The organism is Campylobacter sp. JH32 (assembly GCF_017846535.1).
Lineage (GTDB): Bacteria > Campylobacterota > Campylobacteria > Campylobacterales > Campylobacteraceae > Campylobacter_D > Campylobacter_D coli.
In genome coordinates this window covers 1-107,732 of the sequence record NZ_JAEQBS010000008.1, presented here as the reverse complement: position 1 = coordinate 107,732, position 107,732 = coordinate 1, and the positions used below count along the sequence as shown (strand labels likewise).

107 protein-coding genes and 2 pseudogenes are annotated in these 107,732 nt (G+C 31.3%); 50 read left to right on the top strand and 59 right to left on the bottom strand.

Features of this window, described 5'->3' with window-relative positions; genetic code table 11:
- Nucleotides 1-347: 347 nt before the first annotated feature.
- Complete coding sequence (locus KAR67_RS07205) at nt 348-1,670, bottom strand: DUF1007 family protein (protein ID WP_002776816.1); 1,323 nt, start codon at nt 1,668-1,670, stop codon at nt 348-350.
- Nucleotides 1,667-2,536, bottom strand: a complete 870-nt coding sequence (locus KAR67_RS07200; RefSeq protein ID WP_002790402.1) for a zinc ABC transporter substrate-binding protein — start codon at nt 2,534-2,536, stop codon at nt 1,667-1,669. The genes KAR67_RS07205 and KAR67_RS07200 overlap by 4 nt, the downstream gene beginning before the upstream one ends.
- A 132-nt stretch (nt 2,537-2,668) precedes the next feature.
- Here KAR67_RS07200 and KAR67_RS07195 point away from each other — a divergent pair, with 132 nt between their 5' ends.
- Nucleotides 2,669-3,013, top strand: a complete 345-nt coding sequence (locus KAR67_RS07195; protein WP_002776808.1) for a transcriptional repressor — start codon at nt 2,669-2,671, stop codon at nt 3,011-3,013.
- A 54-nt stretch (nt 3,014-3,067) separates the two neighbouring features.
- Here KAR67_RS07195 and lepB read toward each other — a convergent pair whose 3' ends face one another.
- Both lepB and folD read right to left on the bottom strand, forming a co-directional pair.
- Complete coding sequence (gene lepB, locus KAR67_RS07190) at nt 3,068-3,916, bottom strand: signal peptidase I (protein WP_002776806.1); 849 nt, start codon at nt 3,914-3,916, stop codon at nt 3,068-3,070.
- Nucleotides 3,917-4,774, bottom strand: a complete 858-nt coding sequence (gene folD / locus KAR67_RS07185) for a bifunctional methylenetetrahydrofolate dehydrogenase/methenyltetrahydrofolate cyclohydrolase FolD (RefSeq protein WP_002776802.1) — start codon at nt 4,772-4,774, stop codon at nt 3,917-3,919.
- 77 nt (nt 4,775-4,851) lie between these two features.
- On the opposite strand from folD, the gene KAR67_RS07180 reads away from it, so the two are divergent.
- Genes KAR67_RS07180 through KAR67_RS07150 form a run of 7 tightly spaced genes read left to right on the top strand, consistent with a single transcriptional unit; the run spans nt 4,852 to nt 11,010 of the window.
- Entirely contained in the window at nt 4,852-5,199 is a 348-nt protein-coding gene (locus KAR67_RS07180; RefSeq protein ID WP_002776800.1) for a c-type cytochrome, read from the top strand.
- Nucleotides 5,196-6,470, top strand: coding sequence for a glutamate-1-semialdehyde 2,1-aminomutase (gene hemL / locus KAR67_RS07175; protein WP_131235503.1), 1,275 nt, complete (start codon nt 5,196-5,198; stop codon nt 6,468-6,470). Before KAR67_RS07180 ends, hemL begins: the two co-directional genes overlap by 4 nt.
- Nucleotides 6,467-6,772: an AtpZ/AtpI family protein gene (locus tag KAR67_RS07170; RefSeq protein ID WP_002783745.1), complete on the top strand. Its 306-nt coding sequence runs from the start codon at nt 6,467-6,469 to the stop codon at nt 6,770-6,772. Before hemL ends, KAR67_RS07170 begins: the two co-directional genes overlap by 4 nt.
- A complete protein-coding gene (locus KAR67_RS07165) occupies nt 6,762-7,265 on the top strand; it encodes a hypothetical protein (RefSeq protein WP_119834826.1) in 504 nt (167 codons plus the stop codon). Before KAR67_RS07170 ends, KAR67_RS07165 begins: the two co-directional genes overlap by 11 nt.
- On the top strand, nt 7,243-8,430 hold the full coding sequence (locus KAR67_RS07160; RefSeq protein ID WP_002831965.1) for an MFS transporter: 1,188 nt from the start codon (nt 7,243-7,245) through the stop codon (nt 8,428-8,430). The genes KAR67_RS07165 and KAR67_RS07160 overlap by 23 nt, the downstream gene beginning before the upstream one ends.
- A complete protein-coding gene (locus KAR67_RS07155; protein WP_002800032.1) occupies nt 8,423-10,732 on the top strand; it encodes a flagellar hook-length control protein FliK in 2,310 nt (769 codons plus the stop codon). The genes KAR67_RS07160 and KAR67_RS07155 overlap by 8 nt, the downstream gene beginning before the upstream one ends.
- Entirely contained in the window at nt 10,729-11,010 is a 282-nt protein-coding gene (locus KAR67_RS07150; RefSeq protein WP_002776788.1) for a FlhB-like flagellar biosynthesis protein, read from the top strand. The genes KAR67_RS07155 and KAR67_RS07150 overlap by 4 nt, the downstream gene beginning before the upstream one ends.
- On the opposite strand, the gene KAR67_RS07145 is transcribed toward KAR67_RS07150, so the two are convergent.
- On the bottom strand, nt 11,007-11,807 hold the full coding sequence (locus KAR67_RS07145) for a phosphatidylserine decarboxylase (protein WP_002776781.1): 801 nt from the start codon (nt 11,805-11,807) through the stop codon (nt 11,007-11,009). The two genes, KAR67_RS07150 and KAR67_RS07145, sit on opposite strands and share 4 nt — an antisense overlap.
- The gene (locus tag KAR67_RS07140) at nt 11,804-12,928 is read right to left on the bottom strand and encodes a metallophosphoesterase (protein ID WP_002776779.1); all 1,125 of its coding nucleotides are present in this window, start codon (nt 12,926-12,928) and stop codon (nt 11,804-11,806) included. Before KAR67_RS07140 ends, KAR67_RS07145 begins: the two co-directional genes overlap by 4 nt.
- 84 nt (nt 12,929-13,012) lie before the next feature.
- On the opposite strand from KAR67_RS07140, the gene gltX reads away from it, so the two are divergent.
- Genes gltX through KAR67_RS07125 form a run of 3 tightly spaced genes read left to right on the top strand, consistent with a single transcriptional unit; the run spans nt 13,013 to nt 16,218 of the window.
- Nucleotides 13,013-14,308: a glutamate--tRNA ligase gene (gene gltX, locus KAR67_RS07135; protein WP_002788552.1), complete on the top strand. Its 1,296-nt coding sequence runs from the start codon at nt 13,013-13,015 to the stop codon at nt 14,306-14,308.
- Nucleotides 14,309-14,311: 3 nt separating this feature from the next.
- Complete coding sequence (locus tag KAR67_RS07130; RefSeq protein WP_002788553.1) at nt 14,312-14,593, top strand: YggT family protein; 282 nt, start codon at nt 14,312-14,314, stop codon at nt 14,591-14,593.
- Entirely contained in the window at nt 14,587-16,218 is a 1,632-nt protein-coding gene (locus KAR67_RS07125) for a lytic transglycosylase domain-containing protein (protein ID WP_025431515.1), read from the top strand. The genes KAR67_RS07130 and KAR67_RS07125 overlap by 7 nt, the downstream gene beginning before the upstream one ends.
- Here the strand turns inward: KAR67_RS07125 and KAR67_RS07120 are convergent.
- Nucleotides 16,115-16,600, bottom strand: a complete 486-nt coding sequence (locus tag KAR67_RS07120; RefSeq protein ID WP_002790406.1) for a hypothetical protein — start codon at nt 16,598-16,600, stop codon at nt 16,115-16,117. The genes KAR67_RS07125 and KAR67_RS07120 overlap by 104 nt on opposite strands.
- A 92-nt stretch (nt 16,601-16,692) precedes the next feature.
- Between KAR67_RS07120 and mobB the strand changes: the two genes are divergently transcribed.
- Genes mobB through KAR67_RS07095 form a run of 5 tightly spaced genes read left to right on the top strand, consistent with a single transcriptional unit; the run spans nt 16,693 to nt 21,066 of the window.
- Nucleotides 16,693-17,187, top strand: a complete 495-nt coding sequence (mobB, locus tag KAR67_RS07115) for a molybdopterin-guanine dinucleotide biosynthesis protein B (RefSeq protein ID WP_002788556.1) — start codon at nt 16,693-16,695, stop codon at nt 17,185-17,187.
- A 1-nt stretch (nt 17,188) separates the two neighbouring features.
- Nucleotides 17,189-18,031 (top strand): class 1 fructose-bisphosphatase, encoded by an 843-nt coding sequence (locus KAR67_RS07110; protein ID WP_002788557.1) that lies wholly within the window; start codon nt 17,189-17,191, stop codon nt 18,029-18,031.
- On the top strand, nt 18,024-18,221 hold the full coding sequence (locus tag KAR67_RS07105; protein WP_002776770.1) for a hypothetical protein: 198 nt from the start codon (nt 18,024-18,026) through the stop codon (nt 18,219-18,221). The genes KAR67_RS07110 and KAR67_RS07105 overlap by 8 nt, the downstream gene beginning before the upstream one ends.
- Nucleotides 18,222-18,230: 9 nt before the next feature.
- Nucleotides 18,231-20,117 (top strand): methionine--tRNA ligase, encoded by a 1,887-nt coding sequence (gene metG, locus KAR67_RS07100; protein ID WP_002783756.1) that lies wholly within the window; start codon nt 18,231-18,233, stop codon nt 20,115-20,117.
- 1 nt (nt 20,118) lies between these two features.
- Nucleotides 20,119-21,066, top strand: a complete 948-nt coding sequence (locus tag KAR67_RS07095) for a hypothetical protein (protein WP_002783759.1) — start codon at nt 20,119-20,121, stop codon at nt 21,064-21,066.
- On the opposite strand, the gene KAR67_RS07090 is transcribed toward KAR67_RS07095, so the two are convergent.
- A complete protein-coding gene (locus KAR67_RS07090) occupies nt 21,039-21,515 on the bottom strand; it encodes a methylated-DNA--[protein]-cysteine S-methyltransferase (protein WP_002776767.1) in 477 nt (158 codons plus the stop codon). The genes KAR67_RS07095 and KAR67_RS07090 overlap by 28 nt on opposite strands.
- 54 nt (nt 21,516-21,569) lie before the next feature.
- Between KAR67_RS07090 and KAR67_RS07085 the strand changes: the two genes are divergently transcribed.
- The 5 genes from KAR67_RS07085 to trmA are packed head-to-tail and all read left to right on the top strand — an operon-like array spanning nt 21,570 to nt 28,974.
- Nucleotides 21,570-24,116 (top strand): bifunctional aconitate hydratase 2/2-methylisocitrate dehydratase, encoded by a 2,547-nt coding sequence (locus tag KAR67_RS07085; RefSeq protein WP_002776766.1) that lies wholly within the window; start codon nt 21,570-21,572, stop codon nt 24,114-24,116.
- Between the two features lie 58 nt (nt 24,117-24,174).
- Entirely contained in the window at nt 24,175-25,416 is a 1,242-nt protein-coding gene (locus KAR67_RS07080; protein WP_162284541.1) for an ankyrin repeat domain-containing protein, read from the top strand.
- Entirely contained in the window at nt 25,413-26,162 is a 750-nt protein-coding gene (locus KAR67_RS07075) for an SDR family NAD(P)-dependent oxidoreductase (RefSeq protein WP_002776763.1), read from the top strand. The genes KAR67_RS07080 and KAR67_RS07075 overlap by 4 nt, the downstream gene beginning before the upstream one ends.
- A complete protein-coding gene (locus KAR67_RS07070) occupies nt 26,159-27,889 on the top strand; it encodes a Na+/H+ antiporter NhaC family protein (RefSeq protein ID WP_131235504.1) in 1,731 nt (576 codons plus the stop codon). The genes KAR67_RS07075 and KAR67_RS07070 overlap by 4 nt, the downstream gene beginning before the upstream one ends.
- Nucleotides 27,886-28,974, top strand: a complete 1,089-nt coding sequence (gene trmA / locus KAR67_RS07065; protein ID WP_002788563.1) for a tRNA (uridine(54)-C5)-methyltransferase TrmA — start codon at nt 27,886-27,888, stop codon at nt 28,972-28,974. The genes KAR67_RS07070 and trmA overlap by 4 nt, the downstream gene beginning before the upstream one ends.
- An 11-nt stretch (nt 28,975-28,985) precedes the next feature.
- On the opposite strand, the gene KAR67_RS07060 is transcribed toward trmA, so the two are convergent.
- A complete protein-coding gene (locus tag KAR67_RS07060) occupies nt 28,986-29,396 on the bottom strand; it encodes a membrane protein (protein ID WP_002783766.1) in 411 nt (136 codons plus the stop codon).
- Between the two features lie 163 nt (nt 29,397-29,559).
- Here KAR67_RS07060 and KAR67_RS07055 point away from each other — a divergent pair, with 163 nt between their 5' ends.
- Together KAR67_RS07055 and ilvA are read left to right on the top strand one after the other, a co-directional pair.
- Nucleotides 29,560-29,979, top strand: coding sequence for a CoA-binding protein (locus tag KAR67_RS07055; protein WP_002841485.1), 420 nt, complete (start codon nt 29,560-29,562; stop codon nt 29,977-29,979).
- Nucleotides 29,973-31,184 carry a threonine ammonia-lyase gene (gene ilvA, locus KAR67_RS07050; protein WP_023361896.1) on the top strand — a complete coding sequence of 404 codons (1,212 nt, stop codon included), beginning with the start codon at nt 29,973-29,975 and terminating at the stop codon, nt 31,182-31,184. The genes KAR67_RS07055 and ilvA overlap by 7 nt, the downstream gene beginning before the upstream one ends.
- Here ilvA and truA read toward each other — a convergent pair.
- From truA to glmU, 7 genes are read right to left on the bottom strand one after another with little or no spacing between them, the layout of a single operon-like run.
- On the bottom strand, nt 31,181-31,906 hold the full coding sequence (truA, locus tag KAR67_RS07045) for a tRNA pseudouridine(38-40) synthase TruA (RefSeq protein WP_087721314.1): 726 nt from the start codon (nt 31,904-31,906) through the stop codon (nt 31,181-31,183). The genes ilvA and truA overlap by 4 nt on opposite strands.
- The gene (locus KAR67_RS07040) at nt 31,903-32,928 is read right to left on the bottom strand and encodes an LptF/LptG family permease (RefSeq protein ID WP_162284543.1); all 1,026 of its coding nucleotides are present in this window, start codon (nt 32,926-32,928) and stop codon (nt 31,903-31,905) included. The genes truA and KAR67_RS07040 overlap by 4 nt, the downstream gene beginning before the upstream one ends.
- The gene (locus KAR67_RS07035) at nt 32,925-33,704 is read right to left on the bottom strand and encodes an A24 family peptidase (protein ID WP_002780364.1); all 780 of its coding nucleotides are present in this window, start codon (nt 33,702-33,704) and stop codon (nt 32,925-32,927) included. Before KAR67_RS07035 ends, KAR67_RS07040 begins: the two co-directional genes overlap by 4 nt.
- On the bottom strand, nt 33,694-34,362 hold the full coding sequence (gene uppS, locus KAR67_RS07030) for a polyprenyl diphosphate synthase (protein WP_002780363.1): 669 nt from the start codon (nt 34,360-34,362) through the stop codon (nt 33,694-33,696). Before uppS ends, KAR67_RS07035 begins: the two co-directional genes overlap by 11 nt.
- A gap of 2 nt (nt 34,363-34,364) precedes the next feature.
- Nucleotides 34,365-34,982 carry a hypothetical protein gene (locus KAR67_RS07025; RefSeq protein ID WP_002776746.1) on the bottom strand — a complete coding sequence of 206 codons (618 nt, stop codon included), beginning with the start codon at nt 34,980-34,982 and terminating at the stop codon, nt 34,365-34,367.
- Nucleotides 34,979-36,133, bottom strand: a complete 1,155-nt coding sequence (gene coaBC, locus KAR67_RS07020) for a bifunctional phosphopantothenoylcysteine decarboxylase/phosphopantothenate--cysteine ligase CoaBC (RefSeq protein WP_131235505.1) — start codon at nt 36,131-36,133, stop codon at nt 34,979-34,981. Before coaBC ends, KAR67_RS07025 begins: the two co-directional genes overlap by 4 nt.
- The gene (gene glmU / locus KAR67_RS07015; RefSeq protein ID WP_002780362.1) at nt 36,130-37,419 is read right to left on the bottom strand and encodes a bifunctional UDP-N-acetylglucosamine diphosphorylase/glucosamine-1-phosphate N-acetyltransferase GlmU; all 1,290 of its coding nucleotides are present in this window, start codon (nt 37,417-37,419) and stop codon (nt 36,130-36,132) included. The genes coaBC and glmU overlap by 4 nt, the downstream gene beginning before the upstream one ends.
- Before the next feature lie 149 nt (nt 37,420-37,568).
- On the opposite strand from glmU, the gene fliP reads away from it, so the two are divergent.
- A complete protein-coding gene (gene fliP, locus KAR67_RS07010; RefSeq protein WP_170876443.1) occupies nt 37,569-38,303 on the top strand; it encodes a flagellar type III secretion system pore protein FliP in 735 nt (244 codons plus the stop codon).
- Here the strand turns inward: fliP and KAR67_RS07005 are convergent.
- The 9 genes from KAR67_RS07005 to KAR67_RS06965 all read right to left on the bottom strand — a co-directional run bounded on the left by KAR67_RS07005 (nt 38,300) and on the right by KAR67_RS06965 (nt 46,271).
- Complete coding sequence (locus KAR67_RS07005) at nt 38,300-38,524, bottom strand: hypothetical protein (RefSeq protein WP_002780361.1); 225 nt, start codon at nt 38,522-38,524, stop codon at nt 38,300-38,302. The genes fliP and KAR67_RS07005 overlap by 4 nt on opposite strands.
- Nucleotides 38,525-38,543: 19 nt before the next feature.
- Nucleotides 38,544-38,777 carry a hypothetical protein gene (locus KAR67_RS07000; RefSeq protein WP_052777430.1) on the bottom strand — a complete coding sequence of 78 codons (234 nt, stop codon included), beginning with the start codon at nt 38,775-38,777 and terminating at the stop codon, nt 38,544-38,546.
- A 92-nt stretch (nt 38,778-38,869) separates the two neighbouring features.
- Nucleotides 38,870-39,640 (bottom strand): transporter substrate-binding domain-containing protein, encoded by a 771-nt coding sequence (locus KAR67_RS06995; protein WP_002776733.1) that lies wholly within the window; start codon nt 39,638-39,640, stop codon nt 38,870-38,872.
- A gap of 94 nt (nt 39,641-39,734) precedes the next feature.
- Nucleotides 39,735-41,069 carry a hypothetical protein gene (locus KAR67_RS06990; RefSeq protein ID WP_162284544.1) on the bottom strand — a complete coding sequence of 445 codons (1,335 nt, stop codon included), beginning with the start codon at nt 41,067-41,069 and terminating at the stop codon, nt 39,735-39,737.
- A 75-nt stretch (nt 41,070-41,144) separates the two neighbouring features.
- On the bottom strand, nt 41,145-42,389 hold the full coding sequence (locus KAR67_RS06985) for a hypothetical protein (RefSeq protein WP_162284545.1): 1,245 nt from the start codon (nt 42,387-42,389) through the stop codon (nt 41,145-41,147).
- Nucleotides 42,390-42,477: 88 nt separating this feature from the next.
- Entirely contained in the window at nt 42,478-43,197 is a 720-nt protein-coding gene (kdsB, locus tag KAR67_RS06980) for a 3-deoxy-manno-octulosonate cytidylyltransferase (protein WP_002859834.1), read from the bottom strand.
- Nucleotides 43,194-44,606 carry a threonine synthase gene (gene thrC, locus KAR67_RS06975; protein WP_002799649.1) on the bottom strand — a complete coding sequence of 471 codons (1,413 nt, stop codon included), beginning with the start codon at nt 44,604-44,606 and terminating at the stop codon, nt 43,194-43,196. Before thrC ends, kdsB begins: the two co-directional genes overlap by 4 nt.
- The gene (locus KAR67_RS06970) at nt 44,593-45,525 is read right to left on the bottom strand and encodes a tetraacyldisaccharide 4'-kinase (RefSeq protein ID WP_002776725.1); all 933 of its coding nucleotides are present in this window, start codon (nt 45,523-45,525) and stop codon (nt 44,593-44,595) included. The genes thrC and KAR67_RS06970 overlap by 14 nt, the downstream gene beginning before the upstream one ends.
- The gene (locus KAR67_RS06965) at nt 45,525-46,271 is read right to left on the bottom strand and encodes an NAD+ synthase (protein WP_002776720.1); all 747 of its coding nucleotides are present in this window, start codon (nt 46,269-46,271) and stop codon (nt 45,525-45,527) included. Before KAR67_RS06965 ends, KAR67_RS06970 begins: the two co-directional genes overlap by 1 nt.
- 73 nt (nt 46,272-46,344) lie before the next feature.
- Here KAR67_RS06965 and KAR67_RS06960 point away from each other — a divergent pair, with 73 nt between their 5' ends.
- Together KAR67_RS06960 and KAR67_RS06955 are read left to right on the top strand one after the other, a co-directional pair.
- Nucleotides 46,345-46,941 carry an MBL fold metallo-hydrolase gene (locus KAR67_RS06960; RefSeq protein WP_002776717.1) on the top strand — a complete coding sequence of 199 codons (597 nt, stop codon included), beginning with the start codon at nt 46,345-46,347 and terminating at the stop codon, nt 46,939-46,941.
- Nucleotides 46,942-46,952: 11 nt separating this feature from the next.
- Nucleotides 46,953-47,258 carry a hypothetical protein gene (locus tag KAR67_RS06955; protein ID WP_002776716.1) on the top strand — a complete coding sequence of 102 codons (306 nt, stop codon included), beginning with the start codon at nt 46,953-46,955 and terminating at the stop codon, nt 47,256-47,258.
- 107 nt (nt 47,259-47,365) lie between these two features.
- Here the strand turns inward: KAR67_RS06955 and KAR67_RS06950 are convergent, their stop codons facing one another.
- From KAR67_RS06950 to murJ, 7 genes are read right to left on the bottom strand one after another with little or no spacing between them, the layout of a single operon-like run.
- Nucleotides 47,366-48,145 carry an enoyl-ACP reductase gene (locus tag KAR67_RS06950; RefSeq protein ID WP_002780350.1) on the bottom strand — a complete coding sequence of 260 codons (780 nt, stop codon included), beginning with the start codon at nt 48,143-48,145 and terminating at the stop codon, nt 47,366-47,368.
- The gene (dapA, locus tag KAR67_RS06945; protein ID WP_002776714.1) at nt 48,145-49,041 is read right to left on the bottom strand and encodes a 4-hydroxy-tetrahydrodipicolinate synthase; all 897 of its coding nucleotides are present in this window, start codon (nt 49,039-49,041) and stop codon (nt 48,145-48,147) included. The genes KAR67_RS06950 and dapA overlap by 1 nt, the downstream gene beginning before the upstream one ends.
- 2 nt (nt 49,042-49,043) lie before the next feature.
- Nucleotides 49,044-50,285 carry a pitrilysin family protein gene (locus tag KAR67_RS06940; RefSeq protein ID WP_002776712.1) on the bottom strand — a complete coding sequence of 414 codons (1,242 nt, stop codon included), beginning with the start codon at nt 50,283-50,285 and terminating at the stop codon, nt 49,044-49,046.
- Nucleotides 50,282-51,340 (bottom strand): quinone-dependent dihydroorotate dehydrogenase, encoded by a 1,059-nt coding sequence (locus tag KAR67_RS06935; RefSeq protein ID WP_002799651.1) that lies wholly within the window; start codon nt 51,338-51,340, stop codon nt 50,282-50,284. The genes KAR67_RS06940 and KAR67_RS06935 overlap by 4 nt, the downstream gene beginning before the upstream one ends.
- A 45-nt stretch (nt 51,341-51,385) precedes the next feature.
- Nucleotides 51,386-53,119, bottom strand: coding sequence for an ABC transporter ATP-binding protein (locus KAR67_RS06930; protein ID WP_002793421.1), 1,734 nt, complete (start codon nt 53,117-53,119; stop codon nt 51,386-51,388).
- Complete coding sequence (cysS, locus tag KAR67_RS06925) at nt 53,120-54,502, bottom strand: cysteine--tRNA ligase (RefSeq protein WP_131235508.1); 1,383 nt, start codon at nt 54,500-54,502, stop codon at nt 53,120-53,122.
- Nucleotides 54,502-55,953, bottom strand: coding sequence for a murein biosynthesis integral membrane protein MurJ (murJ, locus tag KAR67_RS06920; protein WP_002776704.1), 1,452 nt, complete (start codon nt 55,951-55,953; stop codon nt 54,502-54,504). Before murJ ends, cysS begins: the two co-directional genes overlap by 1 nt.
- A gap of 103 nt (nt 55,954-56,056) precedes the next feature.
- Here murJ and KAR67_RS06915 point away from each other — a divergent pair, with 103 nt between their 5' ends.
- From KAR67_RS06915 to KAR67_RS06885, 7 genes are all read left to right on the top strand, one after another.
- Entirely contained in the window at nt 56,057-57,922 is a 1,866-nt protein-coding gene (locus KAR67_RS06915; RefSeq protein ID WP_002785029.1) for a flagellar assembly protein A, read from the top strand.
- Nucleotides 57,898-58,449 (top strand): Holliday junction branch migration protein RuvA, encoded by a 552-nt coding sequence (gene ruvA, locus KAR67_RS06910; protein ID WP_002776701.1) that lies wholly within the window; start codon nt 57,898-57,900, stop codon nt 58,447-58,449. The genes KAR67_RS06915 and ruvA overlap by 25 nt, the downstream gene beginning before the upstream one ends.
- A 9-nt stretch (nt 58,450-58,458) precedes the next feature.
- The gene (locus KAR67_RS06905; protein ID WP_002780332.1) at nt 58,459-59,499 is read left to right on the top strand and encodes a D-alanine--D-alanine ligase; all 1,041 of its coding nucleotides are present in this window, start codon (nt 58,459-58,461) and stop codon (nt 59,497-59,499) included.
- Nucleotides 59,500-59,558: 59 nt separating this feature from the next.
- Complete coding sequence (locus tag KAR67_RS06900) at nt 59,559-59,774, top strand: type II toxin-antitoxin system Phd/YefM family antitoxin (protein ID WP_002776699.1); 216 nt, start codon at nt 59,559-59,561, stop codon at nt 59,772-59,774.
- A 1-nt stretch (nt 59,775) separates the two neighbouring features.
- The gene (locus tag KAR67_RS06895) at nt 59,776-60,507 is read left to right on the top strand and encodes an alpha/beta hydrolase (RefSeq protein WP_002780330.1); all 732 of its coding nucleotides are present in this window, start codon (nt 59,776-59,778) and stop codon (nt 60,505-60,507) included.
- Complete coding sequence (gene murF, locus KAR67_RS06890; RefSeq protein ID WP_002785025.1) at nt 60,501-61,928, top strand: UDP-N-acetylmuramoyl-tripeptide--D-alanyl-D-alanine ligase; 1,428 nt, start codon at nt 60,501-60,503, stop codon at nt 61,926-61,928. Before KAR67_RS06895 ends, murF begins: the two co-directional genes overlap by 7 nt.
- Before the next feature lie 148 nt (nt 61,929-62,076).
- Nucleotides 62,077-65,586 carry an acyl-[ACP]--phospholipid O-acyltransferase gene (locus KAR67_RS06885; RefSeq protein WP_002776696.1) on the top strand — a complete coding sequence of 1,170 codons (3,510 nt, stop codon included), beginning with the start codon at nt 62,077-62,079 and terminating at the stop codon, nt 65,584-65,586.
- Nucleotides 65,587-65,664: 78 nt separating this feature from the next.
- On the opposite strand, the gene KAR67_RS06880 is transcribed toward KAR67_RS06885, so the two are convergent.
- From KAR67_RS06880 to KAR67_RS06795, 18 genes and pseudogenes are all read right to left on the bottom strand, one after another.
- Nucleotides 65,665-66,576: an AEC family transporter gene (locus KAR67_RS06880; RefSeq protein WP_002776695.1), complete on the bottom strand. Its 912-nt coding sequence runs from the start codon at nt 66,574-66,576 to the stop codon at nt 65,665-65,667.
- A 156-nt stretch (nt 66,577-66,732) separates the two neighbouring features.
- The gene (gene purU, locus KAR67_RS06875) at nt 66,733-67,557 is read right to left on the bottom strand and encodes a formyltetrahydrofolate deformylase (RefSeq protein ID WP_131235509.1); all 825 of its coding nucleotides are present in this window, start codon (nt 67,555-67,557) and stop codon (nt 66,733-66,735) included.
- Nucleotides 67,558-68,673 (bottom strand): CCA tRNA nucleotidyltransferase, encoded by a 1,116-nt coding sequence (locus KAR67_RS06870; protein ID WP_002780402.1) that lies wholly within the window; start codon nt 68,671-68,673, stop codon nt 67,558-67,560. It abuts the gene before it with no gap.
- Entirely contained in the window at nt 68,642-69,139 is a 498-nt protein-coding gene (locus KAR67_RS06865; RefSeq protein WP_002810784.1) for a hypothetical protein, read from the bottom strand. The genes KAR67_RS06870 and KAR67_RS06865 overlap by 32 nt, the downstream gene beginning before the upstream one ends.
- Complete coding sequence (locus tag KAR67_RS06860) at nt 69,136-69,384, bottom strand: tetratricopeptide repeat protein (RefSeq protein WP_087721326.1); 249 nt, start codon at nt 69,382-69,384, stop codon at nt 69,136-69,138. The genes KAR67_RS06865 and KAR67_RS06860 overlap by 4 nt, the downstream gene beginning before the upstream one ends.
- A 44-nt stretch (nt 69,385-69,428) precedes the next feature.
- Nucleotides 69,429-70,010: a LysE family translocator gene (locus KAR67_RS06855; protein ID WP_004284218.1), complete on the bottom strand. Its 582-nt coding sequence runs from the start codon at nt 70,008-70,010 to the stop codon at nt 69,429-69,431.
- Nucleotides 70,010-70,330, bottom strand: coding sequence for an AzlD domain-containing protein (locus KAR67_RS06850; protein ID WP_002776686.1), 321 nt, complete (start codon nt 70,328-70,330; stop codon nt 70,010-70,012). Before KAR67_RS06850 ends, KAR67_RS06855 begins: the two co-directional genes overlap by 1 nt.
- Complete coding sequence (locus tag KAR67_RS06845) at nt 70,320-71,000, bottom strand: AzlC family ABC transporter permease (protein WP_002776685.1); 681 nt, start codon at nt 70,998-71,000, stop codon at nt 70,320-70,322. The genes KAR67_RS06850 and KAR67_RS06845 overlap by 11 nt, the downstream gene beginning before the upstream one ends.
- On the bottom strand, nt 70,997-71,173 hold the full coding sequence (locus KAR67_RS06840) for a hypothetical protein (protein WP_002776684.1): 177 nt from the start codon (nt 71,171-71,173) through the stop codon (nt 70,997-70,999). Before KAR67_RS06840 ends, KAR67_RS06845 begins: the two co-directional genes overlap by 4 nt.
- Nucleotides 71,174-71,186: 13 nt before the next feature.
- On the bottom strand, nt 71,187-71,522 hold the full coding sequence (locus KAR67_RS06835; protein WP_002776683.1) for a chaperone NapD: 336 nt from the start codon (nt 71,520-71,522) through the stop codon (nt 71,187-71,189).
- Nucleotides 71,509-72,429: a WD40 repeat domain-containing protein gene (locus tag KAR67_RS06830; RefSeq protein WP_002780405.1), complete on the bottom strand. Its 921-nt coding sequence runs from the start codon at nt 72,427-72,429 to the stop codon at nt 71,509-71,511. Before KAR67_RS06830 ends, KAR67_RS06835 begins: the two co-directional genes overlap by 14 nt.
- A gap of 4 nt (nt 72,430-72,433) precedes the next feature.
- The gene (locus tag KAR67_RS06825; protein ID WP_072212040.1) at nt 72,434-72,958 is read right to left on the bottom strand and encodes a nitrate reductase cytochrome c-type subunit; all 525 of its coding nucleotides are present in this window, start codon (nt 72,956-72,958) and stop codon (nt 72,434-72,436) included.
- Entirely contained in the window at nt 72,955-73,740 is a 786-nt protein-coding gene (napH, locus tag KAR67_RS06820; RefSeq protein ID WP_165488885.1) for a quinol dehydrogenase ferredoxin subunit NapH, read from the bottom strand. The genes KAR67_RS06825 and napH overlap by 4 nt, the downstream gene beginning before the upstream one ends.
- Nucleotides 73,737-74,477: a ferredoxin-type protein NapG gene (gene napG / locus KAR67_RS06815; protein WP_002784911.1), complete on the bottom strand. Its 741-nt coding sequence runs from the start codon at nt 74,475-74,477 to the stop codon at nt 73,737-73,739. Before napG ends, napH begins: the two co-directional genes overlap by 4 nt.
- Before the next feature lie 17 nt (nt 74,478-74,494).
- Nucleotides 74,495-77,269: a periplasmic nitrate reductase subunit alpha gene (gene napA / locus KAR67_RS06810; RefSeq protein WP_002788607.1), complete on the bottom strand. Its 2,775-nt coding sequence runs from the start codon at nt 77,267-77,269 to the stop codon at nt 74,495-74,497.
- Between the two features lie 268 nt (nt 77,270-77,537).
- A complete protein-coding gene (gene tpx / locus KAR67_RS06805; protein WP_002776674.1) occupies nt 77,538-78,065 on the bottom strand; it encodes a thiol peroxidase in 528 nt (175 codons plus the stop codon).
- Between the two features lie 108 nt (nt 78,066-78,173).
- Nucleotides 78,174-78,901: pseudogene (locus KAR67_RS06800) on the bottom strand (substrate-binding domain-containing protein).
- A 57-nt stretch (nt 78,902-78,958) separates the two neighbouring features.
- Entirely contained in the window at nt 78,959-80,989 is a 2,031-nt protein-coding gene (locus KAR67_RS06795) for an ATP-dependent helicase (RefSeq protein ID WP_002776669.1), read from the bottom strand.
- A 121-nt stretch (nt 80,990-81,110) separates the two neighbouring features.
- Between KAR67_RS06795 and KAR67_RS06790 the strand changes: the two genes are divergently transcribed.
- From KAR67_RS06790 to KAR67_RS06720, 15 genes are all read left to right on the top strand, one after another.
- Nucleotides 81,111-82,040, top strand: a complete 930-nt coding sequence (locus KAR67_RS06790) for a hypothetical protein (protein ID WP_002776668.1) — start codon at nt 81,111-81,113, stop codon at nt 82,038-82,040.
- A gap of 24 nt (nt 82,041-82,064) precedes the next feature.
- Nucleotides 82,065-84,677 (top strand): valine--tRNA ligase, encoded by a 2,613-nt coding sequence (locus tag KAR67_RS06785; protein ID WP_002819239.1) that lies wholly within the window; start codon nt 82,065-82,067, stop codon nt 84,675-84,677.
- Nucleotides 84,678-84,682: 5 nt separating this feature from the next.
- Nucleotides 84,683-85,693: a methionine ABC transporter ATP-binding protein gene (locus tag KAR67_RS06780; protein ID WP_002776666.1), complete on the top strand. Its 1,011-nt coding sequence runs from the start codon at nt 84,683-84,685 to the stop codon at nt 85,691-85,693.
- A complete protein-coding gene (locus tag KAR67_RS06775) occupies nt 85,690-86,595 on the top strand; it encodes a methionine ABC transporter permease (protein WP_070253246.1) in 906 nt (301 codons plus the stop codon). The genes KAR67_RS06780 and KAR67_RS06775 overlap by 4 nt, the downstream gene beginning before the upstream one ends.
- A 193-nt stretch (nt 86,596-86,788) precedes the next feature.
- Nucleotides 86,789-87,562 carry a MetQ/NlpA family ABC transporter substrate-binding protein gene (locus KAR67_RS06770; protein WP_002776664.1) on the top strand — a complete coding sequence of 258 codons (774 nt, stop codon included), beginning with the start codon at nt 86,789-86,791 and terminating at the stop codon, nt 87,560-87,562.
- Between the two features lie 54 nt (nt 87,563-87,616).
- Nucleotides 87,617-88,387 (top strand): MetQ/NlpA family ABC transporter substrate-binding protein, encoded by a 771-nt coding sequence (locus tag KAR67_RS06765; protein ID WP_038851746.1) that lies wholly within the window; start codon nt 87,617-87,619, stop codon nt 88,385-88,387.
- A 9-nt stretch (nt 88,388-88,396) separates the two neighbouring features.
- Complete coding sequence (locus KAR67_RS06760; protein WP_023890399.1) at nt 88,397-89,173, top strand: MetQ/NlpA family ABC transporter substrate-binding protein; 777 nt, start codon at nt 88,397-88,399, stop codon at nt 89,171-89,173.
- Nucleotides 89,174-89,250: 77 nt separating this feature from the next.
- Nucleotides 89,251-89,913 carry a flagellar basal body P-ring formation chaperone FlgA gene (flgA, locus tag KAR67_RS06755; protein WP_002784424.1) on the top strand — a complete coding sequence of 221 codons (663 nt, stop codon included), beginning with the start codon at nt 89,251-89,253 and terminating at the stop codon, nt 89,911-89,913.
- A complete protein-coding gene (locus tag KAR67_RS06750; protein WP_162284547.1) occupies nt 89,910-90,473 on the top strand; it encodes a UbiX family flavin prenyltransferase in 564 nt (187 codons plus the stop codon). Before flgA ends, KAR67_RS06750 begins: the two co-directional genes overlap by 4 nt.
- Nucleotides 90,474-90,512: 39 nt before the next feature.
- Complete coding sequence (gene coaD, locus KAR67_RS06745) at nt 90,513-90,989, top strand: pantetheine-phosphate adenylyltransferase (protein WP_002776649.1); 477 nt, start codon at nt 90,513-90,515, stop codon at nt 90,987-90,989.
- Complete coding sequence (gene tmk, locus KAR67_RS06740) at nt 90,980-91,558, top strand: dTMP kinase (RefSeq protein ID WP_002780065.1); 579 nt, start codon at nt 90,980-90,982, stop codon at nt 91,556-91,558. Before coaD ends, tmk begins: the two co-directional genes overlap by 10 nt.
- Nucleotides 91,555-92,781 carry a histidine--tRNA ligase gene (gene hisS / locus KAR67_RS06735; protein WP_002790447.1) on the top strand — a complete coding sequence of 409 codons (1,227 nt, stop codon included), beginning with the start codon at nt 91,555-91,557 and terminating at the stop codon, nt 92,779-92,781. Before tmk ends, hisS begins: the two co-directional genes overlap by 4 nt.
- The gene (gene speA, locus KAR67_RS06730) at nt 92,778-94,613 is read left to right on the top strand and encodes a biosynthetic arginine decarboxylase (protein ID WP_002776646.1); all 1,836 of its coding nucleotides are present in this window, start codon (nt 92,778-92,780) and stop codon (nt 94,611-94,613) included. Before hisS ends, speA begins: the two co-directional genes overlap by 4 nt.
- Complete coding sequence (cysE, locus tag KAR67_RS06725) at nt 94,614-95,246, top strand: serine O-acetyltransferase (protein WP_002780061.1); 633 nt, start codon at nt 94,614-94,616, stop codon at nt 95,244-95,246.
- Nucleotides 95,247-95,396: 150 nt separating this feature from the next.
- Nucleotides 95,397-96,566 (top strand): pyridoxal phosphate-dependent aminotransferase, encoded by a 1,170-nt coding sequence (locus tag KAR67_RS06720; RefSeq protein WP_002780059.1) that lies wholly within the window; start codon nt 95,397-95,399, stop codon nt 96,564-96,566.
- A gap of 109 nt (nt 96,567-96,675) precedes the next feature.
- On the opposite strand, the gene KAR67_RS06715 is transcribed toward KAR67_RS06720, so the two are convergent.
- Nucleotides 96,676-97,017 (bottom strand): cupin domain-containing protein, encoded by a 342-nt coding sequence (locus tag KAR67_RS06715; protein ID WP_002776640.1) that lies wholly within the window; start codon nt 97,015-97,017, stop codon nt 96,676-96,678.
- A gap of 69 nt (nt 97,018-97,086) precedes the next feature.
- Nucleotides 97,087-98,109: an MBL fold metallo-hydrolase gene (locus KAR67_RS06710; RefSeq protein WP_002776637.1), complete on the bottom strand. Its 1,023-nt coding sequence runs from the start codon at nt 98,107-98,109 to the stop codon at nt 97,087-97,089.
- A gap of 164 nt (nt 98,110-98,273) precedes the next feature.
- Between KAR67_RS06710 and KAR67_RS06705 the strand changes: the two genes are divergently transcribed.
- Nucleotides 98,274-99,056 carry a flagellar basal body-associated FliL family protein gene (locus KAR67_RS06705; RefSeq protein ID WP_334334322.1) on the top strand — a complete coding sequence of 261 codons (783 nt, stop codon included), beginning with the start codon at nt 98,274-98,276 and terminating at the stop codon, nt 99,054-99,056.
- Between the two features lie 59 nt (nt 99,057-99,115).
- Here the strand turns inward: KAR67_RS06705 and dnaK are convergent, their stop codons facing one another.
- From dnaK to cfrA, 4 genes are all read right to left on the bottom strand, one after another.
- Nucleotides 99,116-100,987 (bottom strand): molecular chaperone DnaK, encoded by a 1,872-nt coding sequence (gene dnaK, locus KAR67_RS06700; RefSeq protein ID WP_131235512.1) that lies wholly within the window; start codon nt 100,985-100,987, stop codon nt 99,116-99,118.
- Nucleotides 100,988-101,009: 22 nt separating this feature from the next.
- Nucleotides 101,010-101,540, bottom strand: coding sequence for a nucleotide exchange factor GrpE (gene grpE, locus KAR67_RS06695; protein ID WP_002776629.1), 531 nt, complete (start codon nt 101,538-101,540; stop codon nt 101,010-101,012).
- A complete protein-coding gene (locus tag KAR67_RS06690) occupies nt 101,537-102,331 on the bottom strand; it encodes an HrcA family transcriptional regulator (RefSeq protein WP_023890725.1) in 795 nt (264 codons plus the stop codon). The genes grpE and KAR67_RS06690 overlap by 4 nt, the downstream gene beginning before the upstream one ends.
- 299 nt (nt 102,332-102,630) lie before the next feature.
- Nucleotides 102,631-104,721 (bottom strand): TonB-dependent ferric enterobactin receptor CfrA, encoded by a 2,091-nt coding sequence (gene cfrA / locus KAR67_RS06685; protein WP_192801077.1) that lies wholly within the window; start codon nt 104,719-104,721, stop codon nt 102,631-102,633.
- Nucleotides 104,722-105,045: 324 nt separating this feature from the next.
- On the opposite strand from cfrA, the gene KAR67_RS06680 reads away from it, so the two are divergent.
- Nucleotides 105,046-105,744 carry an energy transducer TonB gene (locus KAR67_RS06680; RefSeq protein WP_002776622.1) on the top strand — a complete coding sequence of 233 codons (699 nt, stop codon included), beginning with the start codon at nt 105,046-105,048 and terminating at the stop codon, nt 105,742-105,744.
- A gap of 91 nt (nt 105,745-105,835) precedes the next feature.
- On the opposite strand, the pseudogene KAR67_RS06675 reads toward KAR67_RS06680, so the two are convergent.
- From KAR67_RS06675 to KAR67_RS06670, 3 genes and pseudogenes are all read right to left on the bottom strand, one after another.
- A pseudogene (locus KAR67_RS06675) lies at nt 105,836-106,802 on the bottom strand (transposase).
- An 88-nt stretch (nt 106,803-106,890) separates the two neighbouring features.
- Entirely contained in the window at nt 106,891-107,016 is a 126-nt protein-coding gene (locus tag KAR67_RS09835) for a hypothetical protein (RefSeq protein ID WP_002852480.1), read from the bottom strand.
- Nucleotides 107,017-107,078: 62 nt separating this feature from the next.
- Nucleotides 107,079-107,192 (bottom strand): hypothetical protein, encoded by a 114-nt coding sequence (locus tag KAR67_RS06670; RefSeq protein WP_131235514.1) that lies wholly within the window; start codon nt 107,190-107,192, stop codon nt 107,079-107,081.
- Nucleotides 107,193-107,732: the final 540 nt, after the last annotated feature.

The window sequence follows — 107,732 nt, the reverse complement described above, 5'->3', positions numbered from 1 at the left end:
CTTTTTTCTCTAATTCCAATATCTCTTCTCTTATTTTTTTATCAAAGATATAAATTCCACCATAATTACTTGCAAGAGTTTTTATTTCACTTGCTTTTTTTTCTTTAAAAGCACATGCACTTAAAAATACTAAAGAAAATAAGCTTAGAATTATCATTGTGATTTTCATTTAATGCTCCTTTGTTTAAAATAAGCATATTATAAAATAATTTTTATATGAATTGATTTTAAACACTAAGCATTTTTTCATAGTTTATAAACTACATGCTTGCTTGTTAATTATGTATGATTTGAAAAATCTAGATTTAGATAAAAAATATTTTACCCATTTTATCTAGAAATTTCTTTTATAGTGCATTTGTTTTTATATTGATAAACAAAAACAAACCAAATAAAAACATAACAATAAGTCCAAAATATTCTAAAAAGATTCTTATTTTTGTATGTGAAATGCTTTTATAAAATTGATTTGCTCCTAATGCAAAAGCAAACAATACTAAACACATTCCCAAAGTGATAAAAATAGCAGAGCTTAACGCATACCAAAAACTAAACTCATAGGCAAATACTATAAGTAAAACAACCCCGGGACAAGGCACTAAAGCAGCACTAAGTATAATACCCCATTCATTGCTTTTATGATGAGCACAGCAGCATTGCTTTTTATCGCTTAATATCTTTTTACTAATCATAAATAAAGCAATAAAAATAATAAACAAACTCGTAATCTTAGTCAATACAAAGCCAGCTTCATTATTGACATCTTTTAATAAATGCTCAAGTAAAACCACTCCAACACTTACCAATAAAAACGCACTCAATATGTGAATAACTCCTATCCTAGATACAAAGTACAATATCTTTAAGGGTGTACTTTTATGGGTTAAAAAATACGAACTTGTCAGCATTTTAGCATGACCTGGAGCACTAGCATGAAAAACACCATACGCAAAAGAAATCACTAATAAAATCAAAAAGGATTTAAAATCAAATTCTTTTCTTAATATATCTTTAATATGGGCAAAAAGTGTATTATTAAATTCAATCAATTTTTCTAAAAAATTTTTTGAAGGAGAAGGACTTGGAGTATTATCTATATATACATCTTGAGGTAATTGCCCTTGATATACTTCAAAAGATGCAGTGCTTGAATCAATACTAGAAATGATATAATTTTGCGAATTTAGGCTTATAGAATTTTGATTTTTTATATTAAAATTAAAAAATCCTCCATCATCGTGAATTTTTATACTAAAGGTGTTATAATCTTTAATGGGCATATCTAAAACAACTTGATAACTAAAGAACAAACGAGGAGACTTTATCTGCAATTTAGGATTTTTAAATTGCTTGATATTTATATTTTCTTCCAAGCCATTAAAGCTAAATTGAGTTAAAAAATGCTTAGGTTTTATGTAGTCTAAAAGTGTGTATTTTACAATTTCAAGTTCATCAGGATCAAATTTATCATTATAATTAAAGTCATAATTTTCAAGCAAAACATTAAAAAATTCTTCTGAAAATTCCCAGCTTATATCTACTTGTTTGATTTTTTCATTGCTCATATTAAAATCTAAATTTACATCTACATTTGGGGTGTAAGTTGCGCACAAGGCGCAAGAATATAAGTTGCTTAAAGCTAGAAATATTAAAACAAAAATCGCTCTCATTGCAAGGCCGAACTTAAAGCTTGGATACTTTTTAGAAGCTCCTCATCCCAATTTCTAGCCAAATGATTAATAGAAACAATTTGAGCATTTAATTCTTTAGCTAACACTTTTGCAGAATTTTCTGGAAAGCCAGGCTGAACAAAGATAACGCGTATATCTTTTTCTTTTGCAAGCTTGATAAGATTTTGCAAATCTTTACTTTTAGGCTCTTTACCATCAATTTCTACAGGAATTTGCACAAGATTGTATCTTTTAGCCAAATAAGCCCAACTTGGATGATAAACTATAAATTCATTTCTTTTAATATTTTTAAGTTTCTCTGCGATTTGAGCATCCATTTGATCAAGCTCTTTTAAAAAGTTAGCCAAATTTGCTTCATAAAATTCTTTATTGTTTGGAAAACTTTGCACTAAAGCTTGGGTAATATTTTGTGCCAATTTTTTAACCAAAATAGGATCAAGCCAAACATGAGGGTCATTATGCTCATCATGCTCTTCTGCGTGATGTCTATCGTGATCATGATCGTGTTCATGCTCATGATCATGCCCTCCTTCAAGAAGATGAATACCTTCATTAATATTAACAATTTTTACATTTTTTAATACACTTTTAAATTTTTTTTCCAAAATTTTTTCAAGCTCTAAATCTGCTAAGAAATAAATTTCACTTTGCTCTAATTTTTTCAATGCTTGAGGCTTAAACTCCATAGTATGCTCATCTGAATTTGGTGGTATGAGTATATTTATTTCAACGCTGTCTTTAGCTATTTTTTCCACAAAAAAAGCTTGAGGTGGAATGCTGACACTAATTATGGGCTTTCCAAAAGCAAAAACACACAATACACTTAATAATAAAATTCTCAACATAGATTTTCCTTATAATAAAATATTTTGAAATTATACAAAATGCAACTTAGTTGCAACTTAAACATAAAGTTGCAAACATAAAGCTTTTTTATGCTACAATAAAATATAATTTATATTTTAAAGGTAAATCTTATGGAAGCTCTTGAATTATTAAAAAAACACGATATAGCTATAACAGACCTACGCGTAGAATTACTACAAATTTTATCCCTTGCAAAGACTCCATTAAGTTACGATCATTTTGATATCAAAGCCAATAAAACCAGTTTTTATCGTAATATGGAACTTTTTGAAAAAAAGGGTATTGTTAGTAAAAGTGAGTTAAACCGCAAAAGTTTTTATGAATTAGCAGATCACGCTAAGGCACATTTTGTTTGTGATAAATGCCATAAAATTAGCGATGTTCAAATGCCAAAAGTAAAAGGTACGATTAAAAGTGTGCTTATAAAAGGCATTTGTAGCGATTGTGAAAAATAAAATAAGCCAAATTTAAGAAAGTGATTTTATTTACTGCTTATACAGAAAACAAAATCAACTCAATTTATCCTCATCATCATGATCATGAATGTATTCTTCTTCATTTTCCAAAGTATCAACAAAACGCCCTATCCTTTCCCAGCGAACATTTTTATCTTGATCCCATGAAAAATAAACAAACCAAGGCTTTCCTACTATCAAACGATAAGGAACAGAGCCCCAAAAACGGCTGTCATAAGAATAATCTCTATTGTCCCCTACCATAAAATATTCTTCTTCGGCCACATCAAAAACATAGGCATTACCACCACTAAAGCCTATATTATTTCCAAGTTCTTTAAAATAAGTTGGCGACATAGCAAATTTGCCCACACTAAGAAAACGCAAAATATCACTTTCTATATCTTTGTTTAAATCATAATGAATCCCTTTTTGCCTATAAGGCTCTTTAACATAAATTTGCCCTCCAAGGGTTGCCAAATCATCAGGATAATGTTCTTTCATAAATTCATCACCCTCATGCATTCTTACATAAAGTGTTTTATTGGCATAAACGATTCTATCTCCGCCCACTCCTACACAGCGTTTTACAAAATGCTCTTTTTCATTTTTAGGGTTTCTAAAAACCACTATATCGCCTCTTTGGGGGCTTTGCCCTTTGATTAAATGTCCATCTTTATCAAAATCCGGTAAAACTGGAATTTCAAGCCACGGAATATGTGGAGTTGGAATTCCATAGCTGAATTTTTTAACAAATAAAAAATCACCTACAAGCAAGGTATTTTTCATCGAACCTGAAGGTATAACAAAGGCTTGTATAAAGAAAAAGATTACTAAAAGAACGATGATAACCGTTCCTGTCCATGATTGTGAAAATTTATAAAGTTTTTTTAAAAAATTCATTTATATTCCTGATTTTAAACTATTTTTAGCTGATTTTACTGTGTTTTCCAAAAGCATCGCTATAGTCATAGGGCCTACACCGCCTGGAACAGGGGTTATAAAACTGGCTTTTTTTGAAACCTCTTCAAAATCCACATCGCCTACTATTTTGCCATTTTCAAGGCGATTAATTCCTACATCAATTATAATAGCACCCTCTTTAACCATATCTGCACGAAGCAAATTAACACATCCTGCTGCTACTATAATCAAATCTGCTTTTTGAGTATAAGCGCTCAAATCTTTTGTTTTTATATGACAAATACTTACCGTACAACCTGCATTTAAAAGCATGGTAGCCATAGGACGACCTACTATATTTGAAGCACCGATTACAACGCTATCTAGTCCTTCAAGATTGATATCATAAGCTTTTAAAAGCTTCATAACGCCAAGTGGAGTGCAAGGTAAAAATCCACTTTCCAAACCTAAATTTAAATAACCCACATTAATAGGATGAAAGCCATCCACATCCTTACTACTGATGATACTTTCTAAAATTAAATCCTTGCTGATATGTTTTGGTAAAGGAAGCTGAACTAAAATTCCGTGGACACTATCATCGTGATTTAAGGTATTAATAAGAGCTAAAAGCTCATTTTGAGTTGTATTTTCATCCAAACGATAAACCAAAGATTTTATATCACATTCTTCGCAAGCTTTAGCTTTAGAATTGACATAAGTTTGACTTGCTGGATCATTACCTACTAAAATTACCGCAAGGCAAGTTTCTACTCCATTTTCTTTTAACATTTTGTTTTTTTCTTTAAGTTCTTGTTTAATCTTGGCGCTTAAAGCTTTACCATCAAGCAAAGTCATTCTTTTCCTTTATAAATTTATCACTTTTTTAAAGTAAAAATTGTATCATATTAAAACTTCATTAACAAGGTGAAATTTTGAAAGCTGTTTTAATATTTCTAGGAGCTATTTTAAATCTTTTTGCTTCTGATTTCATAACACTTAAAGAGTATTCGAAAATGCTCTATGAAAACCCAAGGGGTATTAGTTGTAAAAAATGCCATGGTAACGATGGAAGCGAACAAACTCTAGGTTTTTATATGAAAAATGGAGTTAAAACAGCCTATAAAGTCCCAAGTATTCAAAATCTTAGTTTTGAAGAATTTCAAAATTCTCTTAATCAAGACAAAGATGCAAAATCGATCATGCCAAATTACTCATTAACCAATGATGAAATTATAACCTTATATAATTACATCAAGCAATCTAAAAAGGAGCAAAAATGACAAACAAAAAAGCTTTTAAAATAGCTTGCAGTCTTATTGCAGGAGGTGTAAATTCTCCTGTTCGTGCTTTTGCCAATGTGCAAAGTGAGCCTAGATTTATATCCCATGGAAAGGGAGCTCATATTTTTGATATAGAAGGCAATAGCTATATTGATTATGTGCAAAGTTGGGGACCTTTGCTTTTTGGGCATTGCGATAAAGATATATTAAAAGCTTGCAATGAGGCTTTAAAAAAGGGTTCAAGCTTTGGTGCGCCGACTTTGCTAGAAACACAACTAGCCGAGCTTGTTTTAGAAGACTTTCCGCATTTAGATAAAATTCGCTTTGTAAGCAGTGGTACAGAAGCGACCATGAGTGCCATACGCCTTGCTCGCGGTTTTACCAAAAAAGATAAAATTCTAAAATTTGAAGGTTGCTATCACGGGCATTCAGATTCTTTACTTGTAAGTGCTGGAAGTGGCGCTGCTACTTTTAATTCACCGAGCTCTTTAGGGGTTTTAGCAGATGTAGTAAAGCATACTCTAGTAGCAACTTATAACGATATAGAAAGCGTAAAAGAGCTTTTTGAGAAAAATAAAGACATTGCTTGTGTTATTATCGAACCTATTGCAGGAAATATGGGATTAGTTCCTGGCAAGCAAGATTTCTTAGAAGAGCTTGTCAAAATTTGCAAAGAAAACGATACCTTGCTCATCTTTGATGAAGTGATGAGTGGATACAGAGCTTCATATCTTGGCTCTTATGGTATCAATCACATACAAGCAGATATCGTTACTTTTGGCAAGGTTATAGGTGGAGGCTTACCTGCAGCAGCTTTTGCAGCTAGAGCAGAAATCATGGATATTTTAAGTCCATTAGGAGGAGTTTATCAAGCAGGAACACTCAGTGGAAATCCTTTGGCAATGGCTGCAGGAATTGCTAGTTTATCTAAAGCCAAAAAGAAAAAAGATCTTTATACTAAACTTGGAAAATTAGCCAAAAGGCTTACTAAGGGAATGAAAGAACTTGCAAATGAAAGAGGTGTTGCTTTACAAACTTGCTATGTGGGTTCTATGTTTGGATATTTTTTCACGCAAGATCCAGTGTATAATTATAAAGATGCTCTAAAATCCGATCTTAAACTCTTTTCTAAATTTCATCAAAATATGCTTAAAAATGGAATTTATCTAGCTCCTTCTCAATTTGAAACAGGATTTATCTGCGCTAAAATGAATAAAGAGCTTATCGATAAAACCTTACAAAGTACATATGAAAGCTTTAAGAAACTATGAGTGAGAATTCTAATAAAAGACAAAAAATCATTCGCAAGACTATAGAAGCCGCAGATGGGCTTAGTCTTGGAATTTCCATGGTCGTTGCTATTTTAATCGGGATTGGCGTGGGGTATTTGTTAAAAAAATTTACACCCTACCCTTGGCTTTTTTGGCTGGGTGTATTTTGGGGTGTTGCAGCAGCAATACTTAATGTTTATAAAACCTATAAATCACAAGTTAAAAGCTATGGAGAATTTCAACAAAGAGACGAGTTTATAAAAGAGAAAATTCGCCAAAAAGAACAAGATAATGGAAAATAAAAAAGCTTTTTTTATTATCTTGTGCTTAATTCACGTCTTGTTTTATTGCATTCTTGTTATTTTTAAATGGATAAATTTAAATATAATTTTAAGCTATGAATTTGCTTTTTTTAGCATTTTATTGATCGTTTTTACTTCTTATTCTAATTATAAGAAATTTATCCTAGCTCAAGTAAAAAACCATCAAAAAGATTTCATTTATCCGAGTTTATTTTATATAAAAAAGATAGAAAAGTTACCTAGAATTGTTAAATTTATTTCCATTAAAGACGATTTATCTCTAAATTTTAAAGATAGGTTACGCTTTTTTACTTTGTTTTTTGCCTTATTTAAATTGATAGCCTATGGGGTTTTAGTTGCGGGATTTTTATTTTTACATCGTCAAGATAAATTAGATATTTTATCCTATATATGTGGAATTTCATCCTTGCTAGTATGTGTTTTTATTTTTATGCTGTATATAAGAAGATATGAGTCCAAAAAAAATCATTAGATCCATGACAGCACTTTTTGCCAGTATGACATTTTTGTTTGCAGGCAATGCCTTGATCGTAAGCTCCATAGGTGTTATTTTAAAAGAAAATAAAGAAAGCTCCTTGGCTGTTGGAGTGCTAGGCTCTTGCTTTTTTATAGGAGCCCTTATAGGCACCATCGGAGCACATAAAATCATCTCTCGCATAGGACATATAAGATCTTTTGGTTTATTTGGTGCGGTGTTTGGAATTTCTGCTATGCTTCATACCCTTAGTGAAAATCTTGTTTTTTGGGCGATTTTAAGATTTTTTATAGGAATTTGCTATTATGGGCTTTTAATGGTAATAGAATCATGGCTTAATGAAAAAAGCAAAAACGCCGTTCGTTCTAGAATTTTAGGTTTTTATGAAATCGTATTTTATCTTGCGTTTGGTATTGGGATTTTGATTATTGCTTTAGATTTAAACAAGCATAATATATTTATTTTAAGTGCAGCACTTATCTTGCTTTCATCATTGCCTTTAAATTTAATCAAGATCAAAGAACCCGTCTTGCCCGCACCAAGTCCTATTTCTATACCTAAAATTTTTGATATAGCTCCTTTAGCTATTGTTACAAGTTTTATAGCTGGAATGCTTATTAATGGGTTTTTTTCTATGGCGTCTTTGTTTATACTTTTACAAGGCTTTGGAGCTCAAGAAGTTTCTTATTTTATGTTTTGTGGGGTGCTGGGTGGATTTTTAGCCCAAATTGTAGTAGGAAGTATTTCTGATAAAATGGGACGAAAATTCGCAATCATCACTTGCTCAAGCATAGGTTTTTTTACCATGCTTATCTTTGCTTTTTTTAAACTTCATTTGTATATGCAATATTTTTTAGGCATTTTACTTGGTATAGGAGTTTTTTGTCTTTATGCTCTAGCTCTTGCAAGGGCTAATGATATGCTAACAAACAAAAATCAAGGCGTTGAACTGGGTCGTGGGGTTTTATTTTGTTATTCTTTAGGCTCTTTGTTTGGTCCTTTAATTTTAGGATTTTTAATACAATATTTTAATACAGATGGTTTTGTTTGGTTTTATATAGCCTCTCTTGGATTTCTTATCCTTTTTGCAGTTAATAAACCCAATATTTTAAATAAAAAATTTAAGAAAAAACCAGGAAATATGGTGATGCTTGATGATTAATACTCAACTTACAAGCCAAATTGCAAATGCACAAAAAAATGACATAAAAACCGATAGTGGGATAAGTAAAGATAAATTAAATTCTAAAGATAATCCTAAAGAAGCACTTTCTCAAGCCTTAAAACAAAATTTGGGACTAAGTAAAAATGCAAGCGATGAAGAAGTTTTAACTCGTTTTGTTCAAAATGAAACAAGCGCAAAATTAAAAGAACTTGTCAATAAGCTCTTAGATCAAATCAATGCACAAAAAAATCCTGACTCACCTATGCTTAAACAAGGAAAAAATCTAAATTTAGCTCCTAATTTTGCCAATGAATTAAAAGTCTTAAGCACAGAACTTGCAAAAAGCGATACCTTTACTCAAGTTTTGGATAAATTAAACCAAATTTTAAAACCCGCAAGTGAAATAAAAAATAGTAATTTAGCGCCATTGTTAAAAAATTCGGGTATCTTTTTTGAAGCGAAATTAAAAGACGCTTTAAACGAGGAATTATTACCCAAAAGTTTTCATTCTCTTATAAGCATGATTAAAAGTCTTAGCAGTGAAAAGATTGGTGCGCAAATTGCACAGCTTGCAAATGCAAATTTAAGTCCTAAAGACACCTTAAAAGAATTAAGAAATATTATTTATTCTAATAAAAATGAAAATAAGCAAATTTTAAATCAAAGCTCTTTTAAAGCTCTTTTAAATTTAAGCTCAAAACTAGAGAATTTTAAAAACTATATCGCTAAAAATCCAAGCCATACTCAAGAAAAAATTCTTCCTATAGCTAGTAAAATTGCAAAAGAATTAAATGCGATAAAAAATGATTTTTTTAAAGCTTTAAACAGACCAGAAAATTTAATGATAAAAGATACCGAGCTTTTAAAACAAAGTGCAAAAGCTTTTGAAAAATTAGAAAATACCTTAAAAAATATCCTAGGTGATCATTTTCCTAAAACACCCCAAAAAGAAAGTATTTTAGAAAGTCTTTTAAATCATAAAGAAAACATTAAAAATGAAAATATTAAAAACGAGCTTATCAAAAACGAAAATATCAAAGAAGATATAAAAGCTCAAAACGAAGACATTAACAAGAATGATGAATATACCAAAGATGAAAGCCCCGACTCTAGCATCAAACAAGAAGAAAGTGAAGAAAAATCCCCTCAAGTACCAAAAAAAGAAAATTCATTAGATGATAATGATGCGGATATAAAACAAGATATCAAAAAAGAAGAAAATTTAGAATCTCAAGAAGATTTTCATCCAAAAGAGGATCAAAATTTGGATTCTAAAACGGAAAATCGTAAAGACAATACTCAAGATTCAAAAAATAAAACAGAAGAAAATCAAGCAGAAAACAATACAAAAAATTCCACCTCAAACCAGGATAAAATCAAAGATGAAAAACAAGAAAAAATTAAAGAAAATATAACCAAAGAAAATCCTAAATTTTACGAAACAAAAACAGAAAACAAAACTTCAGCAAACACTCATAATCCAAACAATACTCAAAATACACAACAATTAAACAATCAAACCGCCCAAAATATCATAAAAAATCAAGAATTTATAAAACAAAATATTGTAAAGAATTTGGCCTTTAGCGTAGAAAATTTGGACTTAGAGCAAGTGCAGGATTTAAGCAAAAGCTTAAGCAATCTTTCAAGAAAAGTCAATGAAAGCCTAAAAGAACTCGAACCCCATACTCAAAATGCCAAACTCAATCAAGCAGAATTAAAAACCTTAGAACATAAATTAAATTTATCCATAAAAGATTTAGCACAAATTAAACCAAAAACCGAGCAGGATATAGCCGAATCTTTACATCATGATGTAAAATCAACCCTTTTGCAAATTTCAAATTTAGCCAAAAACGAAGGTAATGAAGCCGTATACAATCAAGCCAATCGTCTTTTAGCGCAAATTGAACTCAATCAACTCATGTCTTTAGCTAATGATTCTATCAATACCTATCTGCCCTTTTCTTGGGAGGATTTAGATGATTCTAAGATCATGTTTAGGCGTGGAAAAAAGGATAAATTTTTTGCTCAAATCAAACTTGAATTTGCCAAGCTTGGCGATTTGGAAATTCTTATCTCTTTAAACAATGATAAATACATAGATATTAATATCATGGCAGAAAATGTTGAATTTAGAAAAACCATCTATGAAAATGCTCACGAACTTAAAAGAAATATCAATAAAGCGGGACTTTTAAGTGCAAATTTCTTTGTAGGAGATATCATAAGAAGCAAATTTGATACAAGAAATGCCAAAAATTTAGATCTTGAAATGGGTATGGATAAAAAAGTATGAGCAAGATAAAAAAATCAATCAAAAAAGCTGTCGCTCTAGGCTATCAAAAAGAAAAAAATTCAGCACCTAAAGTTCTTGCTAGCGGCAAAGGAGAAAGTGCTGCTAAAATTATCTCTTTAGCTAAAGAACACGGAGTTCCTATCAAAGAAGATGAAGATTTGATAGAAATTTTAAGTAAATTAGACTTAGGAGATGAAATTCCGCCCAATATGTATAAAGCTGTGGCTGAAGTTTTTGCTTTTATTTATCAAATGGCAAATAAAACACCTAAAAATTAATCTGCTATTTTTTCTCCAAATTTAACATTCTGCCCTGCTTTAAGCTTGATATCTAAAAGTCCTTTTTGAGCAATTAAAACTATGGTAGAACCTAATTCAAAATTTCCCAATTCTTCACCTTTTTTAAGCTCTAGATTTTCATATTTTCTAGTAAAATTATGAGAAAATTTTGCATTAGTTTGTATGCTTGTATCAAATTTAAAACGCATTTTTCCTACATTTTGAGCTCCTACAAACACAAGCCAAAAAATACCCTTTTCATTTTGACATTTTAAACTCACTCTTTCATTTTTTACATATAAATTACTAATACGCTCTAAATGCTTTTCATTTACACTATAAAGGGCGCCACTTGTGTAAGTTGCACTTAAAATTTGCATATTGCAAGGACTATGATAGCGGTGATAATCTCTTGGAGAAAGATAGATATTAACATAATCAAGCCCATTTTCCAATTCTTCTTTTTTAAAACTATCCTTTAAAAGCTCTTCTATGCTATAAGTATGCCCTTTAATCGAAAAAGCAAAGAGTGCATTATCTGCTAAAAAAGCACTTCCGCACTCTAAAATTTTCCCATCACTTGGACTTATAAAACCCTCATTTATCTCTCTTGGAATTTGCAAAGATCTTGTAAAAAGTGCATTTAAGCTTTCATATTCACAAGGAGCTTTAAATTCGCTCATATCGATCTTAAAATAATTGACATATTTTTCATTGATTATTTTTTGTATAAAACTAGGAAATTCAACCCCTGCTATAAGTCCAAAAATTCTTGAACTCTCATTAGAAAAACTCATTTTTCACCTTTCAAATTTAAAATTACAATTTCATTGGGAGCAAAAACTCTTAAACTAGGCCCCCAAAAACCTGCCCCACTGCTAACAAAAAGTTTGGTATTTTCTCCTAAATCATAAAGCCCACGTATAAAACCTTGATGAAGCTTTACTAAAAACATAAAAGGGAAAATTTGTCCCCCATGCGTATGACCACTTAAAATAAGATCAAAATCACTTAAATTATAGAGCAAGGCTGTTTTAGGCTGATGAGCAAGCAAAATACTAGCTTTACTTGTGTTTAAATCTACCTTAACCCTTGCTAAATCAGGAGCGTACAAACCCTTACTAAGCCCTGCTAAATCTCCAAGTCCTGCGATATTTATAAAACCTAGGTCTAAATTTTGGTTAAGTAAAATTTTCATATTGGTGTATTCTTTAAGTAAATTTAAAACTTCATCTACTCCATGATAATACTCATGATTACCCAAAGCATAAAAAGTTCCATAGGTGGATTTTAAATCATTAAGCCTTGAAATATAATTTTGCAATTCTTTAGGATTTGTATCTACTAAATCCCCCACTATAACCACCATATCAGGCTTTTGCAAATTTACTTCAACGATGAGCCTATCCAAAAAATCCTTATGCAAATTTTTACCCAAATGTATATCTGTAAGCATAGCTATTTTTAAGTCGCGATCAAGTTTGGCAAGATAGATATCCGTACTTTGAATTTCAGGCACTCTTATAGCGTTATTTATACTTGTATAAATCAATACTACTGCTAAGCTTATGATAGTTAAATCAAAAACCGAGCGCAGGGCAAGACTATATTTTTTATGCATCTTACCCATTAACATTAAAATAAGCCTTATAAAATCAAGCCCCAAAGTTATAAAAAATAAACAATAAGTCGGTGCATACAATGCAGCCAAAAATTCGTACCAAGTATCGCTTAGGTATTCATTTCTGCGAAAGATTAAAAATATCGCTTGAGCTAGAAAAAGCAGAGTAAAAACAAAGGCAAAAATTTTATAAAGATACTTAAAGATAAAAATTTTCTTAATCAATCTTTTATAAATATAAATATTTGCCAAACCAAAAATCAATAACGTAACGAAAGAAAAAATAAAAAATATCATAATCCTAATTATAGCAAAGCAAATTAAATATCCATATAAATTTTTCTGTTATAATAAGCTTTTAATAAAATCAAAGGTTATCAAATGTATCGTTTTGCACCTTCTCCAACAGGCGATATGCATATAGGAAATTTACGCGCGGCTTTATTTAATTATATATGTGCCAGACAAAAAAATATGGATTTCATTTTGCGTATCGAAGACACCGATAAGGCTAGAAATATAACAGGAAAAGAAGAAGAGATTAAAGAAATTTTGCATCTTTTTGGCATTTCATGGCAGCATTATTATGTACAAAGTGAAAATTTAAAATTTCATCGTCAAATGGCTTTAAAGCTTGTAAGTGAAAAAAAAGCTTTTGCTTGTTTTTGCACCGAAGAAGAGCTTGAAGCAAAAAAAGAACTCGCCAAAAAGCAAGGCAAGGCCTATCGCTACGATGGCACTTGTCAGAATTTAGCAGATATTGATGTTTTAAAATGTGAAAAACCCTTTGTAATTCGCCTTAAAAAACCTACTCACACTATGAAATTTACAGATTTTATCAAAGGGGAGTTAAGTTTTGAGCCTGAAAATATCGATTCTTTTGTGATTATGCGAACAGATAAAACCCCTACTTACAATTTTGCTTGTGCGGTAGATGATATGCTTGAAAATGTAAGTTGCATCATACGCGGTGAAGATCATGTTTCAAATACCCCAAAACAAGAACATATTCGTGCAAGTTTAGGTTATGATAAAGCTATGACTTATGCACATTTACCTATTATCTTAAATGAAGAGGGTGTAAAAATGAGCAAAAGAGAGGCTCATTCTTCAGTAAAATGGTTACTTGAGAGTGGAATTTTACCTAGTGCGATCGCAAATTATCTTATCATGCTAGGCAATAAAACTCCTTGTGAAATTTTTACCTTAGAAGAAGCGATTGAGTGGTTTGATATTAGCAAAATTTCTAAAGCTCCAGCGAGATTTGATCTTAAAAAACTTTTGCAAATCAATCGCGAACATATAAAAATGATGGCAGATAATGAACTCAATACTGCTTTAAATTTAAATAAAGATCTAGCACAACTTGCCAAATTTTATACCCAAGAAGCAAGCACCATCAAAGAAATCAAAGAAAAACTAGAAGCTATCTTTGGTGCTAAAGATTTTAACGAATTTGAACCAGAATGTAAAATTTTAAAAGATCTTTTAAGTCAAATCGAACCTTTTGAGAGTTATGAAGAGTTTAAAAGCTATCTCTTAGAAAAAAGTCAACTAAAGGGTAAAAAATTTTTTATGCCTCTAAGAATTATCCTAACTGGAAATACTCATGGCCCTGAATTAAATGATCTTTACCCTTATATAAAAAATTATATTAACGAATTAGCAAGGATATAAATAATGGTTGTAGATTCTTTGATTATTTCTATTTTTCAAGTGATTCAAATTATTATCAATATTTACACTTGGATTATCATCATCACAGCACTTTTAAGTTGGGTAAATCCTGATCCTTACAATCCTATCGTTCAAATTTTATATAAGCTAAGCTCTCCTGCTTATGCTTTAGTGAGAAAAATTCCAACACGCATAGGAAGCATAGATCTTGCGCCTTTGATTATCGTTTTAGCCTTACAATTTCTTAGTATTTTTCTTGGAAATATCCTAAGGAGCTTATTGTGAGAAAAATACTTATCTTACTTAGCTTAAGCTTGGTATTTTTAAATGCTAGCCCCTATAATTTAGAAAGATTAAAACAAGAGGAAAATTCCATAGCTAAAGATTATTATATCTATCGTCTTTTAGAAAAAAAAACAATAAGTAAAAAAGAGGCTGAAGGCTTAAATTCTCATATCTTCCGCTATGTAGGTAAAATCAAATCCGAACTTGAAAAAATAATTCCTGTAAAAATTTTCATCGATCCTAAATACGCTCCATGCTACAACTACACCAAAGCTAATATACTTGATGCAAATCAAACTTGCCAAAGTGTAAGATTAAACTCAATAGCCTTTATAGCAAGCCTTGATAATGCTAGCCGAAGTGCCTTAGCTCAAAAACTTAGTCATCAAAGAGACGATTTGGCTAATTTACTTTTAGCTTTTAACACTCCCGAACCTATGGCTTATATCATTCAAAAAGAAGATGTTAATGGTTTTTTTAGACTTCGTAATTATTCTAAAAAATATGATTTTGATTTAAATGCTAGTTTTGCCAATAAGCTACCCACTCATGTAGGGTTTAAGAATTTTGCACAAAATATTATCATAAAAAAAGAAAATCCCAAATTTAGGGCTTCAATGCTAAAAATAGATCCAACATTTGTAAATGAGGATTCTGCTTTTTATTTAGGCATTAATGCCTTAGCCTATAATAAAGAGGAACTGGCTTACAATTTCTTTGCCAAAGCAGCACAAACTTTTAAAATGCAAAGCAACAAAGACAATGCTATATTTTGGATGTGGATGATTAAAAAAGATGATAAAGATTTGCAAACTTTAGCCAAAAGCTCTTCTTTAAATATCTATAGTCTTTACGCTAAAGAATTAACAAATTCTGAATTTCTTAAAATTGAAGTCATAGATTCTACAAATAAGAAAAAAAACAATTTCAATATGCAAGATCCTTTTGCATGGCAAAAACTCAACAAACAAATTCGCGAAGCTAATGCAAGCGAACTTGATAGATTGGCTAAAGAATTTGACTCAAAAGAAACTCTGCCTATCTATGCTTATATCTTAGAAAGAAAATCAAAATTTAAAAACCATTATTTTATAATGCCTTATTATGAATACATTAAAAATTATAGCGCCCCAAGACAAGCGCTTATCTTAGCCATTGCTAGACAAGAAAGTCGTTTTATCCCTACTGCGATATCGGTTTCTTATGCTTTAGGTATGATGCAATTTATGCCATTTTTAGCCAATCATATCGGCGAGAAAGAATTAAAAATTCCAAATTTTGATCAAGATTTTATGTTTGAGCCAAAAAATGCCTATTATTTTGGAAATCATCATTTAAATTATTTAGAAAAACATTTAAAATCTCCTCTTTTTATTGCTTATGCTTATAATGGAGGCATAGGCTTTACCAATCGTATGCTTGCAAGAGATGATATGTTTAAACAAGGCAAATTCGAACCTTTCTTATCTATGGAATTTGTCCCTTATCAAGAAAGTCGAATTTATGGAAAAAAAGTATTGGCTAATTATATTGTGTATCGACGTCTTCTGAACGATAGTATAAAGATTTCGGATATTTTTGAAAATTTAACTCAAAACAAGGCAGGTGATTTAAACAAATCTTAGCGATAATTTTGTCTTCTTTTTTTACGCTTGGAAGAGTTATTTTTAGATAACGGGTATAACGATTTTGTATCAAGTATTTAAAAAACTCTTCATCAAGTTCTTCTATATTAGCCTTTCTTTCATTGATAAAAATTTCTAAATTTTCTATCTTCAAAGTATCAGGAGTGATAGTCAAAGCAAAAATATCCTCCTCGCTAGCTTTATCTAAAATAGGATTTAAATAAGACAGGGTAATTATAGCATTCATTTTATCTTGAGTAATTTTATATTTTTGAGCAAACATTAAAGTTTGAGTTTTCAAATTCGCATCCACAACCGCTTCTTCCTTTAAAGAACAAGCACCAAAAATTAACGCTGCAAGGGCTAAGGTATAAATCTTCATATTTTTCCTAATTTTTTTCTATATTTTAACCTTTTAACTCTATTTTTTGGTTTAAAATACTATAATTTACATTTTATTTTAGGAAAATGGTAATGAAAAAATCAATCATAGCTTTTAGCGGTCCCTCAAATTCAGGCAAAACAACACTGATCACAAAAATTGCAAATGAATTTATAAAACAAAACCTAAAAGTTTTGATTATCAAACACGATCCTGCAGATAAAGCTCAATTTGATGTCAATGGCAAGGATAGTTTTAAGTTTTTTCAAAGTGGTGCTGAAGTGATGGTTTTAAGTCCTACTCGCACGACTTTTTTCTCTCATGAAAAAAGAGATATTTTAAGCGCGTTAAAAATAGCGCCTGATTTTGATTTATGTTTGGTTGAAGGATTAAAAACCTTAGATTTACCACGCATAAGTGTTTTTTATAAAGAAATTGATGAAAGTTATTTTGCTTTTTCTAATGCTATTGCAAGCTATGAAAAAATTGATTCTTATCCGAATTTAACTTGGCTTGATTTAAATGACGTGCAAAGAATTTGCAATTATATTTTAAAAAATGCGAAAAATTTACAAGGAGAATTATAAAATGCAAGAACTTATTTCCTACATACAAAAAGCAGTAATTGAAATTTCAAATGCTTTAAAATTTCCCGATACAAGCTATAGTCAAAACCAAAACTCCACAGGCGATACTCAACTTAAATTTGATGTTTTAAGTGATGAGATTATCACAAATACTTTAAGTCAGTGCCCTAGCATTAAAGCTATTATCAGCGAAGAAAAAGATGAGATTTTAAATATCAATGAAAATGCGAAATTTATCGTCGCTTACGATCCGCTTGATGGCTCAAGTTTAATGGATGTTAATTTTACTATAGGTTCTATTTTTGCTATTTATGAAGAAAAAGCAAGTGCTAAAAATTTAAAAGCTGCGCTTTATAGCATGTATGGAGCTCGCTTGGAACTTGTTATTTGCGAAGATAAGCCAAAACTCTACCGTCTTGATAAAAACAACAAATTTGTTTTTGTAAAAGACCTTCAAATGCAAGAAAAAGGTAAAATCAATGCTACAGGCGGTACTCAAAAATTTTGGGAAGAAAAGCATGCTAAGTTTATCAAAAAATTATTCGATGAGGGTTATCGCCTAAGATATTCAGGAGCTATGGTAAGTGATATCAATCAAATTTTGCTCAAAGGTGGTGGACTTTTTAGCTATCCAGCAACTAGTGATGCGCCTAAGGGTAAATTGCGCGCTTTTTTTGAAGTATTTCCTTTAGCTTTTATTATAGAAAAAGCAGGAGGTAAAACCACAAATGGAAAAAATCATTCCTTGTTAGAACTTGATTTTGATGAAATTCACGCAACCACACCTTGCTTTTTTGGCTCAAAATATGAAATTTCAGAGCTTTTAAAGGCTTATAATGAGTGAAATAAGAGATGAGTTTGAGCAAGACTTAGATAAAAAAAAAGAAATTTTAAGCTCTTGCCAAAGCTCAAAAGGCTTAAAGTCTTGCTATAATTGCGATGAAATTTTTAATTGCTCTACAAGAAAAGATTATGTAGATGCAGTTTACAATAGTATGTCTAAGGGTAAAACCGAAGGCGGATTTGATTTTTAAAGGAATAAAATGCGTTATCTTACAACTCCAATTTATTATGTAAATGATGTGCCTCACTTAGGACATGCTTATACCACTATCATTGCGGACACTTTAGCTAGATTTTATCGTTTGCAAGGGCATGAGACTAGATTGTTAACAGGTACTGATGAACACGGACAAAAAATAGAACAAGCAGCAAAAATAAGAAACTCAACCCCAAAAGAATACGCTGATAAAATCAGTTCTGAATTTAAAAAACTTTGGGATGAGTTTGAAATCACTTATGATATATATGCAAGAACAACCGATACTAGGCATGTTGAATTTGTTAAAGCTATGTTTTTAAAAATGTGGCAAAAAGGAGATATTTATAAGGATGAATATGAGGGACATTATTGTATTTCATGTGAAAGTTTTTTTGCAAAAAGTCAACTTATAAACGAATGTGGATGTCCTGATTGTGGCAAAGATACTTCTTTATTAAAAGAAGAAAGTTATTTTTTTAAGCTTTCAAAATATCAAGATAAGATTCTTCAATGGTATGATAAAGAAGATCCTATCTTGCCTAAAAATAAAAAAAATGAATTGATTAATTTTGTCCAAAGTGGACTTAAAGATCTTTCTATTACTCGAACAAGCTTTGATTGGGGTATTGAAATCCCAGAAGAAATTAAAGACGATAAACACATTATTTATGTATGGCTTGATGCGCTTTTTATTTATATAAGCTCGCTTGATTATCAAAGCCAAGGAGAAAATGCTAAATTTTGGCCAGCCCACATACACTTAGTAGGCAAAGACATCTTGCGTTTTCATGCGATTTATTGGCCAGCCTTTTTAATGAGCGTGGATTTACCTTTGCCTAAATTTATCGGCGCGCACGGTTGGTGGACTAAAGAGGGTGAAAAAATGAGCAAGTCTAAAGGTAATGTCGTAAAACCTAAAGAAGTGGTAGATGCTTATGGCTTAGAGGCTTTTAGATACTTTCTGCTAAGAGAAGTTCCTTTTGGGAATGATGGTGATTTTAGCGAAAGTGTTTTGATTAATAGAATCAATACAGAACTAGGCAATGAATTTGGCAATTTACTCAACCGCATCATAGGAATGAGTATAAAATATAATCAAGGTAATATTTCTCAAGAAGGCGTTTTAGAATTTTATAAAAACGAACTTGATACGGCTAAAGAGCACTTAGATAACGCTATAAACTTTTTAGAAAACCTACAATGTAATCGCTATCTAGAAGAGCTTTTTAAAGCCTTAAGTGTTGCAAATTTAGCCATTAGCAAATACGAACCTTGGAATTTAATCAAAGCAAATAAAATCAAAGAAGCCAATGCTCTTATAGGACTTTGTGCAAATATCTTAGCTAAAACAAGTCTTTTATTAAGCCCTACTTTGCCAAAATCTTGTCAAAAAGTAGGTTTGGCTTTAAATTTTGAAATTTCTCCTACAAACTATCAAAAACTTATCTTACAAAATGAACTTTTAGATTTTAAGGCTAGCGCCTGTGAAGCTTTATTTCCAAAAATAGAAAAACCTCTCTTATCTCAAGAAGAAAAACAAGAAGTCAAAAAAGAAGAAAAGCCTAAAATCAAAATCGATGATTTTGCAAAAATAGAGATTAAGGTAGCCAAGGTGATTGATTGTCAAAATATAGAAGGCAGTGAAAAACTTTTAAAATTTAAACTCGAACTTGACAATAAAGAAATTCGTCAAGTGCTTTCAGGTATTGCTAAGTATTATAAAGCAAGCGATTTGATAGGAAAGCAAGTTTGTGTTATAAGCAATCTTAAAAAAGCTAAGATTTTTGGACATGAAAGCGATGGTATGATACTTTCTGCAAAAAGCGGGGATAAACTTGTGCTCATAAGCCCTGAACAACTTGTAGAAAACGGCTCTTTAGTAGGCTAGGATGAATATTAGCAATCTAAGCGAACTCATTCATGCAAATATGCTTAATGAAGGCAGTGTTTTAAGCGTTACAGGCTTTGCATTAAGTCTTCATGAGCTTAAAAATGGCTTCGCTTTTTTTAGCAATAATAAAAAAGAGATAATCCAAGCAGTGCAAAAAGGCGCATTTGCTATTATTTCAGAGCATGAGCTTTGTATTGATGATAAAGAAATTTATTATCTTCAGGTGGATAATCTAGAATCAGCCTTAATTAAACTCTTGCGTTTTTTATGCGAAGAAAAAGAGTGTGAATTTATAGCACTTCAAGCTTATGAGCTAGGAATTTGCAAAGCATTTTCTTTAAACATTTTAAAAGGAAATATATTTGTAGATTTTAACTCACTTATCAAGGCTAAAAAGGGTGAAATTTTTTGTTTTAGCGATGAGAATTACTTACTTCAACTTTGCGCATCTTTAACAATCCTAAAAGAAGCAAATTTTACCCTACTTTCTCGCTCTAGCTTTTTTTTTACGACTCTAGTTTGTGATAATTTGTATTTTAAAAACTTAAATCTTCCCTTTATTTATGCCAAAATTTTTGCAAAAATTATGTTTTATCTTAAAGAAAAAAATACAAAAATGAGTTTTGATTTTAATAAGATAGATGATTTTAAAATTTATTTCATGGATGAAAATTTTAATATTTCTGAATTTGGCTCAAGTGCAAGAGCATTTATCATCGTAAGCAATCAAAATACCTTTGATTTTTGGCAAGAAAATTTTAAAAATATAAAGGGTTTTAGAACCGCTTTGCATAATTCATTATTCTGCGATTTTTCATACGACAAACTTTTAGATCTTAAAAACTTAAAAAATTTTAAATACTGCCTGCTTTTAGAAGATTATGAAGCTTTTGAGCGTGAATTTAAAAATAAAGAAAATCAATCTCCAAGCTTATTTTTAAACTGACTTAAATCAACCCCCTCACATTCTAACAAAAATCTTTTTATAGCAAGACCGCCATTATATCCACCCAAGCCATTACTAGCTATAACCCTATGACAAGGAATAAAAATAGGAATTAAATTTTTAGAGTTTGCATTACCCACTGCGCGAAAAGCTTTGGGGTGGTTGATATTTATAGCTATTTCTTTGTAAGTAACAAGCTTTGCATAAGGGATATTTATCAATTCTTTATATACTTTTTGTTCAAAATCACTCCCTTGTATCCATAAAGGTGTTTGAAATTTTTGAAGCTTTTTAGCAAAATAAAGTCTGAGTTCTTCTTTGGCAAATTCAAGCAGGGGACAAGTATTTTCAATATCCAAACGATCGCAAAAATCGATTTTTGTTAAGAAATCTCCATTGCTATGTAGAGATAAGTAACAAAATGGTATTTTATAATAAACTTTAAACATATTTTATCCTTTAAATAGTTAAAATTATACTAAAAAATATTTAAGGAGTAAAAAATGTCTTTTATGCAAGATTACAATAAGCTTGTTGAAGAAAGAGCAGCTTTGGGTATCCCACCCCTTCCTTTAAATGCAGAACAAACTAAAGAACTTTGTGAACTTTTAAAAACCCAAAATGATGAAAAATTGGTATCTTTATTGCAAAATCGTGTCAATCCAGGCGTTGACGATGCAGCCTTGATAAAATGTGAATTTCTAGATGGAATTTTAAAAAATAAATTTCAAGCTCCAGCCATAGATAAAAAACTCGCTTTAAAAATGCTTGAAACAATGCTAGGTGGTTATAATGTAAAAGTTTTAATCGATGCATTAAAAGATGAAAGTATAGCTAGCGATGCAGCAGAAGTACTTAAAAATATCATCTTTGTACATGATAATTTCCATACCGTAGCAGAACTTAGCAAAAGCAATAATCATGCTAAAGCTGTTTTGGAAAGTTGGGCAAATGCAGATTGGTTTAATAAAAAAGAAAAATTACCTCAAGTGATTCAATGTGTAGTTTTTAAAGTAGCAGGAGAAACCAATACAGATGATTTAAGCCCTGCTGGTGATGCTTTTACAAGAAGCGATATCCCTTTACATGCTAATGCTATGCTAAAAGTAAGACAAACAGGTTCTCTAGAAAAAATCAAAGAACTCAAAAAAAGTGGTCGTGAAGTCGTATATGTGGGCGATGTCGTAGGTACAGGTTCAAGTAGAAAATCTGCGATTAACTCCATACAATGGCATTTAGGAAAAGAAATTGATGGTGTGCCAAACAAACACAGTGGTGGTATAGTAATGGGCTCAACCATAGCTCCGATTTTCTTTAACACAGCTCAAGATAGCGGTGCTTTACCTATTATTTGCGATGTGTCCAATCTAGAAATGGGAGATGAGTTTGAAATTCACCCTTATGAAGGAAAGATTGTAAAAAATGGTTCTGTTGTTGCAGAGTTTAAACTCAGCCCAAATACCATCTTAGATGAAGTTAGAGCAGGAGGAAGAATTCCACTTATCATAGGTCGTGGACTTTGTGCTAAAGCTAGAGAATTCTTAGGAATGGAAAATGAAAATATCTTTACTAAGCCAGAACAACCTGAAGCTTCAAGCGGTGGATATACTTTAGCTCAAAAAATGCTAGGGCGTGCCTGTGGAGTTGAAGGTGTGCGTCCAGGTATGTATATAGAGCCTCGCACACTTACTGTAGGTTCTCAAGATACTACAGGTCCTATGACAAGAGATGAGATTAAAGAGCTTGCAAGCTTAGGATTTAATGCGGATTTTGTAATGCAAAGTTTTTGTCATACTGCTGCTTATCCAAAGGTTAGTGACTCAAATTTGCACAAAACTTTACCTAATTTCATGACAAGTCGTGGTGGAGTAAGCTTAAAACCAGGCGATGGGGTAATCCACTCTTGGCTTAATCGTTTTGTTTTACCTGATACAGTAGGAACAGGTGGAGATTCTCACACTCGTTTTCCTATAGGAATTTCATTTCCTGCAGGAAGTGGACTTGTAGCTTTTGCTGCAGTAACTGGCTCTATGCCTTTGAATGTACCTGAAAGTGTTTTGGTGCGTTTTAGCGGAGAATTGCAAGCTGGAGTTACTTTAAGAGATCTTGTAAATGCTATACCTTATTATGCAATCAAACAAGGACAACTTACTGTTGAAAAGAAAAATAAAAAGAACATTTTTGCAGGAAAAATTTTAGAAATAGAAGGCTTGCCAAACTTAAAAGTAGAACAAGCTTTTGAACTCAGTGATGCAAGTGCTGAAAGATCTGCAGCTGCTTGTAGTGTAGATTTAAGCATAGAAAGTGTAAGCGAATATATCAAATCAAATATTTCACTTATAGAAGCAATGATAGAAGCAGGATATGAAGATAAAGCCACTCTTGCTAGAAGAGCGGATAAAATGAGAGAATGGCTTAAAAACCCTACTCTTTTAAGAGCAGATAAAGATGCAAAATATGCGTACATTATCGATATTAATCTTAACGATATCAAGGAGCCAATTCTAGCTTGTCCAAATGACCCTGATGATGTGGCAACCTTAAGCGAAATTTTAGCCGATGATAAGCGTCCAAAAAATATCGATGAAGTTTTTGTAGGCTCTTGTATGACAAACATAGGACATTATAGAGCTTTGGGAGAAATTTTAAAAGATAAAGGCATACTTAAAACCAGACTTTGGGTAGTGCCTCCAACAAAAATGGATAAAGCACAACTCACCAAAGAAGGTTATTACAGCATCTTTGGCGCAGCAGGCGCTAGAATAGAAGTTCCAGGTTGTTCGCTATGTATGGGAAATCAAGCAAGAGTAAATGATGGTGCTGTTGTCTTCTCAACCTCTACAAGAAACTTTGACAATCGTATGGGTATGGGTGCTAAAGTATATCTAGGAAGTGCTGAACTTGCAGCAGTTTGTGCGATTTTAGGTAAAATCCCAAGCAAAGAAGAATATTTGCAAATCGTAAGCGATAAATTAAGCGATGCGCACAAAGCAAATATTTATAAATATCTTAATTTTAATGAAATTGATAATTTTAAACTAGATAATTAATCCAAATTTAAAGCAGATTTGGGTTAAAATTATAGATTAAAATTTTCAAAGGATAAAATTGAGATTATTATTTATTTTATTTTGTTGTTTTTTAGGTTTAAAGGCCGAAAATTTAATTACTTGTGATTATATAAAAAATAACAAAGCCCAAGTTTTTCAAGATAGTCCAAAGCAAGACTATCTTGATATTGCTTCTACTTGTGATTTTTCTTTAAAAAATCAAGCTTTTACCAAAAGACTTTATCAACTCGCCAATGAAATTCGCGGTGGAAATGCTGCTTGTAGTGGTATTGAATATTTTCCAAAACTACAAGAATTTGACTTTTTGCTTTTAAAAATTTCTATTGATCCTATAGAATATCAAAAAGGTCTAGATGCTCCTGAAAATTTAGAAAAAAAATACACTCTTTTAAGATCTTATTTTAGATATTGGGCTTATCAAAGTATAGGAAATTTTAGACTTTATCAAGAATTTTGGCAAGAATACAATAATGCCATAGAACCCTTAGAACAATATTTTGAAAATAATTTCAAATTCGACAAGGGTAGCAATATTTACTATACCACCAATGCTTTAAATGAATTTTTAAATTGGGCTGTAGGAGAAACTAAAATTTACAAAGATATAAGTCCTTTAGCAAAAGTTTTATCCAATAAAAAACATTCAATAACTTATATCCAAGATTTTATTTATACCAATAATCTCAACCGAGATGAACTTACCATAGGGCTTCAAGCAGCCTTGTTAAACCAACGCAACAAAGATATTTTAAATCTTTTGATCCGTTTGGGTGCTAGAATCGATGAGGGTTATGAAAATGCTTTGTTTTATGCTTTAGAAAACTACGATAATACCAAATTTTTATTAGAACTAGGTTTAAATGTCAATAGTGCCAATACTTTTGGCAAGACACCTTTATTTTACGCTATAGAATTTAAGCGCAAAGATATTGTTTCATTGCTTTTAGAATATGGTACTGATGTTAATAAAAAATACATTAACGATAATGAAAAATTAGCCCTAAGCGCAAATATAGGCGGAAACACTCCTTATTTTATCACCTTTTGTGCTTTGGAGCACACTTCTAAAAATGTTCTTATGCATGCGGCCGCTTATGGAGATGTAGAAATTTTAAAAATGCTTGTTGCAAAAGGTGCTGATATTAACGAAATAGATGATTTAGGTTTTAATGCTTTAGATTTTGCCCTAGCAGCCAATCAAAAAGATAATGCTAATTATCTGCAAGGTCTGGGTTTAAAACCCAATGAAAATTTAATTTACGGAGGGAGTTTAGAATGAAAACTGCATTTATCACAGGAGCAAGCTCTGGTTTTGGGCATGCTTGCGTTGAAGCTTTTATACAAGAAGGATACAAAGTCATTGCTCTAGCAAGAAGAAAGGATCGTTTAGATGAATTAAAAGCCAAATACAAAGATCAAATTCACATACTTTGTCTTGATGTAAGAAAACAAGAAGAGATCTTTAAAGCTGTTGAAAACCTACCTAACGATTTTAAAGAAATAGATGTACTTTTTAATAATGCTGGTTTAGCTCTTGGCATAGATGAATTTGATAAATTAAGTATAGAAGATATAGACACTATGGTTGATACTAATATCAAAGGTCTTTTATATGTAGCAAAAGCGATCATTCCTATACTTCGCAAACAAAAAAGTGCTTATATCTTCAATCTTGGCTCTGTAGCAGCTAGAAATCCTTATTTTGGTGGCAATGTATATTGTGGAACTAAAGCATTTGTAGGACAATTTTCTAGGGCCTTAAGAAATGATTTAAGAGGAGAAAATATCAAGGTTACAAACATAGCTCCAGGGCTTTGCAAAACTGAATTTAGTGAAGTTCGCTTTAAAGGAGATAAGGCAAAAGCCGATGCAGTCTATGAAGGGACGCAATACATAAGTGCACAAGATATAGCAAAAGTAGTGATGTCAATCATCAATCTGCCAAGCCATATCAATGTCAATGAAATAGAATTAATGCCTGTTACTCAAACTTGGAATGGCTTTTATATAGAGCAAAATCAATGAGATTTTTAGTATTTTTCCTACCGCCTTTACTTGCATTTGCCAATACACATCAAGCTACGGCAAATGCAAATTTATTTGGAGTTTTCACTCTTATACCTCCTTTGGTTGCTATCACTCTAGCTTTTATTACAAAAGATGTGATCTTGTCTCTTTTTGCAGGAGTTTTAAGCGGAACCTTCTTGCTTAGTCTTGCTTCTAATATTTTTCAAGCCGACAGCTTAAGTTTTATTCATTTTTATAATACTGCGATAGATTCTTTTTCAAAAATTATTTCTTATATTTTAGAATCAACTTCAGATCCTGTAAATGCTGGTATCATCTTGCAAATTTTATGCATAGGTGGGCTTGTTGCACTTATCACCAAAATGGGTGGCGCAAAAGCTGTGGCTATAAAATTTGCAAAAAGAGCAAAATCAGCAGTATCGGCACAAGTAAATACTTGGTTTTTAGGTTTGTTAATCTTTTTTGATGATTACGCTAATTTACTCATCGTAGGACCTATCATGCGTCCTTTAGCAGATAAATTTAAAATTTCTCGTGAAAAATTTGCCTTTATTATCGATTCTACAGCTGCACCCGTTGCAGGGATTGCTGTGATTTCTACCTGGATAGGTTTAGAAGTATCTTTAATCAAAAATGCCTATGAAGATATAGGCATTAGCAATATCAGCGCTTTTGGGGTTTTTGTTGAAACCATACCCTATAGATTTTACAATATTTTTATGCTTTTCTTTGTTTTAATGACTGCGCTTATGGGGCGTGAATTTGGTCCTATGTTAAAAGCTGAAATTCGTGCAAGAACTACAGGACAAATCGCTCCTTTATCAAAATCAAGCACCCTAGATACCGCAGAACTTGAAGATCGGTTTTTAGCTCCAAAAGAAGATATTAAAATCCGTGCATTAGATGCTACGATTCCTATTTTAACTTTGATTGTTTTAGCTATACTTGGATTTTATTTTAATGGACTAAGTACTTTAGAAGGTGAAGAATTACTAAAAGCAAATGCAAATCCTTTATCTTTTGAAACCCTTAGGCTAGCTTTTGGAAGTGCAAATTCTTCTGTGGTGCTTTTTCAAGCCGCCTTATTTGCCGCTATTGTAGCAATTTTTATTGGAGTGTATCGCAAGATTTTTAATTTTAAAGAAGCGGTTGAAACTTGGATATATGGTTGGAAAACTATGATTTTTACCATAGTTTTACTTTTGTTTGCATGGTCGCTTTCAAGCATAGTAAAAGAGCTTGGAACTCCAGAATTTATCTCAAGCTTGCTCGCTGATAAATTGCCTGAATTTATCCTACCTGCTACCATTTTTGCTTTTGCTTCGCTTATTTCTTTTGCGATAGGAACAAGCTATGGGACTATGGGTATTTTAATGCCTTTGGCGGTGCCTTTAGCTTATAAGGTTGCACAAATAAATGCAATGGATATGGATGCAATGCATCATTATATGGTGATTAACATAAGTTGTGTCTTAACTGGAGCCATTTTTGGAAACCATTGTTCGCCTATTTCAGACAATGTAATCCTTTCATCAATGAGTGCAAAATGTGATCATATGGAGCATGTTCGCACTCAAATTCCTTATGCCTTATTTATTTGTGTAATTTCTTTATTTGCTGGTTATATACCTGTTTCTTTAGGGCTTAGTGTATGGTTGGTTCTTCCTTTAAATTTAATTCTTATTGCATTTTTGCTTAGAATTATCGGAAAGAAAGTTTCATGAGTCTTCAAGAATTTGGAAATTTTTTAAAATTAGAAGAAAAAGCTTCTTTTATAAAAGAATTTTTCAAAGATTTTTATCAAGGAAATTTCGAGCTTTTTTCTTCCAAAGATAAACATTACCGCACAAGAGCAGAGCTTTCATTTTATCATGATAAAGACGAAATTTATTATGCGATGTTTGAAAATAAAAAGAAAATCATCATAGAAAGCTTAGAATTTGCAGATGAAAAAATCACCGCTTTTATGCCCAAACTCTTAAAACAAATTCGCAACAATACAAATTTAAAAGAAAAACTTTTTGGTGTAGAGTTTTTAGCGACTAAAAACGAGTTAAGCACCACTCTACTTTATCATAAAAATATAGAGCTTATTTACAATGACTTAAATAATTTAAGCTTAGAACTTGATGCAAATTTAATCGCAAGAAGCAAAGGTAAAAAACTTGTTTTTAAAAAAGAAAATTTAAGACAAGAGCTTGATATACAAGGTAGAAAAATATTTTATGAATTTAACAATGATTGTTTCATACAGCCTAATACCTCCATCAATGAAAAAATGATAACTTGGGTGTGTGAAAATTTAAAAACCCAAGAAAGAAAAGACTTGCTTGAGCTTTATTGTGGATATGGAAATTTTACTCTAGCTTTAGCAATTTTTTTTAACAATGTACTAGCCACTGAAATTTCAAAAAGCAATATTAATTTTGCCTTGCTTAATTGCAAGATCAACAATATCTCAAATATCCATTTTACAAGACTTTCAAGCGAGGAATTATCCCAAGCTTTAAAAAAAGAAAGGGAATTTTTTCGCTTAAAAGATATTGATTTAGATAATTTTAATTTTTCTCATATTTTAGTCGATCCACCGCGTGCAGGACTTGATAAAAGTGTGATTGATTTAATTAAAAATTATGAAAACATCATTTATATTTCTTGTAATCCTATCAGCTTGAAAGAAAATTTAAAAGAACTTGCTCTTACGCATAAAGTTGAAAAATTTGCGCTTTTTGATCAGTTTGTTAATACTCCGCATTTAGAATGTGGAATACTTTTAAAATCTTTACATTCTAAGCAATCTTCAATTTGAAAGTTGATAAATTATAAAAAATAATAATTCATCAACTTAGCTAAAACCACGATAAAAATACAAAGCATAAAAACAAAAGGATGTATAAAACGCGTTAAAGGATTTTTTCTCTTTAGCACAAAATGAAAAAATAAAGAAAACACCACTAAAGACAAAATACTAAAGGCTAAAATCAATTTTATCAAAAAAATTAAATTTAAAGGATTAAGATGAAAGCTTATCATCGCACCACCACTTAAAAATAGCAATAATACGATAAAAGGCATAATCTTAACACCCACGGAAGAAAAAAGATTTTTATCAAAATTTGGATTTTTTCTCTTAATTGTATTGAGTATAAAAATATCGACAAATAAATAACCTATAAAAAAGATTGCACAGCTTAGATGAATGATTAAAATATAAGGATAAGCTTGAACCATATTTCACTCCTTTTTTAATAGCTTTTAATATTCTAGCAATTTTTTATCTTTAAAAAATTCACTTTAGTTAATTTTATATAAATATATTTTTAAATTAAAATCTATTTTTAAGCGAAATAAGATTATGATTAAATTTTTAAAATTTTTATATAAAGTAACAACGATGGATGAAAATTTAATCATAGATAAAATACTCAACAACACAAAAACCATTGCCATAGTAGGACTTAGCCCCGATGAAAGCAAGCCTTCTTTTATGATAGGACAATTTTTACAAGAAAATCATTATAAAATTTATCCTATATATCCTAAATGTGATGAAATTTTAGGAGAACGCGTTTATCGAAGCTTAGATGATATCGATGAAAAAATAGATCTTGTTTTAATGTTTCGCAAGGGCGAATTTGCCTCTTCATTACTCCCAAGTATTATCCGTAAAGGAATTCAAAATTTTTGGCTGCAGCTTGGAATTTGCAACAATGAAGTTGCTAAAGAATGCGAAAATTTAAAGATTAATTTTATACAGGATAAATGCATTATGCGTGAATTGCCACTTTATCAATATAGGATAAGCAAATGTTAGAACTGAACAAAATTTATCAAGCCAAACAAAAAATTGCTGATTTTGTAAGCAAAACTCCTTTTATACACTCTTCTTTTTTAAGCGAACTTTGCAAAAGTGAAGTGTATTTAAAAAATGAAAATTTGCAAATTACAGGAGCTTATAAAATTCGCGGTGCATATAACAAAATAGCTAATTTAGACCCAGAAGCTAAAAAAGCAGGAGTTATAGCTGCTAGTGCTGGAAATCACGCTCAAGGTGTTGCCATAAGTGCAAAGAAATTTGACACAAAAGCTATAATCGTGATGCCAGAATCCACCCCTCTCTTAAAAGTTTCTGCTACCAAAAGCTTGGGTGCAGAAGTTATTTTAAAGGGTGATAATTTTGACGAAGCTTATGCTTTTGCAACAAACTATGCGAAAGAAAATGGATTAAGTTTTATTCATCCTTTTGAAGATGAACTTGTAATGGCAGGACAAGGCACACTTATGCTTGAAATGCTTGATGATGTAAGCGATCTTGATACCATCATAGCTCCTGTAGGCGGTGGTGGACTTATTAGCGGTATAGCAAGCGCTGCAAAGCAGATTAATCCCAATATCAAAATTATTGCAGTAGGTGCTAAAGGAGCTCCTGCAATGCATGATAGCTTTAAAGCAAAAGAGGTTAAAAACTCTAAAAGCGTCCGTACTATAGCAGACGGTATTGCTGTGCGCGATGCTAATCCTATTAACCTAGGTATCATCCTTGAATGCGTGAATGAATTTGTTCAAGTAGACGATGAAGAAATCGCTAATGCGGTATTGTTTTTGCTTGAAAAACATAAAATTATAGTTGAAGGCGCAGGTGCTGCAAGCGTAGCCGCCCTACTTCATCAAAAAATAGATATAAAAGATTCTAAAAAAATCGGCGTTGTTTTAAGTGGCGGCAATATCGATGTGCAAATGCTAAATATCATCATAGAAAAGGGTCTTTTTAAAGCTTATCGTAAAATGCAAATCAATGTTACTTTAATCGATAAACCAGGAGCCCTACTTAATCTTACAGATAGCTTAAAATCAGCCAATGCAAACATAGTCAAAATTGATTATGATAGATTTTCAACAAAGCTTGATTATGGCGATGCTATGATTTCTATTACCTTAGAAACTAAAGGCAAAGAACATCAAGAAGAAGTTAGAAATATCTTAAAAGATAAAGGTTTTGATTTTTACGAAACTTTCTAATAAGAAATTCTACTCAGATAAAGTCCACAAGGCGGGGCTAAAAAATGATTGTATTGTTTTTTAGCTTCGATTTGCTCTTTTAACTCTTCTATACTCATCTTATTTTCTAAAACTTTTAAAACACTCGCAACCATTAGTCTTATTTGCGCCCTTAAAAAACCATTAGCCTTAAAACGAAAAATGGTAAAATCCTTATAAGAATACGCTTTAGCTAAAAATATTTCTCTGATAGTCGTTTTATTATCTCCTCCGCTCTTGCAAAAGAATTTAAAATCCTTAATACCTACAAAATTTTGCAAAACAAGATCAGCCTTTAAAACATCAATAAAAGGATAAAAATGAACATAAGAAGCTAAAAAAGGATTATAAACCCCGTGATAAAAAATATAGCGATATTCTCTACTTTTTACATCGTATCTTACTTCAAAATTTGAAGGCATGATTTTTAAATTTTTAACATGTATAAAAGGATGAGAAAATTTATTGATTTGTTTTTTAAGATAGTTTAAATCCCTAAAATGCTCCCCGCATTCCACGCAAGCAACAGCATAGCTTGCATGCACCCCTTTATCTGTGCGAGAAGCCATCAAAACAGAGGAAAAAATTCCAAGATGACTTAAGGCATCTTGCAAGGCATCTTGAACGCTTTTTTTGTGAGGTTGGGTAGCTGAACCTAAAAATTTCGATCCATCATAGGAAAAAATAATTTTTAATTTCATCAATAACGACTCAAAATCATCTTTTTAAAACAAACAATAGACGCAATAAAACTTAAAGCAAATATTCCAATACAAGCTAAAATAGGAGGCTGTGAAAAAGAACTTAAAAGCCCAAAATACACAGCAATAACCCCAAACATCCCAAAATAAATAAAACCTTTTTCATAACGATAAGTTACTATACCAAAAGAAAGGGCAAAAAGCGTACTTGCGAGTGGAAATAATGCTATGGTTACATAGATTACAAATTCTTTCGCGCGTTTGGGATTTGTATTTAAATCATTCCAATACTCATAAAATTTTTTAGTTTGTAAATTTTGATCATTAAATTGTGTATTGACTATAAGCTTATCAAAATTTCCAATAAAAAGCGTTTGGCTATTTTCAAAATTATACATTTTGCCATTAGAAAGCTTAAAAGCAAAGCTGTCTTCATTTCTTTGTGCTGTTGCTTCTTTTGCGATAATCAATTGCTCTTTGTCTTCTATATTGCGTTTTGGATGATACATGATGATATTTTCATATCTATCACTTTCTTGCTTCTCAATAAAAATCATCCATTCAAGAAATCTTTGTCCAAATTCACCCGTTTTATAATTAAATTTAACCTGAGTTTTTTTAAAATTAACAAAATTATCTTGCAATTCAAACACTATAGGTATCATAACCAAAGCTATAATTAACATCAATGCACTTACTAAAGCGGCGATTTTTAAAAAAAACTTAGCTAAAATTTTAGGTGAAAATCCCAAGGTAAATAACACTATGCTTTCATTCTCTCTAGAAAGCCTAAAAAGAGCCAAAGTAAGAGCGATAAAAAAAGCTATAGGCAGGGTAAAAATAAGAATTCTAGGCAGCATAAAGCCGTATAATTTAAGCAAATCTGCAAAATTAATCTCTATACTAGAAGTAAGCTTAGCAAGTTGTATAAAAAAAACCATAGAAACTATAGTAAAAAGCACAAAAAAAATCGATAAATTTGTACTTAAAAATTGATTTAAAACATATCTTAAAGCAAGTTTCATATTAATTCCTGAACAATCAAATATATCAAATATATCACAAAAGCAGCATTGATAAAGGGTAAAAATGCTAGTTTTGTATTTTTATTATGGATAAAAAAGGGTAAAGACAATAACGAAGCAAGAAAAAGAATTATAAAAGCACTCTTAAAACCAAATACCCCTGCCATACTAGCAAGGATAATAATATCCGCATCACCTAAATTTTCTTGTATGTCTTTTGTTCTAAAATTTTTTAAAAATGCTATAAAATTTTTAAGTAAAAACAAAAAACCAGCAAAAATAAAAGCTTGAACCATAAATCCATTTTGAAAATTTTCAAATATAAAAAAATACGCAAATTCATTGCTATTAAAAGCAAAAGAAAATGCAATAAAAAAAATCAACCAAAGCAATTTTTGAGGCACAGCTTGAAATTTTAAATCTATGCAAGAGAGTGCAAATAAAACAAATAGAAAAATCAGTAAATGGATAAATTCCCCTATATTTTGGCTTAGCAAATAAGCAATCCATGCAAAAATCATCCCCAAAACTTCAGCCAAAAAAACAGAAAAAGGAATTTTAATATGACAAGTTTTGCACTTAAAACGAAGAAAAATATAAGAAAAAATGGGTATTAATTCCAAAGGCTTAAGTTTTTGATAGCAAGAAAAGCAATAAGAACGCAAGCTTAATAAGGGCTTGTTTTCACAAAAACGCATTGTTAAGCTCATACAAAATGAACCCAAGCTCGCTCCTAAAATAGCTAAAATCAAAAAAGCTATGGGATTATTTTCCAAAAGTTCTCTCTCTTTTTCTAAATTCTTTTATGATTTTTTTAAATTCTCTTTTTGTAAGAGAAGGAAATAAGGTTTCGCTAAAATAAATTTCTGCATAAGCACATTGCCAAAGCAAGAAATTAGACAATCTTTTAGCATTTCCCACACGAAGCATCAAATCCACATCCAAAGGCAAATCTAAATTATCGCTTATGTTTTTTTCATTGATTTCCAAGCCTTTTTCAATCAAGCGTTTAACCGAACGCACGATTTCATCTTTTGCTCCATAACTGATAGCTAAATTCACACAAAGCAAATCACAGTGCTTGGTTTTTTCTTCCACAAGGGCTATTTTTTCTTGTAAATGTGTATCAAGTCTTGATAAATCCCCGATAGCTCTTAATCTTACATTGTTTTTTTCAAATTCTTTTAAGGCTTCGTCCAAACAACGATCCAAAAGCTCAAAAATAAATTCAATCTCATCTTGAGGTCTGTTCCAATTTTCCGTGCTAAAAGCAAAAAGGCTTAAATTTGAAATTCCCTCCTCTACACAAGCTTCCATCAGCTTTTGCATGGTTTTAACACCTTGAGAATATCCAAGCTTAGCTAAAAAACCTTTTGCCTTAGCCCAACGCCTATTGCCATCCATTACAACAGCAAGATGTTTTAATTCATTCATTATCACCCTTTAAAATCAAATAATTTTTTAAATACAAATAAAGGTTGTATATTTTTATCTTGCAAAACATTAAATTGCAAGTGCTCGTTTAAAAATTTTTGCACCTTAAAAAAGGGGGTAAATATCGAAATTCCACCCTCATCGATCAGAATTTTCAAAGCTCCAAAAACGCTAAAATAAAGATAAATTTCTAAAAATTTAACCCTTTTTTTCATCTGAAACAAACAAGCCTTACCCTTAAAGATAAAAGGGATATGATAAATATTTTCAAAACTTGCAAAAAGCATTTCTTTTAAAATATGATATTTATTTTTATCTTTGCACTCTAAAAGATTTGAAATAATATATTTTTTATAATCAATCCTACCCTCTAAAATTTCAACCATCAAAGATAATCCCTCTTCAAAGGGATGAAAATCAGGCCTTTTAGATAAATGCTTAAATGCGATCGCGCCGCCTTTTTCTATATAAAGCTCGGCTAAATACTCAGCTCCAATTTCTAATTCTATCATGCTTTTGGTTTGAATTTTTCTATGATTGAGCAAAAGTGTGTAGTGTGCATAGCCTGATTTTGCTAAAACTTTCATTTGTATAGGTAGGGTTGAGTTTATCATATTCATATTTTTTCACACCAAGAAACCAAATCAAAAGCCAAATCTTCCTTGCTTTTTAAACCGCTTTTTTCTATCTTATTTACTGTAATAAAATGAATTTCATTCTTAGAACTTCCAAAATAATTTTCCTCTTCTAAGATATTTAAACAAACCATATCAAGTTTTTTATCATTAAGCGATTTTTTCGCATTTTCTAAAGCATTTTGAGCGTCAAATTCCATCTTAAAGCCTATTTTTTTACCTTTAAAATTTAAATTTTTAAGCAAATCCTCATTTAATCTTAAATGCAAATTTAAACCCTTTAAATGCTCATTTTTTTTGATTTTGCCTTTTTTAAATTCAGGTATAAAGTCACTTACAGCTGCCGCCATGATTAAATAATCTTTGTTTGAATTTTGCTCTAGCAATTCTTTTAATTCTCGCGAGCTTTCAAAACTCTTAAGAGAATAAGGAGTATCAAAATAAACCGAACTCAAAAGCGTTACTTTAGCCCCCAAAAAATAAAACGCATCAGCGATTGCCTTTGCCATTTTTCCACTTGAAAAATTACTCACACAACGCACATTATCAATCTTTTCTTTTGTCCCCCCACCACTAATGACAACTTCTTTATCACACCAAAATGATTGCTTGAAAAGCTCTCTTTTGCTTATATTAAAGATATCTTTTACTTCAGCCAAAGCTCCGATACCTTCATCTTTACAAGCTAAAACTTTACAAATAGGCTCTATAATCAAAGCTTTATTTTCTTTAAGTATCTTTAAAGAATTTTGCGTGCTAAAATGATGAAACATATTTGTATTTGCCGCAGGAGCTATGATAAGAGGTTTGTTTGCTGCGATTAAGGTTTGGATAAAAAGATTATCTGCTATACCAAAAGCAAGTTTATTGATAGAATTAACACTTGCAGGGGCAAGCAAAACAAGATCTGCATCCTTGCTAAAAGCTATGTGATTGTTTGAATTTTGCCAACTTTCATTTTCCTCACATAAAACTTCATCAACCAAGGCTTCAAAACTCATTTTGCTAGCAAATTTTAACAAACCATTAGAAAGCAAAACTTTTACCCTAAAACCTTCTTTTTTAAACAAAGAAATAAGCTCATAAGATTTATAAAAAGCTATACTGCCACTAATGGCTAAAAGTATGGTTTTCATTTTTGAAATTTCTTATAATAATAATCTTTTATCATTTTATGCTCTGCTCTATTGATAAACAAAGCACCCTTTTCTACATTGACACTTACTGTGCTTCCTGCTGCTATGATTACTTCATCTTCGATTTTTACAGGTGCGATAAATTGTGTATCCGAACCTACAAAAACATTTTTTCCTATAATGGTTTTATGCTTTTTTACCCCATCATAATTACAAGTGATAGTCCCACAGCCTATATTGGTTCCACTATCTATCTCACAATCTCCTAAATAGCTTAAATGCCCTGCTTTTACGGTATTTAACTTTGCATTTTTGCATTCTACAAAATTTCCTATATGAGTGTTTTTTAACTCACAATTTGGACGCAAATGTGCCAAAGGCCCTACATCGCTATTTTCTACGATGGAATTTTCTATCACGCTTGAACTTTTAATGATAGAGTTTATAATCTTACTTTTGCCCTCTATCCTTACATTTTCATATACTTCACATTCACCTACAAATTCAACATCTGCACCTATAAAAGTGCTTTGCGGTAAATGAAAAATCACACCCTGTTGCATCCAGTATTTTTTAATTTTTTCTTGCATGAAATTTTCAGCTATACTGAGTTCAAATTTATCATTAATCCCCATAAATTCATCTTCATCTACAAAAACTGCTTTAATCATCACATCTTTTTCTTTTGCTAGTTTTACAATGTCGGTTAAATAATACTCTTTTGCCGCATTATTGTTATCAATCAAAGGTAAAAGCTCTTTTAAAAGTCTCGAGTCAATCACATAAACCCCAGCATTGCAAGTATTTATCTCTTTTTCTTGCGTATTTGCATCTTTAAATTCAACAATTTTTTCAACGCTATCGTTTTTTATCACCACCCTACCATAACTTTTAGGATCTCTTGCTTTAAAAACTGCTAGATTTAATTTTGCATTATTACTCAACAAAGCTTCCAAACTTGTTTGCTCAACCAAAGGCATATCCCCGCAAAGAATTAAAACTTTTTCATTTTTAGGCCTAAATTCCTTTAAAGCGCCCGCAGTGCCTGGGAAATTGATCAAATCTTGTTCTAAAATTTGCGTTTTAGGAAAATGTTTTAAAATTTCTTTTTCAACGCGTTCTTTTTGATGAGATAAAACCACGCTCACATCTTCACTTATAGCAAAAGCTTTCTCTAAGATATGTAAAATCATGCTTTTTTGACACAGCTCTTGCAATACCTTTGGTTTTTCAGATTTCATTCTTGTTCCAAGTCCTGCTGCTAAAATCAAAATGGAAGTTTTCATTATAAAAAGCCTTTTGAGGATAATTTTATTTTAATTTTAACATTTTAAAGTTAAATTTTTCTCTAAATTAAAACAAGTTAAACTCTTTTTTAGTGAGTAAAAGTTAAAATTAAGTTTCATTTTTTAATCAAGGTTTATTTTTGAAAAAAATTTTAACATTATTGTTTATCAGCGGTTTTTTTAGCGTTATTTTCGCTGCCGAAGCAACAATTCCTACAGTAAATTTAAGCCTAAGTGCTCCTGATACTCCTAATCAACTTGTTACAACATTAAACATAGTCATAGTCTTAACCATACTTGCATTAGCTCCAAGTATAATTTTTGTTATGACTTCTTTTTTACGCTTGATTGTAGTTTTTTCATTCTTGCGTCAAGCTATGGGAACTCAAAGTATGCCGCCTAATACCATCTTAGTAACCTTGGCATTGATTTTAACCTTTTTTATAATGGAGCCTGTGGCTACAAAGTCTTATAATGAAGGCATCAAGCCTTATTTAGCAGAGCAAATAGGCTATGAAGAAGCTTTTGCAAGAGGTGTGAAACCTTTTAAAGATTTTATGCTTAAAAATACTCGCGAAAAAGATTTAGCCCTTTTTTATCGCATACGCAATCTACCCAATCCCAAAACCATAGATGATGTTCCACTTACGGTTTTAGTTCCTGCTTTTATGATTTCAGAACTTAAAACTGCTTTTGAGATAGGCTTTTTGATTTATTTGCCATTTTTGGTTATCGATATGGTTGTGAGTTCGGTTTTGATGGCGATGGGGATGATGATGCTTCCTCCTGTTATGATTTCATTGCCTTTTAAACTCTTAATTTTTGTATTAGTGGATGGATGGAATTTGCTAGTGCAAAGGCTTGTGGAAAGCTTTGTAACCTAAGATTTATAAAATCTTAAAAACAAAATTCCAAGAAAAAGATACAAAAGCAAAAATAATTCTAAAGCTAAAAGTATATACAAAAACAAGCCTTTAACGCAAAAAAGAGCTATAAAAACAACAAAAAGAATTACTAAGGCTGTTCGCCCTAGAAAGACTTTTTCTAGGGTCTTGATAGAATAAAAAGTAAAATCTAAAATAAGAGTAAAAATAAATTCTAGCATTGTAAAATACACCCAAAAACTAAGCTTGGTGGCATCTTGCAGCCATCATGTCAATTTTTGAATTGTAAGTACTTCCGCCCGGTACAGGTACATTCGCAACCCCAGCACCTACTATCCCCAATCTTATTCCATAATTTAAAATTAAAGGCATAGCTCTATCTTCTTGATAAGCATATTTGCAATACTCCCTAGCTGCGTTTAGTACAGTGCAAGATAAAAACAAAAATAACAAAAAAAATGCAACTTTTTTCATTATCTTAAATCCTTTTATTTAAAATTTAGATAATGATATTGTATATCAAAATTTATAAAATTAATATTAATTATCAATATTTTATTAAAAGCCTACAAGAAAAAAGTGATATTATTTTGCTTAAAAACTTCTTTAATGTCTTTTAAATACTTATTGCCCAAAAAATCTAAAAAGCCATTTTTCCTACTCTCATCAATAAAATTATCAAGCTTGTCCTTTAAAGCTTCATCACCTTTTCTTACAGCTATACCCCAAAACTCAGGATTTTCTTGAAAAGGCGCTAAAATGGCTCTGGTTGTATCTTGATGCTTTTGCCAAGTCCGATAAATCGTAAGTTGATCATAAAAAAATCCATCAGCCTTTCCTTGAATCACTTCCAAAATAGCAGCATTTTCTTTATCAAATAAATTAATAGTTGCATTTTTTAAATTTTTAACCGCATATAAATGCCCTGTAGAACCACGCTTTAAAGCCAAAACTTTGCCCTTTTTATCTAAATCTTTGATATTTGTAATATCAGAGTTCAAAGGAGTTAAAATAGCCAAATTTGCCTTAGCATAAGGAATGCTAAAATCCACCACTTTCTTTCTCTCATCGGTAATTGTCATAGAGGACATAATAAGATCTATCTTGGCTGTTTTTAAAGCAGGTATTAAACCATCCCAAGCGATATTTTTTACTACAAGTTTATAGCCGTTTTTCTTTGCAAAAGCTTCTAAAAAATCCACGCTAATTCCACTTGCTTTGCCTGTTTTATCGCTCATTTCAAAAGGCGGATATCCAAGCTCCATTCCTACAACCAAATCTTTTGCACTCAAATTTAAAGCAAAAAAAGAGATAAAAATCAAAATAATTTTTTTCATAATTTCCTTTCAAATTTTTTTGTAAAAAAATTATACTAATTTTATCTTATTTTATTATTAGCAATTTATTTCAAACTTAAAAAATTAATACTTCCTAAACCCTAGTTTGTCCCAAAAGATTATTAAGTCTATCCATTATAGAATTAACATAAGAGTCTATACTTTGGTTACTTGCTTTCCAACCATTAGCCTTTGCTTGATTAAACTGATTATCAAACCAAGCTCCACCATAACCTATGCTTGTATTTTGCCAAGCAACTCCTTTTTCTATTGCATATATATCTGCATCAAGCCAACCATCTTGTGCATAGCCTTTTAATAAACTTGCAAAATCTACTTTGCCTGTCATGATGTCATTTAAAGCAATGCTATCACCATTAAAACTTTCTTTAGCCATAGCCCTATTGTAAGCTTCTACTTTTGGATTAAGTGTAGTTTCTGAACTCTCAACAGGTTGTCCGCTACCATATGATTTTAAAAAACTCATAAATAAAGCTTCTTTAGAATAACTTCCATCTTCATTTTGTGGATAAACTGACATATCAGGATTAAATTGCCAATCTTCACCTTTAGAAACATTTTTGATTTCTTCCAAAGATAAACCAAAACTATGTCCATTTATGCCATCTATTAAAGATCCTGATTGTATATATAAACTTTCAGCTTCTTTCATTTGTTCAGGGGTTTGATAAATATTTGTAATAGAAGAATTTGAAAAATCTCTTAAGTGAGTGATATTCATTCTATTGCTTGGATCATTAAAATCCATCGATTTTATTCCATTTATAGCATACCCCTTAGGCATAGAATTTATATCTGCTTCACTAAAACTTGTTTTATCATTTGGAAAACTTTGACCTAAAGCATTAGAAAAAAGATTATAATATTGTTTTATGGTTTCAGCCATATCTATATTAGTATAATACTCGCTTACGCCTAAGTATTCTTTTGTACTTGAAACAACAGGATCATTTTCGGCAGCTTTTTTAATCTCATCCAAAGTAGATTTATGTATCTTAAAATCTTCAGGAAGTCCTGCAGCTTTATTAAAATCACTTCCCATATAGCCATTTTTATCTACACTATAACCATAGGCTGTATCAGTGCTTAAATCTACTTGTTTATATTTTAGAGTATAAATAGAGTTTTTAAATTCACTTGATATATCATAATTAGGAGAACTTGTCTTACTACTTATACTAAAATTAGTATTATTGCTAGTATTTGTTGTATTAGTAGAATTTAATGCTTCACTTCTTGCTAGAGTTTGTGAATTTGCATTTTGAATTTCATTTAATTTACTAGCATTTTGTTTTAAAAAAGCATTAGCAAAACTTATTTTAGAATTTTCTTTACTTTCTTTATTAGCTTTTGCTTGTGAAAGTATAGAATTATAGTTTGAGTTATCATTGATGCTAAAGATACTCATATTAATTCCTTAATTTAGATTTTTCTATTTTTTTATATAGATAAACAAGTTTTTAAACCTACTTATCCATAACCCTTAAACCCTAGTTTGTCCTATAAGATTATTAAGTCTATCCATTATAGATCCAACATAAGAATTTATACTTTCACTGCTTGCTTTCCAACCATTAGCTTTTGCTTGATGAAATTCTCTATCAAAAGAGATTCCACTGCCTACGTATACATTTTGCCATTTAACTCCTTTTTCCATTGCATATATACCTGCATCAAGCCAACCATCTTGTGCATAACCTTTTAATAAACTTGCAAAATCAACCTTACCTGTCATAATGTCATCTAAGGAAACGCTAAAAGAAGGATTTGCTTTCATTTCTAGCTCAAGTTTTGCTTCACGAACTTTTGCTTCAGGACTCAAAACAACTTGATTTGAGGATGGAATAGGCGAATAAGACTTTAAAAAACTCATAAATAAAGCTTCTTTAGAATAACTTCCATCTTCATTTTTTGGATAAACTGACATATCAGGATTAAATCCGCCTTCATTTGAAGGTCCTTGCTCCATGCTTTGCGGAGAAAAGTCAAGTTTCATAAGGTTCATACCCAAATTCATAGTAGAATACTTAATCGCTTGTGCTTCGTGAAATTGTTCTGCGTTAAATATATGTGTTACAATATATTCTTTGTTTTGATTGCAACCATCATTTAGTCCTTTTGGTAATTGCTCTAAATCAGCTTCGCTAAAACTTGTTTTATCATTTGGAAATGCACTTATTACTTGATTAAAACTATTATAATGGGATTTAACAATAGAAGCCATATCAAAACTATCATAATAGTTTCCACTGGTTTCACTAGCCATATTATGTTGATTAAATCTCTCTATCTCATCCAAAGTAGATTTATGTATCTTAAAATCTTCAGGAAGTCCTGCAGCTTTATTAAAATCACTTCCCATATAGCCATTTTTATCTACACTATAACCATAGGCTGTATCAGTGCTTAAATCTACTTGTTTATATTTTAGAGTATAAATAGAGTTTTTAAATTCACTTGATATATCATAATTAGGAGAACTTGTCTTACTACTTATACTAAAATTAGTATTATTGCTAGTATTTGTTGTATTAGTAGAATTTAATACTTCACTTCTTGCTAGAGTTTGTGAATTTGCATTTTGAATTTCATTTAATTTACTAGCATTTTGTTTTAAAAAAGCATTAGCAAAACTTATTTTAGAATTTTCTTTACTTTCTTTATTAGCTTTTGCTTGTGAAAGTATAGAGCCGTAGTTTGAGTTATCATTGATACTAAAGATACTCATATTAATTCCTTAATTTAGATTTTTCTGCCTTCAACCTAAATATATTTTATAAATCATACAAGCAAAATTTGTTCCAATTTGGAATAAATTATTTTCCTAAATAAATTCGCAAAGCCCTTTCATAGTCTTCTTTGGTATCAATCCCCATGCTACTAGTGTTAATTTGAAGCATTTTTATCTTTTTGCCATTTTCAATAGCTCTTAATTGTTCCAATTTTTCAGCTTTTTCAAGGGCGGAATTTTCCAAAGTGCAAAATTCACGCAAAGCTTTAACACTATAAGCATAAATTCCTAAATGTCCTTTAAAACTTTCCTCATAGTCTGCCCTTTCGTAAGGAATTTTCGCTCTTGAAAAATATAAAGCAAAATCATTTTTATCGCAAACCACTTTCACCAAATTCGGATCGCTTGCATCATCTTTACTGATATCTTTATAACAACTTGCCATAAAAGCTTCTTGTTTCAAACAAGAATTAGCAAATTCTTTAAATTTGGCTAAATTCTCGCATTCTATAAAGGGTTCATCTGCTTGTACATTGATGATGATTTCATCATCTTTTAGACCAAGCTTTTTACAAGCTTCATTGATCCTATCTGTGCCACTTTCATGATTTTTGCTTGTTAAAACCGCTTTAAAACCATATTGTTTGGCAATTTCTAACACTTTTTCATCATCTACTGCTATGCAAACCTCATCCACACTAGAAACCTGTTTAGCAGTAGCGATAAACATAGGCACACCACCTATATCACAAAGAATTTTTTCAGGAAAACGCGTTGAAGCTAGTCTTGTGGGTATGATAATCATTTTTTAATCCATTCTAAAATTTCACCTTCGATATCTCCTATCTCGTAGACTTTTTCATCAGCATTTTTAAGATCAAAAAGCTCTAAAAGATCTTTTTTGATATCTACTTTAAATTCTTTAGCCAAAAGCTCAAAATCTGCTTTTTCATCCTTGCATTCTCTACCAAAAAGTGCTTTTACCATACTCGGAGTAAATTTAGTCCATTCTGCTGTTGAAGTAATAATACTTGGCTTTGAAGTATCAAGCATTTTAAAGCAAGTTGCTGTATGAGGATCGATTAAAATTTTACTCTCTTTAATAAATTTCATACATTCTTCATCAGTACAAAAATCAGCTTCAAAATCCTCTTGTAAGCTTTGCAATTCTTCTTTTTCTAATTTGAAATATTTCTCAGTTTTTAACAAATTCATCAATTCATTAGTCCTAAGATCTGAAAATTTAGAAAATAACAATCTTTCAATATTTGAAGAAATAAGTATATCCATAGCTGGAGAAATCGTCTTTTTTAAACTTCTATCCCTAAGATCATATTCTCCTTTGGTGAAAAAATCAGTAAGGATATTGTTAGCATTAGAAACAATTTTTATCTTAGAAATTTTAGCTCCCATTAATTTAGCATAATACGCTCCTAAAGCATTGCCAAAATTCCCACTTGGTATAAGAATTTCAATCTCTTCTTTAAATTCATGATAAAGTTTTAAGCTTGCATAGTAGTGATAGATGATTTGAAATAAAATTCTACCAAAATTTACAGAATTAGCAGCGCAAAGTCCGTATCCTACTTTGCTTAACTCGTCCTTAAAAGTTTCTTTTGCAAGCAAATTTTTTAAAGTGCGTTGTGCATCATCAAAATCTCCCCTGATAGCAAAAACCTTTAAATTTCCCTTATCTAAAGCTCTCATTTGAAGCTCTTGTATAGCACTTGTTCCACCTTTTGGATACATGCAAAGCACTTTAATATTTTCTAAATTTTCAAAGCTTTTAAGCGTTGCAGGTCCTGTATCTCCACTCGTAGCACAAATGATTAAAATTTTTTCATTTTGAGAAAATTCATTTAAAAGCACTCCAAAAGGTTGCAAAGCCATATCTTTAAAGGCTCTTGTAGGCCCATGCCAAAGCTCGTTGATGTATGTTTTATCTTTTATCTTTTTTAAAGCGATAGGTGAGTTTTTATCATCAAATTTTTCATAACTTTTTAAAGCTTTATCAAACAAAGCCTCATGTCCAAATTCAAAACTCTCTATCAACTTTAAAGCAAATTCTTTATAAGATAAGTTCGTGTATTTTTCCCCATCAAATTGAGGTAAACTTAAAGGCGAATAAAGCCCACCTTGTGGAGCATTGGGATTAACTAATGCATTTTTAAAATCTACTTTATTGTTTATATTTCTACTTTCAACTAGCAACATTAAAACTCCTTATATATTGATATAATTTTTCTTTGAAATTTTCTTTTAATTCTATATTCAATTCTATAATCTGACACTTAAATCCAAAATCCTTCACCTTAACATAATCCTTAAAAGTTAGCATTAAAGTATCACAATGATGTTTATCCAACAAAGCTTGCAATTCTTCTTTTTTAAATTCATAATGATCTTTAAAAAAATAACAAGCCCTAGCCTTTATAAAATGCTCATAAAGCCTAAAAGGCTTTGCAATCGCTGTAACTAAAACTGCCTTAGGATTTTCTTTTACATAAGAATAGCGTATAAAATCCCTACCCTCACAAGCTATAAAATCAGCTTTTTTTTCATAAAATTTAGGCAAACGATAAGCACCGCTTGGTAAGGTAAAATTAAAATAAGGCTTGATCTTGCTTTCAAGTAAAATATCAAATTTTTGGATATGAAATTTAGAAAAAGCATCATCTAAAAGCACTATTTTAGCCCCTAACTCAAAAGCTTTTTGAATTCCTGCTACCCTATCTTCACTTACAATCACACCCTTTACACACTCTTCAAATGCGTACTCCATCGCCTCATCGCCACTTTGTGAAACTTGAGCTAAAATTGCATTTTCATTTTTAACCACAAGCAAACCCTTGCTTTTACGCCTATAGCCTCTAAGCACTATAAAAACGCCTTCAAATTCCCTTGCTATAGCCTTGCAAATAGGCGTTTTTCCATTTCCTCCAAAGCTTAAATTTCCTACGCTTATAATGGGTTTTTTAAAATCAATCTTTTGGCGAAAACAAGTATTTAAAATCGCACATAAACCATAAAGCAAACTCAAAGGTAAAAAAATAAAAGCTAAACATTTTTGAAAAAAGCTGGGCTTAAAAAAATAATTATCAAGCCAAAGTTGATACTTTTTTTCTTCATTCATTATTTATTCAAACTCGCAATTTCAGGCATATTTCTTTTAAAAGCATTGTTTTTTATTCTTGATTGAAGCATATCTAATAATTTTTTATCTAAATTTTCTAATGCTTTCATATCTTGATTTTCAAGCGCTTTTAATCCTTTGTCTATAAGCTCATAAGAAAAACCCAAGTCTTTCTCATCACTTTGTCCTATCCAAAGATCCGCACTTGGAGCTTTTTGAATGAATTTTTCATTTAAATTTAAATATCTTGCTAATCCATAAATTTCACTTTTATAAAGCTCTCCTATAGGATTAAAAGCGTAAGCTAAATCTCCATAAATCGTCCCATAACCCAAAAGTAATTCGCTTTTATTTGAAGTACCAACCACTAAAGCTTTTTTTAAAGCAGAATAATCATAAAGCAAGCTCATTCTAATACGTGCAGCAAAATTTCCCCTGCTTAACTCATCTGTATTTTCACTTTGTTTTAAGAAAGCCTCTAAAATGTCTTGAATTTCTATGATTTTGTATTTTAAATTCAATTCTTGACAAAGTTTTAAAGCATCGTTTAAATTTTCTTGATTAGAAAATTTTGTAGGCATTAAAAGCGCAAAAACATTTTCACCCAAAGCCTTCTTACAAAGCGTCGCCACCAAAGCAGAATCAATCCCCCCGCTAAGTCCTAAAACAACGCCATTTAAGCCCGAGTCCTTAACCTTGTGCTGAATGAATTCACATAAAGTCTGAGAAATTTTTTCACAATCCATAAACTTACCTTTAAACAATCAATGTATAATTATAATTCATTTTAGGTTCAAATTTCAATAAAAAAGGCTAAAAATGCAAATTCTAAAACAAGCTTGCGGTCCTTATGAGACAAATTGCTATATTTTAAACACCTCTAAAGGGGATTTTATAATAGATCCTGGCGTTAATGCTCTAAGTTTTATAAAGCAATACGCTAAAAAACCTTTAGCGATTTTAAACACTCACGGGCATTATGATCATGTATGGGATAATGCTAGAGTAAAAAAAGAATTTGACATTCCTATTTATATCCATAAAAATGATGAATTTATGCTACAAGATCCTTTTGGAAAAGGTTTTGAGCCAAGTAAAGCTGATGTTTTAATCGAAAATGAAGATGAGCTTGAAATTTCTAACACTCGGTTTAAATTCCATTTTCTCCCTGGGCATACGCCAGGCTGTACCATGATAGAACTTATGGGTGAAAATTTGATGTTTAGCGGAGATTTTTTATTTTATAGAAGTATAGGAAGATGGGATTTTCCTTATTCAGATGCTAATTTAATGAAACAAAGCTTGGAAAAAGTGATGACTTATAAAGAAGACTTTAGACTTTTACCTGGACATGGGCAAGAAACAAGCCTTAGAGCTGAACAAGTGCATTTACCTTCTTGGCTTAGATATTTTTAAAGGTGATTTTTGTGAATTTAGATTTTGTGTTGCTTTGCTTCTTTGTTTTTTTAGATGCTTTTGCGCTTTTGGGCTTGCTCTTAGGAAATAAGAAAAAAAATCAATTCAATGATAAAAAATTTTATAAAATTTGTCCTTGCAAACAAATGGCAGAAAATGGCTCTTTAAGTACGATTTGTATTTATTCTGCTGTGGGTGGATTTTTTTATAGTGTATTGTCTATAGGTTATATTGGATTTGGCGATTTATTTTTAAATTTGATTTTCTTATTTACGCTTTTGAGTGCTTATATGGGCTGGAAGCTAAAACTTGATTAAACTCTGTTTTTATAATTGTTTTAAAAAATTTATTTTTATAAGTGCAAGTTTTTAAGCAAGCACTTAAAAAATAAATAATATTTTTTAAGTAAAATTAAATTTTTATCTTACTTAAAAGTCGTTCCACCATCTACGATGAAAGTATGTCCTGTTACCCAGCTTGCTTTATTTGAGCAAAGAAAAAGACAAGCACCAGCTAGATCTTCAGGCTGTCCCATACGATTTAAAGGACTTAAATTTATAGTTGCTTGTTTAACCTCTTCATAATTTGTAAAAGCTCTTAAAGCATCTGTTTCAATCGGCCCACCGCTGACTACATTTACACGGATATTTTTTTCTCCAAGCTCTGTTGCTGCATATCTTGCCATTGCTTCAACCGCAGCTTTTGCTGTGCCGTGTCCTGAGTAATTTTCTATATAAACCAAATTTCCAGTAGAAGAAATTGAAATAATACTTCCACCCCCTACTTTTTCCATTCTCTTAGCTGCTTCTTGAGCTCCTACAACAAAAGCATTTACAGTAGCGGTAAAGATATTGTTAATTCCTTTTGGTTTTAACTTCATAAATTTAGTATAGCCACCTACAACCGCACGTCCTGAAATGATAGCATTTGAGATAAAATAATCCACTCTATCAAAATCCACATCAATTTTTTCAAAAAGTTCTTTATAGGTTTCAGGTTCTAAGATATTAAACTCATAAGCTCTAGCTTTGATTTTATAATTTTTCTCCAAATCTTGAACCATTTCATCAGCAATTTGCGCATTAGAATTATAAGTAAAAGCTATATTTGCACCCACTTTAGCAAATTCATAAACTATAGCTTTACCTATCCCGCGAGTTCCACCGCTAATCACTAAAGTTTTTCCTTGAAATTCTGTATTCATTAAAATCCTTTGATCTTATATTTTTTCATCACTTCTTCAATTTTAGCAAAATTTTCCTTACTTGGAGAACAAAGAGGAAGTCTAAATTCCAAACTTTCAATAAGTCCTGCTATATACATGGCAGTTTTTATAGGGATGGGATTGCTCTCGCAAAATAAAATTTTATTGATATTATAAAGCTCATCATTAATCTTTTTAGCTTCTTTATAATTTTCTTCCAAAGCCAAATGAGTAAGCTTGCTAATCATATCAGGCAACAAATTTGAAGTAACTGAAATCACCCCTTTGCCCCCATTAGAAAGTATAGGATAATTGATCGCATCTTCACCTGAAATCAATATCATCCTTGGTTCATGCGCAAGCAAATCAACGCATTTGTCTATATTTCCGCTTGCTTCCTTAACCCCATAAATATTTTCACAATCTCTAAATAATTTAATAATAGTCTCAGTGCAAATTTCACAGCCTGTTCTTCCAGGGACATTGTATAAAAGCACAGGAATATCCACACTATTTGCGATCGCTTTATAATGCTCATAAAGTCCTTGCTGTGTTGGTTTGTTATAATAAGGAGCCACACTTAAAATTCCATCTGCTCCATGCTCTTTGGCAAATTGAGCCAAATCCACAGCTTCATGGGTAGCATTACTTCCAGCACCCGCTAGAACTTTAACCTTAGTTCCTTTACAAATATCTACTGCAATTTCAATACAAGTTCTATGTTCTTCATGGGTTAAAGTCGCGCTCTCTCCTGTTGTCCCAACAGGAACTACCGCATCGATGCCATTATCAATTTGTCTTTGTATCAATCTTGCATAACTTTGCTCATCTAACTTGCCATTTTTAAAAGGTGTAATCAAAGCTGTCATTGCTCCGATAATGATATTTTTATCCATTTTTAATCCTTTCTTAAAATCAATGTAGTCGAATTTGATCTATCAAAATATTTTTTAGCGCTTTTAACCAAATCTTGCTCGCACAAATGGGCTATATTGCTTTCATATTCTAAAAGAGGTTTTAAATCCCCTCTAGCCAAATAAGAACCATAAGTATTTGAAACCGCACTTGCTGTATCGAGTGAAAAGATAAAATCACTCTTGACATTATTTTTTACTTTTTGCAAATCCTTGCTCGAAAAATCGCCCTTTTTAAGTCTATCTATGATCTTCCAAAGCTCTTGTTCTACTTTTTCTGCTTTTACGCCCACATTGCAATTACAAATAAAAATAAACAAATTCTCATCTATACAATCATTTGCAAAAGAATAAAACTCATTGACTAAATTTAATTCATCGACTAAAATTTCATTCATCATAGAACTTTTTCCATTTCCTAAAAGTTCTGCTAAGGCATTTAAAGCAGGTATATCCTTATGTTTAAAATTAGGAATTTTAAAACCTATGGCAAGAAGTTCGGTTTGAGTTGGTTTTTTAATCTCTATCCTTTTAGCTCCATCTTGTTTAGGCTCTTTGGTATGAATTTTTGGAATAGGTTTAGTGTTTTTGATTTTTTCAAAATGTTTTTTGGCTCCACTAAAAACCTCTTCGCTATCAATATCCCCACTTACTATCAAAATAGCATTTTTAGGCTGATAATAAGTACTATGAAATTCTTTAATATCTTCTATGCTCCAATTTTCTATATCCTTAAAAAAGCCTATAGGGGTCCAATGATAAGGATGATACATAAAAGCGTGATTAAAAAGTCTAAAGTACAAATACCCTAAAGGATTATTATCCGTTCTCCATCTACGCTCTTCTAAGACCACACTTCTTTCGGGTTGAAATTCCTCATCTTTAAGGCTTAAATTTTCCATAAGCTCCGCAAAAAGCTCTAAGGTTTTGTCCAAATTTTTCTTAGAACATTTGATATAATAATGAGTATAATCAAAACCCGTGCTGGCGTTATCAACCCCGCCAAAGCCCTTAACTATCTCATCAAATTCCCCTGCTTTTAAATTTTTAGTGCTTTTAAAATTTAAATGTTCAAGCATATGAGCTATACCGCTTTTTCCCATGATCTCATTTCTTGAACCCACTTTATAAAAAATATCTACACTGATAACATCGCTGTTTTTATTTACAGGAAAAGTATAAACATCTAGTTTATTTTTTAGTGTAATTTTACTATAGTCTATCATTTTAAATTTACTCCCACCGCTTCGCTAATATGCATAAAACCATCTTGTTTTAATAATTCTATAAGAGTTTTATTAATATCTCTTACCAATGAAGGCCCCTTAAAAATCAATGCTGTATAAACTTGTATTAAATTAGCTCCATTTTTGATTCGCTCATAAGCAAGCTCGCCGCTGTCTATCCCTCCACTTGCAATAAGTAAAGTTTTTCCAAATAAAACCTTAGCAAGCTCTTTAAAGAAAATACCGCTTTTTTCAGTGATGAGCCTTCCGCTTATGCCGCCAAAAGTTCTGTTATTATCAAGAAGAGAATAATCTACACTTGTATTGGCTATGATAAAACCATCTGCTCCTTTTAAGATAGCATTTTCACAAAGCTTTAAAGCGCTATCTATAGGCATATCAGGAGCGATTTTTATCAAAATAGGTTTGTTAGTGATTTTTCTAGCTTCTTCAAGAAGATGACTTAAAAAATCATCATTTTGAAGTTCTCTTAAATTTTTAGTATTAGGTGAAGAAATATTGACGATAAAATAATCACACAAATCTTTAAAATTTCTAAATAAAGTAAAATAATCCTCCAAAGCTTTATCATTGCTTGTGATCTTATTTTTTCCTATGTTTGCTCCCAAAGGCAAAACAAAAGGATAAATTTTTGATAATCTTGCGGCGATTTTTTCTGCTCCTTGATTATTAAAACCCATTGCATTTTGTATGCTTTCTTGTTTTACAAGGCGAAATAAACGCGGTTTTTCATTTCCCTCTTGAGGCTTTGGAGTAAAGGTTCCAAACTCTAAAAAACCAAAACCAAGAGCCGCTAAAGGGCGTATCATGGTGGCATTTTTATCAAATCCTCCTGCTAAACCCACAGGATTATTAAAATCAAGTCCTAGTAATTTTTGTTTCAAGCTATCATCATTTACAATATAATTATAAGCAAAAAAGCTCAAAGAGCCTGGCAAAGTGGCATTTAAGGACCTTAAACTGCCCTCCACTAAGGCATGAGCATTTTCAGGATCAAGCTTAAAAAGTAAGGGTTTTATAAAATTATAAAGCATATTATTCCTCGTTTTTTTAAAATTTTAACTAAATTTAACTTAAAACTAGACTTTATCTACTTCTTTGTTTTTAAATTTCTGATAAAGTTCGCAACTTTGCAAAAGCTCTTCATTGCTTCCTATAGCAATCATTTGCCCCTGATCAATCACTGCGATCTTGTCTGCATTTTCTATAGTGCTTAAACGATGGGCAATCATTAAAACAAGTCTATCTTTTTTTAAATTTTCTATAGTCTCGATGATGGCTTTTTCACTTTCATTATCAAGAGCTGAAGTTGCTTCATCAAAAATAAGCAAATCAGGATTTTTATACAAGGCTCTAGCTATGGCAATGCGTTGTTTTTGACCCCCGCTTAAATTTTTACCATGCTCTTTTATCTCTGCATAAATTCCTCCCATTTCTTGGACAAATTCATAAGCATTGGCTAGTTTTAAAGCTTTGATAATCTTTTCTTTATTAGGCTCTTCGCTGTAGGCTACATTTTCAGCAAAGCTGTCGTTAAAAAGATAAATATTTTGTGTTACAAGGCCTATTCTATCATGCAAGCTTTCTATGCTAAATTCACTGATATCTAGATCATTTAATAAAATCTCACCCTTTTGCTTATCATAAAAACGCATTAAAAGATTGATGATAGATGATTTTCCACCCCCGCTTGTTCCAACAAGTGCAAGAATTTCACCCTTGTTAAATTCAAAATTAATATCTTTTAAAACACTCTTATAAGGATTTTCATAAGCAAAATCTACTTGTTTAAATTCAATCCTTGCTATACTTTCTAAGTTTTTACTTCCATTTAGAATTTGTGGCTCTAAATCAAGTAAATAAAAAGTCCTCTCGCTTGCTGCTATTGCGCCTTGTAGTCTACCATAAAGCGAAGATAATCTTTTTAAGGGTGTATAAATAGCAAAAAGTGCTGTAATAAAAGCAAAAAAACTACCCACGCTCATCGTACCATGGATCACTTCTCTTCCTCCGATGATAATTACCGCAGCCACTCCAAGCGATCCAATAATCTCCATAAGTGGACTAGTTAGAGCATCAATGCGAGTGGATTTTAAATTCAAACGACAAAGCTCATTGTTTTGTTTGGCAAATTTTTCGCTTTCTTTGTTTTGAGTATTGCTCGCCTTAATAAGCTCAATATTTGAAAAAATTTCACTCAGTCTTGAAAGCAAATCAGAATTTGTTTCTTGTATACTTCTAGCGTATTTTTTTAATTTTCTAGCAAAATGCACCAAGGGCAAAATCGCACAAGGTAAAACTACTAGAGCAAAAAAAGCCAAAATAGGACTTTGATAAAATACCACTATCAATAAACCCACAATGGTTAAAAGCTCTCTAAAAAAATCAGGAATGATATTAGAAACTATGCTTTGAAGAGCGTTAATATCATTAGTGCAACGACTTACTAGCTCTCCGCTTCTGTTGCGTTTAAAAAAATCCATATCAAGCTTTAAAAGATTTTTTAAAACCTTAAAACGCAAAATTCTTAAAGTATCCATTCCTATAAAACTTAAATAATAAGTTTGTAAATAAAAACCCAAATTCTTTAAAATATAAATAATAACAAGTAGAAAAGGTAAGGTATAGAGCAAGGCCTCATTTTTTTCAACAAAAATATAATCTAAAATAGGCTTTAAAGATGCGAAACTTCCAGCTGTTCCTATACTAGTAAGTATCATCCCAAAAATAGCAATGGCAAATTCTTTCTTGTATTTTTTATAAAAAGGCTTAAAACGGATTAAAACATCTTTAAGAGTCATATCTTTATGCATTTAAATTTTCTCCCAAATCGTTCCTTGCGGCGTATCTTGCAAAGCAATACCAAGCTTGAGCAAGTCTTCTCTGATCTGATCTGCTTTGGCAAAATCTTTATTTTTCTTAGCTTCGTTTCTTTGCAAAATTTGATCTTGAATTTTTTCTTTCAACTCTTTGGCGACACCCCATTGAAAATATAAATTTTCATCCATAAAACCAAAGCCAAAAATTTTAGCCAGTTCGCTTAAAGCTTCTTTGATTTTTTGTTTTAATTCTTTATTTTTACTTTGCTGATCAAGCTCTAAATTTGCATTAGTTATAAACTCATCTAAAAGCGCCAAAGCCTTAGAGATATTTAAATCATCACTTAAAACTTCTAAGATTTGCTTGGCGATATTGCTATGAATCTCTATATCATTTAAAATTCCAAAATCTGGGGTTTTTCCCACAGCAAGTCTTTTTTTAAGACGATAAAACTTATCCAAGCGTTTTTTTACATTTTCTAAATCTTCTAAAGAATAATTAAAATGAGCTCTATAATGAGAACTTAAAAGATAAAATCTTAAAGCCTCTCCCATAAAATCTTTGAGTGCATCTTTTAAGAAAAAGCTATTGTTTAAACTTTTGCTCATCTTGTCTCCATTGATTTTTACAAAGCCATTGTGAAGCCAAATTTTTGCCAAAGTTCTTTTGCACGCACAACGACATTGTGCTGCCTCATTTTCATGATGAGGAAATAACAAATCCACTCCACCTGCATGTATATCAAGAGTATCGCCAAAAATAGAATCAATCATAGCCACACATTCAGTATGCCAACCTGGTCGCCCTTTTCCAAATTCACTATCATAAAAATTTTCATCGAATTTCCAAAGAACAAAATCACTCTCATTTCTTTTTTCAACTTCATTACTCAGTCTTGAAACATTTTCTTCTGTGTTACGATGAGATAAGCTTAGATAATCCTCATCTTTGCTAGTATCAAAATACACTCCATCTTCTAAAGTATAAGTAAAGCCATTTTTACTAAGCTTATGGATAAGATCTAACATAGGTTCTATATAATATGTCGCACGAGGTTTAAAATCAGGCTCTAAAACATTTAAAGCTTTCATATCTCTTTCGTAATTTGCTATATAAAACTCAACAAGCTCATTTAAGCTCTTACCGCTTTCACTCATTTTTTTTAAAATTTTATCGTCTATATCTGTATAATTTCTAGCAAATTGCACCCTATAGCCCAAAGAAAGTAAAACTCTACGCAACAAATCAAAACAAACACTGCTTCTAGCATGACCCAAATGCGCATCATCATACACAGTAGGTCCACATAAATAAATATTGACATTATCTTGATCAAGTTCGATTTTTTCTTTTAAAACGCTATCCATTAATTTCATCAAAACACTCCTTTAACACTAGCAACGATCCACAACAAAGCCTCTATAAGATAAGGCTTGATCTCATAAAGCAAAATTGTAAAAACAACAAGTCCTGTAATCATTAAAAAACAAAATTTAAAAGATATTAAAGCAAAAAAGTTCTTAAAACCAAATTCTTTGATATTGGCAATAAGCAAATAAAAAGCACTTAAAGAGCTTGAAAGCGCCACAGCTATAACCTTTAAACTCTCATCTTTGATTAAAAAAATAAAAAGCACAGAGCATAAAGCACTAATAAGCAAAGCTTTAAAGGCGATAAAAGCGGCTGTTTTTTGTTTGAATTTAGCATAAAGCCATAAAGAAAATAATTTTTGTAAGCCAAAAGGCAAAAGCCCTATCAAATAAGCGATTAAAACATAAGCTGTGATAATACTATCTTCGTGAGTAAAATTCCCTCTTTCAAATAAAAGCTTTGAAATTTCTAAAGCAAATACAGAACCTACAATACTTGAAACAATCAACAAAATACTTAAAACCGCTAAAGCTCTTTGCATAAAACTTAAGGCTAAATTTTCTTGATCGCTTTTTAAATGCTTTAAAATTTTAGGAAAAGAAACTTGAGTTAAGGCTATAGCAAAAAGAGCTAAAGGAAGCTGAAAAACGCGGTTTGCATAATAAAGATAAGAAATACTACCCGTCATTAAAAAACTCGCTATTGTCGTATCAAGCAAAGAGCTTATTTGTGTAGCAGAAGAGCCTAAAACTCCATGAAAAAAATTGCTATAAAAACCCTCTAGTTTAGCCTTTGCTCGTCTAAATTTCACACTTAATGCCATAGCGCGTATCACAGGATTTTTTCGCAACACCATTAAATGCAAAATCAATTGTGCCACACCGCTTAATACAGTCGCATAAGAAAAATAATAAAGCGTATCTTGAGGAGCATCTTTATCAACAAAAAATGCGGCTATAACTATACTTAGATTAAACAAAGCTGCCGAAAAAGAAGTGATGAAAAATTTTTGTCTATAATTTAAAATCGCTCCTAAAAAGGTAACCAAAAAAATAAAAAACAAATACCAAAAATTAATCGCCACCAAAGGAGAGGCTAAAGCTATAGTATCGGAACTAAACCCAAAAGCAAAAAGCTTGGTAAAAAATGAAGAAAAAAAGCTTACTAAAAGACAAAATAAAAACACTATAACACTAAATTGATACATCACACTCACGCAAAAAGCGCCTTTTTTCTTTGCTTTGACAAAGTTAGGTAAAAAGCTTTGCCCAAACGCCCCTTCAGCGAAAATTCTTCTAAAAAAGGCAGGCATTTTTAATGCTACAAAAAAAATATCACTATAAATTCCAGCCCCCAAAAAAAGAGCGATTAAAACATCACGCGCTAGACCCAAAACGCGAGAAAATAAAATTCCTAAAGCATTGATAATAAAATTTTTAAACACTAAACTCTTCATAAATTTTCACAAAATTTCAAATATAAAAGCTATCATTTTAACTAAATTTGATTAAAAATTGACTATAATATTGAATTTAAATTAAACAATAAAGGGGAAAGTTTTGGCTTTAGATGAGAAAATCATTTCCTATACCGAAAATCCTTCTCGCGAACTTTTATCTGTAGCTTCAAGAACTAATATCGCTTTAAATGAACTTGATTTTCATCTTTTAGCTTTTTCGACACAATATTGTCTTGAAAATACCGAATGGATAAAAATCGCTGAAAAAGATCTCACTCTTTTTGAAAAAGATGAAGTATTTTTAAAAGAGGATTTGCAAATCAAACAAGAGTACAAAATCGAAATTTTTCATCAAACACGCCAAGATAAAACCGCAAATGCTATCAAGCTGATTGCTAATAAAAATTTAACAAAAATTGTCGCTCAAATCAATTTTAATGAGTTAAAATATCATGAAAAATTAACTTTTGAACTTTTGCAAATTATCTACAAAAAAATGTTAAAGCTTAAGTTTTTAATAGGCATTCGTATCTTTGATTTTAAAAAAGAACTCATCCGTATATGCAATGAACACAAGAAAAATACTTTAAATAAAACCTTGCAAATCAATGTAGCCAAAGGTGTTGAACCTATACAAAGCCAAGATGAAGCCTTAGTTTTGCTTTATAAAGAAAAGGCTAAAGATTATACTATAGATGAAAAACGCTCGGGTATTATAGCAGTTGATGAAAATGAAGTTGTATTAAGATATAACAAATTCAAGCAAGGCAAAGAAGGAAAAGACTTAAATTTACATACTTTAAAAGTTATAGATGCTAATCAAAACAAAATCAAATTTAACTGCTCCTCATTAGCATTTAAGACTGTAGAATACGAAGATTACACAGAATATTTGGCGCTAAAAAAGGGTTATGTAGTTGAAGATCAAGATAAATTTGATATTGCAAACTTGCTTGAATTTAATAATAAAGTTGATTTTAAAAATATAGGCATAATCCGCGCAGGATTGGATAAAAATGTAAAAATAAATATCAAATTTATATCCGATATGCAAGATGCTGTTAATTCAGGTGTAGGAATAGAATGCGAAGAACTCAATATCACAGGAAGCGTTGGAAGCAATACAAATTTAAAAGCTACAAGAATGAGAGTTGAAGGCACCACGCACACAAAATCTAAAATTTATGCCAAAGAAGCCTATATAAAAACACATCGCGGTTTTGCTCAAGCAGACAAACTAAACATAGATCTCTTAGAGGGTGGCAATATAAAAGCCAAGGAAGTAAGGATTAAAAAAAGCTTAGGTGGAGTGATAGAAGCAGATAGAATTTATATAGAACAATTAGAAAGCAATAATTCATGTGTGTTTTACAATAATGTTGTCATAGAACGCTTTGAAGGTGAAAATAATAAATTTCATACTAAAATAAAAAAAATGGATAAAGACTACGATCAAGAACTTTTAAAAATAAAGAATGAAATTTCATCTCTTCATCATAAAATAAGCAAACTCAAACAATACATTCTATCAAACAAAAACAATGTTTTAGATATAGAAAAAAAAGTCTTAGAGCTTAAAAATCAAGGACAAAATATACCAAGCCAATATGAAAAATTTTTAAAAAATTTCTCTATACAAAATGCAAACTTAAATAAACTTCAAAACCAAGAAAAAGAACTTTTAGAATATAGAAAAAAAATCCACGATGAGCTTTTAGCACTAGAAGAGGATTTATTTAAAGCTAAATTTATCAACAAAAGTGGAAAATGGAGCGATATGAATGAAATCAGATTTTCGCTTTTAGAACCTAAAGAAGATATTTTTTATTCTTCTTCCACTAAAGAAAGTGCAAAATTTATAGCTTTGAAAAAAATCATACAAAATAATCAAGAATATATAGAGATTGATAAAAAACTTGACTATGAAGAAAAGGATATAGAATGGTTGTTGCCATCGAAGGAATAATCACAAAAAAAGAACCCACTTTTGCTATCATAAAATGCGCTAGTGGTTTAAGCTATGGGGTTTTTATCTCACTTTTTTGTGCTGCTAAGCTTGAAACTCATCAAAAATACGAGCTTTTCATCACTCAAATCATCAAAGAGGATTCTAATAAATTCTATGGTTTTTTAGATAAAGATGAGCAAAAAATGTTTGAAATGCTTTTAAAAGTAAATGGAGTGGGCGCAAGCACTGCGATGGCTATATGCTCAAGTTTGGATGTAAATTCTTTTTATAAGGCTTTAAATTTGGGAGATGAGAGTGTACTTAAAAAAGTTCCAGGCATTGGTCCAAAAAGCGCCAAACGCATCATCGTAGAACTTGGAGATGCCAAAGTCCAACTCGAAAGTGTGAGCGATGATAAAAGCGAAGCCTTGGCTGCTTTGCTTTCTTTGGGATTTAAACAAGATAAAATATTAAGCGTTTTAAGTACTTGCAACGGAAAAGATACAAGCGAACTTATCAAAGAAGCACTAAAAAAACTAGCATAAGGAAAAATAATGAAATTAGCGATACTTTTTGGCGGAAATTCTTACGAACATGAAATCAGCATTGTAAGTGCTGTGGTATTAAAAAAAGTGATAAATACGGATTTGACATTTATTTTTTGCGATGAAAAAAGGAGATTTTATTTAATTCCTAGCGAAAAAATGAATTCTAAAACCTTTAGCGGTGGTGCTTACCAAAAAGAAAAGGAGTTATTTTTAAGACAAAAGGCTTTTTATCATAAAAGTCTATGGAGTGAAAAAAACTTAGATTTAGATTGTGTGATCAACCTCATCCACGGAAGAGATGGAGAAGACGGAAAGATAGCTTCTTTGCTTGAATTTTTTGATATCAAATTCATAGGTCCTAGGGTTGAAGCAAGTGTTTTATCTTTCAATAAAGAGTTCACAAAACTTTACGCACAAAGCGTTGGGGTTAAAACTCTAGATTATCAAATGCTTAGAAAAAGTCAAAAGCAAGATTTTACAGCTCATTTTCCTTGCATTTTAAAGCCTGCACGACTTGGGAGCAGTATAGGGATTAGCATAGCTAAAAATGAAAAGGAATTGGATTATGCTAAGGATGTGGGTTTTGAGTTTGATACTGATATTTTGGTAGAGGATTTTAAAAGTAACATCAAAGAGTACAATCTTGCAGGATGTATGATCAAAGATGAATTTATCTTTTCAATCATCGAAGAACCAAAGAAAAAAGAATTTTTGGATTTTGAGCAAAAATATCTTAGTTTTTCAGGCCATAACGAACTTATCGAAGCTGATTTGAGCGAAGAATTAAAGCAAAAGCTTAAAGATAATTTTGCCAAAATTTATAATCCTTTATTTAAAGGTGCTTTAATCCGTTGTGATTTTTTCATCCTAGATAATGAAGTTTATCTGAATGAAATCAATCCAAATCCAGGCTCTTTAGCAAATTATCTTTTCAAAGATTTTAACAAAATTATAGAGCAACTTGCTCTAAGTATAGAAAGCGAAAAGAAGATTAAAATCACTTATGAATTTTTACATTCTATTAATGGACAAAAAGGCAAATTATAAAGCTTTAAGAGAAAGTATGTTAAATTTTACATAAAATTTTATGTATTTTAGGAAAATTTATGCTTTCTTTTAAACAAGATGAAATCTATACCGCCACAGAAGTTGTGCGAAACTTTAGCCCTTTGATCGAAAAACTAAAAAAAAGCGAATCGGGCAAAATGGTCATCTTAAAAAATAATAAATTTGAGGCCGTTTTGCTCAGTATGAAAGAATTTGAACGCTTGCAAAATGCTATGCAACTCTTAGAAAATATTTACAAAAACCAAAAGGTTTAAGATGGCGCTTGTAAATGTGATTTATAATAATGATACTTATGAATTAAGTTATGAAATTTTAAATCAAGATAAGAAAAAATCTTTACTCATATTGCATGGATGGGGTGCAAATAAGGAGCTTATGAAGCAAGCTTTTTCTAAAAATTTAAATGATTTTTGTCAAATTTATCTAGATTTACCTGGTTTTGGAAATTCAAGTGCGCCAAAAAGTCTTTATAGCCAAGATTATGTAAATATCATAAAAGAATTTTTAAAAGAAAAAAAACTTGATATTGATATTTTTCTAGGACATTCTTTTGGTGGAAAAATAGCTGCTTTACTTGTTTTGGATTTTCAAAAAGCTCAACTTGTTTTGCTTTCAAATTCAGGCATACTTGCAAAAAAATCTTTTAAAGTGCGTTTTAAAATCATGCTGTTTAAATTTCTAAAAAAATTGGGTTTGGGTAGATTTTATCGTTATTTTGCAAGCAAAGATGGAGCAAATTTAAACCCTTTGATGTATCAAACTTTTAAAAATGTAGTAGATGAAGATCTGAGTCAAACTTTTGCTAAAATCGACAATAAAAGCCTTATTTTTTGGGGGATTGATGATAAAGCCACCCCTTTAAAAAGCGGAGAAGCAATGCACAAGCTTATCAAAAATAGCGAATTTTATCCTTTAGAAGGGGATCATTTTTTCTTTTTAAAACATTCTTTATTTATAGCCAATAAAATCAAGGAAAACCAATGCTAACCAATACACTTTATTTTATCAATTCTTTGTTTTTTAATTTTTGTGTAGCTTTTTATCTTATGAGCGCTTTACAATGGTATTCTTATAAATTTAAACGCGTATTTTTTCACTATCATAGACCTTTGTGGCATTTGTATTTTTTATTTTTACCTTATTTTTTCTTTTTGACTTTTCCTTTATATTCTTTGGCGTATTTTGCACTTATTCATACTCCGATTTTATATTTTTGGAATAAAAGCATAGATAAAAAACTCGTCTTTACAAGTAAGGTTAAATGGTTTTTTGTTTTCGTATTTATTTACAATACCCTTTTTGCCATACTTGCTTTGCGTTTTTCTTTTCTTTTTAATCTTTTTGCCCTGCCTTTTGCTCTTATAAGTCTTAAAATCTTTGAGCTATTTAGCAATTTATATTTTAAAAATAAAGCCAAAGCCAAACTTCAAAACAATCCACAATTAAAAATCATACTCATTACTGCAAGTTTTGGAAAAACAAGTATTAAAAATTTCCTCTATGAGCTTTTAAAAGATGATTTTAAAACCTACAAAACCCCTCGCTCTGTAAATACCCTACTTGGCATTATCGCAGATATCAATACAAATTTAAGCGATGATACACAAATTTACATAGCAGAAGCAGGAGCAAGAGTAAAAGGCGATATTGATGTTATAACGCGTTTTTTAGAGCCTCAAATTTGCATTGTAGGAGAGATAGGAAATGCGCATTTAGAGTATTTTAAAAATATAGAAAATACGCGAAAAACCAAACTCGAAGCTTTAAATTCCAAAAGATTAGAAAAAGCTTTTTTACATACTAGCACCCAAAAAAGCGAAGATGAGCTTATCTTGCTTTACGATGATAAATTACAAGACATTCAAGCAAGTCTTCAAGGTTTGGAATTTAAGATCAATTTAGAAAATAAAACATATGAATTTAAAAGCCAAATTCTAGGAGATTTTAATGCTCAAAATCTTTGCGCTTGTATACTTTGTGCAAATTATCTAGGCGTAAAAATAGAAAAAATTCAAAAGCAAGTTTTAAAAATCAATTCAGTAGAACATCGCTTACAAATCATCTCTAAAGAGCCTAAATTCATCATCGATGATGGTTTTAATGGGAATTATAAAGGTATGAGTGCAAGCTATAAGCTTTGCAAAAACTATAAAGGGCGCAAGGTTTTAGTTAGCCCTGGTATAGTAGAAGTAGATAAGGATGAAAATGTAAAATTAGCCAAAATCATCAATGAATGCTTTGATCTTGCCGTCATCACAGCACAGGTTAATGCTGATATCTTTAAAAAAGAACTTAAAATAAAAACCATCATACTCAAAGAAAAAGCAGATCTTGTTAAGGTTTTAGCAAAAGAAACCCAACAAGGCGATTTGATACTTTTTTCTAATGATGCACCTAGTTTTATGTAAGTTTATCTTGTGAATAATTTTAAAGATAAAGATATTTAAGAAAGATTTCTAATTCTTATCTTAAATCATCTTCTATTTTATTGTTAGAATTTTATGATAAAATCAATGCCACTTTTATAAAGTTTTCATAAATTTAGGAGTAAATTATATGCAAAAAAATTCTTTTTTAAAAATCTATGGGCTCATACCCTTTTTGCTTGTAGCTTTCATCAATGCTTTTGTAGATTTAGGGCATAAAATCATCATTCAAAATACTATTTATAAGGTTTATGAAGGTAGCACACAGCTTCTTTTAACAGCCATTGTTAATGCTCTTATCCTTCTACCTTTTATTTTAATGCTTTCACCCTCAGGATTTTTAGCAGACAAATATCCAAAAAATCTTATCATGAAACTCTCAGCAGCTTTTAGCGTTATGCTTACGATTATCATTTGTATAAGCTATTATAATGGGGCTTTTTGGACAGCTTTTACACTTACTTTCATCATGGGAATTCAAGCTGCACTTTATTCTCCTAGCAAATACGGCTTTATTAAAGAATTAGTCGGAAAAGATTTACTTGCGATGGGAAATGGTGCAGTTAATGCAGTAAGCATCGTGGCTATACTAGCTGGAATGAGTCTTTTTTCTTTAAGTTTTGAAAGCTTATATGATATAAATCATAACAGCTCAGAAGAGGTTTTAAAGCAAGTTGCACCTTTGGGATTTTTACTTATACTTTTTTCACTCATAGAGCTTTACTTAGCGTGGCGTTTACCTAAACTTAAAGATGAGATAAAAGAATTAAAATTTGATTCTAAACGCTATTTGAGCGGAAAATTGTTGATGAGCAATTTAAAACTTATTTTTGAAAATAAAGTAATTTGGCTTTGTATCGTTGGAATTTCGATATTTTGGGCGATATCGCAATTATATCTTGTAAGTTTTCCCGTATTTAGTAAAAATGAACTTTTTATTGAAAATACTTTTTTTGTACAAGTTTCTTTAGGATTTTCAGGGATTGGAGTCGTTTTAGGCTCTTTAATAGCGGGTAGGTTTTCTAAAAATTATATCGAGCTTGGACTCATTCCTTTTGGGGCTTTGGGCGTGTTTTTAATGGCCTTGATTATGCCCTATTTTACAAGTTTGATTACATATAGTTTTATCTTTTTTATCTTTGGTTTTTGCGGTGCGTTATTTATCATACCTTTAAATTCTCTTATACAATTTCATGCAAAAGAAAATGAACTGGGTAAAATTTTAGCAGGCAATAACTTCATACAAAATATCGCCATGCTTACTTTTCTTGTTTTGGCAACTTTATTTGCCAATTTAGAAATCAATGTAATTTATTTATTTTACTTCATTACACTTGTTGCTTTTTTGGGTGCGATTTATGTAGTCTTTAAACTCCCTTTTTCTTTAGTAAGAATGCTTTTAAGCATAGCATTTTTAGGACGCTATCGTTTGCTTGTGGAAGGCTTTAAAAATATCCCTGAAAAAGGCGGTGCCTTGCTTTTGGGCAATCATATTTCTTTTATCGATTGGGCTATAGTGCAAATGGCAATTCCTAGAAAAATTTATTTTGTCATGGAGCGAAGTATTTATTCTAAATGGTATATCAAAATTTTTCTTGATAAATTTGGTGTCATTCCTGTTTCAAGTGCAGCAAGCAAGGCTAGCTTAGAGCTTATTGCAGAGCGTATTAAACAAGGGGATTTGGTTTGTCTTTTTCCTGAAGGCGTGCTTTCAAGACATGGGCAACTCAATGAATTTAAAGGTGGATTTGAACATGTTTGCTCAAATTTAGAAGAAGATGATGGGGTGATTTTACCTTTTTATATACGCGGACTTTGGGGTAGCACTTTTTCAAGAAGTGATGAGGAGTTTTCAGCTAGAAATCGCACCTTAAGCAAAAGAAATATCGCTATAGCCTTTGGTGCTCCTATGTCTTTACATTCTAAAAAAGAAGAGGTAAAAGCTAAAGTTTTTGAACTTTCTTTTATGGCTTGGAAATCTCAATGCGAAGCAATGCATACCATAGCAAGAGCTTTTATCACCAGCGCTAAGAGAAATCTTAGTAATATAGCTATAATCGACTCTTTAGCAGGAGCGATTAGCTATAGAAAATTATTGAGTCTTAGTTTTATTTTAAGCACCCTTATAAAAGAAAATTCAAAAAAAATCAATAGCAATTTTGAACGCGGATCTTATGCGCCCAAAGAAGAATGTGTAGGAATTTTACTTCCTGCTTCTTTTGCTAGTTCTTTGCTAAATTTAAGTGTCTTGCTTGCACAAAAAGTTGTAGTAAATTTAAATTTTACTGCGGGAGAAAAAGCCTTACAAGCAGCAGTAAAAAGTGCTCAAATTTCACAAATTTATACTTCTAAGAAATTCTTAGAAAAATTAGAAAGCAAAGGCGTGTCTTTAAATTTTGGTGAAGAAGTAAATCTTATCTACATGGAAGATGTGGTTGAAATCTTTAAAAAACAAAAAAGTAAAATTTTAGCAATGATGATGGCAGTTAGTATTTTACCTAGCTTTATATTAAAAGCGATCTTTGCTCCTTCTAAAAACAATCTTGCCATAGCAGCTATTCTTTTTAGCAGTGGTAGCGAAGGCACTCCAAAAGGCGTAATGTTAAATAACCGAAATATCCTAAGCAATATCGCTCAAATTTCAGATGTGCTTTGCACAAGAAACAACGATGTAATACTTTCATCCTTGCCACCTTTTCATGCTTTTGGGCTAACTGTTACTACATTTTTACCTTTACTTGAAAGTATTAAAAGCATTACTTTTGCTGATCCAACCGATGCTTTAGGCATAGCAAAAGCTGTAGCCAAAAACAATGTTACGATAATGTGTGGAACCTCGACCTTCTTAGGAATTTACGCTAGAAATAAAAAGCTTGATGCCATTATGTTTGAAAGCTTAAGAGTGGTTGTTTCAGGAGCTGAAAAGCTTAAAAGCGAAGTTCGATCTGCCTTTGAAATGAAATTTAAAAAGAGTATTTTTGAGGGCTATGGAGCGACTGAAACCACTCCTGTTGCAAGCGTGAATTTGCCTAATCGCTTTGATGCGGATTATTGGATAGTTCACCGCGCAAGCAAAGAAGGAAGTGTGGGCATGCCTCTACCTGGAACTGCAGTTCGCATTGTCGATCCTAATACTTACGAAACTCTAAAAACAAATGAAGATGGGCTGATACTCATAGGCGGACACCAAGTCATGGTAGGATATCTTAACAACAAAGAAAAAACCGATGAAGTCATCAAAGAAATCGATGGCATAAGATGGTATAACACCGGCGATAAAGGGCATTTAGATGAAGATGGATTTTTGTATATCGTAGATCGTTATTCGCGTTTTGCGAAAATCGGTGGAGAGATGATATCTTTAGGTGCTCTAGAAGAAGAAATCGCTAAATTCATCGATACAAATATAGTGAAATTTTGCACCGTAGCTTTAGAAGATGAGAAAAAAGGCGAACAAGTTGCCTTGCTTATAGAATGTGATGAAGAATTCTTTGAAGGTGTTTGCGAAGCTATAAAAAGCTCAAGTATGCCTGCTATTTTCAAGCCAAGTCGCTATCTAAAAGTAGAAAAAATTCCACTTTTAGGCTCTGGAAAAGTGGACTTAAAAGGCGCTAAGGAATTAGCAAAAAGCTTGGTTTAAAATAATAAATTTTTAGCAAAGAGATAAATACTCTTTGCTTTTTTAATTTTTTCTTATAATTCTTTCATATATTTAAATTTACGCCAAAGCCCAAACTAAAATTGGCATAGAAATAAAAGCAAAAAGCACTCCAAAAGCCACAGTACTTACAGCTAGATTGCTATCTAATTTAGCCTTCATTACCATAGCTCCTGCTAAAGTCATTGTAGGCGTGGCACTTTCTATGATGGCAACTATGATTGAAGCTTTCATTTCAAAACCAAAAAGCTTTAATAAAAGCACAAAAATTAAAGGTGCTAAAACCATTTTAGCTAAAATCACAAGAATAGTAGGTTTATAAGCAGTTTTAATCGCCATAAAACCAAGCCCCAAACCTATGGCAAAAAGTGCCACTGGAGTAGCTGCACCACCAAATAAACGAATAGGGGAAAAAATAAATTCAGGCAAGGATATTAATTTACACAAAAAACCCAAAAGCAAAGCCAAAAAAGGTGGAAAAGAAAGAATTTTTTTAATATTTGCTACCAAACTTACTTTTTCACCACTTCCCAAAGAAAGGATAAAAGGCCCCAAAAGAGAAATAGGCAAAGTAGTAGCTAAAGCATCATATAGTATTACTTCTGCGCCAAATTGCGCATTAGCAAAAATGCCTTCAACGATAGGCATACCCACAAAAATAGTATTTCCAAAGCAAGAGAGTAAAAACATACTCACTAGTGTTGCTTTTGAAAAATTAAAAATAAAACCTAAAAATACGACTATAAAAGCAGCAAGAGCACAACTAAAAAATCCTATAAATATCAAAACAATCAAAGAGAAATCAAAATTTAAATGATAAGCTTTATCGAAAATTAAACAAGGCAAAGCAAAAACGATAGCAAAATCTAAAAAGGTTCTTGCTTGTTTTTGTTTTAAGATACCCACTCTTTTAGCAAAATACCCACCTGCTAGTAAGATAAAAATCGTAAACAAAGGACTAAAAATAAACATACCATATCCTCTTCTTGTTTCATTACTTATAAAGATAATTTTAAAAATGGAAAAAATTATATTCTTTATAATTAAAAGAGAACTTAAAATGTTTTAAGTTTTATATTTTTATATAAAAATATAAAACTTACTTGCTTAAAAATACTCAATCTTTTATCAAAATACTATGGTTTTATTTTTATGTATAAAAATTCTATCATCAAAAACCAAATCAAGAGCTTTTGAAAGCACATTTTTTTCAACATTGCGTCCAGCTTGCTGCATATCTTGCCAAGTGTATTCATGACTTACAGGCAAAACTGCTTGAGTGATAATCGGCCCTTCATCAAGATTATTATTAACAAAATGTGCCGTAGCTCCAATAATCTTCACCCCACGCTCAAAAGCTTGTTTATAGGGATTTGCTCCCACAAATGCAGGCAAGAAAGAATGATGGATATTAACTATCTTTCCTTCAAAATGTTTGACAAAATCAGGGGATAAAATTCTCATATATTTTGCCAAAACCAAATAATCAAATTGATATTCTTTTAAACATTCTAAAACTTGTTTTTCCTGCTCTTCGCGCTTTAAATTTTCTGCACTGATGCAATGATAAGGGATTTCAAATTTTTCTACTAAGTTTTTAAGAGTGTCGTGATTAGAAATCACGGCTTTGATATTAGCCTCAAGCTCATTGCTATAATGCTTGATCAATAAATCTCCCAAACAATGGCTTTCTTTAGTAGCAAAAACAATAATATCTTTCTTTCTTCTTTCACAAAGCTCTATATAAGCTTCTTCTCCCAACATCGCCTCAAGTGTCCCAACAAAGGCTTTTTTATCAAATTCACCCTCTAAAATAGCGCGGAAAAAAAACATTTCTTCGCCCACAAATTCATCATTTTTTACTATATTGATATGATATTTAAAAATCACATCAGAAATACGATAAATCAAACCTTTTTGATCCTTGGTGCAAATTTTTAATACAGAAATCATTTAATTTAACCTTTTAATATATTCATATAATTCATTTTCTCTTGCTTCTTTAAGCTTTAAACCCAACATTTTACCATAAATTCCAGCATCAAGAAAATCTTTTGCTAAAATACTTGTTTTAAATTTGTTCTCATAAAGTTTGAATTTTTTAGCCCACTTTATGCGCTCTTTATCCCAAAGCCCAAGCCATTCTTTTAAAGGCATATCCAAAGCAATACTTGCTAAATCAAAATCACTCATTTCATCAAGATAAAAAGCTTGATTTGCCTTTTTGAAATACTCTTTTTTTATTTTGCTTTTTTTAAAAAATTCCTCTTTGTTTAAATTAAAAAAATTTAAATACAAATACAAAAACAAAGCATCGTCTTTAACTACTTCTCTACTTTTTCTAAGCAAAGCTTGAAATTCCATGCTTTTAAAAGCACTATCAAAGCCAAAAATTTCTTTTTCCATATTAAGCTCTTGTAAATATTTATAGCCCACTTCAAGCTTAGAGCTTTTAAAAAATTTATAAAGCTCAGCATTGATCCTATCTCTGCTAAGATCTTTTATATTCATGCTTTGCATTAATTTTAAGCTTTCATCTGCTATTTTAAAATCAAATCTTGAAGCAAAAGCCACTGCTCTTAAAATTCTTAAACTATCTTCTTGAAAACTTGTTTGATCAATATGCCTTAAAATGCCCTGCTCTAGATCTTTTAATCCTCCATAAAAGTCTAAAAACTCATCATTAAAAAGATTGATCATCATAGAATTTATAGTAAAATCGCGTCTTTTGGCGCCTAATTTTTCATCATTACAAATTTGCACCTCAAAACCCGTATGCCCATAACCTGTCTTGTTTTCAGTTCTAGCAAGAGCAAAATCATAATTTTTAAATTTATATACAAAAAAACTTTTTCCAAAGCCTTGCGCGCCTAGTTTTTTCATCATTTTTTCAAAATCACTAGGCGTTATATCGTAAAGCTCTATATCATAATCATAAATTTCTAAACCTAAAAATAAATCCCTTACACTCCCACCAACCAAATAAGCCCTTTGAGTATAGGGACTTAGAAAATCAATGACAAATTTTAAATCTGCATTATTTTTTAAGCTTATCTTCGATGTTTGCAAGCAAAAACTCTAAAAAATTAATAGTTAATTGAAGTCTGTGTTCCAAATTCTCCTCCTTAACACTATTTAAACCCTCAAAAAGAACCAAAATTCTCTCTCTAAGGTGTTTTAAAAATATATCTTCATTAAGAGTTTGCACCTCTGCTATAATACTAGGGTTTAAAATTTCACTTTGCAAAACAGCCTCTTCTTTAACTGGCTCTTTATTTTCTTGATTTAATTCATCTAAATTTTTTATCTCTTCTTGAATTTTTTGCTCTTCTTCAAATTTCGCCATAGAAATTTTATCTTCTAATTCTTGCTCCAAAATAGGCTCTTCCTTAAGTTTAACCGTAGGCATATCCTCTTGAATTTGAGTCTTTCTAAGCTCTTCTTGTTCTTTTAGAATTTCACTTTGCCTTCTTTGTTCTTCCATGATAGAGTTAACTTCACTGATAGTTTTCTTTGCCAAATCTTCTAAATTCATATTTTTATCAACCACCTTTTAAATTCATTGATCTCTTCATCGCTTTTCATATTTATAAAAAAATCAAGCATTTGAGTATTTAAATCCTGATGCTTAGAACGAAACCCACTAAGACGACGCACTGCATCAATTGCATTTTGGTTATTAGGATCTTCTTTTAAAATATTTTTATAAATCTCTAAAGCTTCATCCTTAAGCCCTTGGGCTTCATAAATGGAAGCTTCTGTAACTGTGTTTTTCATTATCTTTCCTAATATTTTTTTTTAATTTTAGCAAAAAGCATTTTAAGTTAAACTTTATATAATACGCTAAGAGCCATTGCAAAGATAAACAAAGCGCTGATTTTATTGATTTTATCTAAATGCTTATTCATAAAGATCTTAAATATACTTCCGCCTAAAGCATAAAGACTTAAAGAGCAAAATTCTATCAACAAAATAATCAAAAGCAAAATATTTACATTCACTTGAAATTTTAAAAAAGAAGGCAAGATGGAAAACATAAAAATCCATGCTTTTGGATTAGAAGATGAAGCTATAAAGCCTTGGATGATAAGAGAAAATTTTTTCTTATGGATGATTTTTTCTTGAGTAATTTGACTTTTTGATTTAAACAATATAAAAGCAATATATAAAAGATATAAAGCACCCGCTATTTGAAAAAATTTAAATAAATTTTCATATCGCAAAATAAACTCTATCCCCAAAGCACAACACAAAACCACTAATGCTAATCCCACAAGCTCGCCAAATATCATCCATAAAGTATTTTTATATCCTAAAGAAAGTCCCAAGGAAAAAGCTAGGCTCATACACAATCCTGGCAGTAAAGAAACCGAAACAAAAGTCAAGATAAATAAAGTATAGTCCATTAAAACAATCTTAACACAAACATATAAAAAATAGTTCCTAAAATAATGCTAAGAAGTGCATTTTTAAAAAGCAGATGTATCAAAAATACCAAAATACAAGATACAATAAAATCAAGCCCATAAGGATAAGAATAAAAATCCACCTCATAAAAAGTATAAAAAAATAAAATGATGATGATAACTAAAGGCATATTATACTGCACAAAAAGCAAGTGATAGTTTTCTTTTTTATTTTTAAACAAAATAAAAGCTAAAACACGAGTTAAATAAGTCGCTAAAGAAGCTGCTAAAATCGCATATAAAATATTTTTATCTAACATATTTTTTTCCAAAAATCAAAATCATCAGAGCGATAAAAATACAAAAAGCCAACATATAAGGCTTGTCTATGCAAAATAAAGCAAAAAGTGCCACAAAAGAAGAATAAAGTAAAATTTTTAAATTAGGATTTTGTTTATAAAGCTCATAAGCTAGCACAATAAAAAGGGCATTAAGACTAAATTCTACACCCGAATAATCAATATTTAAACCCTGCTTAAAATAATAACCCAAAACAGAACCTATTACCCAATAAATTTGATTCAATAAACAAACTTCAAACATAATAAGCGATCTTTGCGCACGACTAAGATTTTTGATTTTCTCTTTAATAGAGCTTAAAAGAGCAAAACTTTCATCTGTTAAAGCAAAGATAATATAGTGCCTTAGAAAATTAATGGATTTTAGCTCTTTTAAAAGTGATAAAGTATAGAAAAAATGGCGAAAATTCAATAAAAACAAAGTAAAAAAAATCATCAAAAAAGATACATTTTGCGCCACTAAAGCTACTAAAAGAAATTGCCCAGCACCTGCATAAATAAAAATTGAACTAAGCAAAATTTCAAACAAAGAAAAATCTTTACTAGCAGCTAAAATTCCAAAAGCAGCCCCTAAAGGGATATAACCCATTAAAACAGGGATAGTAAGAAGAAAGAGTTCTCTTTGCTTCATTTTTTCTCTTTGAATAAATGTTTTAGATATTCTTCTCTTTGTTTATCTAAATTTGGATCGCTTTTATGAATTTGTCGCTCTTCTTTTACTTTGACATTTTCATCATTAAAATACAAATAATCAATACCAAAAATAATAGCTATAATAATAAGTAAAGGAATTAAAAAAACCATCTAAAAGCTTTAATCAAGACATTTGATTGTAAATACTACCATAATAACGAATATTTTCAGCATTTTCATTTTTTTCTATAGTTTGTATCGCTCCGCTATTTATAGCTTTCTGGATATCTTTATCCAAATCTTGATAAGAAAAAACCATATTTATACTGATAATATGAGGTAATTTTTCAAGCATTTTGTAAGACTCAAGCTCTTTTTCTAAACTTTCACTTTCTATCACAACGATGATTTTTTCATTCTCACAAAGCTCTATTGAACATGAAGGAATTTTTAAGATTTCTTTTTTTAATTCATCTATATGTTGTACTTTAGCTACGATCAAAACGCTAGAAAGATTCATCTAAACTCCTAAATACAATTTTATCTCCAAAGCCTGAGATAATCAATTCTCTTTCGTTGATAAAAATGATAATTTCACTCATTAAATTTTCATCCTTGAAAATTCTAACAGTTTTTAGGGTATTTGTATCAAAAACCTCATTAAAACCCTCTTCATTATCACTATACGCAGCCAATTTCCCACTAGGACTTAAAGCGCAAGTATAGATTAAAAAATCTTTTTGCAAAAAAGTTTGCTCTTCATTTTTTACCAAACCTATACGCCTATCTGTGCCGCAACTTATAAGAGTATCATTTTTAAAATCAACTTGATAGATATTATCTTTGTGCATTTTATCATAGTTTTTTAATATTTTCCAACTTTTCAAATCAAAAAGTTCCACCTCCCCACTTTCAAATCCTGCTATAAACTTGGTTTTTTCTTCATTTAAAGCTGCATCATTTAAACTAGAATGAGAGAATTTAAACTCATTTATACGCTTTAAATCCTTATCAACAAGCTCTATTTTAGAACCCAATAAAACCAAAAGATAGGTATTTTCATCTATAAAAAAAGCCTCTTTAACACTGCTTTCTTGAAGTGTTTGAATTTGAAGATTGTTATTATAAAGGCTTAAATTTTTTGCTCCAAAATCGCCTTCGCTAAGTATCAAAAGAGAATTTTGATAAACATCGATATTATAAATTCTAGCAAAATCACCCTCATAATAATTTTTAATTTTAGGCAAAGATAAAAGTTCTTTTAAGCTTTTATCTTTTAGATTATACTCATAAATCTCACCCTTATCAGTGCCTATATACAGCTCCTGCTGATCAAGCTTTAAAGCTGTAATATTTGAATTAAGCTTTAGCTCATAAGCAGGAGATAAAATATATAAAAAGCTTAAAATGAAAAGAATTTTTTTCATTATTTTACTCAACACCTTCATTAATTACATCGATTAAATTAGAACGATTTTTCAAGCCTTCATTTTTAAATTCAGCCTTAAAACTATTTCCAACTAAAGGTTTTGCATCACTTTGTGGAACATGACATTGGGTACAATTAAAGCGCGAATCACTGATCGCATCTCCTGTGGTTTTATTAGTTCTAAAATCATAATAATGACTCGCAGGAAGAGGAGTTGCGCCAACATCGGTTGCAATTGCTTTATCATGGCAACTAAGGCAGGTGTTATTATCCTTAGTAATAGGCAACATATCCTCAATAGTATGCGAAATAAGCGGTGGTGCATTTTCAAAAGAACGCTCAAAAAGCACAGATTCACCTGGCTGTAAAGCAGTAAAACTAGCATCGACCAAAGCTACCTTATTTTCATTTTCCAAACTTGCTTTCCTAAGTCCAATTTGCTCTGAACTCACCCCACTATTTAACGCACAAGCGGCTAAAAACATTATAGCAACGCTTCCTAGTAAAATCGTTTTCTTTTTCATTATTTTTTCCTTAAATCAAATATATTAAATTTTAAAGCATCATCGTTACACACTTCTACACAGCGTCCACATCTTATACATTCCCCCGAATTTACACTCGCGCTTTCTTTAGCTATCATCCAAAGAACTTGTTTTTCAGGACAAATTCCAATACATTTATAACACTTAGTGCATTTTTGATGATTGTGCTTGATTTTTAAAAGCGCAAAACGAGAGATGAGAGCATAAAAAGCCCCTAAAGGACACAAATGCGAACATATCGCTCTAGGACTCAAAAAAGCATCTATACAAAAAAGTATAAAAGCTATAAATATCCAAGAAGTGGTGCCAAAAATAATCCCTCTATGTATAATGCCTATATAAGACATACTTTCAAATACAGGCAAAGACAATACAAAAGAAAGAATTAAACTCAAAGCTAAAATATAATATCTTAAATTTTTACTTAAGATTAAAACCTTACTCTGTTTAAAAGCCATTTTAGAGCGAACAAAGGCAGCAAAATCAGTAATCAAATTTACAGGGCATACCCAAGCACAAAAAGCACGACCTAAGAAAACTCCATAAAGAATTAAAACGATCAAAGCTCCCATAAGTGCCATTAAATCTATGCTAAAACTTGCTAAATAAATTTGAATCACTGCAAAAGGATCGCTTAAAGGCAGGGTATCAAAAAGCCTAGAAGAACTTAAATTTCCTTTTAAGATAAAATCCGTAGCCTTAAAACTAAAAAGAGCTAAAATTCCGATTTGAACGATGCGTCTAGCGATTAAATACCTCATCAAAATTCTCCCTCATTTAAATAATTTGTTGCCTTTTTAGCATCAAAATATTTAGAAGTATCTGCATCTTTTATACGATCTTCATCCTCTTGATCCCAGCCCTTTACATAATGCGAACCAGCCTTACCTAAAACATACTCGCGTGGTAAAACACGAATAGCAGGCTTTTCCGTAATACACGCAAGCTCGCAAAGCCCACAGCCTACGCATACTTCATGATCAACACTAGGCAATAAAAAGGCGTGCTTAGCAGTGCGCTCATTGCGTTTAAGTTCAAGTTTTAAAGCCCTATCTATCAAAGGACAAGCTCTATAACAAGCATCACACTGAATTCCCCAATGCGCTACACAAGAAGCACTATCTACGATCGCAATACCCATTTTTAAAGATTCTATGCCCTGCTCTAAATGTTTTTTATCCAAAGCATCGGTTGGACATTCCTTAATACATGGTATGTCCTTGCAAAGATAACAAGGAATTTCTCTAGCCTTAAAAAAAGGAGTTCCGTTTTTTGCACTATCTAACAAAGTAGCAAGTTTTAAAGTATTGTATGGACAGGCTTTTACACACAAACCACAACGAATACATTTGCTTAAAAATCTCGCCTCATCTTCAGCTCCTGGTGGCCTCAAGGCGTAATCATCGTCAGCCTTTAAGCTTAAATTTGCCAAAAATCCACCCGCAGTACAAAGACACAAACCTTTAAAAGCACTAGCAAAAAATTCTCTTCTATCTTTCATCAAATCAAACCTTTATCTTAAGCTTTATAGATTTTTACCGCACATTTTTTAAAGTCAGTTTGCTTAGAAAGTGGGCAAGTTGCATCTAGAGTAACTTTATTGATATATACATTCTCATCAAACCAAGGCACATAAACAAGTCCTACAGGTGGTTTGTTTCTGCCACGCATATCTACTCTTGCTTTTACTTTACCACGACGCGATTCTACCCAAACTAAATCTCCTTGATTTAAACCTAATTTTTCACCATCTTTTTCACTCATATAACAAAGTGCCTCTGGAACAGCACGGTAAAGCTCTGGCACACGCATAGTCATAGTCCCACTATGCCAATGCTCTAAAACCCTTCCAGTTGAAAGCCAGAATGGATACTCTTCATTTGGTCTTTCAGGTGCTTTCATAAATGGTCTAAAGAAAATTTTAGCTTTATTTTTAATACTATGTTCTTTTTCATCCTTAGGAGCTATCAAATCCCCATTGGTAAGCATTTTATTAAATTCACCATAGAAAGCAAAATCTGAATTTGGAGCAGCTTTTTTGGCATAATAATCAAATTTAGTATTAAATCTCCATTGTGTTTCTTTACCATTTACCACTGGCCATCTTAGACCTCTTACTTGATGATAAGTGTTAAAATCAGCCAAATCATGACCATGGCCTAAACCAAATTTACGATACTCTTCCCAAAGATATTTTTGAACAAAAAAGCCATATCCTTTAAATTCTTTTCCATCACTGCCTTGAATTTTTCTTTCATCACCCTTAACTTCACTATTGTCATAATCTTTCATAACAGCATCATTTGAAGTAAAGCTTTTTGCTTCTTTATTGGCAAATAAAACATCAAAAAGCGTATCATCTTCGCTATAACCCATAGCTTTTGCTTCTTCTAGTACACTTGGTAAAGTAAGCTTACCATCTACTTTTTGTTCTTTCCAAACCTCTTTAAGCTTAAAGCGTTTTGCAAATTCTAAAATTTGCCAAGTATCACTCATAGCAGCACCTACAGGTAAAACTTGTTGTTTCCAGTGTTGAGTTCTTCTTTCAGCATTACCATAAGCACCCCATTTTTCATAAATCATCGCACTTGGCAAGATAAGATCGGCTACTTTTGCTGAAATTCCAGGATAACAATCACTCACAACGATAAAATTATCCATATCTCTAGCTGCTGTGATCCAGTGATTTGCATTTGCGGTATTTTGCCATGGATTATTTACTTGAACCCAAGCAAATTTAATTTTACCATCCTCTAAATCCCTCATAATACCAAGATAAGGCGAACCTGGTTTTGGATTGATTGTTTTTGCAGGCACTTTCCAAATTTTTTCTGAAATTTCTCTGTGTTTTGGATTTGCCACGACCATATCTGCAGGCAAGCGGTGAGAGAATGTTCCTACCTCTCTAGCAGTTCCACAAGCACTTGGTTGTCCTGTTAAAGAGAAAGCCCCACTACCTGGCTTAGCTTGTTTGCCAAGTAAAAAATGCACCATATAAGCTTGTTCATTTACCCAAGAGCCTCTTGTGTGTTGGTTAAAGCCCATAGTCCAAAAGCTCACTACTTTACGATTTTTTTCTATATATAAATTAGCCAATTCTTGGAGTTTTTTCTTAAAATCTTCTAAAGATTCATTATCATCACCCTTTGCTACTTTTGCGGTATATTCTAAAGTATAAGGTGCTAAACCTTTTTTGAATTCTTCAAAAGAAATTTCCCAATTCTTATCAGCTACGCCTTGATGTTTCATTTCAAATTTATCACCCGCTTTCACACCAAGATAAGAAAGAGAGGTTGCTTCTTCTTCATCTAAAGTGATTGCATTTTCTTTTGCAACGGTATCTTTTTCGCTTTCTTTAAATTTAGGATGGTTTGGATTATTTCTCATGCCATAACCAATATCTGCATAACCTGTTGCAAATACACAATGATCTTTAATGAATTTTTTATCCATAGCTTCAGGATGATTATAAACAATCTCTCTTGCTATATAGTTCCAAATAGCTAAATCTGTATTAGGTTTAAAAATGATTTCAATATCAGCAATATTTGAAGTACGATTAGAAAAAGTGCTTAAATTCACAATTTTAACTTTATCAAGATTGCTTAGCTTTCTATCGCTAACTCTTGACCAAAGTATAGGGTGCATTTCAGCCATATTAGCTCCCCAAGTGATAATAGTATCTGTAAGCTCTATATCATCATAACAGCCTGATGGCTCATCTACACCAAAAGTTTGCATAAAACCAACCACTGCAGAGGCCATACAATGTCTTGCATTTGGATCGATATTATTTGTTCTAAAACCCGCTTTTGCAAGTTTTAAAGCAGCATAACCTTCTTGGATAGTGTATTGCCCACTACCAAAAATCCCTATACCTGTAACGCCGAGTTCATTGTAGGCTTTTTTAAATTGTTTTTCCATTTCATCAAAGGCTCTTTGCCAGGAAACTTGCTTGAATTTTCCTTTTTTGTCAAATTCTCCCTTATCATTCATACGAAGCAAAGGCATAACAAGACGATCTTCTCCATACATGATTTTAGCGTTAAAATATCCTTTAATACAATTAAGACCACGATTTACAGGAGCAGCAGGATCACCTTTGATTGCTACAATTTTGCCATCTTTTCTAGCTATCATAATTCCACAGCCCGTTCCGCAAAATCTACAAACGGCTTTATCCCATTTCCATTCTTCCTCTTGTGCGCCAAATACTGGCCTTGGGACACTAAGACCTGCAACACTAGCAGCACTCGCAATAGCGGTATTTTTAATAAAATCCCTTCTATTCATACTCTAATCCTCCAAAATAATAAAAATCATTTTATTATAAAAAATAGAAAATAAAATTATCTTGAATTTTTTGCAAAAAATAATAATTTCAAAGCCCTATTTTATAGGACTTTTATTGTCCTTTTATCATTTTTGAAATAATAAGATTATAAAAAATAAAACAGGCTAGAAAACTCTAATCTAATAAAAATATAAAATAATGTTTGATAAATGATTTTGTTTGAAAAGCTAAGAAAGTAGCCCCATTGAGGGCTTTATATGTAGAAAATTAATGACAACCGCATCCGCCGCAGCAGCTAGAGCCACCAAAAAATGCATCAAGTTTTGCAATATCTGGCATTTCTGTCACTTCACTTACTAATTCTTTATAAGCGATTTTACCATCTTTGATTACAAATACAGCACGAGCTAAAAGACCTTCTAGTGGACCTTCACCAATTAAAACGCCATATTTTTCTCCAAATTCTTTTGCTACAAAATCGCTAGCAACACTTAGATTTTCTATACCTTCAGTACTGCAAAATCTACCCATAGCAAAAGGTAAATCCATACTTACAACCACAACTTCAGCTCCATTGTAGCTTGCTACTTTTTTGTTAAATTCTCTTGCTTCAGTTGCGCAAACTGGAGTATCTAAGCTTGGAAGACTTAAAACAATTTGTGTTTTACCTGCAGCACCAATTTCAATCGTGCTTAAATCTTTAGCTTTAAGTCCTACTTTAGGAGCATCTGCTCCAACTTCTACTGAATTTCCTTTAAGTTTTACTGGGTTTCCTTTAAAATTTACTGAACTCATTTTGTCATCCTTTATTTTTATAAATTGAAACATTTTTGTAATTTTAATGTTTCGAAAATTATTATATCTTAATAATTATTATTAATTCTTTAAATACTCAGCTTAAAATCACTCAACTTCATTCCAAGCATGTTTTTTCCAAATTTTTTGGGCTTCTTTACTTTGAATAAATTTCACAAATTCTAAAGCTTGTTTATTTTGAAGTCCTTTTTTGGTAGGAATGATTTCAGCTGTGCAATAAACTGCTGCTTTTTCATCTTCGATAAACAAAGCCTTATCTCCTAAAACCTTAGCCCAATGCGACCAAATAATTAAAGCGTCTATGTTTGGATTGTTGTTCCACTCATCTATAGCTATTTTAGAATTTTTAGCATAAACTTTAATATTTTTACGCAACTTGACCAAATTTTCTCTTTTACCATCTTTTAAAGCCATATCCTCATAAAGTCCAACTTGACCTGCACCATCAACAACCATAACATTTACATTATCTTTTAAAATATCCTCAAAACTTTTGATATTTTTTGGGTTATTAGGACGCACGATGATACCTGAAGGACGGGCATTAAAACAACCAAATCTTCTAAATTCAAGCTAGGAATTCTTTTGATAAATCCATCCATCATAGAAGTATTACCCGAAAAAATCAAATCCGCATCTTTTCTAGCCTTTTTAAACCACGATGGGGTAGGACCTGCAGTCACTACAACTTTTTCTTTAGTTTTTTCTTCAAATTTCAATGCTAGTTCTTTCATAACCGGCGCAGGACCGCCAGGACCATAAATTAAAACTTCAGCATTTAAAAAACTTGCTGCGACTAAACTTAAAAAATAAATATTTTTTCATATTTTAAACCTTTCTTTCAATGATATTTATTTTGAAAGAAAATGTTATCAATCTATGGTTAACTCTCCCTTGCAAAGCCCTGCTTCTATAAGAAAACGCGAAGGTGTAAAAGCAGTTTTTTTATTTTTGTCGTATTTTGCATAGCTAAGATAAAGTATATTTTTAGCCCTTGTTACCGCAACATAAAACAGCCTTCTTTCTTCTTCCAAGCTTCCGCCCATGCTCATAAGTTTTTGATTAGGAAAACGCCCTTGTGCAAGATCGATCACAAATACCAAATCAAATTCCAAACCCTTGCTTGCATGCACGCTAAGCAAATTTACACCCTTGCCATTACTCATCTCGCTTGCACCTAGGGTTAAAAAATTATAATACTTATAAATATCGCTATAATTTTTAGTGAGTTCTTTTAAAACATTAAATTTCGTTTCTATCTTTTCTAAATTTTCTTTTTTTCTTAAAAGATCCACTTGCCCTGCTTTATTTGTCGCTCTTTTGATGGCTAATTCTTCGCAAATTTCCTTATAAAAAGAATTTTCACAAATTAAATTAACCAGTGCTAAAGAATGTTTTGTTTCCATAGCTTTTTTTAAGAAAAAATAAATTTTTTCTAAATTTTTAGCACATAAATCATTAATCTTTGAAAGTTTTAAGATAGGATGAGCATTGAACTCACTCTCAAATTTAAAACGATTTTCACTGGCTAGTTCTTCTAAGTCTGCAAAAAGCCCAAGCTGGTAATTTCTTTTTTGATGGTTTTGCAAATTTACACTTTTATCAGGTTCTAAAAAACCCCTTATCAAGCTACCATGACCTAATTTTAAAAGAGCATCAAAAATTTCCTTTGCTAAAACTCCGCCTACTCCTTTGGTATACTGAACCAAATGAATAAATGCCATGATATCCTTAGGATTTACCACAAGAGCAAGCATAGCACTAAAGGCTTTAACCTCCAAGCTTTCAAAAAAACTCCCGCTGCCTTTTCTCACACTTGCGATCCCTTGCTCTCTTAAGGCCACCTCGATACCATCTGCACTCGAATTATTGCGAAAAATAACAGCAATTTCTTCCAAGCTCACTCCGCTAGTAAGTATCATTTTGGCTATATTTTGATATTGATCAAACAATTCTTCAAAAGTCAGTAAAGAAGGGGCTTTAAATTCATCTTTTCTTGTAACTATAAGCTCCTTTGGATAGAGTCTTTCGTTGTTTAAAATTACCTTATTTGCCAAAGCTAGAATACTTCTTGAAGAACGGTAGTTTTTGTTTAGAGAAAAAATTTGAGCATCCTTAAAACGCTGCTTAAATCCACCTATTATGTTAATATCTGCACCATTAAAAGCATAAATACTTTGATCATAATCCCCTACACAAAATAAGCTCTTACTCTCAAAAGCCTCGATTAAAGAACTCTGAAGCGCATTAGTATCTTGATATTCATCTACCAAAATTTCATCAAATTCGTATTTTTTTTCATTTAAAAGAGTTTTTAAATTCAAAAGTAAATCGTTAAAATCTACATAATTAAAACGCTTTTTTTCTTCACTGTATTCTTTTAATATATCTTCATAAATTTCTGCATAAATACTTTGATCTTCATAATTTACGCAAAACCAATGGTAAAAATCTTGATCATAAGCCTTGTTTTGAAATAAAGAATATATATCATATAAATAGCTTGACTGATAAGGTTTTATATCACTTAAATGTCTAAAGGTTCTTTTTTCATAAACACTTTTAAGTAGGGTTTTTAACTCACTGGCCTGTTTTAAAACCACATCTTTATTTGCGCTTTTAAGCAAGGTATAGGCTGTGCTATGAAAAGTTCCTGCTAAAATTTTTCCTGTAATATTTTTGTCAAAATATTTCCCCAAACGGCTTATCATTTCTTTACTGGCTTTATTAGTAAAAGTCAAAAGCATGATTTTTTGCGGCGATACACCTTGGCTTAAAAGATAAGAAATTCTTGCAACTATGGTAGAAGTTTTTCCTGTCCCCGCGCTTGCTATGATCAGATTGTGTCCAAAATTTGCAGTAGCAGCTAAATACTGCTCTTCATTTAATCTAGAAAGTGGCATTTTTTTCCTTAAAAAGCACGAATTATAGAAAAAAAATGCTTAAAAATATAAAAATTTAACATTTATTTATATTAATATATAGTACAATATTCAATTTATTTTATTTGTTAAGGAATTAAAGATGAATTTTAAATTTTTTTCTATTATTGTAGGGATTTTAGTCGTTGTGATTTTAATACTTAGCGGAACTTATTACTATCTTTTTGAGTATTCTAAACCTAGCTATACACCTATAACACAAACTTCAACAGAACAAAACCAATACAGCAATAACACCCATACAACAACCCAAAACTCTTATGTTTCTGATATTACAAATACAAATAATGAAAATATAAATTTAATACAAGACAAGCAAGATGAAAAGGATGCAAATAACATCATTAACGATGACAACAAAAGCGATACAAAATCTTCTCAAATTACAAAACAAAACAATGAAGAAAAACTAGCAGCGATTGAAAAAGAAATCAGTAAACAGCAAAAAATTTTAGAACAGGAAAAAATATTTAAGCCTCAAAATACAAATAACAATAAAACAAATTATCAAGCTAAAAAACTAAGCCCAGCGCAAGAATATTTAAGCTTGGGAAAAAATAGTCGCCTTGAACCTCAACTAAGTACAGAAAATATGAAAGTTTATGTGCTTGATGGTAAATTCTTAAGCGATTATAGAATCAAGCTTTTAAAAGATATGTTAGCGATTATAGAAGATAATTCTAAAGACTATTTTCTTAGTGTTTTTGTTAAAATGCTGCCTAAGGGAGAAATGAGTTTAACTATTTACAATAAAGATATTATTTTCTCTGATATGAAAAAATCTTATAAATATATAAGTATGGATAAAATTTCACCTTATATTAAAACCCCTGAAGTGCTTAATCAATATGTAGCACGCGAAGAAATTATAGAAAGATTTAAGCTTCAAACTAAAAAAGAAGGAAAAGGAAGTGAATTTTCTAAGCATATAAATAGCTTAAAAACTGGACTTAACAAGGCTCAATACTTTTTTCCATTTTGTGAAATCATAGAAATTACTTCCGTAAAATAAGCCGCGTAAAAAAGGTAAAAAATAATGTATGATAAAAGCATAGAAAAAACATATTATCAAATTTGCGAAGAGCGTGGGTATTTTGAAATCGATGGAAATAAAGCCATACAAGAAAAAAATAAAAATTTTTGTATCATGATGCCACCGCCTAATGTAACAGGCGTTTTACACATAGGCCATGCTTTAACCTTTACTTTGCAAGATATTATGACACGATATAAGAGAATGGATGGCTATAAAGTTCTTTATCAACCAGGACTTGACCATGCAGGAATTGCCACTCAAAATGTTGTAGAAAAACAACTTCTTGCTCAAGGCATTAAAAAAGAAGAATTGGGTCGCGAAAAATTTATAGAAAAAATTTGGGAATGGAAAGAACAAAGCGGTGGAAAAATCCTAAATCAAATGAGAACTCTAGGAATTACTCCTGCTTGGAGCCGCTTGCGTTTTACTATGGATGAAGGCTTAGCAAATGCTGTAAAAAAAGCTTTTGTGGAACTTTACGATAAAAAACTTATCGTGCGTGGAAACTATATGATCAATTGGTGCACTCACGATGGAGCTTTAAGTGATATAGAAGTAGAATACAAAGAAAACAAAGGCAAACTTTATCATATAAAATATTATTTAAAAGATAGTGATGAATACCTAGTCGTAGCAACAACGCGTCCTGAGACTTTTTTTGGTGATACTGCAGTCATGGTTCATCCTGATGATAAGCGTTATAAACAATTTATAGGAAAAGAACTGATCTTGCCTTTGAGCAATAAAGCCATTAAAATCATAGCTGATGAACATGTAGAAAAAGAATTTGGAACAGGGGTTGTAAAGGTTACCCCTGCTCATGATATGAATGACTATGAAGTAGGACTTAGACATAATTTAGAATTTATAAGTGTTTTTGATGAAAAAGGAATTTTAAACGAGCATTGTTTGGAATTTAAAGGCTTAGAACGATTAGAAGCTAGAGATAAAATTGTAGCTAAACTGGATAGTCTTGGCTTTATAGATAAAATAGAAGAACATAACAATCAAGTAGGATATTGCTATCGTTGCAACAATATAGTCGAACCTTATATTTCAAAACAATGGTTTGTAAAGCAAGAAATCGCCAAAGAAAGTATAGAAAAAGTAGCTCTTGGCGAGAGTAAATTTTATCCAAGCCATTGGGTTAATAGCTTTAATGCTTGGATGAAAGATTTAAGGGCTTGGTGTATTTCAAGACAACTTTGGTGGGGACATCAAATTCCTGTGTATTATTGTGAATGCTCGCATGAATGGGCAAGTCAAGATACACCAAAAGCTTGTCCAAAATGCGGAGGGCAAAATTTCAAACAAGATGAAGATGTACTCGATACTTGGTTTTCTTCGGGACTTTGGGCAATAAGTACACTTGGATGGGGAAATGATACTTGGGGAAAAGATAAAATCTGGTTTGAAGAAGATTTAAAAGAATTTTATCCTAATTCTTTATTGATAACCGGTTTTGATATTTTGTTTTTCTGGGTAGCTAGAATGATGTTTCAAAGTACAAATGCTTTAGGGGCTTTACCTTTTAAAGATATTTATTTACACGCTCTTGTTAAAGATGAGCAAGGTAGAAAAATGAGTAAGAGTCTTGGAAATGTTATTGATCCAAATGAAAGCATTAAAGAATATAGCGCCGATATCTTGCGTTTCACCTTAGCCTTGCTTGCTATACAAGGACGCGATATCAAGCTTAGCAATGACAAACTTTTACAAGTTAGAAATTTCACAAATAAAATCTATAATGCGACAAATTATCTACTTTTAAATGAAGAGCAATTTGAAGACTTAGAAAAGATAGAACTTAAAAGCGCATTAGCTCAATTTGTTTATTCTAGATTTCAAGATTGTGTAAAAAATGTGAGAGAAAATTTAGACAATTATCGCTTTAATGATGCTGCAAACACACTTTATAAATTCTTCTGGGATGATTTTTGCGATTGGGGGATAGAACTTAGCAAAGCTCAAAAAGAATCAGTAAAAGAACTAGGAAGCATTTTCAAAGAGGCTTTAAAACTCTTAAATCCTTTTATGCCATTTATCAGTGAGTATCTGTATCACAAGCTTAGTAAAAGTGAACTTAAAACAAGTGCCTCCATAATGATAAGCAAATACCCACAATTTCATGCAAAAAATTCCAATATAGAAGAAATTTTCTCTTTGATCATAGAAAGCATTGTTAGCATACGCCGCGCTAAAAGCCTTGTGGATTTAGGAAATTCAAAAATAGAAAAAGCCTATATTAAATTAAATGATAAAAAAATGCAAGATGAAATCAAATCCTATATGAAGTTCATCACCATGCTTGCCAAATGCGAAAATATAGAATTTACAGAAAACAAACTACAAAAAGCCATTTGCGATGTAAGTGAAAATTTAGAAATTTTCATCACGCTTAATAATGTAGATTTAAGCGGTATTTTAACAAGGCTTGAAAATCAAAAAACAAAGCTAGAAAAAGAAAGTACCAAACTAAATGCTATGTTGTCAAATGAAAAATTTATTGCCAATGCGCCTAAAGAAGTCGTAGAACAGAATAAAGAAGCTTTGGCAAATTTAAAAACTCAGCTTGAAAAAATATCAGCTGAACTAGCAAATTTAAAAGGTTAAAAACTTTGATAAAAATACAAAATTTAAAAAAATATTACGGAAAAGAACTGGTTATTAATGATGTTTCCTTGGAGATAAAAAAAGGTGAAATCTATGCTATCGTAGGACACAGCGGTGCTGGAAAATCTACTCTTTTAAGATGTATCAATGGACTTGAAAGCTATCAAGAAGGAAGTTTAAAAGTGCTTGATGCTGAAATAAAAGATCTAAGTCAAAATAATCCTAAAAAGCTTAGAATGTTAAGAAAAGATATAGGTATGATTTTTCAAAATTTTGCCTTAATGGAAAGAAAAAATGTATTCGAAAATGTTGCAATGCCTTTAAGAATGCATTATAGCCAATGCAAAATTTATTCTAAGCTTTTTGGCAAAGAATATATGAGCGAAAAAGATTTAAATCAAAAAGTCAATTCTTTGCTTGATGTTGTAGGGCTTGATCATAAAAACAAAGCCTACCCCAGAGAACTTAGTGGGGGGCAAAAACAACGCGTGGCCATTGCTAGAGCCTTGACTTTAAATCCTAAAATTTTACTTAGTGATGAAGCCACTTCAGCTCTTGATCCTAATACAACAAAAAATATTTTAGAACTCATTGCTAAAATCAATGCTGAATTTGGAATAACCGTGGTTTTAGTCACACACGAAATGGATGTTGTAAAAGATGTTGCTCAAAAAGCTTTACTTTTAGAACATGGTCAGATTATAGGAAGTGGCGCAATTGATGAGCTCTTTTTAAAACCTAATGAAAAAATGAAAGAATTTTTGGGCGAAAGTGATTTCTTGCCTTCAACAGGTTTAAATATCAAGCTTTACTTCCCAAAAGAAGTAGCGCAAAATAGTATTATTACGCATATGGCAAGAACTCTTAATATCGATTTTAATATTGTTTGGGGTAAAATTGAAAAGCTTAATGGAAATGCTTTGGGAAATCTAGTGATTAATATCGATGAAAAGGATAAAAGTAAAGTTCTTAATTATATAGAACAAAGTGGGGTTTTATGGGAGGTAGTATCATGAATGAAGTGTCTATATTTGATGCATTTTTGGAAAGAATTTCGCAATTTTTTACTGAATTTTCTTGGCAAGGTATCAAAGAGGTATCTCTAAATTCCATCAGCACCTTTGCACAAAACTATGAAAATATTTTAAAACCTGCTTTAAATGAAACTATTTATATGAGTTTAATGGCTGTATTTTTTGGTTTTATTTTAGCTATAATTCCTGGAATTTTACTTGCTATTTGGGATAAAAATGGTATCAAGCATAATAAAATCGCTTATGCGGTTTTAGATTTTATCACCAATCTTTTAAGAGCTTTTCCTTTTCTTATATTGATTGTTGTGCTTTTACCTCTTTCTAAAATTATAGTGGGCACTAGTATTGGCACAAATGCAGCCATAGTTCCTTTAGCTATAGGTATAGCACCTTATTTGGCAAAGATGTTAGAAAGTGCTTTTAAGGAAGTAGATCATGGCATTATAGAAGCTGCAAAAAGCTACGGTGCAAGCAATACTCAAATCATCTTTAAAGTGATTTTTAACGAATCCTTGCCAAATATTATTAGCGGTATAACTTTGACTTTGATTTTTACCATAGGTTTTTCAGCCCTTGCAGGAACTGTCGGTGGTGGCGGACTTGGAGATGTGGCGATTCGCTATGGTTATGAACGCTTTAATAAAGAAATCATGATTCAAACGGTAGTTATCTTACTTGTATTGGTGCAATTGGTTCAAATTTTAGGCAATTTATTTTACACTTGGGCTAAAAATAGCAAAACTTTATACATTCTTACTACTTTAATAGCCTTATTTGTAATTAGCATAATCATCAATATAAACAACGATGAAAGTTTTGTTTGGCAAGCAATTATTTTAATCGTTCTTGCTCTGTGTTTTATTTATAAATTCCTTAAAAAATAAAAAATTAAATCCGGTTTTAATTTAAATATAAGTTTTTTTAAGTAGAATAAGCCAAAAAATTTTTAAAAGGATTAACAGATGATGCCTCAGATGCGCTAGTCTGACTATCAAGATTTCTCATAATGCTTCTTCCTGATAGTCAGAGTGATTAAGATTAAAGCAAGCACAAAAATGACTATATAAGGAAATTAAAATGAATATCAAAAATTTAATCGTAGCAAGTTTTTTAGGTTTGGCTGTAAATTTAACAGCCGCAGAAACTATCAGTATCGCAGCAACTCCAGTTCCTCATGTTGAAATATTAGAGCAGGTAAAACCTGAACTAGAAAAACAAGGTTATAAACTCGAAATCAAAGAATTTACAGATTATGTTTTACCTAATCTAGCTGTAGACAGCGGAGAAGTGGATGCAAATTTCTTTCAGCACACACCTTATTTAGAAGAATTCAATAAAAATAAAGGTACCAAACTCACCAAAGTAGCTAATGTGCATATCGAACCTATGGCTGTTTATTCTAAAAAATATAAAAGTTTAGATGATATCAAAGAAGGCGCTACTATAGCTATACCAAATGACCCAACCAATGAGAGTAGAGCTTTAGATATTATCGCAAAAAAAGGTTTGGTGGAATTTAAAGAAAAAGCTCTTAAAACTCCACTTGACATCACAACAAATCCAAAGAAAATAAAATTTGTAGAGCTTAAAGCTGCTCAACTTCCAAGAGCTTTAAATGATGTGGATTTTGCTGTAATTAATTCTAACTATGCACTTTCTGCGAATTTAAATCCAGCTCAAGATGGCGTATTTATAGAAGATAAAGAAAGCCCTTATGCAAACATCCTTGTAGTAAAAACAGGAAATGAAAATGATCCTAAAATCCAAGCTTTAGCAAAAGCTCTACAAAGTGAGAAAGTTAAACAATTTATCATCGAAAAATACAAAGGCTCAATTCTGCCTGCATTTTAATCCTTGTCCCTTTTTTAGGGACTCTTCTTTTTTTAATCACCAAAGGAGTTTTTTATGAAATTATTTAAAACTATTTTATTATTTTGCTTACTGAATTTAAGTCCTATATTTGCCAAAACCATAACCATAGGAGCTACACCAAATCCCTTTGCAAGCTTACTAGAAAAAGTTAAAGATGATTTTAAAGATAAGGGTTATGAATTAAAAATAATAGAATTTTCTGATTATATACTGCCTAATAGAGCCTTAGAAGAAAAAGAACTTGATGCAAATTTATATCAGCACAAACCCTTTTTAGAAGAATACAATGCTCAAAAAGGCACAAATTTAACCCCAACAACGCCTGTTGTCATCGCACCAGTAGGAATTTATAGCAAAACAATTAAAGATTTAAAGAATCTTAAAAAAGGTGCTAGGGTTGCTATACCTAATGACGCTACAAATGAGAGTAGAGCTTTGGAGCTTTTAGAAAAAGCTGGCTTGATTGAGTTAAATCAAAATACTCTTAAAACCCCATTAGATATAAAGAAAAATCCTAAAAATCTTAAATTTATAGAACTAAAAGCAGCACAACTCCCAAGAGCTTTAGATGATGTGGATATTGCTGTGATTAATTCTAATTTTGCGCTTGGAGCTGGACTGAATCCGATTAAAGATACCATCTTTAGAGAAGATAAAAATAGCCCTTATGTAAATTATGTTGTGGTTCGTTTTGAAGATAAAGACAATGAAAAAACTAAAATCATAGATGAAATTTTAAGAAGTGATAAATTTAGAAATATTATTGATGAGCACTATAAAGATGTGCTAATCCCTGCATTTTAAGGAGTTTTTATGAAATTTAAAAAAATATTACTGAGTGTTTTTTGCATAACAAGTTTTCTCTTTGGAGCCGAAAAGAGTATCATTATAGGAGCAACGCCTACTCCTTATGCTGAAATCTTAAATTTTGCAAAACCTATTTTTAAAGAAAGAGGTTGGAATCTTGAAGTAAAAGAATTTAGTGATTATAATATACCTAATATCTCGCTTAATGAAAAAGATTTAGATGCAAATTTATATCAACACAAACCCTTTTTAGAGGATTTTAACGCTCACAAAGGCACAAAATTAAGTTCTTTGGGTTCTATTGTTTTAGTTCCTATGGCTATTTATTCTAATGATATTAAAGATATTAAAAATATCCCAAATGGTGCTAAAATTGCTATTCCAAATGATGCTACCAATGAAAGTAGAGCTTTGGATTTGCTTGCTAAAGCTGGTTTGATCGAATTTAAAACTTCAAGCACTCTTAAAACCCCGATTGATATCAGTAAAAATCCTAAAAATCTTAAATTTATAGAGCTAAAAGCCGCACAACTTCCAAGAGCTTTAAATGATGTAGATTTAGCAGTCATTACGACAAATTATGCCCTTGGCGCAGGACTTAATCCTCTAAAAGATGGAATTTTTATAGAGGATAAAGACAGCTTATATGCTATAGTTCTGGCAGTAAGACAAGGTGATGAAAAAAACGAAAAAAGTCTAATTCTTAAAGAAATTCTAACCAGTGATAAAATAAAAAATTTCATCAATGAGCAATACAAAGGCTCTGTTATACCTACTTTTTAATCCAAGCAAAGCCTTTAAAGGCTTTGTAAATTTGTATTGGGTAAAATATAAAAGATTAATACCATATTAGGCTGGCAATGAGAATTATATCTTTTATTTTTTTTGTTTTTATTGGTTTAAGCCATGGTGCAAATTTAGAAGAGATTAAAACTGCACTTGTCAAAGAATTTAAAAACAATTTTCCAAGTTTAATCATCAAAAATATCGATTTAAAAATCACTACTTTACCTAAAGATTTCGAACAATATCAATTTATAAGAATAGCCAATGCTCGTTTTAACCAAGCGCAAGGATTTATAAGGGCTGAATTTAAAACCCCACAAAATATACAAAAAAATGTATTTTTTCGTTATTTTATGCAAGCAAGTTTAGAAGTATTAAAAAGTGAGCGCTCTATACAAAGAGGAGATAAACTTGGCGCTTTTGACTATAAAAGCGTACTTATGGACTTTGATAAAGTTCCCTCTAACGCTCTCGCTCTTGAAGACACTCACAATCTCATAGCAAAAAGCAATATCAGTAAAAATACTATTTTAAAAGAAAATATGTTTAAAACCATGGCTCTTATTCGCCGCAATGACCCTATAATAGGTGTTTTAAGTGATGGAAATGTTGATGTATTAATAGAACTCACAGCCTTACACAGTGCCGATATGGGAGAAAGAATTCGAGCAAAAAACAAAGAGGGTAAAGTCATGCAAGGTATAGTTACAGGAAAAAATAGGATGATTATACAATGAAAATTTTATTAGGAATTTCAGGATCTAGTAGTACGCATTTAGGACTTAAACTTTTAAAAAATTTGGAAAATAAATGCGAGCTTTATTGTATTATTACTGAAGGTGCAAAGATAAGTTTCGAAGCTGAAAATAAGAAAAACTTGGAAAAAATTTGTCAAGAACAATTTCAAAATATCTGTTTTTTAAATGATAATAACCTAAGCGCAAGTGTTGCAAGCGGATCTTTTAGTATAGAAAAAACCATCATTGCACCCTGCTCTATCTCGAGCCTTGCTAAAATTCACGCAGGATTAGCCGACACACTTTTGATACGAGCTGCTGCCGTGGCTCTAAAAGAAAGAAAAAGTTTGATTTTAGGAGTAAGAGAAATGCCCTTTTCAACTTTAATTTTAGAACATATGCACAAGCTTAGTCAACTAGGTGTTATCATCGCACCTCCTATTATAGCGAGCTATTCTCATGCTAGTAATTTAGAACAAATGGAAAATTTTATCATAGGAAAATGGCTAGATCTTTTAGGAATTTCTCATAATTTATACGAAAGATGGCAGAATTTTTAGCTTAAATTTGTTATATTTTTAAAAATTTTTGGAGTAAAAATGACTTGTTTATATCCAGGGACTTTTGACCCTATTACAAATGGACATTTAGATGTGATTAAAAGAGCGCTTAAAATCTTTGATAAAGTGATTGTAGCTATAGCAAATAGCGAGCATAAAAAGCCTTGTTTTAGCTTAGAACAAAGAAAGGAGCTTGCAAAGCTTGCTACTTCACATTTAAACAATGTAGAAATTATCACTTTTGATAATCTCCTTGTAGATTTAGCCAAAGAGCTCAAAGTAAATACCATAGTAAGAGGACTTAGAGCAGTAAGTGATTTTGAATACGAACTACAAATTGGCTATGCTAATCACGCCCTTTGGGAAGAGATTGAAACCATTTACCTAATGCCAAATTTAAAAAATGCGTTTATCTCAAGTTCTATAGTTAGATCTATTGCTTCCCATGGAGGAGATATCAGCACTTTAGTCCCTAAAGAAATTTTACCCTTTTTAAAGGATTTGCCTTGTATGTAGTTTTTGAAGGGGTGGATTGTGTTGGTAAAAGTACGCAAATTTCACTTTTAAAAGAATGTTTTAAAGAAGCCGTTTTTACTGCAGAGCCTGGGGGAACCAAACTAGGCAATCACCTAAGAGAGCTTTTACTTTATAAACCCTATCAACTTGACAAAAAAACCGAGCTTTTGCTTTTTTTAGCTGATCGTGCGCAGCACTGTGAGGAAATTTTAAAAGCAAATCAAGATAAACTCATTATTAGCGATAGAAGTTTTATTTCAGGCATGGCTTATGCAAAAGATTTTGAAAACGAAGAGCTTTTTAGACTTAATGCCTTTGCTTTAGAAAATTTCTTCCCGCAAAAAGTTATTTTTTTAAAAGGCGATGAAAATTTAATCAAAGAACGTCTTAGCCAAAAAGAGCAAGATGCTATAGAAAAACGCGGAATTGATTATTTCTTAAGTGTCCAAGATAAACTTGAAAATACTCTTTATTTTTTAAAAGAAAAAATAAATCTTCAAGTTTTAACCCTAAATGCAAATGATACAAAAGAAAATTTACACCAAAAAATAAAGGATTTTTTACAATGATTAATGCTCTAAAAGGTATGAAAGATTTAAGCGATAAAGATGCGCTATATTATGAAAAAATTATCAAAACTTGCGAAGAAGTTGCAAAAAACTACGGGTTTAATTTCATCAATACTCCACATTTAGAGCAAAGCATACTTTTTAAAAGAAGTGTAGGAGAAAGTTCTGACATCGTTGGTAAAGAAATGTATGAATTTACAGACAAAGGGGGCAATGAAGTCTGTATGCGCCCTGAAGGCACAGCAGGAGTCGTGCGTGCCTATATAGAAAAAAAATTAGATAAAAACATCAGCGTAAAGCGTTGGTTTTATCATGGCTCTATGTTTCGTTATGAAAGACCTCAAAAGGGTCGCTTAAGAGAATTTCATCAATTTGGAGTTGAAAGCTTTGGTATACCTAGCGTTTATGAAGATGCGAGTATTATTTTAATGCTAGTAGAAATTTTCTCACGCCTTAGTATTGATTTCAAACTTCAACTTAATTCTTTAGGCTGCTCACAATGCTTGCCAAAATACCGCGATGAGCTCGTTGAATTCTTAGATTCTAAAGAAGGTTTTTGCGAAGATTGTTTGCGTAGAAAAAATTTAAATCCTATTCGCGTTTTGGATTGTAAAAATGAATATTGTCAAAATTTGCTTGAAAATGCTCCACTTTTAATCAATAATTTATGTACCTCTTGCCAAAAAGACTTTGAAACACTACAACAAATTTTAAAGGATAATGGAGTTAAATTTGAGTTAGATTCAAAACTTGTGAGGGGCTTGGATTATTATTCTAAAACGGCTTTTGAATTTATAAGCGATGAAATAGGAGCAAAAGCCGCCATTGCAGGTGGAGGACGCTACGATAGACTTATAGAGTATTTAGGTGGAAAAAGTGGCTATGGTATAGGTTTTGCCATGGGTATAGAAAGAATTATAGCCATTTTAGAACAAAAAGAAGAGTTAGAAAAAAGAGAGGGAATTTATCTTTGTGCTATGGATGAAATTTATATCCCAAAACTTTTGCAAATTGCTACCAAGCTTAGAAAAAAACACAAAGTAATCTTAAGCTATGAAGCTAGAAAACTTGCCAAGCACTTAGAAAATGGAGATAAGATAAATTCAAAACATTTTCTTTGCATGGGGGAAAATGAAGCAAAAAGCGAAAGTTTGTTTTATAAAAATTTAGAAAACAAAGATGAAAAAGTGATTCAAATTTCAGATTTGGAGAATGCTTTATGATGAATTATGGAATTGATATCTGGGGAAATGATAATTTTATCATCAAAAATGGTAAAGTTTGTATCAATCACGAAAAAAAACCTGCCATTATCGATATAGTAAAAGAGCTAAGAGATGATGGATATAAAGGCCCTTTGCTCTTAAGATTTCCTCATTTGATTCAAAAGCAAATTGAAAGTATTTATGGAAGTTTTAATAAAGCAAGAAAGGAATTTAATTATAAAGGAAAATTCAATGCCGTTTATCCTTTAAAAGTCAATCAATATCCTGGTTTTGTAAAAAATCTCGTTCGTTTAGGTAAGGATTATAATTACGGTCTTGAAGCAGGTTCTAAGGCTGAGCTTTTACTTGCCATGGCTTACAATAACGAAGATGCGCCTATTACCGTAAATGGATTTAAAGATAGAGAGCTTATCAATATAGGCTTTATCGCAGCTGAAATGGGACACAATATCACCTTAACCATAGAAGGACTAAACGAGCTTGAAGCCATTGTTGATATAGCTAAGGAGCGCTTTAAGCCTAAACCCAATATAGGCTTGCGTGTGCGTTTGCACTCTGCAGGTGTAGGAATTTGGGCAAAAAGCGGGGGGATTAATTCTAAATTTGGACTTACCTCTACTGAACTTATAGAAGCTGTAAATTTACTCAAAGAAAACAAGCTTTTAGAGCAATTTACCATGATACATTTTCATCTTGGTTCGCAAATCACTGAAATTCATCCTCTTAAAAAAGCCTTAAATGAAGCAGGTAACATCTATACCGAGCTTAGAAAAATGGGGGCTAAAAATTTAAAAGCTATCAATCTAGGTGGCGGTTTAGCAGTGGAATACTCGCAATTTAAAAATGAAAAAAGTAGAAATTATACCTTAAGAGAATACGCTAACGATGTGGTATTTATATTGAAAAATATAGCCGAGCAAAAAAAAGATCTTGAGCCTGATATTTTTATAGAGAGCGGGCGTTTTGTCGCGGCCAATCACGCCGTTTTAGTCGCTCCTGTTTTAGAGCTTTTCTCTCAAGAATACACAGAAAGCAAGCTTATACTAAAAAAGCAAAATCCAAAACTTATCGATGAACTTTACGATCTTTACAAAAGCATAAAGCCTTCCAATGCTTTAGAATATTTGCACGATAGTATCGATCATTTAGAAAGCATCTTAACACTTTTTGACTTAGGTTATGTGGATTTGCAAGATCGTTCTAATGCTGAAATTTTAACACATTTAATCACAAAAAAAGCCATTTTGCTTTTAGGTGATAAGCAAAATCCTGCGGATTTACTTGCTATACAAGATGAAGTGCAAGAAAGGTATTTGGTAAATTTTTCACTCTTTCAAAGCATACCTGATTTTTGGGGCTTGGAGCAAAATTTCCCTATCATGCCACTTGATAGACTTGACGAAGAACCAACAAGAAGCGCAAGCATATGGGATATAACCTGCGATAGCGATGGCGAAATTTCGTATTCTAAAAACAATCCTTTATTTTTGCATGATGTAGATGTAGAAAAAGAAAATTATTTTCTAGGTTTTTTCCTTGTAGGAGCTTATCAAGAAGTGCTTGGAATGAAGCACAATCTTTTTACCCATCCTACCGAAGCAACGATAAGTGTCAATGAAAAAGGCTATGAAATCGAAGGGATTATAGAAGCTCAATCCATACTTGATGCTTTAGAAGATCTAGACTATGATATACATACGATTATGGATATACTTAATGAACGCATTAGCAATTCTAAGCTTGTCAATGAAAAGCAGAAAAAACACATTTTAGGCGAACTTTATCTTTTCTTAAATGATAATGGCTATTTAAAAAGCATAGGAGTATAAATGGGATTTTTCGGCATTATAAAAGAAGATTTTTCCCAACCAAAAGTACAAGATCCAGCGTATAATTCTTGTGTAGAACTTTTTTTCAATTACCCGGGTGTATGGGCGGTAGTAAATTACCGCTTTGCGCATTTTTTTTATACAAAAAATTTCAAGCGCACCGCTAGGATAATCAGCGGAATTTCACAATTTTTAACAGGCGTAGATCTACATCCGGGTGCAACTTTAGGCAGACGCATTTTTATAGATCATGCTAATGGAGTGGTGATAGGACAAACCGCGGTCATAGAAGATGATGTTTTAATCTATCAAGGCGTAACCCTAGGCGGAACCAGTCTTGAAAAGGGTATTAAACGCCATCCTACCATCAAAAAAGGAGTGATTATAGGCTCGGGTGCAAAAGTACTCGGTAATATCACTATAGGAGAAAATGCCAAAATAGGCTCCAATGCCGTTGTTGTTAAAGATGTAGGAGCAAATTTAACCGCAGTAGGAATTCCTGCTTATATAGTAGAAGAGCGTCGTAAAAACAAGGAAAACACAAGGGCTGTTGATGCAAACTGCGAAGACAAGCTCGAAAAGCTAGAGAGAAAAATTGCAGAACTTGAAAAAGCTTTATCAGATATAAAATAATATATAAAAATCTTATATATTATTTTATATTTTTTAACCTTTAACGAATTTGCACATTAGTTCATTTTTACATTATTAATTTTTAATTAAATTCACTGCATAAGTGTGTTTTTTTGCTAAAATTAGACAAAAAATTCAAAAGGACAACAGATGTTAACCCAAAGATCACAAGTTTTAGAAGAATCCATCACTCTAGCAATCACTGCGCTTGCTAACGAGTTAAAAGCTAAGGGTGAAGATGTGATCAGCTTCTCCGCAGGTGAGCCTGATTTTGACACCCCGCAAACCATCAAAAATGCAGCTATTGCTGCCATAGAAAAGGGTTGTGGTAAATACACTGCTGTTGCAGGAATTGCTGATGTATTAAAAGCTATTCAAAACAAACTCAAAAAAGACAATAATCTTAGCTATGAAACAAGTGAAATTATTACAAATGTAGGGGCAAAGCATTCTCTTTTTGAATGTATAGAATGTCTAGTTGAAGAAGGCGATGAAGTCATCATTCCTAGTCCTTATTGGGTGAGCTATCCTGAAATGGTTAAATTTGCAGGTGGAAAGCCTGTATTTATCGAGGGTTTAGAAGAAAATGGCTTTAAAATCAACGCAGAGCAGCTTAAAAAAGCCATCACTCCTAAAACTAAAATTTTAATGCTTAATTCTCCTTCAAATCCTGTAGGCTCTATCTACAACAAAGAAGAGCTTTTAAGTATTGCTAAGGTTTTAGAAGGTACAAAGATTATCGTATTAAGTGATGAAATGTATGAAAAACTTCGCTACGATGGCTTTGAATTTGTAGCTTTTGCAAGTGTAAGCGAAGATGCTTTAAATCGCACTGTGACCATCAATGGACTTAGTAAATGCGGTGCTATGCCTGGATGGCGTTTTGGCTATATGGCAAGTAAAAACAAAGCCTTGATTTCAGCTGTTAAAAGACTTCAAGGCCAAAGCACTTCAAATATCTGCTCTATCACTCAGCACGCTGCCATACCTGCCTTAAATGGAGAATGTGATGAGGATATAGAAAAAATGCGTCAAGCTTTTGAAAAGCGTCGCGATTTAGCCTTAAATATGCTTCATCAAATTCCAAATATTAGCGTCTATAAGCCTGAAGGAGCTTTTTATCTTTTTGTAAATACTCAAAAAATTGAAAAAGATTCTATGAAATTTTGCCAAAAATTACTAGAACAAGAAAAAGTTGCTGTAGTTCCAGGTATCGGTTTTGGCATGGATGGATATTTTAGACTTTCTTATGCTACAAGCGATGAACTTATCAAAAAAGGCATAGAAAGAATAGCAAATTTTATTAAAAATTATAAATAATTCTAGGTTTAAAACCTAGAATTGCTAACTTTGTTAGGCAATCAAATAAAATTCAAATGACCCAAATTTAAACTTTCTCAAACCCAAATTTCAAAATAAAACCAAAAAATCAAGGTTTTTTAAGCACTGCATTTACTCTTTGGACTTTATCTAGTTTATTTAAACTAAGTCTTATCACAGAATCCTCTAATCCTCCTAAAGAATGAGGCACATTTGCTTCTAAGCTTATCATATCTAAAGTATTGAATTCAAATTTCTCATTTTCTACTTCAAACCAAATTTTACCACTTAAAACTTGCACGCGGATAGCAAAGGGTGCTTTATGCTCTTTCATCACGCTATCTTTAGCAAGTAAAATTTGAATTTCCTTGCTGTGCTCATCATCGATTAAAACATTGATTTTTACTTCTTTGGGGCTAAAATCCGCTTTATTCCATTGAGTGATTTTCATAAAATCTCCTTTTTAATTTTATAAGATTGTAACAAAAATCAAAACACAGACTATAAACTTGTGTTAATTTTATCCTTCTTTCCACCAAAAATCTTGCTCAAACTCACTTCCCACCTCATAAGCTTCGCCCATTTTTGGTGTAATCAAAGGCAAATTTGAATTCTCATAAAGATATTCTACCACTCCATTCCACGCATGAGTTCCTGCTAAAAACCTTCCCCAATGTATAGGCATTAAAGCTTTTGCATTCAAATCTTTTGCTTCTTTTAAAATTTGATCAGGAAAAGAATGCGAAAAAGGCCAAGCGGCATTAAATTGACCGCTTTCAAGACAAACTAAATCAAAACCACCAAAATAAGCCCCGATTTTTTTAAAATGTGTAAAATATCCTCCATCGCCACTAAAAAACACCCTTTTGTCCGCGCTTAAAAATTCCATCACAAAAGAAGCCCAAAGAGTTTTATTTAACCCATCGCCCCTGCTTGAACTATGCTGCGCAGGCGTTGCAACAATCCTTAAATCATCAAATTCCACCCCACTCCACCAATCAAGCTCTATGATTTTTTTCTCACTCACTCCATAACTTTTTAGATAATTTCCTACTTTTAAAGGCGCGATAAAAAATTTAGCCCTATCTTTTAAAGTTTTCACGCTTTTTTCATCTAAATGATCAAAATGAGAATGAGTGATAATCACGGCAAAAATTTCATCAAAATCATTGGCATTATAAACAGGTGCATTTTTAAAAGCTTTATTAATAAAAGAAAAAGGTGAAGCGTGAGTGTTAAAGATAGGATCGATTAAAATTTTATAGTTTTTATAACTCACAAAAAGCGATGAATGTCCAAGCCAAGTGATGTGCGGAGTACGAACATACTTTAAATTTGGCTTAAAAAAAGGAAGTTTAAAAGTCGCCTTAGCATTTTTAGGGTAAAGATAATAATACCTCAAAACTTCCCTAAAAGACACTTTAAAAGCATTATGTGTTTGGGGATTTTCATTAAGAAAAATTTCATATTTTTTACCCTGCACTTTTTTAGCTTTTTGGCGTTCTTTACTCGAAAGATCAAAGGTTTTAAATGACAAATTCAATTTTTTCCTTTTTTATGTTTATTAAAATTATATCCAAGAAATTTTTAGATTAGTTTTATTTTACACAAGTTTTTGGTTTACTTGTGTTAAAATGTCCAAATCAAATATTGGATAAAATGATGTAAAAATAAAATTTATATAAACTAGACAAAATACTTCAAGAAATTGATTTTATATTTAAACAAACCAAAGGCGAGCTTATGCAAGCTTTAAAAAATGAAATCAAACAAAAAGCTATTTTCATGTCACTAATCAACATTAAAGAAACGATAAAAAATATCCAAGATAGTGCAGATGCTGAAGTTATGGTAATTTTTTGTGAAGAAGATATGAAAAGACTCTCAAAAAGTAGAAATATTGCAGCACATAATAGTCAAGCCATGGATTTAAATATCGTAACAAATCTTATTCGTTACGATCTAGCAAGACTTAAACAAAGTATTGCTAATTTTAAAAATAATCCAAACAATTTACATTTTATTCCAAAAGAAGAAAATGTCAAAAAAAAGAATACTAAAACCACTAGAAGTATTAATTATTTTTTTATTTGTATGCATTTTATCTTGTATTATATTTATTACCTTTTTTTACTTAACAAGCCCTCCAAAAGCATAAGACAAGAAAATTTTTCATATAACTTTCATACAAATTATTTTTATTCATTAGATCCTTTTATTCTTAACTTACCACAAGCTGGCAGACAAAAATATATACACTGCACCATTGATTTAGAATTAATAAAAGAAATTTCTTTAGAAGATTTTACAAAAATTTCACCCGTTATTAGAGATACTATTATTCAAACCATTCTAGCAAAAGAAATACAAGAAATTGAATTCTCTAATTTCAAACTAGAACTTCAAAGAGAATTGGTTAAAAAAATTAATGAAAAATTAGGCAATAAGCTGATTAAAGAATTATATTTTAGAGATTTTATCATCTCTTGAAAATTTTTATAAAATTTTCAAGCCTTTTAAAAAGGCTTGATTAAAGATCTTAGAGAGTTTTATTCGACTTCAGCGTCGATTACATCATCGTCTTTTTTCTTTTTATCATTTGCTGCATTTGGCTCATCTTTTTTATACATATTTTCAGCCAATTTATGAGAAACCTCGCTTAAAGCTTTCATTTTAGCTTCGATTTCTTCTTTACTTGCATTTTGATTTTTCAAAGTCTCACGCAAATCATCAAGAGCTTTTTGGATATTTTCTTTATCGCTATCAGCTACTTTTTCTCCAAGCTCATTTAGAGATTTTTCCACTTGATGCGCCAAGCTATCAGCTGCATTTCTAGCATCTACAGCTTCTTTGCGTTTTTTGTCTTCTTCTTTGTGAAGTTCAGCATCTTTTACCATGTTATTAATCTCTTCCTCGCTAAGTCCGCTTGAACCTGTGATTTTGATCTCTTGAGCCTTACCTGTTGCTTTATCTTTTGCACTAACAGTTAAAATACCATTTGCATCGATATCAAAAGTAACTTCGATTTGTGGCATACCGCGTGGTGCTGGTGGAATTCCTTCAAGATTAAAATTTCCTAAAGATTTATTATCACGACTAAATTCTCTTTCCCCTTGTAAAACATTGATAGTTACAGCACTTTGATTATCTTCAGCGGTTGAGAAAACTTGCTCTTTTTTAGTTGGAATAGTTGTACCTTTTTCGATAATCTTAGTCATTACCCCGCCTAGAGTTTCTATACCCAAAGAGAGCGGAGTAACATCAAGTAAAAGCACATCTTTTACATCACCTTTTATAACCGCACCTTGAATCGCCGCACCGATAGCCACAACTTCATCAGGATTTACAGACTTATTAAGATCTTTATTAAAGGCTTTTTTCACTTCTTCTTGCACTAAAGGAACACGAGTAGAGCCCCCTACCATAACGATTTCTTTGATCTCATCTTTTTTAAGCCCTGCATCGCTTACTACTTCATTGATTTTAGTGATGGTTTCAGCCACTAAAGAATCAATCATACCTTCGAATTTAGCTCTAGTAAGTTTTTTAACCAAGTGTTTTGGGCCACTCGCATCAGCTGTGATAAATGGTAAATTAATCTCTGTTTCATTAGCTGAACTTAGCTCTTTTTTAGCATTTTCTGCAGCTTCTTTTAAGCGTTGTAAAGCCATAACATCATTTTTAAGATCTATACCTGTTTCATCTTTAAATTCACTTGCTAGAAAATCTATAAGTTTATTATCAAAATCATCACCACCTAAGAAAGCGTTACCACCTGTTGCTAAAACTTCTACTACATTATCGCCCGTTTCAAGCACAGTAACGTCAAAAGTTCCCCCACCTAGATCATAAACCACAATTTTTTCACTATCTTTTTTATCAAGTCCGTAAGCTAGAGCTGCTGAAGTAGGCTCATTGATAATTCTTAATACATTAAGTCCTGCTATCGTTCCCGCTTCTTTTGTCGCTTTTCTTTGTGCATCGTTAAAATAAGCAGGCACAGTAATCACCGCATCAGTAACACTTTCACCCAAAAAAGCTTCTGCATCTTCTTTTAATTTCATCAAAACTTTTGCTGAAATTTCTTGTGGGGTGTAAATTTTACCTGCGATTTCTATTGCGCACGCACCATTTCTTTCAGTGATGTGGTAAGGAAGTCTATTTTTAGCTTCTTTAGCCGCATCTTCATTGATCATTAAACCCATAATTCTTTTGATAGAATAAATGGTTTTTTCAGGGTTGGTTACCGCTTGGCGTTTTGCGCTATCGCCTACTAAAACTTCACCTTTATCTGTAAAAGCAACTACTGAAGGAGTTGTGTTTTTTCCTTCTTTGTTTGGGATTACTTTACTCTCGCCGCGTTCATACACAGCAACACAAGAATTGGTTGTTCCTAAATCTATACCTATAACTTTACTCATTTTTTATCCTTTTTATTAAAATTTATTTTGCTACACTAACTTTGGTTGGGCGGATCACGCGATCGGCTATTTTATAACCTTTTTGAAGCACTTGAACCACTTCACCACTTTGATGATTTTCACTATCTACATGAAACATCGCTTCGTGTAAATTAGGATCAAACTCTTTTTCATCTTTGATAAGAGCCACTCCATGTTTTTCAAGTTTTTTAAGAAATAAATCTAAAGTGTTTTGCACTCCTTCTTTGATTTTTAAGCTAATTTCATCTTGGCATTCGACATTGATAGCTGCTTCTAAAGCATCTAAAACATCAAGCAAATCCTTTGCAAAGCTTTCATTTGCATAAGCCATAGCACTTAGCTTTTCTTTTTCCATTCTTTTTTTAATATTTTCAAATTCAGCGTTTGCACGCATATATTTGTCTTTTAATTCATCATAGTCTTTTTGCAATTTGTTTTGCTCAACATCTTCGATATTTTGCAAATTCTCATCTTGCAAATGTTCAGAATTTTCTGCGTTTTCATTTTCAATTTCTTGCTTTTGTTCGCTCATGCCGCCTCCTTTATGTATTGTAATATCTTTTTATAATCCGTATAAACACTACCTGCTAAGATAATATTTACATCCTCGCCCAAAAACTGCGCATCCACCTTAAGCCCCATAAAACCCTCTTTAAATAAGGGTTCAAATTCAAGACTTTCTTTAAAATGACGGTGAATTTGACAATCTAAGAGCTTAACAAATTCATCATTTTGATAAATTTGATAAGCTCTTTCTTCATTGCTTCTATAGCAAATCAAATTTTGTCTTAAGCTAGCTATTTTTTCTACAAGATCTATAAAATGAACTCTCAAAGCTATTTTTTCTATACTAGAAAGATCAAGTCCTATAAGACTTTGTAAAAAATTCCACGCTTCTTTTTCATATTTTAAAACGAGCTCTTCTTCTTTAAAATCAAGTACTATAAACTTAGCATTTAGATCAAGTACTTCTTTAAGTACTAAACTTCTACCTCCATAAACAAGACAATAAATTTCAAATTCCTTGCTTAGTTCCTTTAAAAAGCTTTCATTTTTGATATGAATGTTTTTATCTTGCTCTTTTTCCCAAAAATTTTGCCAATAATTTTGCATCGTTAAAATAGTAGGAATTCTACCGCTACTTATATGAAGCTGAGTGATCAAACCCTCATCGCTAAGTCTTTTAAGATAAACGCGTATAGTCGAAGCAGGTATGCAAAGGTTTGAATTTAATTCATTAGAACCAATAGGTGCATTATCCAAAAGATAAGTTTGAATAATAGACTCTAAAATCAAATCCTTTTTATCTCGACTTTTCATCATATTTTCCTTCATATCTAGCACTCTATTTTTTGATTGCTAGATATATTATACAACATTGAGTGTTATTTTGTCAAGTATAAATATAAAAAAATATACTTAATTTTATTTAGTCAATATGACTAAAGTTTTGTTAGTTACTTTTTTATAAGGATAAGCTATCTTTTAAGATTGAAAATGCAATGATAAAAATAAGATGAAAATTTTAAATTGAATTGATTGTCTAGTTTTTTAAAGGTATAAGATATTAAAATAAAAAACCAAAGAAGCCTTTGAAAGCTCTTTGGTTCTTCTATCAAAGCTTAAAAGTTACCATTGATAGAAATATACATTCTTCTTCCTTCTTCTATGCGGTTATAGGTATTTACCCAAGTGCTACCACTCCCACTTGCATAAGATTCCCAGCCATTTGTAAAGCTTTTGTCAAAAAGATTATAAATAGCTGCATTGATACTCCATTGTTTGTTGATATCATAACGCACACCCATGGAAGCTAAAAAGATATCCTTGTAATATTCTCTATTGATATTAGTATCACCCATATAGCGATCTATTTGCCATTCGCCTTTTATCCAAGGAGTGAATTTATTATAGAAGCTGTATTCGGTTTTTAACATGATATTGTGTTTTAAACTATCTTGTTCAGGTTTACCTATCACACTTCTATCTTGTGCTTCTTTAACTTCAGTATCAAGATAAGTATAAGCAAAATTTACATTTAAATTATCAAGAGGGCTTATCCCTGCTCCAAGCTCTATACCTTTATATTCAACCTTGCCATGGTTGATTGCCTTAAAACATCTATCAGCATCGCAAGTACCAATTCCTGGAATCATATTGCCTTTATCATATCTTTGGGTTGAAATTTTATCTTTAAAATTTGTTAAAAAACCTGTCGCAGAAACATAAAACAAATCATTATTGTAAATAGCTGCTATTTCATAATTTAAAGATGTCTCTTCTTTTAAATCAGGATTTCCATATATAGGGAATCTACCTTGACCACTATAATTATAAGCTCCATTTATCAAACGATTTGCATAAGGAGTCCTAAAACCCGTAGATACACCGCCTTTTAAAGTAAGTTCATCAGTAGGATTATAAACCAGATAAGCTCTTGGCGAAATATTATTTCCAAAAATTTCATGATGATTGTATCTTGCTCCAAAAGTAAGTCTTAAATCATCTTTTATACTATACTCATCCTCTGCAAAAATTGCCAATAAATACTGATCAAAATTAGTAGGACTAGCTATTTTATCTTGCATTTTTTCAAGCCTATATTCACCGCCTACGCTTAAAATATGACTTTGTCCTAGAGGAATAACAGACTTAGTATCTAAGATAATATCTTCTGCGACTATATCTCTATTTTCTCCCAAAAACGGCTGTGTAGATTGCCCTACGACTTCGCGGCCATCATTGCTCACTCTATTATATTGCAAACCAGAAGTGATAGAAAAATTTTCATAAACACCCTCATGACTTAAATAAGTCACAAATTTATCAACTTCCATAATATCTGCATAACCACCCGTTAAGCTACCTGGTGTTCTACCTGGACTTGTAATAGTTCCTAATTGACCTTGTTTATTATCGTAATGATTTCTTGAAAAATCTATATCAAATATAAAAGTATTATAATCATTAGCTAAATAACTAATTCTTGTTCCTATGTTGAAATTATTTGCCTTTGTAGGACTTTGAGCTTGATCCCCTTGAACTCTTTGTCCACTTCCATTTGTAAATTCAACATTAGATTGCTGTCTGTAAAATTCTCTAAATCGAAGTGTTAGACCCAATTTGTCATTCATCAAAGGACCACTAGAATAAATACTCGTTCCATAAGTATTACCCCAATCTTTATTTTCATTTAAAAGAGCATCCAAACTTACAGAAGTTTCCCATTTATCACTTACTTTTTTGGTAATGATATTTACCACCCCGCCTAAAGCTTCAGAGCCATATAAAGTACTCATAGGACCTTTTATAACTTCTATTCTTTCTATGCTAGAAATTGGAGGTAATAAAGAATTTGAAATTTCATTAAAGCCATTAGGACCAACTTCCCCGCCAATACCCTGACGGCGTCCATCAATCAAAACCAAAGTATATCCCGTAATGCCTCTCATGGTAATATTATAAGAACCTGTTTTTCCCTTGCTAGCATATAAATCAACGCCTGGGATATCTGCGATAGCCTCTGCAACATCTCTATAAGGCTTACTTTGTAATTCTTTTTTACTGATAACATTGATAGTAGCAGGAGCTTCTTTAATATCTTGAGTAAAGCCAGAAGCACTAACGATTGAGCTATCTAGTTCTACATTTTGCGATATGGCATTGGAGCTTAAGAGACCAATGGCGCAAACTGATAGACATATTTTTTTCATTTTTCTCCTTTTGTTAAATATTGATTTAGAAATCAAAATATTATGATAATAATTATTAATTTAAGATAAATTTTGTATCAATTGTGATAATTAGTATTAATTAAAAATTTATTTTTTCTTGCTATAATTCTTAAAAATATAAGTTTTTTTAGAGAAGTAAATAGCAAAAATTAAATATCTTTTAGATACAAGCTTGATTATTTGATTGTTATTTTTCTCTGTGAAATTTGTTTCGAAATTTATCTTTTTAAACAATTTACCATAGAATGTGTTTAAGAAATAAAGATATTTAAATCAAAAAATAAAATCATAACGGAGTAAAAGATGAAAACATTTATAAGCAATCATAAAAACCAATCTTCTTTTATCACTTTATTTGTTTTTACACCTTTATTTTTTGTTTTTCTTTATTCTAAAGATTTTTTACACATACAACCCAATGAAACTATTAAAGAAAATAAATTTAATATGGCAATCAAACATTTTGTACAGAATTCCTCCGATATGAAACCGACACAACCCACACAAACTATACAAGAGCCTTCGAATGTGCAACCCAAAGAACCTGTGCAAGAAATAAAAAAAATAAAACCGAGAAAGGAAAAACCTATTGCTAAACCTAAAAAAATAATCCCTCCAGCAAATGCAAAAGCAATAAGTCAACCCAAAAAAGATACAAACATGCAACAACCAATCATGCAGCAACAAACTCCACAAGCCAGCTCTTACCAAAGCGTATCTTTAACTAGCAATAGTGAATTTTTAAAAGAAATAAAATCAGCAATCGATGAAGCCCTAATCTACCCTAGACAAGCTAGAAAAATGCGTATGAGTGGGGAGGTTCTTGTAGAATTTACCTGGACAAAAGAAAAGAAATTAGAAAATTTAAAAATACTTAAACCTTCAAAATATGATTTTCTAAATAAAAGTGCTTTAGAAACTATACGCATAGCTTCTAAAAAATTTCCACAATATGAAAAAACTTTTCATATAAAAATACCATTGGTATATAAATTAAGCTAAATCTTTCACAATATACTCTATTTTTAATGCAAATCACTCCAGCTTTGCTAACGCTTAGAAGTAGAAGCTTCCTAGCTAAAGCTAACTAGTATTAGCTAATTCGAAAGGCTTTGAGTTTATAGTCCTCAAGGCTAATTCCTAACCCAAACGACTTTAATCCACGCTTTAAGATATTATTTGCAGCATTAATATCTCTATGTAAAGTGTTGCCACATTTTTCACAAAGATACACTCTATCTTTAAACATAAGATTTTTTTTTTTTTGATATTTCCACATACACTACAAGTTTTGCTTGTATATTGTGGATTGACTTTTATAAAGAATTTACCATTATGCTTTGTTTATACTCTAGATATTGAGAGAATTGATAGAATGAAATATTAAGAATAGATTTATTTAAACCACTTTTAGCTTTTATATTCTTTAATTTAGCTCTTTTAGACATATTCTTAATTTGCAAATCTTCAACTGCTAGCAAGTCAAATTCTTGTATGAGTTTTGAAGTTATCTTGTGATAACTATCCTTTTTGATATTTGAACTTTTTTCATAGATTTTATTTAATTTTAATTGTGTTTTTTTGAAATTATGGCTTAACTTTATTTTCTCCTTTTTTATTTTTAATATTCTCTTGCTTTGTTTTCTTTGTAATCTTTTAAATGCTAAATCATATTTAGCTCTACTAAGTAGCTTTGAGTTAGTAGCTATTAACTCTCCACTGCTTAAGGTAATCTCATTGATATTTAAATCAATGTCAACTGCTTTTTTAATATCAAAATCTTTGCTAGATATTAAAGAAACATTTGATTCATCATAAATGATACTAAAAGCTAAATAGTATTTATTGTGATTTTTGATAATAGTGATTTGATTAAACTTATAAGTATTTGGTAAATCTCTGTGATAATGCATTTTAAAAAATGTATTCATAAGTCTAAATATCTTAAACTTAGTAGTATCACTATCTTTGATTTTGTAGGCTTGATTATTCCAATTAAAGCTTTGCTTTGCAAATTTAGAGTTTTTAAATTTGGGAAAGCCTTTGTTTTTATCTCTAATTGCTTGCTCTAAGGCACAAGAAGATTAATCCTTGCTTGTTGGGTCAACACTTTTATAGCTTAATTCTCTTGCTTTTATAAGGCTAGTTTTATTGATTATCTATCTTACTTGCCTTTAAATAACTCCTATCTTTTTTATCTAAATTCTTATTTTTATCCCACTGCTCTTGCTGTAAATTTAAACAAATATTATAGGCTTGATATAGATGAAACATTGATGATTAATAAGCTTTTGTTGTTCTTTGTTTAGGTAGAATTCTATATTTAAAACCTTTGGTTATTTGCATTGCTTTGTTCTATTAGGGCTTTTTTCTTTTTGGTTATATATTTTTTTAGGGTAATTATCTTCTATGCCTTGATCTTCTGCATATTTTTTAAGAGTTTCTAGCATTATTCCCCATAGGTATTCTATAAAAAATTACTGATTATGTCAAATACCTAACTAGAGCCGTACAACTAACACTGTAAGCAATTCATCTCCCACTTAAGAAGTGAGAGTTTTATTGAATAAAAAAAGATAAATTTAAAGCAAATAATCTTTTTTTAGACAACACTAAACCCTTGCATGTATTTACAGCAATATTTATTTCATCATAAACAACCCCCAACCCATAAACCTCAATAAACACTATAAAATAAAAGTATTGGTAAAGAACAAGCAAACAATAAATCTCAATCACCCAGATAAAAACAATCTCAACCGACTCATAAAGCAATAAATCAAGCAAGCATAATTAATTTAATTGATTAAACTAATAAATTTAATTTATAAGATTAACAATAAAAAACCATAAATTAACCAAGCTAATCCCACCCAAACCCAAACAAGCCATAAATTACACACACTTTTTTACAAACATCAATTAAATAGCAAGACTATCGATGATAAAATTTATCTCAAGTATAACATTCATTCTCGCCAACAAGAATA

Bases quoted from the DNA above. Each gene is read 5' to 3' on its own strand.
- KAR67_RS06990 (WP_162284544.1), bottom strand. From the start codon at position 41,069: ATGAGTATCTTTAGCATCAATGATAACTCAAACTATAATTCTATACTT.
- mobB (WP_002788556.1), top strand. From the start codon at position 16,693: ATGAAAAAATCAATCATAGCTTTTAGCGGTCCCTCAAATTCAGGCAAA.
- ruvA (WP_002776701.1), top strand. From the start codon at position 57,898: ATGGTTGTTGCCATCGAAGGAATAATCACAAAAAAAGAACCCACTTTT.
- KAR67_RS06865 (WP_002810784.1), bottom strand. From the start codon at position 69,139: ATGAATTTAGAAGATTTGGCAAAGAAAACTATCAGTGAAGTTAACTCT.
- ilvA (WP_023361896.1), top strand. From the start codon at position 29,973: ATGTTAGAACTGAACAAAATTTATCAAGCCAAACAAAAAATTGCTGAT.
- KAR67_RS06835 (WP_002776683.1), bottom strand. From the start codon at position 71,522: ATGAATCTTTCTAGCGTTTTGATCGTAGCTAAAGTACAACATATAGAT.
- KAR67_RS06985 (WP_162284545.1), bottom strand. From the start codon at position 42,389: ATGAGTATCTTTAGTATCAATGATAACTCAAACTACGGCTCTATACTT.
- gltX (WP_002788552.1), top strand. From the start codon at position 13,013: ATGTATCGTTTTGCACCTTCTCCAACAGGCGATATGCATATAGGAAAT.
- KAR67_RS07095 (WP_002783759.1), top strand. From the start codon at position 20,119: ATGAATATTAGCAATCTAAGCGAACTCATTCATGCAAATATGCTTAAT.
- KAR67_RS06940 (WP_002776712.1), bottom strand. From the start codon at position 50,285: ATGATAGACTATAGTAAAATTACACTAAAAAATAAACTAGATGTTTAT.
- KAR67_RS07205 (WP_002776816.1), bottom strand. From the start codon at position 1,670: ATGAGAGCGATTTTTGTTTTAATATTTCTAGCTTTAAGCAACTTATAT.
- coaBC (WP_131235505.1), bottom strand. From the start codon at position 36,133: ATGAAAACCATACTTTTAGCCATTAGTGGCAGTATAGCTTTTTATAAA.
- KAR67_RS07150 (WP_002776788.1), top strand. From the start codon at position 10,729: ATGAGCAAGATAAAAAAATCAATCAAAAAAGCTGTCGCTCTAGGCTAT.
- KAR67_RS06845 (WP_002776685.1), bottom strand. From the start codon at position 71,000: ATGAAGCAAAGAGAACTCTTTCTTCTTACTATCCCTGTTTTAATGGGT.
- KAR67_RS07130 (WP_002788553.1), top strand. From the start codon at position 14,312: ATGGTTGTAGATTCTTTGATTATTTCTATTTTTCAAGTGATTCAAATT.
- KAR67_RS06690 (WP_023890725.1), bottom strand. From the start codon at position 102,331: ATGATGAAAAGTCGAGATAAAAAGGATTTGATTTTAGAGTCTATTATT.
- cysS (WP_131235508.1), bottom strand. From the start codon at position 54,502: ATGAAATTAATGGATAGCGTTTTAAAAGAAAAAATCGAACTTGATCAA.
- thrC (WP_002799649.1), bottom strand. From the start codon at position 44,606: ATGTTGCTAGTTGAAAGTAGAAATATAAACAATAAAGTAGATTTTAAA.
- uppS (WP_002780363.1), bottom strand. From the start codon at position 34,362: ATGAATGAATTAAAACATCTTGCTGTTGTAATGGATGGCAATAGGCGT.
- KAR67_RS09835 (WP_002852480.1), bottom strand. From the start codon at position 107,016: ATGTTTCATCTATATCAAGCCTATAATATTTGTTTAAATTTACAGCAA.
- napG (WP_002784911.1), bottom strand. From the start codon at position 74,477: ATGAAAGATAGAAGAGAATTTTTTGCTAGTGCTTTTAAAGGTTTGTGT.
- KAR67_RS07160 (WP_002831965.1), top strand. From the start codon at position 7,243: ATGAGTCCAAAAAAAATCATTAGATCCATGACAGCACTTTTTGCCAGT.
- flgA (WP_002784424.1), top strand. From the start codon at position 89,251: ATGAGAATTATATCTTTTATTTTTTTTGTTTTTATTGGTTTAAGCCAT.
- trmA (WP_002788563.1), top strand. From the start codon at position 27,886: ATGAGTCTTCAAGAATTTGGAAATTTTTTAAAATTAGAAGAAAAAGCT.
- KAR67_RS06995 (WP_002776733.1), bottom strand. From the start codon at position 39,640: ATGAAAAAAATTATTTTGATTTTTATCTCTTTTTTTGCTTTAAATTTG.
- kdsB (WP_002859834.1), bottom strand. From the start codon at position 43,197: ATGATTATCATACCCACAAGACTAGCTTCAACGCGTTTTCCTGAAAAA.
- murF (WP_002785025.1), top strand. From the start codon at position 60,501: ATGCTAACCAATACACTTTATTTTATCAATTCTTTGTTTTTTAATTTT.
- napA (WP_002788607.1), bottom strand. From the start codon at position 77,269: ATGAATAGAAGGGATTTTATTAAAAATACCGCTATTGCGAGTGCTGCT.
- KAR67_RS07060 (WP_002783766.1), bottom strand. From the start codon at position 29,396: ATGGTTCAAGCTTATCCTTATATTTTAATCATTCATCTAAGCTGTGCA.
- KAR67_RS06670 (WP_131235514.1), bottom strand. From the start codon at position 107,192: ATGCTAGAAACTCTTAAAAAATATGCAGAAGATCAAGGCATAGAAGAT.
- KAR67_RS06930 (WP_002793421.1), bottom strand. From the start codon at position 53,119: ATGCATAAAGATATGACTCTTAAAGATGTTTTAATCCGTTTTAAGCCT.
- KAR67_RS06765 (WP_038851746.1), top strand. From the start codon at position 87,617: ATGAAATTATTTAAAACTATTTTATTATTTTGCTTACTGAATTTAAGT.
- KAR67_RS07145 (WP_002776781.1), bottom strand. From the start codon at position 11,807: ATGAGTTTTTCTAATGAGAGTTCAAGAATTTTTGGACTTATAGCAGGG.
- KAR67_RS06905 (WP_002780332.1), top strand. From the start codon at position 58,459: ATGAAATTAGCGATACTTTTTGGCGGAAATTCTTACGAACATGAAATC.
- KAR67_RS07120 (WP_002790406.1), bottom strand. From the start codon at position 16,600: ATGAAGATTTATACCTTAGCCCTTGCAGCGTTAATTTTTGGTGCTTGT.
- KAR67_RS06850 (WP_002776686.1), bottom strand. From the start codon at position 70,330: ATGTTAGATAAAAATATTTTATATGCGATTTTAGCAGCTTCTTTAGCG.
- KAR67_RS06840 (WP_002776684.1), bottom strand. From the start codon at position 71,173: ATGGTTTTTTTAATTCCTTTACTTATTATTATAGCTATTATTTTTGGT.
- tpx (WP_002776674.1), bottom strand. From the start codon at position 78,065: ATGAGTTCAGTAAATTTTAAAGGAAACCCAGTAAAACTTAAAGGAAAT.
- KAR67_RS06770 (WP_002776664.1), top strand. From the start codon at position 86,789: ATGAATATCAAAAATTTAATCGTAGCAAGTTTTTTAGGTTTGGCTGTA.
- KAR67_RS07075 (WP_002776763.1), top strand. From the start codon at position 25,413: ATGAAAACTGCATTTATCACAGGAGCAAGCTCTGGTTTTGGGCATGCT.
- KAR67_RS06895 (WP_002780330.1), top strand. From the start codon at position 59,776: ATGGCGCTTGTAAATGTGATTTATAATAATGATACTTATGAATTAAGT.
- KAR67_RS06965 (WP_002776720.1), bottom strand. From the start codon at position 46,271: ATGGATTGTGAAAAAATTTCTCAGACTTTATGTGAATTCATTCAGCAC.
- KAR67_RS07090 (WP_002776767.1), bottom strand. From the start codon at position 21,515: ATGTTTAAAGTTTATTATAAAATACCATTTTGTTACTTATCTCTACAT.
- KAR67_RS07105 (WP_002776770.1), top strand. From the start codon at position 18,024: ATGAGTGAAATAAGAGATGAGTTTGAGCAAGACTTAGATAAAAAAAAA.
- cysE (WP_002780061.1), top strand. From the start codon at position 94,614: ATGGGATTTTTCGGCATTATAAAAGAAGATTTTTCCCAACCAAAAGTA.
- cfrA (WP_192801077.1), bottom strand. From the start codon at position 104,721: ATGAAAAAAATATGTCTATCAGTTTGCGCCATTGGTCTCTTAAGCTCC.
- KAR67_RS07040 (WP_162284543.1), bottom strand. From the start codon at position 32,928: ATGAAACTTGCTTTAAGATATGTTTTAAATCAATTTTTAAGTACAAAT.
- KAR67_RS07140 (WP_002776779.1), bottom strand. From the start codon at position 12,928: ATGATATTTTTTATTTTTTCTTTCGTTACGTTATTGATTTTTGGTTTG.
- KAR67_RS06885 (WP_002776696.1), top strand. From the start codon at position 62,077: ATGCAAAAAAATTCTTTTTTAAAAATCTATGGGCTCATACCCTTTTTG.
- KAR67_RS06790 (WP_002776668.1), top strand. From the start codon at position 81,111: ATGAATTTTAAATTTTTTTCTATTATTGTAGGGATTTTAGTCGTTGTG.
- KAR67_RS06680 (WP_002776622.1), top strand. From the start codon at position 105,046: ATGAAAACATTTATAAGCAATCATAAAAACCAATCTTCTTTTATCACT.
- KAR67_RS06795 (WP_002776669.1), bottom strand. From the start codon at position 80,989: ATGCCACTTTCTAGATTAAATGAAGAGCAGTATTTAGCTGCTACTGCA.
- KAR67_RS06855 (WP_004284218.1), bottom strand. From the start codon at position 70,010: ATGGACTATACTTTATTTATCTTGACTTTTGTTTCGGTTTCTTTACTG.
- dnaK (WP_131235512.1), bottom strand. From the start codon at position 100,987: ATGAGTAAAGTTATAGGTATAGATTTAGGAACAACCAATTCTTGTGTT.
- murJ (WP_002776704.1), bottom strand. From the start codon at position 55,953: ATGAAGAGTTTAGTGTTTAAAAATTTTATTATCAATGCTTTAGGAATT.
- lepB (WP_002776806.1), bottom strand. From the start codon at position 3,916: ATGAATTTTTTAAAAAAACTTTATAAATTTTCACAATCATGGACAGGA.
- KAR67_RS06720 (WP_002780059.1), top strand. From the start codon at position 95,397: ATGTTAACCCAAAGATCACAAGTTTTAGAAGAATCCATCACTCTAGCA.
- KAR67_RS07165 (WP_119834826.1), top strand. From the start codon at position 6,762: ATGGAAAATAAAAAAGCTTTTTTTATTATCTTGTGCTTAATTCACGTC.
- KAR67_RS06760 (WP_023890399.1), top strand. From the start codon at position 88,397: ATGAAATTTAAAAAAATATTACTGAGTGTTTTTTGCATAACAAGTTTT.
- purU (WP_131235509.1), bottom strand. From the start codon at position 67,557: ATGATTTCTGTATTAAAAATTTGCACCAAGGATCAAAAAGGTTTGATT.
- KAR67_RS06785 (WP_002819239.1), top strand. From the start codon at position 82,065: ATGTATGATAAAAGCATAGAAAAAACATATTATCAAATTTGCGAAGAG.
- KAR67_RS06950 (WP_002780350.1), bottom strand. From the start codon at position 48,145: ATGAATACAGAATTTCAAGGAAAAACTTTAGTGATTAGCGGTGGAACT.
- KAR67_RS07070 (WP_131235504.1), top strand. From the start codon at position 26,159: ATGAGATTTTTAGTATTTTTCCTACCGCCTTTACTTGCATTTGCCAAT.
- KAR67_RS06900 (WP_002776699.1), top strand. From the start codon at position 59,559: ATGCTTTCTTTTAAACAAGATGAAATCTATACCGCCACAGAAGTTGTG.
- KAR67_RS06880 (WP_002776695.1), bottom strand. From the start codon at position 66,576: ATGTTTATTTTTAGTCCTTTGTTTACGATTTTTATCTTACTAGCAGGT.
- KAR67_RS06775 (WP_070253246.1), top strand. From the start codon at position 85,690: ATGAATGAAGTGTCTATATTTGATGCATTTTTGGAAAGAATTTCGCAA.
- KAR67_RS07155 (WP_002800032.1), top strand. From the start codon at position 8,423: ATGATTAATACTCAACTTACAAGCCAAATTGCAAATGCACAAAAAAAT.
- dapA (WP_002776714.1), bottom strand. From the start codon at position 49,041: ATGGATAAAAATATCATTATCGGAGCAATGACAGCTTTGATTACACCT.
- speA (WP_002776646.1), top strand. From the start codon at position 92,778: ATGATGAATTATGGAATTGATATCTGGGGAAATGATAATTTTATCATC.
- hemL (WP_131235503.1), top strand. From the start codon at position 5,196: ATGACAAACAAAAAAGCTTTTAAAATAGCTTGCAGTCTTATTGCAGGA.
- KAR67_RS07000 (WP_052777430.1), bottom strand. From the start codon at position 38,777: ATGAAAAAAGTTGCATTTTTTTTGTTATTTTTGTTTTTATCTTGCACT.
- folD (WP_002776802.1), bottom strand. From the start codon at position 4,774: ATGACTTTGCTTGATGGTAAAGCTTTAAGCGCCAAGATTAAACAAGAA.
- KAR67_RS07025 (WP_002776746.1), bottom strand. From the start codon at position 34,982: ATGAATATGATAAACTCAACCCTACCTATACAAATGAAAGTTTTAGCA.
- glmU (WP_002780362.1), bottom strand. From the start codon at position 37,419: ATGAAAACTTCCATTTTGATTTTAGCAGCAGGACTTGGAACAAGAATG.
- KAR67_RS07110 (WP_002788557.1), top strand. From the start codon at position 17,189: ATGCAAGAACTTATTTCCTACATACAAAAAGCAGTAATTGAAATTTCA.
- coaD (WP_002776649.1), top strand. From the start codon at position 90,513: ATGACTTGTTTATATCCAGGGACTTTTGACCCTATTACAAATGGACAT.
- KAR67_RS07200 (WP_002790402.1), bottom strand. From the start codon at position 2,536: ATGTTGAGAATTTTATTATTAAGTGTATTGTGTGTTTTTGCTTTTGGA.
- KAR67_RS06830 (WP_002780405.1), bottom strand. From the start codon at position 72,429: ATGAAAAAAATTCTTTTCATTTTAAGCTTTTTATATATTTTATCTCCT.
- KAR67_RS06970 (WP_002776725.1), bottom strand. From the start codon at position 45,525: ATGAATGAAGAAAAAAAGTATCAACTTTGGCTTGATAATTATTTTTTT.
- grpE (WP_002776629.1), bottom strand. From the start codon at position 101,540: ATGAGCGAACAAAAGCAAGAAATTGAAAATGAAAACGCAGAAAATTCT.
- KAR67_RS07055 (WP_002841485.1), top strand. From the start codon at position 29,560: ATGGATGAAAATTTAATCATAGATAAAATACTCAACAACACAAAAACC.
- KAR67_RS07005 (WP_002780361.1), bottom strand. From the start codon at position 38,524: ATGCTAGAATTTATTTTTACTCTTATTTTAGATTTTACTTTTTATTCT.
- KAR67_RS06750 (WP_162284547.1), top strand. From the start codon at position 89,910: ATGAAAATTTTATTAGGAATTTCAGGATCTAGTAGTACGCATTTAGGA.
- hisS (WP_002790447.1), top strand. From the start codon at position 91,555: ATGATTAATGCTCTAAAAGGTATGAAAGATTTAAGCGATAAAGATGCG.
- KAR67_RS06960 (WP_002776717.1), top strand. From the start codon at position 46,345: ATGCAAATTCTAAAACAAGCTTGCGGTCCTTATGAGACAAATTGCTAT.
- KAR67_RS06935 (WP_002799651.1), bottom strand. From the start codon at position 51,340: ATGCTTTATAATTTTATAAAACCCTTACTTTTTAAGCTTGATCCTGAA.
- KAR67_RS07170 (WP_002783745.1), top strand. From the start codon at position 6,467: ATGAGTGAGAATTCTAATAAAAGACAAAAAATCATTCGCAAGACTATA.
- KAR67_RS07195 (WP_002776808.1), top strand. From the start codon at position 2,669: ATGGAAGCTCTTGAATTATTAAAAAAACACGATATAGCTATAACAGAC.
- metG (WP_002783756.1), top strand. From the start codon at position 18,231: ATGCGTTATCTTACAACTCCAATTTATTATGTAAATGATGTGCCTCAC.
- KAR67_RS06715 (WP_002776640.1), bottom strand. From the start codon at position 97,017: ATGAAAATCACTCAATGGAATAAAGCGGATTTTAGCCCCAAAGAAGTA.
- KAR67_RS07085 (WP_002776766.1), top strand. From the start codon at position 21,570: ATGTCTTTTATGCAAGATTACAATAAGCTTGTTGAAGAAAGAGCAGCT.